This is a genomic window from Mycobacteroides chelonae CCUG 47445 (assembly GCF_001632805.1).
GTDB classification, from domain to species: domain Bacteria; phylum Actinomycetota; class Actinomycetes; order Mycobacteriales; family Mycobacteriaceae; genus Mycobacterium; species Mycobacterium chelonae.
In genome coordinates this window covers 4,653,146-4,766,712 of sequence record NZ_CP007220.1, presented here as the reverse complement: position 1 = coordinate 4,766,712, position 113,567 = coordinate 4,653,146, and the positions used below count along the sequence as shown (strand labels likewise).

Annotated in this window: 112 protein-coding genes, 2 pseudogenes and 1 riboswitch (2 of these 115 running past the window's edge); of the genes and pseudogenes, 73 read left to right on the top strand and 41 right to left on the bottom strand. The window is 63.8% G+C overall.

Annotation, left to right across the window (positions count from 1 at the left end):
- Both BB28_RS23235 and BB28_RS23230 read right to left on the bottom strand, forming a co-directional pair.
- Nucleotides 1–412 carry the 5' portion of a phosphoribosyltransferase gene (locus BB28_RS23235; RefSeq protein WP_046255244.1) on the bottom strand. The gene continues 209 nt to the left of window position 1, outside the view, so 412 of the gene's 621 nt are visible here — the first part of the coding sequence; the start codon lies at nt 410–412; the stop codon falls past the left edge of the window.
- Nucleotides 402–1,406 carry a LysR family transcriptional regulator gene (locus BB28_RS23230; protein ID WP_046255243.1) on the bottom strand — a complete coding sequence of 335 codons (1,005 nt, stop codon included), beginning with the start codon at nt 1,404–1,406 and terminating at the stop codon, nt 402–404. Before BB28_RS23230 ends, BB28_RS23235 begins: the two co-directional genes overlap by 11 nt.
- A 148-nt stretch (nt 1,407–1,554) precedes the next feature.
- Between BB28_RS23230 and BB28_RS23225 the strand changes: the two genes are divergently transcribed.
- The 3 genes from BB28_RS23225 to BB28_RS23215 all read left to right on the top strand — a co-directional run bounded on the left by BB28_RS23225 (nt 1,555) and on the right by BB28_RS23215 (nt 4,524).
- A complete protein-coding gene (locus tag BB28_RS23225; RefSeq protein WP_046255242.1) occupies nt 1,555–2,328 on the top strand; it encodes an SDR family oxidoreductase in 774 nt (257 codons plus the stop codon).
- Nucleotides 2,329–2,425: 97 nt separating this feature from the next.
- On the top strand, nt 2,426–3,625 hold the full coding sequence (locus tag BB28_RS23220; RefSeq protein ID WP_046255241.1) for a CaiB/BaiF CoA transferase family protein: 1,200 nt from the start codon (nt 2,426–2,428) through the stop codon (nt 3,623–3,625).
- The gene (locus tag BB28_RS23215; protein WP_046255240.1) at nt 3,622–4,524 is read left to right on the top strand and encodes a hydroxymethylglutaryl-CoA lyase; all 903 of its coding nucleotides are present in this window, start codon (nt 3,622–3,624) and stop codon (nt 4,522–4,524) included. The genes BB28_RS23220 and BB28_RS23215 overlap by 4 nt, the downstream gene beginning before the upstream one ends.
- Here the strand turns inward: BB28_RS23215 and BB28_RS23210 are convergent.
- The gene (locus BB28_RS23210; RefSeq protein ID WP_046255239.1) at nt 4,521–4,811 is read right to left on the bottom strand and encodes a YiaA/YiaB family inner membrane protein; all 291 of its coding nucleotides are present in this window, start codon (nt 4,809–4,811) and stop codon (nt 4,521–4,523) included. The two genes, BB28_RS23215 and BB28_RS23210, sit on opposite strands and share 4 nt — an antisense overlap.
- 237 nt (nt 4,812–5,048) lie before the next feature.
- Here BB28_RS23210 and BB28_RS23205 point away from each other — a divergent pair, with 237 nt between their 5' ends.
- Nucleotides 5,049–5,603 (top strand): SRPBCC family protein, encoded by a 555-nt coding sequence (locus tag BB28_RS23205; protein WP_046255238.1) that lies wholly within the window; start codon nt 5,049–5,051, stop codon nt 5,601–5,603.
- Here BB28_RS23205 and BB28_RS23200 read toward each other — a convergent pair.
- From BB28_RS23200 to BB28_RS23175, 6 genes are all read right to left on the bottom strand, one after another.
- Entirely contained in the window at nt 5,593–6,213 is a 621-nt protein-coding gene (locus tag BB28_RS23200) for a TetR/AcrR family transcriptional regulator (protein ID WP_052740411.1), read from the bottom strand. The genes BB28_RS23205 and BB28_RS23200 overlap by 11 nt on opposite strands.
- Nucleotides 6,214–6,283: 70 nt before the next feature.
- The gene (locus BB28_RS23195; protein ID WP_030097482.1) at nt 6,284–6,865 is read right to left on the bottom strand and encodes a TetR/AcrR family transcriptional regulator; all 582 of its coding nucleotides are present in this window, start codon (nt 6,863–6,865) and stop codon (nt 6,284–6,286) included.
- Complete coding sequence (locus BB28_RS23190; RefSeq protein ID WP_046256108.1) at nt 6,862–7,809, bottom strand: oxygenase MpaB family protein; 948 nt, start codon at nt 7,807–7,809, stop codon at nt 6,862–6,864. Before BB28_RS23190 ends, BB28_RS23195 begins: the two co-directional genes overlap by 4 nt.
- Nucleotides 7,810–7,869: 60 nt before the next feature.
- Nucleotides 7,870–8,298, bottom strand: coding sequence for a tautomerase family protein (locus BB28_RS23185; protein WP_046255236.1), 429 nt, complete (start codon nt 8,296–8,298; stop codon nt 7,870–7,872).
- 18 nt (nt 8,299–8,316) lie between these two features.
- Complete coding sequence (locus tag BB28_RS23180) at nt 8,317–8,733, bottom strand: nitroreductase family deazaflavin-dependent oxidoreductase (RefSeq protein ID WP_030097479.1); 417 nt, start codon at nt 8,731–8,733, stop codon at nt 8,317–8,319.
- Nucleotides 8,730–9,983 (bottom strand): NADH:flavin oxidoreductase/NADH oxidase family protein, encoded by a 1,254-nt coding sequence (locus BB28_RS23175; RefSeq protein ID WP_046255235.1) that lies wholly within the window; start codon nt 9,981–9,983, stop codon nt 8,730–8,732. The genes BB28_RS23180 and BB28_RS23175 overlap by 4 nt, the downstream gene beginning before the upstream one ends.
- 120 nt (nt 9,984–10,103) lie before the next feature.
- On the opposite strand from BB28_RS23175, the gene BB28_RS23170 reads away from it, so the two are divergent.
- Nucleotides 10,104–10,679, top strand: a complete 576-nt coding sequence (locus BB28_RS23170; protein ID WP_046255234.1) for a TetR/AcrR family transcriptional regulator — start codon at nt 10,104–10,106, stop codon at nt 10,677–10,679.
- A 37-nt stretch (nt 10,680–10,716) separates the two neighbouring features.
- Nucleotides 10,717–11,235 carry a hypothetical protein gene (locus BB28_RS23165; RefSeq protein ID WP_046255233.1) on the top strand — a complete coding sequence of 173 codons (519 nt, stop codon included), beginning with the start codon at nt 10,717–10,719 and terminating at the stop codon, nt 11,233–11,235.
- On the opposite strand, the gene BB28_RS23160 is transcribed toward BB28_RS23165, so the two are convergent.
- A complete protein-coding gene (locus BB28_RS23160; RefSeq protein WP_046255232.1) occupies nt 11,200–12,273 on the bottom strand; it encodes an NAD(P)H-dependent amine dehydrogenase family protein in 1,074 nt (357 codons plus the stop codon). The genes BB28_RS23165 and BB28_RS23160 overlap by 36 nt on opposite strands.
- Before the next feature lie 22 nt (nt 12,274–12,295).
- Entirely contained in the window at nt 12,296–13,087 is a 792-nt protein-coding gene (locus BB28_RS23155) for an SDR family oxidoreductase (RefSeq protein ID WP_046255231.1), read from the bottom strand.
- A gap of 93 nt (nt 13,088–13,180) precedes the next feature.
- On the opposite strand from BB28_RS23155, the gene BB28_RS23150 reads away from it, so the two are divergent.
- Nucleotides 13,181–14,038 carry a helix-turn-helix domain-containing protein gene (locus BB28_RS23150; RefSeq protein WP_075874134.1) on the top strand — a complete coding sequence of 286 codons (858 nt, stop codon included), beginning with the start codon at nt 13,181–13,183 and terminating at the stop codon, nt 14,036–14,038.
- On the opposite strand, the gene BB28_RS23145 is transcribed toward BB28_RS23150, so the two are convergent.
- The gene (locus tag BB28_RS23145) at nt 14,035–14,919 is read right to left on the bottom strand and encodes an AIM24 family protein (protein WP_046255229.1); all 885 of its coding nucleotides are present in this window, start codon (nt 14,917–14,919) and stop codon (nt 14,035–14,037) included. The two genes, BB28_RS23150 and BB28_RS23145, sit on opposite strands and share 4 nt — an antisense overlap.
- A 21-nt stretch (nt 14,920–14,940) precedes the next feature.
- Complete coding sequence (locus tag BB28_RS23140; protein ID WP_046255228.1) at nt 14,941–15,600, bottom strand: VOC family protein; 660 nt, start codon at nt 15,598–15,600, stop codon at nt 14,941–14,943.
- A gap of 51 nt (nt 15,601–15,651) precedes the next feature.
- On the opposite strand from BB28_RS23140, the gene BB28_RS23135 reads away from it, so the two are divergent.
- The gene (locus tag BB28_RS23135) at nt 15,652–16,749 is read left to right on the top strand and encodes an LLM class flavin-dependent oxidoreductase (protein ID WP_046255227.1); all 1,098 of its coding nucleotides are present in this window, start codon (nt 15,652–15,654) and stop codon (nt 16,747–16,749) included.
- Nucleotides 16,750–16,779: 30 nt separating this feature from the next.
- Here BB28_RS23135 and BB28_RS23130 read toward each other — a convergent pair.
- Nucleotides 16,780–17,022 (bottom strand): annotated as a pseudogene (locus tag BB28_RS23130) (hypothetical protein); the annotation flags it as partial.
- A gap of 152 nt (nt 17,023–17,174) precedes the next feature.
- Between BB28_RS23130 and fadD8 the strand changes: the two are divergent.
- Nucleotides 17,175–18,764: a fatty-acid--CoA ligase FadD8 gene (gene fadD8, locus BB28_RS23125; RefSeq protein ID WP_046255225.1), complete on the top strand. Its 1,590-nt coding sequence runs from the start codon at nt 17,175–17,177 to the stop codon at nt 18,762–18,764.
- On the opposite strand, the gene BB28_RS23120 is transcribed toward fadD8, so the two are convergent.
- Nucleotides 18,761–19,351, bottom strand: coding sequence for a TetR/AcrR family transcriptional regulator (locus BB28_RS23120; protein ID WP_046255224.1), 591 nt, complete (start codon nt 19,349–19,351; stop codon nt 18,761–18,763). The two genes, fadD8 and BB28_RS23120, sit on opposite strands and share 4 nt — an antisense overlap.
- The gene (locus BB28_RS23115) at nt 19,341–19,760 is read right to left on the bottom strand and encodes a PaaI family thioesterase (RefSeq protein WP_046255223.1); all 420 of its coding nucleotides are present in this window, start codon (nt 19,758–19,760) and stop codon (nt 19,341–19,343) included. The genes BB28_RS23120 and BB28_RS23115 overlap by 11 nt, the downstream gene beginning before the upstream one ends.
- Before the next feature lie 93 nt (nt 19,761–19,853).
- A riboswitch (cobalamin riboswitch) is annotated at nt 19,854–20,068 on the top strand.
- Nucleotides 20,069–20,208: 140 nt separating this feature from the next.
- Here BB28_RS23115 and metE point away from each other — a divergent pair.
- From metE to BB28_RS23095, 4 genes are all read left to right on the top strand, one after another.
- Nucleotides 20,209–22,473, top strand: a complete 2,265-nt coding sequence (gene metE, locus BB28_RS23110) for a 5-methyltetrahydropteroyltriglutamate--homocysteine S-methyltransferase (RefSeq protein WP_046255222.1) — start codon at nt 20,209–20,211, stop codon at nt 22,471–22,473.
- A gap of 99 nt (nt 22,474–22,572) precedes the next feature.
- Nucleotides 22,573–23,472: a mycobacterial-type methylenetetrahydrofolate reductase gene (locus tag BB28_RS23105; protein ID WP_046255221.1), complete on the top strand. Its 900-nt coding sequence runs from the start codon at nt 22,573–22,575 to the stop codon at nt 23,470–23,472.
- 62 nt (nt 23,473–23,534) lie between these two features.
- A complete protein-coding gene (locus BB28_RS23100; protein ID WP_046255220.1) occupies nt 23,535–24,065 on the top strand; it encodes a GNAT family N-acetyltransferase in 531 nt (176 codons plus the stop codon).
- Between the two features lie 97 nt (nt 24,066–24,162).
- On the top strand, nt 24,163–24,990 hold the full coding sequence (locus BB28_RS23095) for a DUF6578 domain-containing protein (protein WP_046255219.1): 828 nt from the start codon (nt 24,163–24,165) through the stop codon (nt 24,988–24,990).
- 72 nt (nt 24,991–25,062) lie between these two features.
- Here the strand turns inward: BB28_RS23095 and BB28_RS23090 are convergent, their stop codons facing one another.
- Genes BB28_RS23090 through prpD form a run of 3 tightly spaced genes read right to left on the bottom strand, consistent with a single transcriptional unit; the run spans nt 25,063 to nt 28,612 of the window.
- Nucleotides 25,063–26,184 carry a bifunctional 2-methylcitrate synthase/citrate synthase gene (locus BB28_RS23090; protein WP_030097457.1) on the bottom strand — a complete coding sequence of 374 codons (1,122 nt, stop codon included), beginning with the start codon at nt 26,182–26,184 and terminating at the stop codon, nt 25,063–25,065.
- Nucleotides 26,181–27,101, bottom strand: a complete 921-nt coding sequence (prpB, locus tag BB28_RS23085) for a methylisocitrate lyase (RefSeq protein ID WP_046255218.1) — start codon at nt 27,099–27,101, stop codon at nt 26,181–26,183. Before prpB ends, BB28_RS23090 begins: the two co-directional genes overlap by 4 nt.
- Nucleotides 27,098–28,612: a 2-methylcitrate dehydratase PrpD gene (prpD, locus tag BB28_RS23080; protein ID WP_046256107.1), complete on the bottom strand. Its 1,515-nt coding sequence runs from the start codon at nt 28,610–28,612 to the stop codon at nt 27,098–27,100. Before prpD ends, prpB begins: the two co-directional genes overlap by 4 nt.
- A gap of 119 nt (nt 28,613–28,731) precedes the next feature.
- Between prpD and BB28_RS23075 the strand changes: the two genes are divergently transcribed.
- Nucleotides 28,732–30,153 (top strand): short-chain fatty acyl-CoA regulator family protein, encoded by a 1,422-nt coding sequence (locus tag BB28_RS23075; protein WP_046255217.1) that lies wholly within the window; start codon nt 28,732–28,734, stop codon nt 30,151–30,153.
- On the opposite strand, the gene BB28_RS23070 is transcribed toward BB28_RS23075, so the two are convergent.
- From BB28_RS23070 to BB28_RS23055, 4 genes are read right to left on the bottom strand one after another with little or no spacing between them, the layout of a single operon-like run.
- Nucleotides 30,144–31,331: an MFS transporter gene (locus tag BB28_RS23070; protein WP_081252316.1), complete on the bottom strand. Its 1,188-nt coding sequence runs from the start codon at nt 31,329–31,331 to the stop codon at nt 30,144–30,146. The two genes, BB28_RS23075 and BB28_RS23070, sit on opposite strands and share 10 nt — an antisense overlap.
- 11 nt (nt 31,332–31,342) lie before the next feature.
- On the bottom strand, nt 31,343–32,071 hold the full coding sequence (locus tag BB28_RS23065; protein ID WP_046256106.1) for an alpha/beta fold hydrolase: 729 nt from the start codon (nt 32,069–32,071) through the stop codon (nt 31,343–31,345).
- Nucleotides 32,068–32,712 (bottom strand): class I SAM-dependent methyltransferase, encoded by a 645-nt coding sequence (locus tag BB28_RS23060; protein ID WP_046255215.1) that lies wholly within the window; start codon nt 32,710–32,712, stop codon nt 32,068–32,070. The genes BB28_RS23065 and BB28_RS23060 overlap by 4 nt, the downstream gene beginning before the upstream one ends.
- A 46-nt stretch (nt 32,713–32,758) precedes the next feature.
- Nucleotides 32,759–33,136 carry a DUF427 domain-containing protein gene (locus BB28_RS23055; protein ID WP_046255214.1) on the bottom strand — a complete coding sequence of 126 codons (378 nt, stop codon included), beginning with the start codon at nt 33,134–33,136 and terminating at the stop codon, nt 32,759–32,761.
- Nucleotides 33,137–33,255: 119 nt separating this feature from the next.
- Between BB28_RS23055 and BB28_RS23050 the strand changes: the two genes are divergently transcribed.
- Nucleotides 33,256–34,437 (top strand): acyl-CoA dehydrogenase family protein, encoded by a 1,182-nt coding sequence (locus tag BB28_RS23050; RefSeq protein ID WP_046255213.1) that lies wholly within the window; start codon nt 33,256–33,258, stop codon nt 34,435–34,437.
- A gap of 93 nt (nt 34,438–34,530) precedes the next feature.
- Here the strand turns inward: BB28_RS23050 and BB28_RS23045 are convergent, their stop codons facing one another.
- Nucleotides 34,531–35,790, bottom strand: coding sequence for a KasA/KasB family beta-ketoacyl-ACP synthase (locus BB28_RS23045; RefSeq protein WP_046255212.1), 1,260 nt, complete (start codon nt 35,788–35,790; stop codon nt 34,531–34,533).
- A gap of 335 nt (nt 35,791–36,125) precedes the next feature.
- Here BB28_RS23045 and BB28_RS23040 point away from each other — a divergent pair, with 335 nt between their 5' ends.
- From BB28_RS23040 to BB28_RS22965, 16 genes are all read left to right on the top strand, one after another.
- Nucleotides 36,126–37,043 (top strand): class I SAM-dependent methyltransferase, encoded by a 918-nt coding sequence (locus tag BB28_RS23040; protein ID WP_046255211.1) that lies wholly within the window; start codon nt 36,126–36,128, stop codon nt 37,041–37,043.
- On the top strand, nt 37,040–37,990 hold the full coding sequence (locus BB28_RS23035; RefSeq protein WP_052740336.1) for an SAM-dependent methyltransferase: 951 nt from the start codon (nt 37,040–37,042) through the stop codon (nt 37,988–37,990). The genes BB28_RS23040 and BB28_RS23035 overlap by 4 nt, the downstream gene beginning before the upstream one ends.
- Nucleotides 37,991–38,146: 156 nt before the next feature.
- The gene (locus BB28_RS23030; RefSeq protein ID WP_030097442.1) at nt 38,147–39,565 is read left to right on the top strand and encodes an aldehyde dehydrogenase family protein; all 1,419 of its coding nucleotides are present in this window, start codon (nt 38,147–38,149) and stop codon (nt 39,563–39,565) included.
- A 66-nt stretch (nt 39,566–39,631) separates the two neighbouring features.
- Complete coding sequence (locus BB28_RS23025; protein ID WP_046255210.1) at nt 39,632–40,498, top strand: SDR family oxidoreductase; 867 nt, start codon at nt 39,632–39,634, stop codon at nt 40,496–40,498.
- On the top strand, nt 40,495–41,457 hold the full coding sequence (locus tag BB28_RS23020) for an NADPH:quinone oxidoreductase family protein (protein ID WP_046255209.1): 963 nt from the start codon (nt 40,495–40,497) through the stop codon (nt 41,455–41,457). The genes BB28_RS23025 and BB28_RS23020 overlap by 4 nt, the downstream gene beginning before the upstream one ends.
- Nucleotides 41,454–41,903 (top strand): MaoC family dehydratase, encoded by a 450-nt coding sequence (locus BB28_RS23015; protein WP_046255208.1) that lies wholly within the window; start codon nt 41,454–41,456, stop codon nt 41,901–41,903. The genes BB28_RS23020 and BB28_RS23015 overlap by 4 nt, the downstream gene beginning before the upstream one ends.
- Before the next feature lie 364 nt (nt 41,904–42,267).
- A complete protein-coding gene (locus BB28_RS23010) occupies nt 42,268–43,134 on the top strand; it encodes an MlaE family ABC transporter permease (RefSeq protein ID WP_030097438.1) in 867 nt (288 codons plus the stop codon).
- A 9-nt stretch (nt 43,135–43,143) separates the two neighbouring features.
- Nucleotides 43,144–44,004 (top strand): MlaE family ABC transporter permease, encoded by an 861-nt coding sequence (locus tag BB28_RS23005; protein ID WP_030097437.1) that lies wholly within the window; start codon nt 43,144–43,146, stop codon nt 44,002–44,004.
- 1 nt (nt 44,005) lies between these two features.
- Nucleotides 44,006–45,499: an MlaD family protein gene (locus tag BB28_RS23000; protein ID WP_046255207.1), complete on the top strand. Its 1,494-nt coding sequence runs from the start codon at nt 44,006–44,008 to the stop codon at nt 45,497–45,499.
- Nucleotides 45,496–46,548 carry an MCE family protein gene (locus BB28_RS22995; protein WP_030097435.1) on the top strand — a complete coding sequence of 351 codons (1,053 nt, stop codon included), beginning with the start codon at nt 45,496–45,498 and terminating at the stop codon, nt 46,546–46,548. Before BB28_RS23000 ends, BB28_RS22995 begins: the two co-directional genes overlap by 4 nt.
- A complete protein-coding gene (locus BB28_RS22990) occupies nt 46,545–47,570 on the top strand; it encodes an MCE family protein (RefSeq protein ID WP_030097434.1) in 1,026 nt (341 codons plus the stop codon). The genes BB28_RS22995 and BB28_RS22990 overlap by 4 nt, the downstream gene beginning before the upstream one ends.
- Nucleotides 47,567–48,706: an MlaD family protein gene (locus BB28_RS22985; RefSeq protein ID WP_046255206.1), complete on the top strand. Its 1,140-nt coding sequence runs from the start codon at nt 47,567–47,569 to the stop codon at nt 48,704–48,706. The genes BB28_RS22990 and BB28_RS22985 overlap by 4 nt, the downstream gene beginning before the upstream one ends.
- The gene (locus tag BB28_RS22980; RefSeq protein ID WP_046256104.1) at nt 48,706–49,896 is read left to right on the top strand and encodes an MlaD family protein; all 1,191 of its coding nucleotides are present in this window, start codon (nt 48,706–48,708) and stop codon (nt 49,894–49,896) included. The genes BB28_RS22985 and BB28_RS22980 overlap by 1 nt, the downstream gene beginning before the upstream one ends.
- Nucleotides 49,893–51,263: an MlaD family protein gene (locus BB28_RS22975; RefSeq protein WP_046255205.1), complete on the top strand. Its 1,371-nt coding sequence runs from the start codon at nt 49,893–49,895 to the stop codon at nt 51,261–51,263. Before BB28_RS22980 ends, BB28_RS22975 begins: the two co-directional genes overlap by 4 nt.
- 45 nt (nt 51,264–51,308) lie before the next feature.
- The gene (locus BB28_RS22970; protein WP_046255204.1) at nt 51,309–52,034 is read left to right on the top strand and encodes a hypothetical protein; all 726 of its coding nucleotides are present in this window, start codon (nt 51,309–51,311) and stop codon (nt 52,032–52,034) included.
- Nucleotides 52,035–52,045: 11 nt separating this feature from the next.
- The gene (locus tag BB28_RS22965; RefSeq protein ID WP_046255203.1) at nt 52,046–52,525 is read left to right on the top strand and encodes a DUF456 domain-containing protein; all 480 of its coding nucleotides are present in this window, start codon (nt 52,046–52,048) and stop codon (nt 52,523–52,525) included.
- 8 nt (nt 52,526–52,533) lie between these two features.
- Here the strand turns inward: BB28_RS22965 and BB28_RS22960 are convergent, their stop codons facing one another.
- Both BB28_RS22960 and BB28_RS22955 read right to left on the bottom strand, forming a co-directional pair.
- On the bottom strand, nt 52,534–53,364 hold the full coding sequence (locus BB28_RS22960) for a tyrosine-protein phosphatase (RefSeq protein WP_046255202.1): 831 nt from the start codon (nt 53,362–53,364) through the stop codon (nt 52,534–52,536).
- Nucleotides 53,361–54,629, bottom strand: a complete 1,269-nt coding sequence (locus tag BB28_RS22955) for a nucleoside permease (protein ID WP_046255201.1) — start codon at nt 54,627–54,629, stop codon at nt 53,361–53,363. The genes BB28_RS22960 and BB28_RS22955 overlap by 4 nt, the downstream gene beginning before the upstream one ends.
- Before the next feature lie 103 nt (nt 54,630–54,732).
- On the opposite strand from BB28_RS22955, the gene BB28_RS22950 reads away from it, so the two are divergent.
- The 14 genes and pseudogenes from BB28_RS22950 to BB28_RS22885 all read left to right on the top strand — a co-directional run bounded on the left by BB28_RS22950 (nt 54,733) and on the right by BB28_RS22885 (nt 67,602).
- Nucleotides 54,733–55,824 (top strand): phosphotransferase family protein, encoded by a 1,092-nt coding sequence (locus BB28_RS22950; RefSeq protein WP_046255200.1) that lies wholly within the window; start codon nt 54,733–54,735, stop codon nt 55,822–55,824.
- A gap of 39 nt (nt 55,825–55,863) precedes the next feature.
- A pseudogene (locus BB28_RS22945) lies at nt 55,864–56,623 on the top strand (crotonase/enoyl-CoA hydratase family protein).
- A 156-nt stretch (nt 56,624–56,779) separates the two neighbouring features.
- Complete coding sequence (locus tag BB28_RS22940) at nt 56,780–57,712, top strand: class I SAM-dependent methyltransferase (RefSeq protein WP_046255199.1); 933 nt, start codon at nt 56,780–56,782, stop codon at nt 57,710–57,712.
- 2 nt (nt 57,713–57,714) lie between these two features.
- Nucleotides 57,715–58,602, top strand: a complete 888-nt coding sequence (locus BB28_RS22935; RefSeq protein ID WP_046256103.1) for an SAM-dependent methyltransferase — start codon at nt 57,715–57,717, stop codon at nt 58,600–58,602.
- 9 nt (nt 58,603–58,611) lie between these two features.
- Nucleotides 58,612–59,538, top strand: coding sequence for a class I SAM-dependent methyltransferase (locus BB28_RS22930; protein WP_046255198.1), 927 nt, complete (start codon nt 58,612–58,614; stop codon nt 59,536–59,538).
- A gap of 11 nt (nt 59,539–59,549) precedes the next feature.
- On the top strand, nt 59,550–60,476 hold the full coding sequence (locus BB28_RS22925; RefSeq protein WP_046255197.1) for a class I SAM-dependent methyltransferase: 927 nt from the start codon (nt 59,550–59,552) through the stop codon (nt 60,474–60,476).
- Between the two features lie 78 nt (nt 60,477–60,554).
- Complete coding sequence (locus BB28_RS22920) at nt 60,555–60,851, top strand: hypothetical protein (protein WP_046255196.1); 297 nt, start codon at nt 60,555–60,557, stop codon at nt 60,849–60,851.
- 12 nt (nt 60,852–60,863) lie between these two features.
- A complete protein-coding gene (locus BB28_RS22915; RefSeq protein ID WP_046255195.1) occupies nt 60,864–62,444 on the top strand; it encodes a hypothetical protein in 1,581 nt (526 codons plus the stop codon).
- Nucleotides 62,441–63,115, top strand: a complete 675-nt coding sequence (locus BB28_RS22910) for a hypothetical protein (protein WP_046255194.1) — start codon at nt 62,441–62,443, stop codon at nt 63,113–63,115. The genes BB28_RS22915 and BB28_RS22910 overlap by 4 nt, the downstream gene beginning before the upstream one ends.
- Nucleotides 63,116–63,156: 41 nt before the next feature.
- Complete coding sequence (locus BB28_RS22905) at nt 63,157–64,182, top strand: glutathione S-transferase family protein (protein ID WP_046255193.1); 1,026 nt, start codon at nt 63,157–63,159, stop codon at nt 64,180–64,182.
- Between the two features lie 99 nt (nt 64,183–64,281).
- Nucleotides 64,282–65,370 carry a Re/Si-specific NAD(P)(+) transhydrogenase subunit alpha gene (locus BB28_RS22900; RefSeq protein WP_046255192.1) on the top strand — a complete coding sequence of 363 codons (1,089 nt, stop codon included), beginning with the start codon at nt 64,282–64,284 and terminating at the stop codon, nt 65,368–65,370.
- Between the two features lie 2 nt (nt 65,371–65,372).
- Nucleotides 65,373–65,690, top strand: coding sequence for an NAD(P) transhydrogenase subunit alpha part 2 (locus BB28_RS22895; protein ID WP_030097415.1), 318 nt, complete (start codon nt 65,373–65,375; stop codon nt 65,688–65,690).
- Nucleotides 65,687–67,132 carry an NAD(P)(+) transhydrogenase (Re/Si-specific) subunit beta gene (locus tag BB28_RS22890; protein ID WP_046255191.1) on the top strand — a complete coding sequence of 482 codons (1,446 nt, stop codon included), beginning with the start codon at nt 65,687–65,689 and terminating at the stop codon, nt 67,130–67,132. The genes BB28_RS22895 and BB28_RS22890 overlap by 4 nt, the downstream gene beginning before the upstream one ends.
- Nucleotides 67,133–67,221: 89 nt before the next feature.
- Nucleotides 67,222–67,602: a hypothetical protein gene (locus BB28_RS22885; protein WP_046255190.1), complete on the top strand. Its 381-nt coding sequence runs from the start codon at nt 67,222–67,224 to the stop codon at nt 67,600–67,602.
- Here BB28_RS22885 and BB28_RS22880 read toward each other — a convergent pair.
- Nucleotides 67,599–68,753: a low temperature requirement protein A gene (locus BB28_RS22880; protein WP_046255189.1), complete on the bottom strand. Its 1,155-nt coding sequence runs from the start codon at nt 68,751–68,753 to the stop codon at nt 67,599–67,601. The two genes, BB28_RS22885 and BB28_RS22880, sit on opposite strands and share 4 nt — an antisense overlap.
- A gap of 152 nt (nt 68,754–68,905) precedes the next feature.
- Between BB28_RS22880 and BB28_RS22875 the strand changes: the two genes are divergently transcribed.
- Genes BB28_RS22875 through BB28_RS22865 form a run of 3 tightly spaced genes read left to right on the top strand, consistent with a single transcriptional unit; the run spans nt 68,906 to nt 71,034 of the window.
- A complete protein-coding gene (locus BB28_RS22875) occupies nt 68,906–69,592 on the top strand; it encodes a TetR/AcrR family transcriptional regulator (protein WP_046255188.1) in 687 nt (228 codons plus the stop codon).
- Nucleotides 69,593–69,605: 13 nt separating this feature from the next.
- Complete coding sequence (locus tag BB28_RS22870; RefSeq protein WP_046255187.1) at nt 69,606–70,523, top strand: alpha/beta fold hydrolase; 918 nt, start codon at nt 69,606–69,608, stop codon at nt 70,521–70,523.
- Nucleotides 70,524–70,527: 4 nt separating this feature from the next.
- Nucleotides 70,528–71,034 carry an SRPBCC family protein gene (locus BB28_RS22865; protein ID WP_046255186.1) on the top strand — a complete coding sequence of 169 codons (507 nt, stop codon included), beginning with the start codon at nt 70,528–70,530 and terminating at the stop codon, nt 71,032–71,034.
- Here BB28_RS22865 and BB28_RS22860 read toward each other — a convergent pair.
- Complete coding sequence (locus BB28_RS22860) at nt 71,002–71,679, bottom strand: GntR family transcriptional regulator (RefSeq protein WP_046255185.1); 678 nt, start codon at nt 71,677–71,679, stop codon at nt 71,002–71,004. The genes BB28_RS22865 and BB28_RS22860 overlap by 33 nt on opposite strands.
- A gap of 105 nt (nt 71,680–71,784) precedes the next feature.
- Here BB28_RS22860 and BB28_RS22855 point away from each other — a divergent pair, with 105 nt between their 5' ends.
- From BB28_RS22855 to BB28_RS22820, 8 genes are all read left to right on the top strand, one after another.
- On the top strand, nt 71,785–72,591 hold the full coding sequence (locus tag BB28_RS22855; RefSeq protein WP_046255184.1) for an enoyl-CoA hydratase-related protein: 807 nt from the start codon (nt 71,785–71,787) through the stop codon (nt 72,589–72,591).
- A 13-nt stretch (nt 72,592–72,604) separates the two neighbouring features.
- Nucleotides 72,605–74,194, top strand: coding sequence for a fatty-acid--CoA ligase FadD5 (fadD5, locus tag BB28_RS22850; protein ID WP_046255183.1), 1,590 nt, complete (start codon nt 72,605–72,607; stop codon nt 74,192–74,194).
- A gap of 216 nt (nt 74,195–74,410) precedes the next feature.
- Nucleotides 74,411–75,928 (top strand): MlaD family protein, encoded by a 1,518-nt coding sequence (locus tag BB28_RS22845; protein ID WP_046255182.1) that lies wholly within the window; start codon nt 74,411–74,413, stop codon nt 75,926–75,928.
- Complete coding sequence (locus tag BB28_RS22840) at nt 75,925–76,980, top strand: MCE family protein (RefSeq protein WP_046255181.1); 1,056 nt, start codon at nt 75,925–75,927, stop codon at nt 76,978–76,980. The genes BB28_RS22845 and BB28_RS22840 overlap by 4 nt, the downstream gene beginning before the upstream one ends.
- Nucleotides 76,973–78,019, top strand: coding sequence for an MlaD family protein (locus BB28_RS22835; protein WP_046255180.1), 1,047 nt, complete (start codon nt 76,973–76,975; stop codon nt 78,017–78,019). The genes BB28_RS22840 and BB28_RS22835 overlap by 8 nt, the downstream gene beginning before the upstream one ends.
- Complete coding sequence (locus BB28_RS22830; protein WP_046255179.1) at nt 78,016–79,149, top strand: MCE family protein; 1,134 nt, start codon at nt 78,016–78,018, stop codon at nt 79,147–79,149. Before BB28_RS22835 ends, BB28_RS22830 begins: the two co-directional genes overlap by 4 nt.
- On the top strand, nt 79,146–80,354 hold the full coding sequence (locus BB28_RS22825) for an MlaD family protein (protein ID WP_046255178.1): 1,209 nt from the start codon (nt 79,146–79,148) through the stop codon (nt 80,352–80,354). The genes BB28_RS22830 and BB28_RS22825 overlap by 4 nt, the downstream gene beginning before the upstream one ends.
- Nucleotides 80,351–81,604 carry an MlaD family protein gene (locus BB28_RS22820; protein ID WP_046255177.1) on the top strand — a complete coding sequence of 418 codons (1,254 nt, stop codon included), beginning with the start codon at nt 80,351–80,353 and terminating at the stop codon, nt 81,602–81,604. The genes BB28_RS22825 and BB28_RS22820 overlap by 4 nt, the downstream gene beginning before the upstream one ends.
- A 5-nt stretch (nt 81,605–81,609) precedes the next feature.
- Here BB28_RS22820 and BB28_RS22815 read toward each other — a convergent pair whose 3' ends face one another.
- From BB28_RS22815 to BB28_RS22795, 5 genes are all read right to left on the bottom strand, one after another.
- Nucleotides 81,610–82,722: a phosphodiester glycosidase family protein gene (locus BB28_RS22815; RefSeq protein WP_046255176.1), complete on the bottom strand. Its 1,113-nt coding sequence runs from the start codon at nt 82,720–82,722 to the stop codon at nt 81,610–81,612.
- Between the two features lie 114 nt (nt 82,723–82,836).
- The gene (locus BB28_RS22810; protein ID WP_046255175.1) at nt 82,837–83,583 is read right to left on the bottom strand and encodes a pirin family protein; all 747 of its coding nucleotides are present in this window, start codon (nt 83,581–83,583) and stop codon (nt 82,837–82,839) included.
- A 73-nt stretch (nt 83,584–83,656) separates the two neighbouring features.
- Nucleotides 83,657–84,781 carry an NDMA-dependent alcohol dehydrogenase gene (locus BB28_RS22805; protein ID WP_046255174.1) on the bottom strand — a complete coding sequence of 375 codons (1,125 nt, stop codon included), beginning with the start codon at nt 84,779–84,781 and terminating at the stop codon, nt 83,657–83,659.
- Between the two features lie 141 nt (nt 84,782–84,922).
- Complete coding sequence (locus BB28_RS22800; protein ID WP_046255173.1) at nt 84,923–85,663, bottom strand: glucose 1-dehydrogenase; 741 nt, start codon at nt 85,661–85,663, stop codon at nt 84,923–84,925.
- A gap of 49 nt (nt 85,664–85,712) precedes the next feature.
- Nucleotides 85,713–87,260: a long-chain-fatty-acid--CoA ligase gene (locus tag BB28_RS22795; RefSeq protein WP_046255172.1), complete on the bottom strand. Its 1,548-nt coding sequence runs from the start codon at nt 87,258–87,260 to the stop codon at nt 85,713–85,715.
- 113 nt (nt 87,261–87,373) lie between these two features.
- Here BB28_RS22795 and BB28_RS22790 point away from each other — a divergent pair, with 113 nt between their 5' ends.
- The 5 genes from BB28_RS22790 to BB28_RS22770 all read left to right on the top strand — a co-directional run bounded on the left by BB28_RS22790 (nt 87,374) and on the right by BB28_RS22770 (nt 91,400).
- On the top strand, nt 87,374–88,057 hold the full coding sequence (locus BB28_RS22790) for a hypothetical protein (protein WP_046255171.1): 684 nt from the start codon (nt 87,374–87,376) through the stop codon (nt 88,055–88,057).
- A gap of 9 nt (nt 88,058–88,066) precedes the next feature.
- Nucleotides 88,067–88,678 (top strand): LemA family protein, encoded by a 612-nt coding sequence (locus tag BB28_RS22785; protein WP_046255170.1) that lies wholly within the window; start codon nt 88,067–88,069, stop codon nt 88,676–88,678.
- Nucleotides 88,679–89,374 carry a DUF3137 domain-containing protein gene (locus BB28_RS22780; protein WP_052740334.1) on the top strand — a complete coding sequence of 232 codons (696 nt, stop codon included), beginning with the start codon at nt 88,679–88,681 and terminating at the stop codon, nt 89,372–89,374. It abuts the gene before it with no gap.
- Between the two features lie 71 nt (nt 89,375–89,445).
- Nucleotides 89,446–89,847, top strand: coding sequence for a VOC family protein (locus tag BB28_RS22775; RefSeq protein ID WP_046255169.1), 402 nt, complete (start codon nt 89,446–89,448; stop codon nt 89,845–89,847).
- A 74-nt stretch (nt 89,848–89,921) separates the two neighbouring features.
- The gene (locus tag BB28_RS22770) at nt 89,922–91,400 is read left to right on the top strand and encodes a M1 family metallopeptidase (protein ID WP_046255168.1); all 1,479 of its coding nucleotides are present in this window, start codon (nt 89,922–89,924) and stop codon (nt 91,398–91,400) included.
- Nucleotides 91,401–91,475: 75 nt separating this feature from the next.
- On the opposite strand, the gene BB28_RS22765 is transcribed toward BB28_RS22770, so the two are convergent.
- Both BB28_RS22765 and BB28_RS22760 read right to left on the bottom strand, forming a co-directional pair.
- Nucleotides 91,476–92,441, bottom strand: a complete 966-nt coding sequence (locus BB28_RS22765; RefSeq protein WP_046255167.1) for a sigma-70 family RNA polymerase sigma factor — start codon at nt 92,439–92,441, stop codon at nt 91,476–91,478.
- A gap of 41 nt (nt 92,442–92,482) precedes the next feature.
- A complete protein-coding gene (locus BB28_RS22760) occupies nt 92,483–94,177 on the bottom strand; it encodes a DUF3556 domain-containing protein (protein ID WP_046255166.1) in 1,695 nt (564 codons plus the stop codon).
- A gap of 80 nt (nt 94,178–94,257) precedes the next feature.
- Here BB28_RS22760 and BB28_RS22755 point away from each other — a divergent pair, with 80 nt between their 5' ends.
- Nucleotides 94,258–95,076, top strand: coding sequence for an alpha/beta hydrolase (locus tag BB28_RS22755; protein ID WP_081252315.1), 819 nt, complete (start codon nt 94,258–94,260; stop codon nt 95,074–95,076).
- A 13-nt stretch (nt 95,077–95,089) separates the two neighbouring features.
- Here BB28_RS22755 and BB28_RS22750 read toward each other — a convergent pair whose 3' ends face one another.
- The gene (locus BB28_RS22750; RefSeq protein WP_225421961.1) at nt 95,090–96,349 is read right to left on the bottom strand and encodes an oxygenase MpaB family protein; all 1,260 of its coding nucleotides are present in this window, start codon (nt 96,347–96,349) and stop codon (nt 95,090–95,092) included.
- Between the two features lie 138 nt (nt 96,350–96,487).
- On the opposite strand from BB28_RS22750, the gene BB28_RS22745 reads away from it, so the two are divergent.
- The gene (locus BB28_RS22745; protein WP_030097385.1) at nt 96,488–97,240 is read left to right on the top strand and encodes a DUF2786 domain-containing protein; all 753 of its coding nucleotides are present in this window, start codon (nt 96,488–96,490) and stop codon (nt 97,238–97,240) included.
- On the top strand, nt 97,237–97,776 hold the full coding sequence (locus BB28_RS22740; RefSeq protein WP_075874135.1) for a TIGR04338 family metallohydrolase: 540 nt from the start codon (nt 97,237–97,239) through the stop codon (nt 97,774–97,776). The genes BB28_RS22745 and BB28_RS22740 overlap by 4 nt, the downstream gene beginning before the upstream one ends.
- Here BB28_RS22740 and BB28_RS22735 read toward each other — a convergent pair.
- Both BB28_RS22735 and BB28_RS22730 read right to left on the bottom strand, forming a co-directional pair.
- Nucleotides 97,773–98,417, bottom strand: coding sequence for an O-methyltransferase (locus BB28_RS22735; protein WP_046255163.1), 645 nt, complete (start codon nt 98,415–98,417; stop codon nt 97,773–97,775). The genes BB28_RS22740 and BB28_RS22735 overlap by 4 nt on opposite strands.
- 49 nt (nt 98,418–98,466) lie before the next feature.
- Nucleotides 98,467–100,185 (bottom strand): aldehyde dehydrogenase family protein, encoded by a 1,719-nt coding sequence (locus tag BB28_RS22730; protein ID WP_046255162.1) that lies wholly within the window; start codon nt 100,183–100,185, stop codon nt 98,467–98,469.
- 86 nt (nt 100,186–100,271) lie between these two features.
- Here BB28_RS22730 and BB28_RS22725 point away from each other — a divergent pair, with 86 nt between their 5' ends.
- Both BB28_RS22725 and BB28_RS22720 read left to right on the top strand, forming a co-directional pair.
- Nucleotides 100,272–100,997: a TetR/AcrR family transcriptional regulator gene (locus BB28_RS22725; protein WP_109365485.1), complete on the top strand. Its 726-nt coding sequence runs from the start codon at nt 100,272–100,274 to the stop codon at nt 100,995–100,997.
- 50 nt (nt 100,998–101,047) lie between these two features.
- Nucleotides 101,048–101,860 (top strand): SDR family NAD(P)-dependent oxidoreductase, encoded by an 813-nt coding sequence (locus BB28_RS22720; protein ID WP_046255161.1) that lies wholly within the window; start codon nt 101,048–101,050, stop codon nt 101,858–101,860.
- Here the strand turns inward: BB28_RS22720 and ilvD are convergent.
- On the bottom strand, nt 101,857–103,560 hold the full coding sequence (gene ilvD / locus BB28_RS22715) for a dihydroxy-acid dehydratase (protein ID WP_046255160.1): 1,704 nt from the start codon (nt 103,558–103,560) through the stop codon (nt 101,857–101,859). The genes BB28_RS22720 and ilvD overlap by 4 nt on opposite strands.
- A gap of 109 nt (nt 103,561–103,669) precedes the next feature.
- On the opposite strand from ilvD, the gene BB28_RS22710 reads away from it, so the two are divergent.
- From BB28_RS22710 to ricR, 3 genes are all read left to right on the top strand, one after another.
- Nucleotides 103,670–105,052, top strand: a complete 1,383-nt coding sequence (locus tag BB28_RS22710; protein WP_078284797.1) for a WS/DGAT/MGAT family O-acyltransferase — start codon at nt 103,670–103,672, stop codon at nt 105,050–105,052.
- A 74-nt stretch (nt 105,053–105,126) separates the two neighbouring features.
- Nucleotides 105,127–105,756 (top strand): DUF305 domain-containing protein, encoded by a 630-nt coding sequence (locus tag BB28_RS22705; RefSeq protein ID WP_030097376.1) that lies wholly within the window; start codon nt 105,127–105,129, stop codon nt 105,754–105,756.
- Between the two features lie 5 nt (nt 105,757–105,761).
- Nucleotides 105,762–106,064, top strand: a complete 303-nt coding sequence (ricR, locus tag BB28_RS22700) for a copper-sensing transcriptional repressor RicR (RefSeq protein ID WP_030097375.1) — start codon at nt 105,762–105,764, stop codon at nt 106,062–106,064.
- Here the strand turns inward: ricR and BB28_RS22695 are convergent.
- The gene (locus tag BB28_RS22695) at nt 106,061–106,663 is read right to left on the bottom strand and encodes an SACE_7040 family transcriptional regulator (protein ID WP_046255159.1); all 603 of its coding nucleotides are present in this window, start codon (nt 106,661–106,663) and stop codon (nt 106,061–106,063) included. The two genes, ricR and BB28_RS22695, sit on opposite strands and share 4 nt — an antisense overlap.
- 101 nt (nt 106,664–106,764) lie before the next feature.
- Here BB28_RS22695 and BB28_RS22690 point away from each other — a divergent pair, with 101 nt between their 5' ends.
- From BB28_RS22690 to BB28_RS22675, 4 genes are all read left to right on the top strand, one after another.
- Complete coding sequence (locus BB28_RS22690; protein ID WP_046255158.1) at nt 106,765–108,342, top strand: carboxyl transferase domain-containing protein; 1,578 nt, start codon at nt 106,765–106,767, stop codon at nt 108,340–108,342.
- On the top strand, nt 108,323–110,338 hold the full coding sequence (locus tag BB28_RS22685) for an ATP-binding protein (RefSeq protein WP_046255157.1): 2,016 nt from the start codon (nt 108,323–108,325) through the stop codon (nt 110,336–110,338). Before BB28_RS22690 ends, BB28_RS22685 begins: the two co-directional genes overlap by 20 nt.
- Nucleotides 110,335–111,495: an acyl-CoA dehydrogenase family protein gene (locus tag BB28_RS22680; protein WP_046255156.1), complete on the top strand. Its 1,161-nt coding sequence runs from the start codon at nt 110,335–110,337 to the stop codon at nt 111,493–111,495. The genes BB28_RS22685 and BB28_RS22680 overlap by 4 nt, the downstream gene beginning before the upstream one ends.
- 224 nt (nt 111,496–111,719) lie before the next feature.
- Nucleotides 111,720–112,727 carry a L,D-transpeptidase gene (locus BB28_RS22675; RefSeq protein ID WP_046255155.1) on the top strand — a complete coding sequence of 336 codons (1,008 nt, stop codon included), beginning with the start codon at nt 111,720–111,722 and terminating at the stop codon, nt 112,725–112,727.
- A gap of 61 nt (nt 112,728–112,788) precedes the next feature.
- Here BB28_RS22675 and BB28_RS22670 read toward each other — a convergent pair whose 3' ends face one another.
- Nucleotides 112,789–113,567: the 3' end of a M13 family metallopeptidase gene (locus BB28_RS22670; protein WP_046255154.1), read on the bottom strand. It continues 1,204 nt past the right edge of the window; the window shows 779 of its 1,983 coding nt (coding positions 1,205–1,983); its start codon lies off the right edge, out of view; its stop codon occupies nt 112,789–112,791.

Sequence of the window (113,567 nt, the reverse complement as noted above, 5' to 3'; positions counted from 1 at the left end):
CGCGCATCGTCGCGCCGGTGGCGATCCCGTCGTCGACCAGAACGACTGTCTTGCCGTTGATTTCGGTGCTGCACTGATTTCGGTACGCGCATTCGCGCCGGGCCAGCTCCCGACGCTCCCGGGCGGCGACGTCTTCGAGCTGTTCCGGAGTGACTCGCATCGTGCGCACGATGTCCTCGTCGACGACCATCTGGCCGCCGCTGGCGATGGCACCCATTGCGTACTCCTCGTGTCCGGGGACACCGAGCTTGCGTACGACCAGCACCTCAAGAGGGGCACCCAGAGCCTTTGCGATTTCCCGCCCTACCGGTATCCCGCCACGCGGCAACGCGAGGACCACCACATCGTGCATGTTGTAGGGCGCAAGGATGTGTGCCAGTACGCGGCCGGCGTCCTGGCGATCAACGAACATCCGATGTATGTGTGACATGGGAACGTCTCGGGGTGCTTCTCTGAACACCTCCATCTTCCAACCGGGACGGCGCGCTGACAACAGCTGTGCGCTGGATAGCCTCGAACAGAGTGGTGCGGATGGCAGACACCGAATGAGGGAGCCATACCGCCTGCACGGGAACCAATGGGGGATCGGCGATCTCGACTACCCGCACCTTGCCGTGATAGACGTCCCCCGGCTCGTCGGTGACGAATGCACAGTGATCGGGGTGTGCGAGTACGGCCGTGTACGGCGGCGTGCCTTGTACCGGATTGACGTGCAGTTGCGGTTCGAAACCACTTCGTCGGCAATGCGAAACCAGCAGGTCCGTGTAGAACGAATGGCGGGGCGGCGCCCACACCACGATGGGGAACTCCGCGATCTCGGTGATATTGATGCGATCGCGCGTGGCGAGGCTATGCGATTGCTCGACGGCGATACATAACGGCTGATAGAGGAGCGTGTCGGTGGCCAAGTCAGGTGGCATATCGACCCCGCGGCGTAACGCCAAATCAAGCGAGCCATCGAGCAGCCCGTCGCGCATCGTGCTCGGAAAGATCTGCCGCACGGTGATCGACATCGTCGGATCGGCGATAACGGCCGGTTCGATGAGCCGGTACACCTCCTCGCTGGAGATCGCCGGCGAATGTCCGATCACGAAGGCCCGCTGCGGATTTGACAGGTTGCGTGTCGCGTCGGCAAGTATGCGTATCCCGGCGAGCAGCGGTTTGGCGCCGGTGTGCAGCTCTTGGCCGGCGTCGGTCAGTTGCAGGCTGCGTTGCGCCCGCGAGAACAGCTCGACACCGAGATCGCGTTCCAGTTGGCGGATCGCCGACGACAGCGCCTGTTGGGTGATGAATAGCTCGGCCGCCGCAGCGGCCAGCGTCGGGGCTTCCGCAGCCACCACGAACTGAAACAATCGCCGGGAGTCCAACAGGTCGGTCAGCGAACTACCCTCGGTTACCTCGTCCATCTGCAATGACAACTCCTATTTGTGCGTATACAAGAATAATGTGGTTTTCCCTTGTGTAACTGAAACCTACGATCTTGGATGAGGGAAAGTGGGTGACGATGGAACCCATTTACGGACGGCATCCGCATACGAAAAGGGAGATAGTCGAGTGGCTGATCATTCATTGACCGGAAAGACCGTGCTCATTACGGGTGGCGGGAAGAACCTGGGCGGGCTCATCGCTCGGGATTTGGCCGAGCACGGCGTGGGCGCGGTGGCGATCCACTACAACAGCCCGTCGAGCAAGGCTGCGGCCGACGAGACGGTGGCCGCGGTCGCGGCGGCCGGAGCGAAGGCGGTGGCCTTCCAGGGGGATCTGACCACCGGAGACGCCGTAAGCAAACTGTTCACGGACACCGTCGAGGCGGTGGGGCGCCCCGATATCGCCATCAACACGGTCGGCAAGGTCATCAAGAAGCCGTTCACCGAGATCACCGAGGAGGAGTACGACGAGGCGAGCGCGGTGAACTCCAAATCCGCGTTCCTGTTCCTCAAGGAGGCGGGTAAGCACGTCAACGACAACGGCAAGATCCTCACGCTGGTGACGTCTCTGCTCGGCGCGTACACCCCCTTCTACGCGGCATACGCCGGGACGAAGGCGCCGGTGGAGCACTTCACCCGTGCCGCGTCGAAGGAGTACGGGGAGCGCGGCATTTCGGTGACGGCGATCGGCCCCGGCCCGATGGACACCCCGTTCTTCTACCCGGCCGAGGGTGAGGATGCGGTGGCGTATCACAAGACGGCGGCTGCGCTTTCGCCGTTCTCCAAGACCGGCCTGACCGATATCGAGGACATTGCACCGTTCGTGCGGTTCCTGGTGAGCGATGGCTGGTGGATCACGGGGCAGACCATCCTGATCAACGGCGGCTACACCACTAAGTAGCCTGCGGCTCTCTGTGGATCGAGTGCGAGCCTGACGCGGATTACCCACCGTATTTCCCCGTCAGGCTCGCTCTCGACGGAGTAGTAGCGTCACGGGCATGACGGGTGCTCTCGATGGGATCCGGGTGCTGGAGCTGGGCACCCTGATTGCCGGGCCTTTCGCCGGCCGGCTGCTAGGGGATATGGGCGCCGAGGTGCTCAAGATCGAACCGCCCGGCGCGCCGGACCCGTTGCGAACCTGGGGGCAGGCCGAGGTCGACGGGCACCATGTGTTCTGGACGGTGCACGCCCGCAACAAGAAGGCCATCACCCTGGATCTGCGCACCGAGGCGGGGCGCGCGCTGTTCCTCGACCTTGTCGAGAAGTCGGATGTGATCGTGGAGAACTTCCGGCCCGGCACCCTGGAGAAGTGGGGCCTGGGCTACGAGGTCCTTGCCGAACGCAATAAGGGCATCATCCTGGTTCGAGTCTCCGGCTATGGACAGACCGGGCCGGACGCACACAAGGCCGGGTACGCATCGGTGGCCGAGGCGGCGAGCGGCCTACGGCATCTCAATGGTTTCCCCGGCGGTCCGCCGCCCCGGATGGCGCTCTCGATCGGTGACACCCTTGCCGGGATGTTCGCCGCCCAGGGTGCGCTGGCTGCGCTGTACCGGAGAACCGTCACTGGCCGCGGACAGATCGTCGATACGGCCCTGACCGAGAGTTGTTTGGCAGTGCAGGAATCCACCATTCCTGATTACGACGTGGGTGGCGTGGTGCGTGGCCCGTCGGGAACCCGGCTGGAGGGCATTGCGCCATCGAACATCTATCAGAGCGCGGACGGCAGCTGGGTGGTCATCGCTGCCAATCAAGACACCGTGTTCCGCAGGCTCTGCGAAGCGATGGATCAGCCGCAGCTGAGCACTGATGAGCGCTTTGTCGATCACGTTGCGCGGGGCCGCAATCAGGACGAACTCGACGCGATCATCGCCGAATGGGCGGCTGGGCGTCTACCCGCCGACATCATCGACGTGCTCAGTGCGGCCGGTGTCATCGCAGGCCCTATCAACACCGTCGCCGATGTGGTGCAGGACCCGCAGCTCAAGGCCCGAGAGATGCTCGTCGAACATTTCGATGAACGGCTCGACCGGTCGGTGCTGGGGCCCGGCGTGGTCCCGGTGCTGTCCGAATCGCCGGGCGGTGTCCGCAACGCCGGCCCGGCCCGGCCCGGCCAGCACAACGAGGACGTCTTTGGGGGACTGCTGGGCAGGAGCGCCGCGGATATCGAGAAGTTGCGGGCCGAGGGGGTCGTATGAGTCTGCCTGCCCACGTCACCATCCGCGAGGTGCTGCTGCGAGACGGACTTCAGCTTGAGGCACCGATCTCGTTGGCGGACAAGCTGACACTGCTCGATGCGATAGCGGCGACAGGGGTGCGAGAGGTGGAGGCCACCGCATTCGTCTCGCCCTCCAAGATGCCGGCGCTGGCCGACGCCGCCGAGTTGTCGGCGCAGCTGGATAACTACCCGGATATCGAGTTCTCTGCCCTCATCGCCAGCCCCAACGGCGCCAAGCGTGCCCTGGCGGCGGGACTGACCTCGCTGGAGTACGTGGTTTCGGCGTCCGATGGACACAGTCGAGCCAACGTCGGTGCTAGCAGCGCTGAGGCCACCGCGCGTATCGAGGAAATCGTGGCGCTCGCCGGTGAGGCCGATGCCACGGTGGAGGTGATAGTGGCCTGTTCATGGGACTGCCCGTTCGACGGACCCACCCCGGAAGATCGAGTGCTCGATATCGTGCGCCGAGCCCGCGATTGGGGGGTGGACCGGTACGCCGTTGCCGACACCATTGGTACTACGACACCGCGTCGCGTCACGAATCTCGTTGCGGCGGTGCGGCCTATCGTCGGTAATGCACCGCTGGGCGCACATTTCCACAACACCCGTGGATCTGGTTTGGCCAGCGCGTACGCCGCCGTGCAGTCCGGAGTGACGCGGCTGGACTCCTCGATCGGCGGACTCGGTGGCTGTCCGTTCGCGCCGGGCGCAACCGGCAACATCGCCACCGAGGATCTGGTGTATCTGCTGCGGGACAGCGGTATCGGCGTCGATGTGGACCTCGAAGCCGCGATCGCGGCCGCCCGGGTGGTGCAATCGGTCGTCGGGCACGAGGTCCCCAGTGCGTTGTTGCGTGCCGGTGATCGGGTGCTGAACTAGATCGCCGGCTTCAGCGGGTTGTGCTCGGCGTAAATCTGCTCGATGCGCGCCTCGTCGATGCGGTTGCGGACCTGTTGTGACTCGTGGGTGTCCCGGATGACCTTGGCCAGCCCGAAGCAACTGGTGACCAAGAACAGGGTGCACACCGCAAGGAACGCGCGGGGCCACGGCGATATCGGTAGGTAGGCGATGCCGCCCAGCGTGGAGGCGAATGCGACCGCGAAGGCGATTGCGGACTGGACGTAGTACGCCGTGGAGGCGCGGACGGTGGGCTCCGATGTGCTCATGAGACCACGGTGGCAGCTGAGGCCCGATAGGACATGAGTAGAGCTACCCGAATTGTCGACGCAAGTTTGCGTGCGGGCCGCCGGTAGCGATACGGGGGTGGGTCACAAGAAATGGGCGCCTCAGACTGGCCTCGGTCACGAACTTGTGCGATTGCGCTTCTGTGGGTGCTGGTAGGAGGGCTAGCTTGCTAACTGACTCGCGAGTCAGTTAATGGCAACTCGTACTCAAGGAGGACCATGTCCACTCCGGTGCTGATCGGGATCGTCGTGGGAGTGCTGGCCCTCGGGGGCTTGCTGGGGGCTGTGGTGCTGTTCGCCCTAGCCTCCGGCGACAGCGGGCCGCGACGCTTCGGGGTGGCCATGCCGGACACCGATTTTTTCGACAAGGGGGCATCGTTCGCTGTCACCGCGCAGGTCACCGTGCCGGGGCCCGTCGAGCGGGTGTGGACTCAGGTCTCCGAGGGCGGCTACCTGGAGACGATTCCCTTTGTGTCCGGCCCGGTGAGATCGGGTGACCAGGTGGTGACCCGCACTCCGCTGTTCGCGATCACCGAGAAGGTAGTTCACAGCGAAGAGGGCCTCAAGCTGGTCGCGATCGGGACCGGTGTTTCGGTTCCCTTGGTTATCAAGGCATTCGGTGAGCGTTGGGAGCTCGCCGCTGATGGGAACAAGGTGCTGGTGCGCTGGACAGTGGCGTTCACTCCGAAGTGGGTGGGATGGTTCCCGTTGCGCTGGACGGCGTTCGCGGTGCGCCCCTTCCTGCGCACACTCCTGTTCCTGGCTATCCGTTAGCGGCGGCCCGCGACAGCGGGACGTCTCCGAGCACGATCCCACTGAACATGGTGGCGATCGTATCGGCGACTTCTGTCATTGTTGTTGCGGGATCATCGGATTCGGCGATGATGCTGTTGGCGGTGACGAACATCGTCATGAGCATCCGGGCGGCCATATGGGTGTGCACACCCGCCTTCAGTTCATGACGGGCGGCAAGGGTCTCCATGAGTGTGACCAAGGGAGGCAGCACGATGGTGTCGTCGATGTGGCGGTAGGTCTCCTCGCCGAGGACCATCGGCGCTTGGCGCATGAGTTCCCGGTAGGTCCTGTCGTCGCGCGATCGGGACAGGTACACCCATGCTGACGTGGCCGCGACCTGGGGGCCGTTGGCGCCGGGCTTGTCCAGGAGGCGGATGGCAGTGGTGACGGTATCGGCGGTCTCGGTCAGGCATTCGGTGAGCAGGGCGCTGAACATCGCCTGCTTATCGGAGAAGTGGTAGTAGAACGTGCCCTTGCTGACTTCGATGCTGCTGACGATGTCGTCGACGGTCACGCTGTTGTAGCCGGTCGTCGTGAAATGCCGGCGCGCGGAATCCAGAAGGTCCGAACGAGTCTGTTCTGCGTACATCTGCCGCCGTGTCGCCATGCAGGCAGTTTAGTCAGATGCCGACTCAAGGTCGGTTTCTGAACGAGTAGTACTACCAGACCAATCGAGCCAGGTAGGTCTGTGCGTACCGCCGTACCGCCACGGTATCGGTGATATCGAGTACGCCGGCGCGGTTGGTGAGCAGGGAACCAACCAGCCGCACAAGGATTTCCGACACCGCGAGCACTGCGTCATCGGGCATTGTGGCGCCGCTGTGCCGCAGGCTGGACGCCACCAGCGCGCTGGCTCGCACAATGGCCTTCTCCCCAGAAGGCGTGTTGAGGCCGATGACGAGTTCCGGCTCGTTCTCGATGATGGTGCCCGCTAGCCGGCTTTCCGTGATGAGCCGCATGGCCAGCGTGAAGCACTCGACGATGGCGCCCTGGGCATCCTGGCCGTTGGCGGCGACGGCGAGCTGGCCGAAGATGCCCAGACTCTCTGCCTCGATGAGGTGCTCGAACAGCGCTTCCTTGGTGGGGAAGCGGCGGTAGAGGGTGCGGCGGCTCACCCCGGCGCGACGTGCGATGGCGTCCATGTTGGCGCGGCGCATACCGTGCCGCTCGAACTCAATGCGCGCGGCATCGAGTACGGCATCGGTGGGTGGGGCGCTGGTCACCCCCACGAGTGTGGTCATGGCGCCCGGTTGTACAGCGGGCGGGGGTCGACTCCTTCACGATTCCAGCCCTCGGACGCCCACGGCAGGTACAGCGCCCGCACCGGCAGCCTGTTGAACAACGGGTTCAATGCGCGCATGACCGTGGCGAAGCGCTGGAAGTTGCGTTCCTTCTTGTCGCTCCACTCCAGTCGGCAGACCTGCTTCATCTGCGGCGGGAGCGTTCCGACGACGACCGTCCGGATGAAGGCGTTCAGTGGCGCCGACAGCAGACGCCACAGCGGCTTGGGAATCTGCTTGGGCCCGGGCACGCCCTGGCGGATGTAGCCCGTCGCGTAGAGGATCGTCTTGGTCGGCACGAACCGGTCGAACATGCCCTCCATGTAGGTGACGAACTCGTCGTACGTCTGCGGCTGATTGCGCGCACTGACCCCGTAGAGGCTGTACCAGACCTTGCTCTCCTCGAAGATCCGTACCTTCTCGGCGTAGGAGAGACGCCGGATGAATGTGTCGGTGATGTACAAGACCTGGTCGACGAAAGTCGCATGCGCCCAATAGAAGAGCTCGGGATTGAGTGCGTGGTAACGCGATCCGTCGCTGATGGTTCCGGTGATCGGCTTGTGGAAATCGCGCACCATCCGCCCCCACTTCTGTGGGTCCGCCGAGTAGATGGTCTTCATGATGGGCGGCCCGGAGCGGCGTGCGCGGCCAAGGGTGTCGGTGAAGATCACCGAATGGTCCTCGACCGCCTTACCCAGCTGTTCGATGCAGTTCTCGGTGCCGGCGAGCCGCTGAAAGCCGAGGACGCCACGGACATCCCCGTAGAACTTCCACACCAGGGAGTCGGCGCCCAGTCGCGGGGTTTCCACGGAGTCGTCCGCAGGGTCTTCCACGGGCATGGGGATTGCTTCCCGGAGCCCTTCGTCGAGGCTGACGGGACGGGTGATGGCGCTCTGATCGACCATGAGCACCACGCTAACTCAATGGCACAAAAGTGCGCAAGTGTGCCAGTGGCGGATTTGGGCCTACTGGTTGAGAAGGAAGCCCAGCTTCTCTCGGTTCTGCTCAAACCAGGCGGCCTCGGCGCCGGCCTCGGGGAAAATGAGCCCGGCTTCCATGACTGCGGAGGCGTCCTGTTCGGAAATGCCCAGGACGAGTTCCTCCTCCGACTGGCCGGTCAGCTCGTGCCAGGCGGACGAGAGTTCACGGAGCAGTTGTTGACGTTGTTCCAGGGAACGCCCTGAACGGATAGTGCCCGCGATGAAGGTGGTGTCGCTTTCCGGTTTGCCCGCCAGATAGTGGTGGCCTGGTTGGTATTCATTGAAGACCACGTGGACGAATACCGCCGGAGCGCCGGTGATTTCGCAGTGAATACGTGTGAATTCCTGGGCGATGGCCTGCCGCACCTCGTCGGTGAGGCTCTCCGCACGTGTTATGCACTGATAGAGAGGCATATCCCGTATTCCTTGTCCTCAGTCGGTGAAATCGATGCGCACCGATATCGGGGTGGTCTCCAGTGCCTTGACCACCCGCGCGCCGACGGCCCCGAACTTGCGGCCCCGCGCGACGACGTCGTCATCGGGCCGGAACTGGGCGGTTCCGGTACGCCACCTGTTTCCCTGCTTCAGGCGGACATTGGGATTCGCGGCGATATTGCTGCCCCAGCCCGAGCGGGTGCCGTGCTGGCTGATTACCCACGCACCGGTCGCGTCGAACTGGACCGAGACCGGGACTCGCCGCAGCTGGCCGGTCTTGCGTCCGGTGGTTTCCAGCTCCGAGGCGAGCGCTGTACGCAGGCCAAGCTTTGTCAGGGCCGAGACGGCGGGGTTGAGCAGGTAACGGCCCATGGCGCGCTCTCTGCGGAACTTGCGCAGTGTCTTGTCCGTCATGAACTTCTCCTTCTCCGAAAGGCGTCGACCCCGTTGTTCTTGAGAAGTCGAAGTGCCGTGATCCACGGGCCGATGGTGGGGTCCGGGTCGGTCCCCGCGCCCAGGCGGTGTAGTTGGGTGTTGTGCCACTGGAGTTCCAGTGCGCTCAGGAAAGACTTCGCCCTGCCGGTCGAAGCCAGCCAGCCGGGTAGGGGCAGTGAAGCGTCCGGAACGGTCAGCTTGTCCTGACGCGCCGTCAGCAGGCTGTCGGCGGACTCGGGATTGACAGTTGTCGGGCGCCCGAGCCCCACGACATCGCAATCACCCGATCGGACGGCGTCGGACATGGCGGCTTCCGTGCGGAAGCCTCCTGTCACGGCGATCGGTACGTCACCTGCCGCCTCGCGGGCGGTGCGGGCGTACTCGAGGAAGTAGGCCTCGCGGGCCTGGGTCGACGCCGATGTCACCAGCGGCCTGCCCTCCATTGCCGGCGATTCGTAAGTACCACCGCTGATTTCGATGAGGTCGACCTCTTCGGAGGCGAGCGCCGCGATGACTGCCCGCGACTCTTCCTCGGTGAAGCCTCCACGCTGGAAGTCCGCGGAGTTGAGCTTGATGGCGACCGAGAAGCCGGGGCTCACCGCCGCACGCGTGCGGCGGACAACCTCGAGAACGAAACGCATCCGATGTTCCGGGTCGCCTCCCCACCGGTCGGTGCGCCGATTGGTACGTGGCGACAGGAACTGTGCCACCAGATAGCCGTGTGCGCCGTGGATCTGAACACCGTCGAACCCGGCCGCATCGGCGATCGACGCCGTGGTCGCGTACCGGTCGATGATGTTCTCGATCTCGTCATCGGTGAGTTCACGTGGCGCTTGCCATCCGGGGACGTTCATCTTGATCGCGGACGGTGCCACCGGCTGGGACGCCGTGGCGAGCGGGTTGGCTTGCCGCCCTGGGTGGTTCACCTGCATCCAGATCAGGCCGCCGCCATCCTTGGTTGCCTTGGCCCACCGCGACAGGCCATCGAGATGCCGGTCGTCCTCGATGACCACATTTCCCGGCTCACCCAGGTGGCTGCGGTCAACCATCACATTGCCGGTGACGACGAGGCCGAACCCGCCGGTGCCCCAGCGGCGGTACAACTCGACGAGCCGGTGGTCGGGTCCCTGAGAGGTGTCGCCGAGGCCCTCGCTGAGGGCCGACTTCATCAGTCGATTGCGCAGTACCTGGCCCGAGGCCAGTGGAAGAGGATCGTGTAGGTCTGCCACTCGGCCGACGGTAGTACACCGATTGGTTTACCGCAATGTTCCGATAAGTGCCCCGGCCCGGCGGCGACTCGGTAGACTGAGCGGTATAGTTAACACCTGACAAGTTGGGAGGCGGGCAGGATGTCGGCACGTGACACGTTGATCGCTAGCGTGACGGGTCTGGTGCGGCGCCGTGGCGTCGCGGGAACCGGTCTCAACGCACTGCTGGAAGACAGCGGTGTGTCACGGAGAACCATCTACCTCAACTTTCCCGGCGGTAAGCAGGAACTGGTCGCCGAGGCGACCCGCCTCGCGGGACAAGAGCTGACGGCCATCATCAAGGCGGCCGGTGACGATATCGATCCGGCACACGGCATTCAGTTGTTCATCGAACTGTGGAAGGCGCAACTCGGCGAAACCGAGATGCAGGCGGGGTGCCCGATCGTCGCTGCCGTGCTGGGACGTACCGAGGCGCCCGAGGCCTCGGCGGTGGCGGCGGACGCATTCCAGGATTGGCAGGCCATTCTCACCGAGCGGCTTACGCGCTATCACGTGGCTGCCGAGGCGGCACGCTCGCTGGCCCGGACCATGATCGCGGCGATCGAAGGCGCCGTCATCATGTCGATCGCCGCGCAGTCGACGGAGACGCTCGACGACGTCGGTGAGCGGCTCGCAGAGCTCATCAGGCTGTACGTCCCCGCCGGCACCACGCCGTAATCCTCCACCACGCAAGAGCCGCCAGTAGGGTCTGCTGATGCGTGCATGGACCGTGGTGCTCACCATCCCGGTGGTAGCACTGCTGCTACAGCCGCTATGGGCGCCGCGATGGGGATCGGGAATTCTCGGGGAACTCAGCGCAACCGGCCCAGTGGCAGCGGTGACCACCATCGTGACATTCTTCGGCCTGGTAGCCCTCTATTGCCTTACCCTGCAGCGCATTCTCGTGCGCCTGCCCGAATGGGGGCGCACGCGGTCTCCTCGGTCGGTGTGGTTGATGTTCGCCCTGCCCTTCAACTTCGTTGAAGACTTCTTCATCGTCAACGACATCGCCGGAAGCCTTTCGGCATCGCCGACCATTAGCGATGTCAATCGAAATATCTGGCGTGCAACGGGTTTAGCGTGGTGCGCATTGCAAATCGTTTCACTGCTCCCCGGGCCGCTCGGATTGGTTGGCGGTGCGCTCGCGATGCCGGTGTGGCTGGGCAACTGGATTCACGCCGGGAGCATTGCCCGAACGCTATCGCGCGCGCCCCTTTCCCGTGATCAGCGGTAGGTCCAAAGTGGTGCGGATACCCGCATCGGCCGCGACGACGGCAGGTACCGCGTTGACCACGCGCATCGCCGTCGCGATCAGATTGGCGTAGTTGTGATCACCGTGTGTGCTGAACGAGCCCAAATCCAGTATGTAGCTGGGCTCCCCGGTGATCTCGACACGATAGGTGCCACCCTCGTGTGCGGGCTGTGGCCAGTCCGGCGCTAGATCCTCGCGCAGACGGGTGAAGTGCTCTAGGACCGTCACCGCCTTGCCATCCTTCATCCCACGAACCTCGAAGTGCAGCGCGGCCATGGTGCCCGCGGGGATATGTCCTGAGGAGATATCGAAATCTTCAGGAGCAGATAGCTTTTCGTACGTCTCGGTGACCTCGTCCAATTCGATGCCCAGACCGGCTGCGAGCTGCCGCACCACCGAACCCCAGGCCAGCGATAGTACTCCCGGTTGCAGCAGAAGGGGGGTCTCGTCCATCGGCCTACCGAAGCCCATGACGTCGAACATCACCGTTGCGCTGTCGTACGTCGCGTAGTCGACGATCTCGATACAGCGCACCTGATCGACATGCTGGCAGGTACCCATGAGCGCCAGCGGCAGTAGGTCATTGGCAAAACCAGGATCGATACCACCGACAAAGATCGACGAGTTGCCTTCCCGTGCTGCGGCTTCGATGGGTTCCAGCATGTTATCCGGCAGGACGCCCCACGGATACTGCAGGAACACCGGCGCGCTGGCGGCGACGTTGATCCCGGCTGCCAGGATCGAGCGCAAGTCCTCGATCGCCTCCATCAGGCGGTTGTCGGTCATAGCGGTGTACACCACGCAGTCGGGCTTGAGTGCCAAGATCTCGGCGGCATCGGTGGTCGCGGTGACACCGGTGGTGGTGTCGAGCCCGGCCAGCTCGCCGGCGTCCTTTCCGGCCTTATGGCCTCCGGATACCCATACGCCGACGAGTTCCATGTTCGGGTCGGTGATCACGCCGGCGAGCGCGTGCTGGCCGACATTTCCTGTGCCCCAGACGGCTACGCGTGTCTTTGTCATGTCAGGTCCCTTCAGAAAGCGATCAGGAAAGGTCGGGTAAGGGAATGTCGAGATTGGGTGCGATGAGGCCACCATCGACTTCGAGCACCTTGCCGGTCAGGAAGCTGCCGGCGGGCGATGCGAGATAGATTGCGGCCGCCGCGATATCGGCCGGATCGCCCAGCCGGTGTAGCGGCGTGTTCTTCTCAAGTGTCCCGCGCACTTCGTCGTTGCCCGCCACGACCTCCAGCGCAGAGGTAAGTATGGAGCCGGGGGCGATACCGTTGACGCGAATTCTCGGACTCAAATCCATTGCAGCCGTGCGGGTATAATGAGCAAGTGCACCCTTGGCGGTGCAGTATCCGAGGAAGGCGCGGCCCGGGAGTCGGCCCATGGTGGACGTGATGTTGATAACCGAGGCGTTATCGGACTTGAGCAGGTGCGGCACCGCGGTACGTAACAGCGCGTGACCGTTGAGGACGTTGAACGAGAAGGCCTCAGCGAGGTCGTCGTTGGTGGTGTCCAAGAACGGCTTCGGCATAGTGCCGCCCACATTGTTGACGACGATGTCGAGTCGTCCGAACCGGTCGACGGCTTTCTGTGCCAGGGAGGCGGATGCCTCGGTATCGGAGAGATCGGCCACGACCACCTCGGCCTGACGTCCCGCGGCGGCCACCTTCGCGGCGACCTCGTGCAGTTGGGATTCGGTACGCGAGGCGATCAGCACATCGGCACCCGCCTGTGCGAAGGCCTCCGCGATCGCCGCGCCCAGTCCACGACCCGCGCCGGTAACGATCGCGACGTTGCCGTCGAGCCTGAAGCGGTCCAGAATCATGTCTACCTCCGTGTCGAATATTCGACTACTTTGGGGCGAATAGTCGATGCACTGTAGACCTGAGCAATGCAACGCGCAAGAGGGAGGGAACCTATGCCGACCATTTCACCGCCGACCGCACGCGTCATAAGAATCGTGGAAATGCTTGCTGCTGCAACACAACCCAAATCGCTGAGCGAGATCGCCGCAAGTACGGGTATTCCCCGTGCCACCGCCACCGCCGTGGTGAACGAGCTGGAATCGGCGGGATGGTTGACGCGCGACGGTGAGCTTCGTTATCGGGTTGGGTCGGCGCTTCCACGTGCGGTTGAGGCGACCATGCCCCGCGAGGTTCAGGACGTGCTGGCCCGGATAGCCGGAACAGCACAGGCGGGGGCGACCATCAGCCGAATCAGTCCGAAGACGTTGACGATCGTCGCCAAAGCGCAGGCGGGACGTAGGGCTGTCACCGGATTCGCGGTGGGGCAGACGATACCGCTGGCCTTTCCCGCGGGTTCAGCCGTGATGCCCTGGCGTTCGTCGGACGAACGTGCGCAGTGGCTCGGCACCGCCCGCGGCTTGAGCGCGCGTTACGGCCAGCGGCTTCTGCGGCAGGTTTCCGACTGCGGATATGTGATCTACCGCCCCGACCATGACGACACCGGGATGGTTGACCTGCTCTCGGATCTGCTCGGTTCGGCGGGCTCGGAGGTGATGGAAGCGGCGCTTCGCGAACGGCTGTTGCGACAGCTGTCCCGGCTCACCTCGCGTCTGTACTCACGCGACGAGCTGATATCCGAGGATGTGCTGCCCATCAGTTATCTGGCGGCGCCCATCTTCGTGGGTGCCGATGCCGCCTACGAACTTCAGCTGGGCCCGCTGCTGCCCAGTGCGACCCGCGCGGAGCGAGAAGTACTGATCGCGACGTTGACCCGGGGGGCCCGGGAGCTGTCGGGGCTGATGACGCTCTAGCCGGCCGTGACGACAGGAACGCCCTCGGATGGTTGCACGATGACGAATCCCTGGCCCTGGAATGACACCTGGAGTGCCTCGCCCGAACCGCGGCCGATGAGGGCGCCGGCTTTGAAACTCGTCTTGAGCTGTGTCTGAAGGTTGGCCGACCACGCCACCACCGCGTTCGTGTCGGCGAATGTCGGCGCCTCTGCGGCATTGAGCACCACCGGCGGACCGTCGGTAGTCAAGGCCACCCACCCCGTTCCCCGCAATGTCGTGTTGAACAGGCCGCCGGTGACCATGCTGGCGCCCTTGACCCGCTCGATGTTCCAGTTCAGTCCTGCCGAGAAGGCCAGCACGTTCTTGCCGCTGATCGAAAGGCCCGCGTTGTTGAGGTTTAGTAGATGAACGTCGAAGGCACGCTCGGCCAGGAATACGTCGCCCTGGCCCGAACACCGCATGAGCGGCAAGCCTTCTCCGGTGAGTGCCTTTTTCAAGAACTTCGCCGCACCGCCGCCTTCGAAGGCGAAATCGACATTGCCCTGGTAGGCCACCATCGATCCTTGACGCGCCAGGAATGGCTCGCCAAGACGAACGCGCAACAGTTTGGCGTTCTGGTTCGAGATCGGCTTGGCTTCATTCTCGCTGAAGCGGCCGTCCACCAAATCTCCACTGATACCCGAGAATTGGTCTCCAAGAGGTTGGGCCTGTGCTGCCGGTTGTGCAACTTGGGTTGATGGGCTGGGCTGTGGGGCGGTCGGCGCGGAGCCTCCGAGCGGAGCTGAACTGACTTTTCCCTGATGGGCTACCTGATCCGTCCAGCGGTGGCCGTCGTGCCAGCGGAACTCGAATCGTCCGTCGGGGTCGGGTTGCCAGCTTCCCGGGTTCGGAGTCGTCATAGACCCCAACCTAGTCGGCGGCTAGCGCTGTTCAATCAAAATTGTGGGGACTGCCAGCCCAGGATCTTTGACCGTCGCGACTCTGGTGCCCGGCTTATGGCCGTCACGGATGGCACTGAGAGTGACGTCGGCATCCGTCAGCCGAGCATGAGAGGCGTCAATATCGTTGGTGCGCCAGGCGATTCCCCACAGCGAGTCCGGTCCGGCGGGGTCGTCATCGCGCAGCACCACCTCAACCACCAAGCCCGCGCAGCGGAAAAACAGTTGGTGTACACCCCACGACTGCATGCGGTCCAGGCGCAGATCGAAACCGAGTCGTCCGGATAGCGTTGCGATGATCCTGTCGCGATTCGGGGAGAACAGCACCAGGTGATCGATCTGCTCGCTCGCCGGGACCGCGTGTGTTGCCGGTCGCTCGCGTAGTCCCAGGGTGAGTCCGTCGGCCTGTCCCGCCACGAGCTCTCCGTACGAGGCCAGTGCTAGGCCGCGGCGATCGAGCGTGCGGGCCGCGGACGACAGGTCTGCGACGCTGAACAGCAATCCGGGGTGCGGTGCCCAATCGGGGAGCCCGAGGTGGAGCTGGGGGTGCGGGGTGTCGGTTCCGAGCAGCCGGGCATAGGCGGCCTTTGCATCAGCGAGATTCGGAACGTCGAGAAGCACCGAGTCCAGTTCGGTGATCATCAGAACATTTCCTCCCTGCCGGACCGGGGTCCGTTTCGGCATACTGGCGATATGCGTTTTCAGCTTCTCGACATTGTCTTCTACCTACCGAACCCCGCAACGGGAGCATTGACACCCGCCGCCGACCGGCTGAACCGCGTGGTCGAGACCGCGGTCTTGGCCGAGGGCCTGGGTTTGGATTCCTTCGCGGTCGGGGAGCGGCATGCGGGAGACGTGCTGTCGTCAGCGCCCACGGTACTGCTGGGAGCGGTGGCTGCGGCGACCGAACGGATCCTGTTGTCCACCGGCGTCACGGTGCTCTCGCTCTTGGACCCGGTGCGTGCGGCGGAGGACTTCGCCACCATCGACCAGCTGAGCCGCGGTCGCCTGGAGATCGTCATCGGGAAGGGTAATGAGGACCGGCAGTACCCGTTGATGGGGCTGGATATCGCCAAGCAGTATGAGTACTTGCAAGAGAACTATGAGCTGCTACGGCGGCTACTGCGCGAGGAACACGTTGACTGGACAGGCACGCACCGGCATCCGCTGGCCGACGCGACAACGCTGCCTAGGCCGTACGACGGACCGTTCCGGATCTGGCACGGGTCGGCGACCTCGACGTTCGCGGTTGAACTCGCCGCGAAGTGGGGCGATCCGATAGTCACCGCAAATGCTTTGCAGCCCAAGGAGAACTACAAGATTCTCATTGACAGGTATCGGGAGCTGTATGCGCAGAACGGGCACGACCCAGCCAATCTGCACGTGGGTGCGGGTTCGGGAGGGCTCTACCTGGCGGATACGACCGAACAGGCCATCGCGCAGTACCGGCCGATCTATGAGGCACGCCTGGCGCAGATGGCCAGGCTCAAGGATCATCCGAAGGCCGTCGGCAAGTTTCCCTCCTTCGAATCCATCGAGGATGCGGCAGATCGTGGCCCGGTGCTGGCTGGTTCGCCGGAACGCGTGGCCGAGAAGATCATTCAGTGGCATGAGGCCTTCGGCCACGAGTTCCAGTCGATTTCATTGAGCCCCGAGGCTGACTTCGAGGAGCAGAAGGACACCCTGTGTCGATTCGCCGAAGAGGTGGTCCCGCTGGTGAAGGCGGAGATCACGTCGACGCTGTGGAGCGCCCGGGACACGCAGCGGGCCAAGGGATTCACCGCAGCCTGAGGGGTGCTCCCGTCAGATCTGACCCGGGCGATTCATCGGGTTCATTGGGCTGGCCGGGTTGGCGGGGTTGTTGGGATTCAGCGGGCTGGCCGGGTTCGCAGGATTCGACATGCTGTTGGGGCCATATGGGCCAACGTTGCAGACCGCATTGGCATTGCCGATGCAGTCAGCGGGATTGAACGGATCGGGGTCTGCCGGATCGGCGCCCGCGAAAGCCGTAGCAAACATCGATAGTGAGACGAATAGTGTGCTGGCGACCATGGACTTGAGCATTTAGCCAGCCTAGCAAGCATGTTCGGTTCTTTTGAGGGGATTGGGTCGGGTGCTGCCTCGTGGGCCGACGCGCCAATCCTTGCCCAAAACTAGAACATGTTCTAACGTCGAGCGAAGTGCCTGATCGGCGACTATTCCACTCAAGGAGCGCGATGCCTGACTCATTTGACCCGCTACACGGGTCGATCAACTCCGGGCACCTGCTGGTCGCCGCGCTGAAAAAGAACGCGAGCGCGCCCGCGCTGGTGCTCGGGGATGTCACGCTCACCGGTGCCCAGATGGCCGATGAGATCAGCAAGTACATACAGGCCTTCACCGCGCTGGTGCCCGATCCCACCGATGGCCAGGGCATGCTCGCACTCAATCGCCCCGAGGTGCTGTTGGTGATCGGTGCGGGGCAGCTGCTGGGCACCCGGCGTACCGCACTGCATCCGCTCGGATCGCTCGACGACCATGCCTATGTACTGGCCGACGCCAAGATCACCACGCTCGTCATCGACCCCACCCCGCAGTTCGTGGAGCGCGCCGCCGCTCTGGTGGAGAAGGTGCCGACGCTGACCCGCGTGCTGACGCTCGGCCCCGTGCCCGCTGAGCTGGCCGAGGTCGGACATGACCTGGTTGCCGCGGCCGCCGACTTTGAGGCGAGGGCGCTGCTTCCGATCAACCTGTCGCCGGATCACATCAACGGCCTCACCTACACGGGTGGCACGACGGGTAAGCCCAAGGGCGTCATCGGAACCTCACAGTCGATTCTCACCATGACGCAGATCCAGCTGGCCGAGTGGGAATGGCCGGATCGCCCCAAATTCCTGATGTGTACCCCGCTTTCACATGCCGGTGCGGCGTTCTTCATGCCGACGCTGATGAAGGGTGGGTCAATGGTGGTGCTGCCCAAGTTCGACGCGGGCGCCGTACTGGCCGCGATCGAGGAGCACAAGATCACCGCCACCATGCTGGTGCCGTCGATGATCTATGCGCTGCTGGACCACCCGGATTCTCAGACCCGCGACCTGTCGTCGTTGCAGACCGTCTACTACGGCGCCTCGGCCATCAACCCGGTACGGCTCGCGGAGGCAATCAAGCGATTCGGGCCGATCTTTGCGCAGTACTTCGGTCAGTCCGAAGCGCCCATGGTCATCAGCTATCTGGCCAAGGGCGATCACGACACCCAGCGGCTCTCCAGCTGTGGCAGGCCCTCGGCGTTTTTGCGCACGGCGCTGCTCGACGAGAACGACCAGCCGGTGAAACAGGGTGAGCCCGGCGAGATCTGTGTGGCTGGGCCGCTGGTGGCGGGCGGCTACTGGGGTCTGCCTGAACAGACCGCAGACACGTTCAAAAACGGCTGGCTGCGCACCGGCGATGTCGCACGCGAAGACGAAGACGGTTTCTGGTTTATCGTCGACCGGACCAAGGACATGATCGTCACCGGTGGTTTCAACGTGTTCCCCCGTGAGGTGGAAGACGTTGTGGCCGAACATCCCTCGGTGGCGCAGGTCGGCGTCATCGGGGTGCCCGACGAGAAGTGGGGCGAGGCGGTCACGGCGATCGTGGTGCTGCGTGCCGATGCCGACCGTAGCGGCGATGCGGTGTCCAAGATGACCTCCGAGATCCAGTCCGCGGTCAAGGACCGCAAGGGTTCGGTGCAGTCACCCAAACACGTGATCGTCGCCGACTCGCTGCCGCTGACCGCGCTGGGCAAGCTCGATAAGAAGGCCCTGCGTCAGAAATACGCCACGGTCTAACTCTCGCGGGCGAGAAGCTCCCGGGCGCTGGTCCGGACGAACTCGCGCAACCACGGCGCGGGCTCTCCCCTGTCGGGCAGGTGACGGCGCACCGCTGCGTACGGCATGTCGATCAACGCGAACATCGTTTTGTCGATCAGTTCGGGAGTGATCGCGCCGAACCGATGCTCGGTGTAATCGCGCAACGCCATGCGGACCCGGGAGTTAAGTGTTGTGAGCTCCGCGGCGAGGGTGTCGGGCCAGTGCGCGACCAGGTCAGCTTTCTCGTACTGGAGTAGCAGCTGCGCCTCGTTGCGGTTCGCCGTTGTCCACTGGAATGCGTGGTCAATGGTCGCCGTAAGTGCATCGTCGAGATCCGACAGGCACAGGGCCGCGAGTATCCCGCTCTGATAGCGGGCGATCGATCGCAGCCAGAGCCGGGCCATGAGCTCATCGCGGCTAGCGAATCGGTGATAGATCGAACCTGACGGTGCTCCGAGGACGCGTCCGATGGCGGAGGCGGTGGCCGCTGACGGGCCGCCCGAGGTCACCAGGGTCAGCGCAGCGTCCAGGATGTCGTCGGCGGTGTACTGCGCTTTACGCCCCACGGCGCCGGACCATGCTCGTGCCCTGAGCAACCGCAACCAGCTTGGTCTTGCCATCGTGGCCTTCGACGGAGATTTCGCAGCGACCCAGCGCCTTCGTGTGGCCGGCACTCACCAGCGAGGCGTCGGCAAGCAGTCGCACCCCATCGCCCGCAGGAGACACATACTCGATGGTGTATCCGCTGGTCACAATGTCCGCGCCCAAACCGAGGGCGCACGCGTAGGTGATCGCGTTGTCGGCGAGATAGCTCAATACGCCGCCGTGGATAAACCCGTTCTGCTGCCGTAGCTCGTCACGGATATCAAGTGCGAGCCGGATTCCGGACTCATCGACCCGGCACTCGGATGCCCCGAGGAGGCGACTGAAGGGCTGCGCATCGAGCACCTGCTGAGCCTGGTCCAAGGTGATCACGATATTAGAGAATAGTCGCTAATATTTGTGTTGGATAGCGCGCATATGATGAGAAACGCAGCTGGTCTGCTGGTAGTGGCACGGGTTTGATCCGAGCCGGTATCAGCATCGAGTGCCGGGCCCTCGGGCCCGGCATAAGAGGGAACCCGGTGAGAATCCGGGACTGTCCCGCAGCGGTATGCAGGAACGACAGTCGTCATATGCACTGGGTTGAGCACCAAGAAGCCTGGGAAGCGGCGGCCAGTAGGAAAACCTGAGTCCGGGTAACGCCTGTAAGTCCGAAGACCTGCCAGCTGTGCCGGGTGCGCCGCACCCGGCGGATCATCGCCTCGCGGAATGGGCGTATGGCCGAAGCGGTTTCACCGAGCAGATATCTGTTGCGGTGGTTCCGTGCTCGGTTCTTCGTCCCCGGGCGGTGGCTACCCCGCTGTTGATGAAGGACTAATTCATGACTGCTCAACCTTTGACCGCCACCACGCTCGGATCCGCGCGCATCGGCCCGCGGCGTGAGCTCAAGAGGGCTACCGAGAGCTACTGGGCCGGACGTACCAGCCGTACCGAGCTCGAAACTGTCGCAGCAGGGCTTCGGCGCGACAATTGGACCGCATTGGCGGCCGCCGGGCTCGACTCCGTGCCGGTGAACACCTTCTCGTACTACGACCAGGTGCTGGACACCGCGGTGCTGCTGGGAGCCCTCCCGCCCCGTGTCGCCGGTATCACCGATGAGCTCGATCGCTACTTCGCCGCCGCTCGCGGTAATGATGACGTGACACCGCTGGAAATGACCAAGTGGTTCGATACCAACTACCACTACCTGGTGCCGGAGATCGGGCCGGACACGAAGTTCGAGCTGAACCCGGCCAAGCTGTTCGGAGAGCTGAAAGAAGCTCAGGCGCTGGGCATTCCGGCACGTCCGGTCGTCGTCGGTCCCATCACCTTCCTCGCGTTGAGTAAGTCAGTCGACGGCGCCCCCGCGCCCATCGAACGGCTCGACGAGGTGGTGTCGCTGTACGAGCAGCTGCTGGTGCAGCTCGCCGAGGCAGGCGTCGGCTGGGTGCAGATCGATGAGCCGGTGCTCGTCACCGACATCCTGCCGAATGGTCCCGAACTGGCCGAGCAGGTGTATGGCCGTCTCGGCACGGTGGCCGATCGCCCCGCGATCCTGGTCGCCACCTACTTCGGGGACCTCGGTGCCGCACTGCCGGCGCTGGCACGTACCCCCGTCGAGGCGATTGCCGTCGACCTGGTCTACGGGTCCGCATCGGGTGTGGCCGTGGTGCCAGAGCTGGCCGGAAAGACCATCGTCGCGGGCGTTGTCGACGGACGAAACATCTGGCGCACCAACCTGGAGTCCGCGCTGGGCACCCTGGGGACGCTGTTGGGATCCGCCGGTGCCGTCGCAGTGTCCACGTCCTGCTCGACGTTGCATGTGCCCTACTCGCTGGAACCGGAGACCGAACTCGATGACCAGCTGCGCAGCTGGTTGGCGTTCGCAGACGAGAAGGTCAAGGAAGTTGTGGTGCTGGCGCGGGCACTGGGTGGGGCGCGCGACGCTACCGAGTTCGCGGCGTCGAATGCGGCTGTCGAATCTCGCAAGACGGATCCGCGTCTGAACAACGGTCAGATCCGTGCGCGTTTGGATTCGATTCTGGCGGCTGGTATTTCACGTGGCGATGCCGCCGAGCGTCGCCGCAGCCAGGATGAGCGCCTGCAGCTGCCCGAGCTGCCGACCACCACCATCGGGTCGTTCCCGCAGACCGTCGAGATCCGCAAGGCCCGTCAGGCCTTGACCAAGGGCGAGATCGACGAGGCCGAGTACGTGCGGCGGATGCGCGCCGAGGTTGCCGATGTTATTGCGCTACAGGAGAAGCTGGGCTTGGACGTGCTGGTCCACGGTGAGCCTGAACGCAACGACATGGTTCAGTACTTCGCCGAGCAGCTTGACGGATTCTTTGCCACCCAGAACGGCTGGGTTCAGTCGTACGGCAGCCGTTGCGTGCGCCCACCGATCCTGTACGGCGATGTCGCACGGCAGAACCCGATGACCGTCGAGTGGGCCACCTACGCCCAGTCGCTGACTCCCAAGTACGTCAAGGGCATGCTGACCGGGCCGGTGACTATTCTCGCGTGGTCGTTCGTTCGTGATGATCAGCCGTTGGCGGATACCGCTAACCAGATCGCACTGGCCATCCGGGACGAGACGGTGGATCTGCAGGACGCCGGGATTGCGATCATCCAGGTGGACGAGCCCGCATTGCGCGAGCTCCTGCCGCTGCGCTCGGCGGATAAGCCCGCATACCTGGACTGGGCGGTCGGTGCGTTCCGGCTGTCCACCTCGGGTGTGTCCGATGCGACCCAGATTCACACGCATCTGTGCTATTCGGAGTTCGGCGAGGTGATCGGTGCGATCGCCGATCTGGACGCCGATGTCACCTCCATCGAGGCGGCTCGCTCGCATATGGAGGTGCTCGACGACCTCAACGCGATCGGATTCTCCAACAGCGTCGGCCCGGGTGTGTACGACATCCATTCGCCGCGGGTGCCCTCGACGGCCGAGATGGCGAACTCGCTGCGTGAGGCGCTGCAGGCAGTTCCGGCCCAGCGTCTCTGGGTCAATCCTGATTGTGGCCTGAAGACCCGGAAGGCTGACGAGGTAACTGCGTCGCTGGCCAACCTGGTGGCGGCTGCGACCGAGGTGCGTGCGGGCGCCTAGTTCCCGATGAACGCGCGGGCAGTCTCCTTCGCGGGGGACTGCTCGCGCGTGAATTTGATTGGTGTATAAACCATTAGCGAGACTAATCGGAGGTCCTTGGTGTCCATGAATACCGTTGCGCTGGAGCTGGTGCCTCCCAACGTCGATGGCGGCCTCGAGAAGGCATCCGAAGAACTGCAGAAACTGTCCAGGTTTTCGGCGGAATTCGGCATCGATGGGCGCATCGATCACGTCATGATCCCGTCGATGATCGTGGAGGATGCCGATCGCCCGCTGGAGATGAAGCCGAAGCTGGATGTCGTCGACTATTGGTCGATCATCCGGTCGGAGCTACCCACCATGCGGGGACTGTGCACGCAGGTCACTTCCTTTTCGGATGAGACGTCGTTGCGGAGCCGGCTGACCGGCCTGACCGAAGCTGGGATGGACGGCGTGATCTTCGTCGGCGTACCGCGCACCATGAGCGACGGCGACGGTTCAGGCATTCCACCGACTGACGCGTTGTCGAAGTTCGACGACATCGTCGACAACAGGGGAGTGATTCTGATCCCCACCCGCAGTGGTGAACAGGGCCGCTTCTCCTTCAAATGTGACAAGGGCGCAACCTTCGCCATGACCCAGCTGCTGTATTCCGATGCGGTGGTTGGCTTTCTGCAGGAGTTCGCGCGCACAACCGAACACCGGCCGGAGGTGTTGCTCTCGTTCGGTTTCGTCCCGAAGCTGGAATCCAAGGTCGGGCTCATCGATTGGTTGATCCAAGACCCCGGCAATGAAGCCGTTGCGCGCGAACAAGACTTCGTGAAGTCGCTGGCAGCCTGCGAACCAGATGTCCGGCGGCCACAGCTTGTGGATCTCTACAAGCGAGTCATCGATGGAGTGGCAGACCTCGGCTTTCCTCTGAGCGTGCATTTCGAGGCACCGTACGGTCTGGCCAGGCCGGCCTTCGAGACCTTCGCGGAGATGCTGGAGTACTGGTCGCCGGTACCCGAGACCTCCTGACACAGGCGGGGTCACGCGGAATTCCTTTGACCACGTTGTAATTCGTGGTTGAGACTGGTCGCATGGAACCTACCGAGTTGCAGACGGACCGGTTGGTTCTGCGCGCGGTCACTGCCGCCGACGAGGCCGTGATTGTCGAAGCGTGCAACGAGCCGCAGATCGCGCACTACCTTCCGCTGCCGGTTCCGTACACCCGTGAAGACGCCCGGAGTTTTGTCACCAGGTCGGCGCAGGAATGGGCGGACAACGCGCGATACGGCTTTGGGTTCTTCCTCGCCGACACAGAAGAACTTGTGGGCACCTGTTCGCTTAAGTCGATCGCGCCCGGCGTGGTGGAAGTCGGGTACTGGTCTGCCTCGCAGCATCGACGTAAGGGGCTGACAACAGAGGCGATTCGGCGGCTGTGCCAGTGGGGATTTGATGTGCTGGACGTGCACCGCATCGAATGGTGGGCCGTCGTCGGCAATGATGCCTCGCGGGCGGTGGCCGAAGCCGTCGGATTCGACATGGAGGGCTTGCTACGTCAGCGTGGGTATCGGCGAGAGGCTCCGGCAGATTGGTGGGTCGGCGGGCTCTTGTCTCGGCCCGATTGACGGGTGTTGACGCTTGGCGTGATGCTGGCTAACCTTGGCGCTCGGTACACCGGGTCCGGAGCGTTCGTGCTCCGTTCGTCTAACACCTGGTTCTTCAGTGATTAACAAGATTCTCAATCGAAATGAATCTCTTGTATACCTTGGTATTTCAAACTGGGAGTATCAGTGCTGCGGTAAGACTCCTGAGATAGGCCAGTCTGTCGATTGGCAGATCTGTGCTCATCCCGCTGAGAGTGGCTACCTACTGGCATCGGCTGCTGCGGTCGACTGGGACGAGGACCGCGAGATCGTCCGGTTTCCCTACGGTTGTGCGAGCTGGGATCCAACACTCGGAGATCCCGCGAATGCGCTGGTAATCCTCTGGGCTACGTGGCACGAGAGCCAAAGCTGGCCCCGTCTGCGGGGCGTCGTCGAGGAGCTGTACGACGTGTCGGCCACTACCTATCTGAATGAGTCCGGTCAGGTGAGCCAAGAGTCGTCATCGTTTCAGTACCGGCCTACCGAACTGGCGACACGTTGGCCAGATCAGCCACCGTCGGGCGAGATCGGGCATCGAGTGATCACCGGATCCGTTGTGGGGCTGCGTGTGACCTCAGCGGTGGAGCCGACCGGCGATGATATTGAGGCGCTGCGTGATGCGCGGGATCGTGGCCGCAGGACATTGCATCTGTTCGGGCCTCCAGACGCGTTTGGCGTGGTGATCCCGTCGCGGGGAGATCGAGTGACCGTCGATCTCGCGGACCCTCGGCTGAGCGTGAACGATACGCGTGGCTATGCAGGTGTTGTCGCGGGCATTGCGGGGCAAGTAAGCCGTGCGGTGCACTCACCAGACGGCTTCTATACCAGCTTCCTCAACATCGACCCGGGGGCGCCTCCGCCGGATGAGCTATTCATCCAATTGCTTTGTGACAGAATGCCGAACTAGTCGAATCGAGTGTGCGGTTTGTGTCGATTTTCAGCGACATTTCGACACAAACCGCACACTCGGCGCTCGCACTTAAGACGCGAGTGACCGCTGGGGCTTGCCGGAGTATTCGCTCAGCGGCCGGATCAGGGCGTTGGCCGCTGCCTGCTCCATGATGTGCGCGGTCCAACCGGTGATCCGGCTCATCACGAAAATCGGTGTGAAGCAGGGGATATCGAATCCCATGAGGTAGTAGGCGGGCCCGGTGGGGAAGTCGAGATTGGGCTTGATTCCGGTGGCGGCGTCCATCTCGGATTCAAGCACCTTGTAGATCTCGAGCCACTGACGACCATCACGTACCCGCGCCACATCCTCCAGCGCGGCACGCATCGTCGGCACCCGGGAATCGCCGTTCTTGTATACGCGGTGCCCGAAGCCCATAACCTTTTCTTTACGGGTCCGCTTGCCCTGCAACCATTCCGCAGCCTTGGCGGCATCACCTATCTCGATCATGTCGTGCATGACGGCTTCGTTGGCTCCGCCATGCAGGGAGCCCTTGAGCGCGCCGATCGCCGCCGTGACCGCGCTGTAGATGTCGGATTGTGTCGAGGTGACCACGCGGGCGGCGAAGGTGGAGGCGTTGAAGCTGTGCTCGGCGTACAGGATCATCGACTGCTCGAACGCCGTGACGATCACCGGATCCGGTACCTCGCCGAAGCACATCCGTAGGAAGTTGGCCGAGTAGCCGAGGTGGCTGTGGGGCTGAATGGGATCCAGCCCACGGCGCCGCCGCATGTCGGCCGCCACGATCGTCGGCAGCACCGCGAACATGCGAAGTGACTTTGCGTAGTTGGCTTCCGGAGTGCTGTCGTCCTCGGAAGGATCCTCAGCGCCCAGAACGCTGATGGCGGTGCGCACCACGTCCATCGGATGGCAGGTCTCCGGCAGTTTGGCCAACAGCGCCATCAGGGAACGGTCCAGGCGGCGCTGCGCCCGCTCGCGTTGGTTGAACAGCGCGAGCTCGGCATCGTTTGGCAACTCGCCATGCCACAGCAGGTAGGCGACCTGCTCGAAGCTGCACTGGGCGGCCAGGTCCTGCACCGGATATCCGCGGTACGTCAGCGAATTGGTCTCGGGCACCACCTTGGAGATGGCGGTGGTGTCCACCACGACGCCGGCAAGTCCCTTGTGAATAGTCGGGGTCGCGGTGGTCATCGGGCTCCTCCTCCATTGAGGCTGAAATTGAAGATCTCGGTATCGAACTGGTTGTATTCGGAGTAGCGGAGCAGCTCGTACAGTCGGCTGCGGTGCTGCATCTGGCCCAGCAGGCCAGACTGTGTTCCCGCCGCATCGATTTCGCGCAGACCCTGCTCCACTGCGAACATCGCCAGCCGTAGGGTCGTGACGGGATAGATGACGACGTTGTACCCGACCTCGCGGAGCTGGTCGGCCGTCACGAGTTCGGATTTTCCGAATTCGGTCATGTTGGCCAGCAAGGGAACATCGACCGCGGCACGGAACTTCTCGAACTCGCCGATATCACTGAGTGCTTCGGTGAAGATGAGATCCGCGCCCGCATCGGCGTAGGCCTTTGCGCGGTCGATGGCCGCGGGCAACCCCTCGATGCCCGCGGCATCAGTGCGGGCGCAGATGACGAAGTTGGGGTCGCGCCGGGCGGAAACCGCCGCACGGAGTCGCCGAACCATCTCGGCGCTCTCGACGACGGCCTTGCCGTCAAGATGCCCGCACCGCTTGGGATTCACCTGGTCCTCGAGATGAAGGCCGGCTACTCCGCTGTCTTCGAGCACGGTGACCGTGCGTGCCGCACTCATCGGCTCGCCAAATCCTGTGTCGGCATCGATCAGGGTCGGCAGGTCGGTAACCGACGCGATCTGACGACCGCGGGCCGACACCTCGGTGAGCGTCGTCAATCCGATATCGGGCAGGGCCAGGTCGGCAGACAGTACGGCACCCGAGACGTAAACACCCTCGAACCCGATCTCCTGGATCAGCTTGGCCACCAACGGTGAGAACGCGCCGGGAAAGCGCAGCAGTTCGCCGGAGGACAAGCCCGCCCGGAACGCGGCACGCTTGGTGGCCGCGTCCTTGGCGGAGGCAAGAAGCGCGCTCACTTAAAGATCCCCTCCGGTGTCGTGGGCGCCTTGTCGAGAACTACGGCGTCCACGAGCGGGTTGAGCGCACCCAGTGAGCCGGCCTTCAGATCAGCCAATCCCTGTGCCACTGAAAGGAATCGGTCTTGCTCGTGCTGTTCGATGACGCCGTCGGATAGCACGGTGAACTTGTTGATGTAGTTCTCCCGGGCGAATGGCCGTGCCCCCAAGGGGTGTGCATCGGCGATCGCGAGCTCATCGGTGATCACCTCGCCGTTCTTGAGAGTAACGACGGCCTTGCAGCCGAACGCCTTCTCTTCGGGATTGCTTGAGTGGTAACGACGAGTCCATTCCGGGTCCTCGACGGTGCTGATCTTGTTCCAGAGTTCGATCGTTTCGGGGCGGTGTGCACGTTCGGGTGCGTAGGAGCGCTCGTGATGCCAGGTGCCGTCCTCCAAGGCCACGGCGAAGATGTACATGACCGAGTGGTCGAGTGTCTCGCGCGAAGCATCGGGGTCGAACTTCTGCGGATCATTCGATCCGGTGCCGATCACGACGTGCGTGTGGTGGCTGGTGTGCAGCACGATCGTCGCAATCTGATCCAGGTCGCCGATGCGCTCGCGCATCCTGCGGGCCAGGTCGATGGGCGCTTGGCTCTGGTACTCGGCCGAGTGCTCCTTGGTGTAGCTGTCCAGGATCGCGCGCTTCTCCTCACCTGGGCCCGGCAGCGGCACCTCGTAGACCTTGTCGGGACCGCCGAGCAGCCAGGCGATCACGCCGTCTTCGCCCTCCCAGATCGGGGACGGAGCACCCTCGCCGCGCATCGCGCGGTCGACGGCCTCGATGGCGACCTTGCCGGCCCACGCCGGGGCATAGGCCTTCCAGCTGGAGATGAGTCCCTTGCGGGACTGCCGGGTCGCGGTCGTCAGGTGTAGGGCCTGACCGATGGCCTGATAGATCGTCTCGGTGTCGAGCTTCAGCATGGTGCCCAGGCCGGCGGCGACCGAAGGGCCGAGGTGTGCGACGTGGTCGATCTTGTGCTCGTGCAAACAGATTCCGCGGGTGAGGTTGATCTGGGTTTCGTATGCGGTGGCCAGACCGCGAATGAGGTCCGCCCCGCCGATGCCGAGCTGCTGAGCCACAGCCACCAACGGTGGAATGTTGTCGCCGGGGTGCGAATAGTCGGCGGCCAGAAAGGTGTCGTGGAAGTCCAGTTCGCGTACTGCGACGCCGTTGGCCCAGGCCGCCCACTCGGCCGAGTAGCCACCGCTGACACCGAAGACATTGGCGCCACGTCCACCGGAAGACACCGCGTGGGCCTGCGCCTGGCGGCGCGCGACCGTGACGGGACGGCGGATGACCGACGCGGCGCTGACGGCGGCGTTATCGATGATCCGGTTGATGACCATCGCTTCGGTGTCGGCGGGAACGGCAACGGGGTCCGAAGCGACCTCGGCGATCTTCCAGGCGAGGTGTTGGTCGCGGGGGAAGACGTCGGCGCTGCGGCGGGTGTGTACGGAGTGAACGTGCATGATTCGCACATTACGCACGTGGTCAGCGGATAAAAAGACCATGTAAATGCGTATTTCTGTATCCTTAGTTCGCATATCTTGCAAACATTGCGAATGGTTGTGGAGTTATCCTGGCGAACATGTCCAGACCGTTCGCCGGAGCGCGGTTGCGGAGGTTGCGTGAGGAGCGTGGCCTGACGCAAGCGGCGCTCGCACGCGTCCTGGATTTGTCGACGAGCTACGTCAACCAGCTGGAGAATGACGCGCGTCCGGTCACGGTCGCGGTACTGCTGCGGCTCACCGAGCGATTCGATCTGTCGCCGCACTATTTCTCCCCGGACTCCGACGCCCGGCTTGTCGCAGACCTTGGCGAGATCTTCACCGAAGCCGCCGTGGGCGAGATCAGTGATCTGCAGCTCGAAGAGCTGGTCGCCCGCATGCCGTCGGTGGGTCAGACCCTGGTGGGCATGCACCGCAGGCTGCGGGATGTCACCGCTGAGCTGGAGAGCTATCGCGCGACCGAGAATGCGGCCACGATTGGTGATTCGATAAGAGAACCGCTGCGTCCCATGCCGTTTGAAGAAGTTCGCGACCTTTTCTACGATCACAAGAACTATCTTGGTGAACTCGACACCGCCGCTGAAGATCTATTCGAGCACTACGGGCTACACATCGGCGGTCTCGACACGCAGCTGGCCACAGTGTTGAAGCAAGACCACGGTATCGCCGTCACTGTGGCCAAGGGCGGGGCACTCTCGGATTCTTCGAAACGCCGATTCGACACGGACGCAGGGGTTTTGCGCATCGCGCATTGGCTCACGCCTGGCCAGCGCGCGTTCCAAATGGCCACGCAGCTGGCGCTGCTGACGCAGACCGAAACCATGGCGGCAATCCTCTCCGGTGCCGAGCAGCTGAGCCCCGAAGCCATCGGTGTGGCCCGGATCGGGTTGGCCAACTACTTCGCTGGTGCTTTCCTGTTGCCGTACAAACAGTTTCACTATGCGGCGGAGTCCACTCGGTATGACGTCGACATCCTGGCGCGACAGTTCGAGGTCGGGCACGAGACCGTTTGCCACCGGCTGTCGACTCTGCAGCGCCCTTCCATGCGGGGGGTTCCGTTCATTCTGGTCCGGACCGACCGTGCGGGGAACATCTCGAAACGTCAATCCGCCACGGCGTTTCACTTCTCCAGAGTGGGTGGAAACTGCCCCTTGTGGGTCGTGCACGAGGCGTTCTCGAATCCGGGGCAGTTTGTGACCCAGGTCGCCGAGATGCCCGACGGCCGCACGTACTTCTGGGTGGCACGCACGAGTAGCACGTCAACAGGCGGATTCCTCAGCACGCCAAAGTCGTTCGCGATCGGTCTGGGATGCGATATCGCCCACGCGCATCGTCTGGTGTATTCGACGGGAATCGCCATCGACGATCCGTCCACCGCGGTGCCGATCGGTCCGGGCTGCAAGGTGTGCGTCCGCGATTCCTGCGCCCAGCGAGCTTTTCCCTACATCGGCCGCAGCGTCCATGTCGACGAGGATGCCAGTAGCCGCTTGCCTTACACCTGATCGGCGTGCCGCAGCACTGTGGGTGCGGCGGCAACCAACGCGACCAGCTGGATCACCCCGACCACCCCGATGAGCATGGGAATTGACACCTCGTAGAGGTATCCCGTGAGTGTCCCGCCCACGGCGGTGGCGGTGCCGAGGACAGCGGCGTAGACCCCATATGCGGTGGCCCGTCGTGCGGGCGTCACCAGGTCTGCGACCACCGCACGCAGGGTGGATTCCTGAATCCCGATGGCGCCACCCCATAGCAGCGCGCCGAGCACGATGCCCGTCAGCGAGTCTGTGAATGCCAACATGGGCACGGCCGCGCCGACAATAGGCAAGACCACAAGGGTTTTGGCGCCTATCCGGTCGTACGCCCAGCCGGAGAACAAGGCGGATATGGCGGCCGCGGCCATCGCGACGGCGTACACCAACGGCACGGCGGCGGGCGCGAGGATGCCCCGGTCGACCATGTGAAACGACAGCACGCCAAAGGTCGCGAATCCGGACACGGTGATCCCGGAGAATCCCGCGTACAGCCAAAAACGCATCGGTAGTTGGAGCTTTTGGCGCGCGGCGGGTGAGCCATGCGTGTCCGCGGGTGCCTCATACCGTTCCGGATGAGGCACCCGGCAGCGAAGCCAGAACAACAGGGCCAACGCCGCGGCACCCGGGACCGCCAGCACGGCGAATGTCGGCAGATAGTTCCCGTGGGTGAGGGCGAGCATGCCCGCGACGACGAGTGGACCGGTAATCGCACCGACCTGGTCCATGGCCTCGTGTACCGCGAAGCCCCTGCCGCGGCCGGTGACGGAGGTGGCGTGTGACAGCAGGGTGTCCTTGGCCGGGCTGCGTACGGCCTTGCCGACACGTTCGGCGATCACCAACGTGGCGGCAACCCAGAGCACGCTGGCCACGCCCAGGAACGGGACCGTGACCACCGTCAGCGCGTAACCGGCGATGGTCCAGGTCCAGAACATGCGGGTGCGGTCGGTGAGTGGGCCCGACACCAGACGCAGCGCCAGGGCGGCGGCCTCGCCGATTCCGGTCACCACGCCGACAACGAGAGCCGACGCCCCGAGCGATGCCAGAAGTGGTCCAGTGATCGAGCGCGCGCCCTCATAGACGATATCGGCGAACATGCTGATGGCGCCGAATGTCGTGACGAATCGCCAGGCCGAAAGACGTTGTGGCACAGCTGGTGAATCTAGTCGATCCACCGTCTTACCTGTTCGGTGATCCATGCGCCGTCGTCGAGTGGAATGTCGTGGCCGGCGGTGGGATGCACCGCGATAGGTGCGCCGAATCTGTTGGCAATCGTGCGTGACGCCGCGGAACTCACAAGTCGGTCGTGCGTGGAGGTCAGAACCAGCAGAGGAGTGTCGACGCGCTTCGGCATCCGGAACCTGATGGCCGCGGCGATCTGCCGGGCGATGCTGGCGCTCGACGGACGCTGGGTCTGTAGGTAGCCAGCCCACCGCTGGGACAGCGCGTCGAGATCAAGATCGGGACTATTGGCCGTCTGCTCCAGGATCGCACGCTCGCGAGGCACGTCGGCGCGGAACCGTCCGAGCACCAAGTTGGGAACCGACGACGGCTGGAACCGCTGCCATATCGGTGTCGAGGCAGTGCTCGAATTGATGATGACGGCGCGTTCGAAATCCCGCGGGTAACGCGCGCACCAGTCGAGTCCGATCATGCCGCCCAGCGATATCGAAAGCAGTGACCAACCGTCGCCGTCCTGGTCCAGCCGGGATCGGATGTCGTCCGTGATGGCCGAGATGTTCGCCGGCGAGACGCGCTCGAATTCGGTGCCGAATCCGGGCGCATCCAGGCATTGCACCTGAACGCCAAGCGATTCGGCAAAGACTTGCGGGAACTGTTCCCAGTGGCGCTTCTCGCGGCTTAAGCCACGAAGCAGCAGCCACCGTGTCATCGCTTGATGCCCACAGTGAGTCGATCGAACTCCACGAACGGGAGAGTGAAGGGATGGTGCACCGGTCGCTGCACCGCGACCTCGAACCCGGCGGTCTCGAACATCTGGCGCATCTCGGCCTTCGACGGAACGCTCGCGGGCACCCGATCGCCGAAGATCCGGCGCAAGAGGGGGGCGGAGGCGCGGTCGGGCGTGAAGGTGGTGATCGCGGTGAAGCCGCCGGGCGCCAGCACGCGATGGAACTCGGCGAGGGCGGCGGGCTGGTCGAAGAAGTGGAATGCCGATGTGGAGACCACCGCATCCAGTGCGCCGTCGTCGAACGGCAGCTTCTCGGCGGGCGCGAACTGCCAATCGACCAACGCAGAACGGGCCTTCGCCTGGGCGAGCATCCCCTCGGACATATCGACCCCGTGCACCTGCTCGGGCTCGAGTTCCTCCTGGATGCGTGTCGCCAGAATGCCGGTACCGCAGGCGATATCGACCACGCGCTGCGACTCGTGCTGGCGCAGCAGGGCGATCATCTCGTCCTGTGCCGGGCGGTACACCCATTGTTGTAGCGGTGCCCAGTCGTATGCCTTGGCGGCGCGTCCCCAGAACCGCGTCACCTGGTCGTTGAAAGCTCGTCGTTGAACCGTCGTCATGGGCACAACGTACGCCAGCGATCAGGGGGTCGCCAGACGGGTGCGTTCAGTCTGCGGTGACGTTGACCCGGTCGGGATAGAAGGCCAGATGACGGGCAATCTGGGCGACCGCCGGGAAGGGATCTTCATAGGTCCAGACGGCGTCTTCGACCGTTCCCTCGGATGTACGCACCGAGTAATACGAGGCCTCACCCTTGTACGGACAGTACGTGTGGGTGTCGGTGCGCTGCAGCACCTCCCAGTTCGCCGCATCGGGCGGGAGGTAGTACACGGGCGGATAGCTGGCCTCCCGCAGCCGCAAGGCGCCGGTGGTGTCGGCGATGGTGACATCGCCGGACGTGACCACGACGCGGGTGCCGGCGGGCTCGATGGTGATCGGATGGTCCGGGCCGGGAACCAATTGCGGCCTGTCGGGAGTGGACATATCTCCGAGGGTAGGCCTGTTCTGGACTATGGCTAGGCTGCCCTGGCTCTGCGGGTTGAATGGCTGTCCCGCCTCGGTTTCTGGCCGAGGGAAGGCCCGGGGGCGCTAGGGTCGGCGGCATGGCTGTGGATGCTGATCGAAGTGACCCCGACGAGTTGTTCGGTATCGACGCGCTACTCAGCGACGAGGAGCGCGCGATCCGCAACAGCGTGCGAGCCTTGGTTCAGGCGCGCGTGGCTCCGAACGTGCAGCGGTGGTACGAAGACGGTGACCTGCCGGTGCGCAAGCTTGCGCTGGAGCTGGGCAAGATCGGTGTGCTCGGCATGCACCTGCAGGGTTACGGATGCTCCGGAACATCTTCTCTCGCATACGGATTGGCATGCATGGAACTCGAGGCGGGCGACTCGGGGATTCGTTCACTGGTCAGTGTGCAGGGATCGCTGGCGATGTACGCCATCTACGCCTACGGCAGCGATGCGCAGAAGCAGAAGTGGCTGCCGCGGATGGCGACCGGAGAGGAGCTGGGGTGTTTCGGCCTTACCGAACCCGATTTTGGCTCCAACCCCGGGGGGATGCGCACCCATGCCCGGCGGGACGGTAGCGACTGGATCATCAACGGCACCAAGATGTGGATCACCAACGGGTCCATTGCCGATGTCGCGGTCATCTGGGCGCAGACCGACGAGGGTGTTCGCGGATTCCTGGTATCGACCGATTCCGCCGGATTCAACGCGCAAACCATCCGTTCCAAGATGTCCCTGCGTGCGTCCGTGACCGCTGAGCTCAACCTCAGCGATGTGCGGGTGCCGGAGAAGAACCGGCTGCCGCAGGCCATTGGGCTCAAGGCGCCGCTGTCGTGCCTCAACGAGGCGCGCTTCGGCATCATCTTCGGCTCGATGGGTGCGGCGCGTGAATGCTTGCGTACCGCACTCGATTACGCCAACACCAGGGAACAGTTCGATCGGCCGATCGCAGGATTCCAGTTGACCCAGGAGAAGCTGGCCAACATGGCGCTCGAGTACGGCAAGGGTGTGCTGTTGGCGTTGCATCTTGGGCGTCGCAAAGATGCGGACACCTTGAGCACTCCCCAGGTCAGCCTGGGCAAGCTCAACAATGTGCGCGAGGCGATCGAGATCGCCAGAACGGCTCGGACAATTCTTGGTGCGAACGGCATTTCGGGCGAGTATCCCGTCATGCGGCATGCCAACAATCTGGAGTCGGTGTTGACCTACGAGGGCACCAGCGAGATGCATACGCTGGTGATCGGCCAGGCGCTCACCGGGATCGCGGCGTTCCGCTGATCAGGGCAGCCGTCCAACGCCGACACGCCGCCTAGTGGCGGAATCGTGCGATACGAATCCGCCGCCAGACGGCGTGTCGGAGAAGAGCGGTGATCAGTACTTGCCGAGGGCGATGGCCACGTTGTGGCCACCGAACCCGAACGAGTTGTTGATGGCGTACTTGTAGTCGCCCTTGCGGGGCTCCTTGCTGACGATGTCGAGATCGATCTCGGGGTCCGGCGTCTCGTAGTTGAGGGTGGGCGGAATGATGCCCTCCTGCAACGACTTCACCGTGATGATGGCCTCGACGGCACCGACCGCACCCACCGAGTGTCCGAGGGCGCCCTTGGGTGCGTAGACCGCGGCGTTCTGCAGACCGGACTTGTGAATGGCCTTGCCCTCGGCGACGTCACCCACACTGGTAGCGGTGGCGTGCGCGTTGACGTGGTCGATGTCCTTGGCGTCGAGTCCGGCGGTCTCCAGAGCCCGGTCCATCGCCTTGGCCGCCCCGATGCCATCGGGATGCGGTGCGACTACGTGGAACCCGTCCGAGGTGATACCCGCACCGAGAAGGCGCGCATAGATCCGCGCGCCGCGTGCCTTGGCGTGCTCCTCGGTCTCGATGACCATGAGCGCGCCGCCCTCGCCGAACACGAAGCCGGTGCGGTTCTTGTCGAACGGTCGCGATGCCCCCGCAGGGTTGTCGTTGTCGGTAGACATCACGATGCGCATGTTGGCGAACGCGGCAATGGGCGCGGCTTCGATGGCGGCTTCGATACCGCCACAGATGGCGATATCGGCGTCGCCGTAAGCGATCTGACGCCATGCGTGGGCAATGCCCTCGTTACCGGAGGCACAGGCCGAGACGGGGGTGATGACACCACCGCGCGCCTTGCGCTCCAGGCCGATGACGGCGGCAGGACCGTTGGGCATGAACATTTGAACGGTAAGGGGGGAAACGGCTTTCGTGCCCCGGGCGCGCATCTCGTCGTAGGCTTCGACCAACTTCTCGCCGCCGCCCAGGCCGGTGCCCACCGACACCGTGAGTCGCTCCAGATCGACATCTTCGGGGGCACCGGCGTCTTCCCAGACCTGACGGCCCAGGATCGCGGCCAGGCGCTGAACATAGGACAGACGGCGAAGCTCGATCTTCGTCATGTCCTTGTCGAAGTCGCGGACCTTGAGGTGCCCGCCGATCTTCACCGGCAGGTCGTACTGAGCGACGAAATCGTCGTCGAGTACGCGAATGCCGCTCTCGCCGTTGAGGAGCCCTTTCCAGGTGCCCTCGACGTCGGGTGCGATTGATGTCGTCATGGCCATACCGGTCACAACAATGTTTGGGAAACCGCCGTTGGCGGTGGATGGCTTCGACATTGGAAGCGCCCTCCCCTTTCAAACTCTTCTGAGCTATCTGCTGAACCGAATTTTAATGATGTGTCTGCTAGCGAACTCCGCCAGGGTGGGTATCTATGCGGATGCGCTCATGAACCCTATGTGAGATTCGGGGAGGAACTGCACAAATCGATGAAGTGTGTCCTGGAGGTTGACGTCCTCCAGCACAGTGCTCGAAACGTAACGGGCAAATGAATTTAGGGCTCGGTTACCTGGGTCTCACCTGGGCGAATGTGACCCGTTGCACAATGCCGGCCACAGATGGAGATCTGTAGCATTGCTCACTATTGGGTCTAGTTTGCCTTGAGAGGAGCCGCATGCGGGTCGACGGGGACACCTGGGACATCACTTCCAGCGTGGGGGCGACCGCCCTCGGGGTGGCGGCCGCACGCGCCACCGAGACGCTGCGGACCGACGCGCTCATCCATGATCCGTTCGCACAGATACTCGTTGACGCGACCGGTAAATCGACTGGCTGGGAGCGTTTGGCGGCCGGCGACATCGAGTGGCCAGATCCCGAGGCGGGCCGGATTTACGGACGGATGGTCGACTACCAGGCCACCCGCACCAATTTCTTCGACGCCTACTTCCTGGCCGCGGCGGCTGCGGGCATCCGGCAGATGGTCATCTTGGCCTCTGGTCTGGATTCGCGCGCCTACCGCCTCGACTGGCCGGCCGGCACCACAGTGTTCGAAATCGACCAGCCGCAGGTTCTGGAATTCAAGGCCGCTGCACTGGCCGCCCATGAACCGAAGGCGCAACGGCATGCCGTAGCTATCGATCTGCGCGAGGACTGGCCGACCGCATTGCGTGAGGCGGGGTTCGACTCCGCGAAGCCCACCGCCTGGCTGGCCGAGGGTCTGCTGCCCTATCTGCCGGCCGACGCTCAAGACAGTCTGTTCGCCAGCATCGGTGCGTTGAGTGCTCCGGGCAGCCACATCGCTGTCGAAGGGTATGAGGGAAAGCTGGTTCTGGACGAGAGCGAGGAGGAGGCCGCCCGCCGGGAACAGGTACGAGCCGCATTCAAGACCGCCGTCGATGTCGACGTCGCGATCGAGAATTTGATCTACGAAGATGAGAATCGCGCCGACCCTGCGGAATGGCTTGGTGCACACGGTTGGTCGGTGACCAAGACCGATGCGCACGACGAGATGGCACGGCTGGGCAGGCCGGTGACCGAGGACGTTGAGCAGGGGACATTCCGCGGCCAGCTGATCCAGGGTGAACTCCGGTGAGTGATGTGACCACCGCGCGCTCCGACGACGACAGCTGGGACATCGCGAGCAGCGTGGGCGCCACCGCGGTCATGGTGGCCGCCGCGCGGGCGGCTGAAACCCGCAGTGAGGCGCCGCTGATCAGGGATCCCTTCGCGCAGCTCCTCGTCGAGCGAGCCGGCGCCGGGGCATGGTCGGTGATTGCGAGCGATGACCTGCGACAGCAGCTTGCCGAGCTCGACCCGGAAGCCGACCGCATCATGCAGTACGCGGTGGACTATCAGGCCGTCCGCACGCGGTTCTTCGATGGTTTCTTCGAGCGGGCATCGCGGGCGGGAATCACCCAGGTGGTGATCCTGGCCGCAGGCCTGGACTCGCGCGCCTATCGCCTGGAGTGGCCGGCCGGTACCACCGTGTACGAAATCGACCAGCCACTCGTGTTGCAGTACAAGCGCCAAACACTGGATGAGCACGACGTGCGTTCTGCCTGCCTCCGCCGTGAGGTGGCCGTCGACCTTCGGCAGGATTGGCCGGTCGCGCTACAACGGGAGGGATTCGACGTCACTTCGCCCACGGCGTGGCTGGCCGAAGGCCTGCTCATGTATCTGCCGACCGAGGCGCAGGACAGGCTCTTCGAACTGATCGTGGATCAGAGCGCGCCGGGCAGCAGGATTGCCGTCGAGGCCGTCGGGCCGGACAACGCCAAACGGCACGAGGTCCGCAGCAAGATGCGTGAACACTTCGACCGGGCCCGCAAGCTGGCAGGAATCGACGGAGAGTCCCTGGACGTCGGATCGCTGATGTACCACGACGAGAACCGCACCGATGTTCCGCAATGGCTCGCCGGGCGTGGATGGACCGTTCGGGCGATTCCGGCGGAGGCCGAGATGGCGGATGCGGGCCGAGCGGTGCACATGGAAGAAGACTTGCGGGGGAACACCCTGATAGAAGCCGAGCTCAAGGGCTGATGGAGTGCGGGCCCCAGGGGTGCGGGGTTCTCAGGCCCCAACTGGTTGGTTACCATCGGTGATACAGCTCACGTAGCTGCCATCGCTAGTCCGTATGTGCGTACGTGACCTGCGCAGATGCACTCACTGATGAGCGTGCCATCGAGAGGAACGGATATGACCACCGAGATCTCTACGCCTGCCGACCAGCACGCTGCGTCCGAGCCTTCCCGCATTCCGGGGATCGTCCGGGGCCTGCGGGAGACGTTCGCAACAGGCCGGACCCGCGAGTACCACTGGCGTAAGGCGCAGCTCGTCGGCTTGGAGCGACTTTTCTCCGAGAACGAGGCGGCGATCGCCACCGCATTGCACGAGGACTTGGGTCGCTCGTCGGCCGAAGCCTGGATCGCCGACGTTGTCGGGTCGGTTGTCGAGGTGGTCTATGCGCGTAAGAACCTGCGGCGCTGGATGCGACGCAAGCGGGTGCGGGGTCTTCCGCTGGCACAGCAACCGGCCAAGGCTTGGTCAGTACCGGAGCCCTATGGCACGGTGCTCGTCATCGGTGCGTGGAACTTCCCGCTGTATCTGACCCTGGGTCCCGTGGTCGGCGCGTTGGCCGCTGGCAACACCGTGGCCATCAAGCCTTCGGAGATCGCGCCCGCTTCCTCGGCGTTGATGGCCAAACTCATTCCGCAGTACCTGGACCCGCACGCCGTTGCCGTTGTCGAGGGCGACGGGTCGGTGACCCAGGAACTGCTGGCCCAGGGTTTCGACAAGGCCCTGTTCACCGGCGGTACCGAGATCGGCAAGCGCATTCTGGAAGGCGCCGCACAACACCTGACACCGGTCGCACTGGAATTGGGCGGCAAGTCGCCGGTCTACGTCGCCGCCGATGCCAACATCGAAGTGGCCGCCCGCCGTATCGGATACATGAAGGGCCTCAACTCCGGTCAGGTGTGTCTGGCCCCCGACTATGTGCTTGTGGACCCCGCGGTTCGCGATGAGCTGGTCGAGAAGATCACTGCGGCATGGGCAGATTTCCAGGCGGACAAGGAATCCAAAGGACTGCGCGTGGTGAACCAGCGCCAGTTCGATCGTCTGGTCGGCTACCTGGCCGCGACCGAAGGTGAGGTCGCCACCGGCGGTGCCTCCGATGCGTCCGCGCTGACCATTGAGCCGACGATCGTTGTTGATCCCAGCGCTGACGAGCCGCTGATGCAGAACGAGATCTTCGGCCCGATCCTCCCGGTGCTGACGGCGGACACCCTTGACGACGCCATCGACTTCATCAATTCGCGGCCAAAGCCGCTGGCGGCCTACGCCTTTACGGAGTCGAAGCGCATCGGTAACCGGTTCATCGACGATGTACCCGCGGGTGGCACAGTGATCAATCATCTGCTGTACCACGCCGTCATCCCGAACCTGCCCTTCGGCGGAGTCGGTGCCAGCGGTATGGGCGCCTACCACGGCAAGGCCGGATTCGACGAGTTCAGTCACCTCAAGTCGACTCTGTACAAGAGCACCAAGATGGACCTCAAGCTTCCGTACCCGCCATACCTCGAGAAGAACCTTAAGCTGATGAAAAAGCTTATGTAGCTGTAGTTTTCGTTCTCCATATCATTCAGCAACCCAATGAAGTGCCAAGTGAATTAGGAGTTCTGCATGCCGGGAGTGCAAGACCGGGTAATTGTCGTGACCGGAGCCGGTGGAGGCCTGGGCCGTGAGTACGCGCTCACCCTCGCCGGCGAGGGCGCCTCGGTGGTCGTCAACGACTTGGGCGGTGCCCGAGACGGATCCGGCGCCGGGTCCGCCATGGCCGATAGCGTGGTTGACGAGATCAAGGCGGCCGGGGGTCGCGCGGTTGCCAACTACGACAGTGTCGCGACCGAAGAGGGCGCCGCCAACATCGTCAAGACCGCGGTCGACGAGTTCGGCGCCATCCACGGTGTGGTCAGCAACGCCGGCATCCTGCGGGACGGCACTTTCCACAAGATGACCTATGACAGTTGGCATGCGGTGCAACAGGTTCACCTGTACGGCGGATACAACATCACCCGCGCCGCATGGCCGCATTTCCGCGAGCAGGGTTACGGCCGCATCGTGGTCGCCACCTCGACCAGCGGTCTGTTCGGCAACTTCGGACAGGCCAACTACAGCGCCGCCAAGCTGGGACTCGTCGGGCTCATCAACACCCTCGCGTTGGAGGGCGCCAAGTACAACATCCACTCCAACGCGATCGCACCGATCGCGGCCACCCGGATGACGGCCGATATCGCCCCGGAGGCGGTGCTAGACAAGCTGCCACCGTCCTTCGTCGCCCCGGTTGTCGGATACCTGTGCACCGAGGAAAGCACCGACAACGGTTCGGTTTTCGTCGTCGGTGGCGGCAAGGTGCAACGCGTCGCACTGTTCGAGAACGCCGGCGCGGACTTCGAGACCCCGCCCACCGTCGACGAGGTCGCCGAGAAGTGGTCGCAGATCGCAGATCTGTCGAGTGCGGTCAAGGCCGGCCCTCCCTCGCTCGCATGAAAGCCATACAGGCGCAGTCGCTGTCGGGTCCGGAGGGACTGGTCTACACCGATGTCGAGGAGCCGCGCGGCGACAACGTCGTGGTTGTCGACGTCAAGGCCGCGGGAGTCTGTTTTCCCGATTACCTGATGACCAAGGGCGAGTACCAGTTGCGAATGGAGCCCCCGTTCGTCCCAGGCATCGAAACCGCCGGGGTCGTGCGGTCGGCGCCCGCGGGTTCAGGGATCAACCCCGGTGACCGGGTGATGGCCTTCAATTTCATTGGCGGGTATGCCGAACGGGTGGCAGTGGCACCATCCAACATTCTTCCGACGCCCCCGCAGCTAGACGATGCCGAGGCCGTCGCCCTCATTGCGAACTACCACACCATGTACTTCGCGTATGCCCGCCGAGGGCAACTGCGTGCGGGGGAGACGGTGCTGGTACTCGGTGCGGCCGGCGGTATCGGAACTGCCGCCATCCAGATTGCCAAGGGCCTGGGGGCCAAGGTGATCGCCGTCGTCAACCGGACCGCCGCAACGGAATTCGTCAAAAGTGTCGGTGCCGATATCGTCCTGCCGCTCGAGGATGGCTGGGCCAAGGCGGTTCGCGAGGCGACCGGTGGTGTGGGTGTCGACATGGTGGTGGATCCCATCGGTGGGCCTGCCTTTGACGACGCGGTACGCACCCTGGCCTCCGAGGGCAGGCTGCTGGTCGTCGGATTTGCGGCCGGTGCGATACCGACGATCAAGGTGAATCGCCTGCTGCTGCGCAACGCTTCGCTGATCGGTGTGGCCTGGGGCGAATTCCTGCGCACCCATACGGATTACCTCTACGAGACCCAGGCGGGGTTGGAGAAATTGGTGGCCGAGGGCATGCGGCCGCCGGTGAGTGCGCGGATACCGCTGTCAGAGGGCCGACAGGCGCTCCAGGACTTCGCCGATGGAAAGGTCTACGGGAAGATGGTCCTCGTACCGTGACCACCAAGGTGTTCAACGGAATTGCCGACGTCGCGGTGGGTGACCTCGGGGCCACCGATTGGCTTGTGGTCGATCAGGAGCGGGTCAACACCTTTGCCGACGCCACCGGTGACCACCAGTGGATTCACGTCGATACCGAACGGGCCGCCAATGGCCCGTTCGGTGGCACCATCGCCCACGGGCTGCTCACGTTGTCGCTACTGCCCCAGTTTCAGTTCCAGCTGATTCAGGTCGACAACATCGCGATGGGGATCAATTACGGGTACAACAAGATTCGATTCCTGAACCCGGTCCGGGTGGGATCGCGACTGCGTGCCCGCGCCGAGGTGACCCATGTCGAACAGAAACCGGGCGCCGTGGACGTGACGATCTTGACGACGGTCGAGATCGAAGGTGTCGACAAGCCGGCTTGTGTGGCCGAATCGATTTCGCGCTTCATCGCCTAGCCGACCGGGATATCGCGTTAGAGGCTCGGGGCCACAGCTCATTTCGGCAATTCCGCGACAAGGGTGAGAAACCGCACGCCAGTCGGTGTGATAGCTATTCTCGCCCAATGAAATCGCGACCTGCGATTTGTCCACCGTTTAGACAGCGCATATAGCAGAGTGTCCAAAATCTCACCGTGATCTACGACGATGTGTAGATCACGTCAGTCAGGTGTTATGTTACTGCTCAGTTTGGGCCGTGCTTTCTCTGTGACCAGCGAAGATGGTGGGCCCGAGAGGTTTGGACGAGAGGGCATCACGTGGGTCAGCCAGCACACGGACGTGTTGCCCTGGGGTATTCGGTGCATTCGATCGTGAGCGCGTGATGACCACTTTCGACACGGCCGGTACGGGCCGCCCCGCAACACCGTCTCGTGACGCCGTATCCGGCGCCCTCAAGGAGTACGTCCGCAAGCACCCGGTGCAGGCGGTAGAAACCGCAGGCAGCCAGATCGTCCTCGGTGTACGGGCGATGCAGTACATGTTCTCGGACCTCATCCACCGCGCGTTCCCGTGGAAGGAATTCATCCACCAGGGTGCGTTCATGGCGGGCAGTGCGGTGGTCCCGACGCTGCTGGTGGCCATTCCGATCGGCGTCACCTTGTCGATCCAGTTCGCCCTGCTCGCGGGACAGGTCGGTGCGTCCTCGTTGGCAGGTGCGGCAAGTGGTGTCGCAATCGTGCGTCAGGGCGCCTCGCTGGTTGCCGCGGTGCTGATGGCCTCCGCGGTGGGTTCGGCCATCACCGCGGACCTGGGGTCACGAACCATGCGCGAAGAGATAGATGCCATGGAAGTCATGGGTGTCTCGGTGATTCGGCGGCTCGTCGTCCCACGCGTGGCCGCTGCGGTTCTCGTCGGCGTCGGCCTCACGGGCACCACCTGCTTTGTCGGCTTCCTGGCCAGTTATTTGTTCAACGTCTACTTCCAGCACGGCGCTCCCGGAAGTTTCGTCGCGACCTTCGCGTCGTTCACCCGGGTCGACGACCTGATCCTGGCGCTGCTCAAGGCGATCCTTTACGGCCTCATCGTCGCCATCGTCGCCTGTGACAAGGGATTGACCACCAAGGGTGGTCCCGCCGGTGTCGCCAACTCCGTGAATGCCGCGGTCGTCGAGTCGATCTTGGTGCTCATGCTGATCAACGTGCTGGTCAGCCAGGTGTACGTCATGGTCTTCCCCCGGCATGGGATATAGGGGCGCGCCATGACTATCTCTACATACCGCCCCAAGGGCGTCCAGCCGATCATCGATGCCGGGCATCGGGTCGCCCAGTCGATTCGGCGGCTCGGACACATGCTGGCGTTCTTTGTGGAGGCTATTGCCTCCATCCCGAACGCGCTGCGCTACTACTCCAAGGAGTTCTTCCGGCTGCTGGCCGACGTCACCTGGGGTAATGGCTCGCTGGTCACCGGTGGCGGAACCGTCGGCGTGGCCGCGGTGTTGGGTGCCACGATCGGTGCCCTGATTGGTATCGAGGCCTACAACCTGCTGAACATCATCGGCTTGGGGCCGGCCACGGGATTCATCTCCTCCCTGGTGTCGACACGTGAGTTGGCGCCGGTGATGGCGGCCCTCGCCTTCGCGATGCAGGCCGGTTGCCGCTTCACCGCGCAGCTGGGTGCTCAGCGCATCAACGAGGAGATCGACGCACTGGACGCGCTGGCGATCCGGCCCATCCCGTACCTGGTCACCACTCGACTGATGGCTTCCACCGTGGCGGTGGTTCCGCTGTACCTGCTGTGCCTGGTCATCAGCTACATCACGTGCCGCCTGCTTGTCGGGATCTCGAGCGGCGGTTCGATCGGTGGCGCCTACAACCATTACTTCACGATGATGCTGAGCGGCACCGACATCGTCTACTCGGTGATCAAGGCCGTCGTCTTCGTCTGGATCGCCTCAACCATCCAGTGCTACTTCGGATTCAACGCCTCGGGTGGACCCGAGGGCGTGGGTGTGGCCGCCGGACACGCGATGCGCGCTGCCATCACCGTCGTGATCATCGTGAACATGCTTCTCACCATGGCGTTGTGGGGAGTCGACGCTGGCGCAAGGTTCGGTGGTTGACGTGAGTGGTGGTTCATTCTCATCGAGCGGCCGCGGCTGGTCCGATCGCGCGCTGCTTCTCTCCGGCATCGCCGTGCTGGCCATCCTGGGATTGGTGACCGGGCTACTGCTCGCCAAGTCCAAGGGCTTGTTGGAAGACACGGTCAAGGTCAACGCGCAGCTGATGAACGTTGGTGACGGTCTGCCCGAACGTGCCGACGTGAAATTCCGCGGCATGCTCGTCGGCGCCGTCACGTCGGTGACACCGGCCGAAGACGGCAAGCCGAACATCGTGCACATCGACCTGAAGTCCGAGCACGCCAGCGGCATTCCGAGCACGGTCACCGCGCGGGTGGTGCCGAGCAACGTGTTCGCGGTGTCGTCGGTGCAGCTGGTCGATAACGGCGATGGTGCCGCACTGCGCGACGGTGCGGTGATCACCGAGGACACCAAGCTGCCGACCGTGCTGTTCCAGACCACCACGAACAAGCTGCGTCAGGTGCTTGCCGCCACCGAACGGCAACGCGGCGATGCACCGATCGGCTTGATCGGGGTCTTCGGCGAAGCCACCCAGGGGCGCGGCGACAAGCTGCTGACCTCCGGCGCCCGGCTGCAATCCATCCTCACCGAGTTCAACGCCATCGTGTCTGCCAGCCCGAATGATCCCTCGACGATCGCGGCGCTGGAGAAGGTATCGGCGGCGCTCAGCACCACCTCTCCGCGACTGTTGGACAACCTGGAGAACGCCCTGGTGCCGCTGCGCACCCTGGCCCAGAAGCAATCCGATGTGCGGGGGCTGCTCTCGGCCGGTCTGCATACCGCGGGCACCGCATCGACTGCCATCGATAACCACATCGACCAGATGATCGGCATCGGTACGCACCTGACGCCCGTTGTCGGTGTCCTGGCACAGCATTCGGGCCAGTTCGTGCCGATCGCGTCGCGCATCAAGGTGCTGTCGGACGCGATTTTCGAGAACGGCTGGGATCCCGGCCGTCAGGTCCTGGGCCTGAACCTGATCCTGTCGTTCAGCCCGGCGTGGACCTATGTCCGCGACGACTGCCCCCGGTACGGCGAGCTGGCCGGACCTAGCTGCAGCACCGCACCGGAGACGCGCCAGTGGATCGACATTCCCGAGGTGCTGCAGCCGGGCAGCTACAAGCCGCCGCCGGATATCGCGCCACCCCCGGGAACCATCTTCCCGCCGACCGCAGCCGACATCATGCTGCACGGCACCGGCCCCAACCCACAGGAAGTCGACCGGGCCGCCAACCCGGTGCTGCCGCCGTTCGGCCCGCCACCCAACCCGGCACCTGCCGGAGTGGCACCCGCCTCCTTCGGTGGAAACGTCGGTCCGGTCGGAAGCGCGACGGAGCGCGCGCAGCTCGGCAAGGCGCTGGGCGGAGATCCCAGCGCGTCGCAGCAGCTGCTGCTGGGCCCGGTGGCTCGCGGGACCACGATTTCGGTGAGCCGTGATTCGGTACAGCCCAATGCGGTCGAGGGAGGCGGACGATGAAGAACTTCCGGGCCGCGGTGATCGGACTATCGCTATTCGTCGTGTTCGCCATCGGCGTGACGACTCTGGTGTACGGCACCCTGCGCCGCGACACCACGGGCTCGACAAAGAGCTACAGCGCGATCTTCACCGACGTCACCGGTGTGCGCGTCGGCGACGACGTGCGCATCGCAGGTGTGCGTGTGGGCCGCGTCGACTCGATCGAACTGGACGGCTCACTGGCCAAGCTCAAGTTCCGGGTGAAGAGCAACCAGAACCTGTACGGCAATTCGATCGTCTCGGTGACCTACCAGAACATCATCGGACAGCGATACATCTCGCTGTCTCGTGGTCTGGACGGCAGCCCGGAACGCCTGCCCGAAGGCAGCGTGATTCCCGTGGAGCGCACGGAGCCGTCTTTCGACGTCGGCGCGCTGCTCAACGGATTCGAGCCGCTGTTCACCCTGCTGGATCCGAAGCAGGTGGACAACCTGTCCAACGGGCTCATCGACGCTTTCGCCGGTGACCGGGGCGCGCTGGCCCATGTGGTGGCACAGACCACCGAGATCACGAAATCCTTTGCCGGACGCGATCAGTCGCTGGGTGGGCTCATCGAGAACCTCAACACGGTTCTGGAGAACGTCGCCAAGCAGAACGACAACCTGGACCAGCTCGTGGTCCAGAGCCAGAACGTCGTCGGGGAGCTGGACAACCGGCGCCAGAGCCTGGTCTCGTCCATCGGTTCGGCCACGCATGTCGTTAGCCGGATCCAGACCATCGGCGACAACGTGTACCCGCAGTTGCAGGAACTCGTCTATCGCGAGCCGGGCACTGCAGCGCACATCCTCGCCAACAAGGACCAGTTCGCCTTCCTGGGCTCCAACCTGCCGCTGCTTCTGAAGGGACTGGCCCGCACGATGCAAGACGGTGCGTACGGCAATTCGTATGCCTGCCAACTGAACATCAACGGATTCTTCCCGGGCCTCAATGACCTGGTGCCCGCCATTGTCCGGCACGCCACGCACGGTGGTGTCGCGAAGTACACACCGAAATGCCGAGGGATCGAATGAGCCCCCGTGAACGCAGGCTAGAAGACCGCAGCAAGTTCTGGATCGGCATGATCGCCGTCGGTGTCGTTACGGCGATCATCGCGTCGATGCTGCTGTTCCGTCAGATCGGCTTCGGATACACCCGGTACAAGGCAGAGTTCGCGCAGGCGGCGCAGCTCAAGAAGGGCGACTACGTCAGTGTCGCCGGGGTTGATGTCGGCGAGGTCAAAAGCGTTGTGCTCGACGGCACCAAGGTCCTGGTCGACATGCGCGTCCGGGATGAGGTGAAGCTGGGCGCCGAGACCCAGGCCGCGATCAAGACCACCACGCTGCTCGGTTCGCGATACGTCGAGCTGCGGCCGCGCGGTGCCGGGGTCATCCCGAACAAGCGAATCGCGTTATCGCACACTGAGGTGCCGTACGACCTACAGGCGCTGCTCGCGGACACCGCTGCCACCTATGAACAGGTCGACACGACCAAGCTGGCGCAGTCCATCGATATCTTGGCCAAGCAGCTCGAGGGGCTGCCGGAGGCGCTGCCCGAGGCCATGAAGAACCTGAAGGAACTCTCGGGGATTGTTTCCACCCGCCGCACGCAGATCGGCGAGTTGCTCAAGAGTGCGTCCACCGTCACCGCCACGTTGCATCGGCAGCAGGCGAATCTCGGGCACCTAGTCTTCCAGGGGCGGGACCTATTGGGAGAGTTCGTATCCCGCAAGGCATCGTTCCAGCGCCTGATGGCGTCGATCACCAAGGTGGTCGACCTGCTGAGCAAGGTCGTCGTCAAGGACCGGCCAGCATTCGAGAAGCTGTTACAGCAGCTGCGGGAAGTCACGGCGATGGCCAGCGACCATGACGACTACGTACGAAACCTGTTGCAGATCTTGCCCGTCCCGCTGAGGAACCTGACCAATGCCACCGGTTCGGCGTACTCCATGAACATCAACCTGACCAACGGTCTGGTGGTGGACAACTGGATGTGCGCGATCAGCAGCCGCGCGGAGCAATGGGGTCTGCTCGAGTACTTCAAGGACTGCGCATGAGTGTGAACGTGACACAGCAGGGGTCCACCGCCCGCCGCGTCTTCATGATCGGTGTGGTTTCGGTGCTGGTGATTGCCGCCGCGATTGGTGGCTACCTGGGTCTGCGCAAGGCCGGTGTGGTGGACGACAAGATCTCCGTCACCGCCCAATTCGATGAAGGCTCTGGCCTTTTCGTCGGCAATGTGGTCGAGGTACTCGGCCTGCCGGTGGGCGCCATCGAATCGGTGGAGGCCAAGGGCACCTACGTCGAGGTCAAGTTCAACGTCGACAAAGACGTGAAGGTACCTGCGAATGTCATCGCCGCCGCCTTCACCAGCTCGGTCCTCACCGATCGGCATGTGGCGTTGAGCCCGCCATACACCGAGGGCCCGGTGCTCAAGGATGGCGATGTCATTCCGCTCGACCGCACTCGCACCCCCGTCGGGTTTGACCGCGTACTGGCCACCGTCGACAAGCTCGCTTCGGCGATGAAGGGCGACGGAAAGGGCGGCGGTCCGGCGGCTGACCTGGTCAGCATCGGCGCGCAGGCTGCTTCGGGCAACGGTGAACAGGTCAAGACCGCTCTCGATGAGCTGTCGAAGGCCTTGAAGATGACCACCGATGGCGCCGAGACCAAGGATCAGCTCACCACGATCATCAAGAGCGTGAGCTCGCTGGTGAACGCGATGGGGGAGAACGACAAGGCCATTCGTCAGTTCGGTTCCGCGGTGCACGGCACGGCGGACGTGCTGGCCGCCGAGCGATTCGGTACCGGGGACACCGGCCGCAAGGCCAACGAGGTGCTCAAGAGCACCGCCGAACTCCTCGACAAGAACCGCGACGTCATCAAGGGTCTCATCGGAAACGGCAATGTCACCTTGCAGTCGTTGACCGACAACCAGCGCGAGCTCAAGGAAACTCTGGATCTGCTGCCGCTGACGCTCGACAACGTGGACCGTGTCATCGACCCGGTGAACGGGTCGATCCGCCTGCACCCGCTGTTGGACAAGCTGCTCTTCGAGAGCCAGTTCACCAAGGAGATCTGCAACATGATGGGTCTGCGGCAGCTCGGCTGCAGCACCGGAACGCCGGCCGATTACGGACCCGATTTCGGACTGACCTACATGCTCGACGGCATGGCCAGGATGGGGCAGTGATGAGCCGTTTGAAGGTTTCCAAGCTGAGGGTCGCCGCAGTGGCCGCGGCCGGTGTGCTGGCCGTATCTGCGTGCACCCCGCCGGGACTCGACAGCCTGCCGCTTCCGGCTCCCAACATGGGCTCGCAGTCCTACCAGCTGACCGCGCGATTCGCCAACGCGCTCAACCTTCCCGCGAAGGCCAAGGTGCGTCTCGGCGGGGCCGACGTCGGCGAGGTCGAGTCGATGGAAGCCGTCGACTATGTCGCGGTAGTCCAGCTGCGCATCCGCGAAGGCGTGCGGTTGCCCGTCGGAACCACGGCGCAACTGCGCACGGCCACCCCACTGGGTGATGTGTTCGTGGCGGTCACCCCGCCTGCCAAAGTCACCGGTCAGCTCCTCAAGGATGGCGGCACGCTGGATCTTGACAACACGTCGTCGGCGGCCACCGTCGAAGGCGTGCTCGCCTCCGCTGCCGTGCTCGTCAACGGCGGCGTCATCCGCAATCTGACGCACGTGGTGAACGGGCTCGGTAAGTCTTCCGGCGGTAATGGCAGTAACGGCATCGTGTTTGGCGAGATCGTGAAGCAGTCCGATCAGTTGATGGGCACGCTCAACGGCCGGTCGTCACAGATTCAGAACTCGTTGGACAGGACCTCCCAGCTGGCCGCGACACTGTCGGCCCGAGAGAAGACCATCAACGATCTGCTGGAGGCCGGTGCGCCGGCGTTGAAGGCTGTTGATCCCGACCAGGTCGGAGATCTCGCCGACACCGCCGGTCACATCTCCGATCAGTTGGCGAAGTTCCCGTCGATCCAGGGCACCGACTCGCGCAGCATGATCGCCGATTTCAACTCGATTGCGCGGGGCTTCAACGACATTGCCGTGAGCCCGGATACCAGCCTGGTCGCCTTGAACCGACTGCTCCCGGTGTTGGTGAAGGCGAATGCGGGTAGCGCCCTGGCCGTCGACGTGAACATGGCCAAGCTCGCGCTGGGCAACTGGCCCGACGCCGGATACAAGGGCGATCCGACATTCCATGGTCCCAAGCAGGCCGACTGGGGTTATCTGGTCGGTAGCTTCAAGTACTCGTTGTACCGGTTGCAAGAACGCGTCGTGGGTCAGGGACCGAACCCGCCCATGCCGCCTGCCCCGGAGCCTGCGCCTGCTCCCGCGCCGGCACCTGCGCCCGAACCGGGACCGGGCCGATGACCGCCCCCGCGACGGGACCCACCCAGTCCAACGGTCTGCTGGAATCGCTCTCGCGAGGGTTGGTTGCGCTGTCCGATGTCTTCAAGCGCAGCTGGAAATGGCTGTCCGTAGTGGGCCTGGTGGCCATCCTCGTCATCTGCGTCGGTTACGTGATGTTCGGGACTCTGAAGGTCAATCCGATCGAGTCCAAGTACCAGGTGAAGGTGCAGCTGCACGAATCCGGTGGGCTGCTGCCGAATCAGGAAGTCACGCTGCGCGGAGTGCCGATCGGCCGGGTGCAGTCCGTCAATCTCGAGAAGGGCGGCGTGGTCGCGACCGCGGCGATCGACGGCGCGGTGAAGCTGCCGGTCAACAGCGAGGTGCGGGTTTCCGGACTATCGCCCGCCGGTGAGCAGTACCTCGACTTCCGGCCGACGACGAACGACGGCCCATTTCTGAAGAACAACAGCGTGATCGCGCTGGGTCAGGCGACTACTCCGATAACCCTGGCGCAGGTGCTGGCCGATTCCGATGGGCTGCTGGCACAGCTCGATACCGAGAAGCTGAGCACCATCCGTAAGGAACTCGGGGTCAGCACGCAAGGCCCGGAGAAGCTTGGCGACATCTTCGATGGCGGCACCTTCCTCATCACGACCCTCGATGGTGTGTTGCCGGAGACGGTGACCCTGTTGAAGTCGAGCAAGGTGACTTTCTCCACGCTCGTCGACCTCAATTCGGGATTGGACGCGACCGGCCAGCAGCTGGGGAGCACCTTCGGCGGGTTGAAGAAGATGGACGGCGGCTTCCGCACGCTGCTCGGGCGTGCCCCGCAGACGTTGCACAGCGTGGACAATCTCTTCACCGACAACTCCGACACCATGGTGCAGCTGTTGGGCAATCTCGCGACGGTCGCTCAGTTGAACTACGTGCGAGTCCCCGCCCTCAACGCCCTGTTCCCGGGACCGGAGGTGCGTGGGTCGGCGCTGGAGAGCGCGGCGACGATCTTCCATGACGGGGCCATCTGGGCGCTTGCGGACCTGCTGTATCCGCGACCCACCTGTGATTACGCGACACCGCGCAAGCCCGTCTCGGATGCCAGCTTCTATGAGCCGGCGCTGTACTCCACGTACTGCGCCAATCCGGACCCGGCGATGTTGGTGCGCGGTGCGCGCAACGCTCCGCGTCCGGCCGACGATGACACCGCGGGCCCGCCGCCCAACGCCGATCTGTCCAAGGTGTCCGATCCGACGCCGCGCGGTAAGTGGAGCATTCCGACGCCGTATGGTGGACCGCAGTGGCCTCTGCCGATTCCCGGGGATGCGCCTCTGCCTCCCGATGCACCTGCGCCGCCACCCGGTTTCGGTAATACTCCACCTACCGGACGCTAGGTACGTTCGGACCGGTACCAAGCAACACGCGCAAGGAGCACAACCATGGCAGATGACGTTGCCGGCAAGGACGCCAAGAACGCGGATGAGTCTGCGGTGACCTCGGATGCGGAGAAGGTCGAATCCTCGGCGGACAAGGCAACGGAAGCTGCTGGAGAAGAGGTCGCTGACCTCGATGCGGACACATCTGAGAAAGACTCCACGGATTCGAAGGACGCCGAGGCCTCGAAGGACGCCGATGACGAGGACATCAGCCTCGAACCGGACGAAGAGGAACAGGGCCCGAAGCGGTTCCGGGCCCGTCACTGGGCCTTGACCGCCGCCGCATTGGTGGTCATCGCGATCGCCGCCGGGACAGCCATCATCGGGCGGCTCTACGAAGAACAGCGCATCGAGGAGCGGTCATCTCGTGAGGCACTGGCCGCGGCACAGGAATTCGCCAACGTCATGATCAACGTGGACAGCGCCAAACTCGATGAGAGTTCCAGCAAGACGCTGGACAGGTCTACCGGTGACTTCAAGCAGAAGTACTCCGAGTCCAGCACCACGCTGCGCCAGGTCATGATCGAGAACAAGGCCAAGGCAACGGGTGTTGTGGTCGATTCCGCGGTGAAGTCGGCGACGCCCGACAAGGTCGAGGTGCTGATGTTCATCGATCAGGCAGTGTCCAATGTGGCGGTTCCGGATGCACGCATGGACCGTAGCCGCGTTCAGATAACCATGGAGAAGGTCGACGGACGCTGGCTTGCCAGCGATGTCGAACTGACTTAGCCGCTCCGCTGATGAGTGTCGGTGGGCTGCTGCTCGTCGCCCTGGGGATAGCCATCGGAATGGTCGGCATCGTGGTGCCGATGGTTCCCGGAACAACGCTGGTGGTGCTCTCCATCGGGGCGTGGGCCCTCATCGAATCGAGCACGAAAGCCTGGGTGGTCCTTGGCATTGTGGTGGCACTGGCCGTCGTGACCACGGTGGTGAAATACGTATGGCCCGCTGCGCGCATGCGCGAGGCAGGCGTGCCCACGCTGAGCCTGATGCTCGGCGGCGCCGTAGCGATCATCGGGTTTTTCATCATCCCGGTGGTGGGGTTGGTGATCGGCTTCGTGCTCGGTATCTACCTCGCGGAATTCCTGCGCCGCAGCAGCCAGAAGCAGGCGTGGGCCGCGACCGTCACGGCTGTGAAGGCGGTCGCCACCTCGATCGGCATCGAGATGGCGGGCGCGATGGTGTCGGCAGGTATCTGGCTGGGTGCCGTACTGGTCTGAATCGTCTTCTAGGTCAGTGCTTTGCGCAGTGCCGCAAGGCCATCGCCGTCGATTCCGGCAGCAGTGACCATCGCCTCGGGTGACCCGAAAAGCTTTGCGATTTCGCTGAATCCGGTGTCGAGGTATTCCTCGCGAACCCCGAGCACCTCATCGGAGAGCATCGCAGCCATGGTCTGCGCCAGCTCTGGTTCGGCGGCAGCCATCTGTGCGGAGATATGGGCCCGCATCGAGCCGATCGCCGCATTGCTGAGCAGGTAGTCCGCGGCGATATCGGCGTAGTCGATGCCTACCGTGTGCAGCAATACCCCGATGAGAAGACCGGTACGGTCCTTGCCTGCCGCGCAGTGCACCAAAGCCGTTGCACCGCTGGCGAGTTGGTTGGCCACTGCCTTGAGGGCGACGAGCGTGCCGGGGAGTTCGACGAACCGGCGGTACTCGGCCAGCATGAACTCCACTTGGGATGCCGGATCAGGGCCCCGGCCCGAAGTCATACTCGTGATCATCATCTGCCGATAGGCGATCTCGTGTGGAGCGCGCTCCTCCCCGGCAGCTGGGGTGGCGAAGGGAACCTCGTGTACCCGGATTGCATCGTCCACCCGATCGGAACCGGTGCGTGCAATCTCGGTGGGGCTGCGCAGGTCGTACAGATCGGTGATGCCGAGGGAGCGCAGTGTCTGGGCGCCTGCCGCGGTCAGACCGCTCAGTTCAGAGGACCGAAACAACACCCCGGGCCTGAGTGTGACGGGCGAATCCGCACCGCCGACGTCCCGGAAGTTCCAGATGCCCTCCACAGGGCTGTCTGCGGGGGAGGCGGTCGATTCAGCATCGGAGATCGTCACACCCCCACGGTAGCGGGCGCGTTTTCGACGGCGTTCTCGCCCGGTTTGTGGCGGAACAGCAGGAAGAACGCGATCGCGACCACCAACGAGTACCCGGCGAAACTCAACCAGATACCGTGCCAGTCCTTGCTCTGATCCGGATAGGTGAAGAAGTACTCGATGACGGCTCCACTGATGAGGCTGCCCAGCATGGCGCCGACCCCGTTGGTCATCAACATGAACAGGCCCTGCGCGCTCGCCCGGATCGCGGGGTCGCATTGGTCCTCGACGAAGAGCTGGCCCGAGACATTGAAGAAGTCGAAGGCCATGCCGTAGACGATGCAGGACAACACGATCATCCAGAGCCCGGCGCCGGGATCGCCATAGGCAAAGAGCCCGAAACGCAATGTCCAAGCGGTCATGCTCATGAGCATGACCCCCTTGATTCCAAAGTGGCGCAAGAAGAATGGGATCGCCAGGATGAACAATGTCTCGGAGATCTGTGAGATGGACATGATGATCGCCGGATGCTCGACGGTGAAGAGGCCCTTGTACTCGTCGATGGTGGCGAAGTCGTGCAGGAATGTGTCGCCGTAGGCGTTGGTGAGTTGCAGGGAACCGCCGAGCAGCATCGCGAAGATGAAGAAGATGGCCATATTGCGGTGACGGAACAGGGTGAAGGCGGTGAGGCCGAATCTGTCGGCGAATGTGGTGCTGCGCGTGCCGTCCAGCTTCGGTGGACAGCCGGGCAGCGTGAACGCGTAGAGCCCCAGGAGTAGTGCCGCCGTTCCGGCGACGTAGAACTGACCGGCCGAGGTTTCCAGCTTCAGCAGGCTCACCGTGTGTAATGCGGCGATGAATCCGACGGTGCCCCACACCCGGATCGGCGGGAAGCTCACGACGGTGTCCTTGCCGGCATCCTTGAGGGCGTTGAACGCGACGGTGATGGCCAGGGACAGCGACGGCATGTAACACAGCATGTTGAGCAGCAGAACCCAGAAGAAGACGGTGGGGCTGTTCACCTGGGGGAGGCTGAATAGCGCTGCGGCTCCGCCCAGATGCAAGATCCCGTAGAGCTTTTCGGCGTTCACCCATTTGTCGGCGATCACCCCCATGATCGGCGGCGTCAGGATCGCGGCAATACCCATGGTGGAGAAGACGGCCCCGAAGTGCGCTCCCGACCAGTGCTTCGCATTGAACCAGTACGCCCCGAGCGTCAACAGCCAGGCTCCCCACACGAAGAACTGCAGGAAGTTCATGACGACGAGGCGGGCAGAGAGGTTCATTGGACACCAATAGTGAGGGACATCGGCCCAGTTGGCAGCGTGAACCGCTAAGGAATGTCCCGGCCCCTCACTCATCGTTTGTGTCGTCAGGTAAACATGACCCATGCACAAGGACGTGTCCGCTTCACCCGAAGGCCCCGCCGGCGACGTGTCGCTGGACGCCGATGCCATTCCCGCGAGCCTGTTGGAGTACCTCAGCCGCGAGCTGAGGGAGGAGGTCAGCGTCCGCAGGCTCTCGGCCGGACATTCGAATCTGACCTACGTGGTTACGGGAAGCTCTGGTGCGCAGTGGATTATGCGGCGCCCGCCGTTTGGGCGGCTGCAGGCCGGTGCGCACGACGTGATGCGTGAGTACCGGGTGCTCGACGCGCTCAGCGCGGCGCAGGTGCGGGTTCCGCGCGTGACGCTGGCCAGCACCGATGCGGAGATCTTCGGCGCCCCGTTCTATTTGATGGAGCGTCAGGAAGGCGAGGTGATCAGGGACGTCTCGCCGGAGTGGTTCGTCGGCACGGCGCGCCGGGAGCTGGTGCTCGATCTGGCGGTCGCATTGGCCGAGATCCACAATGCGGACCCGATGCGGTTGGTGGAGGCCAAGTTGGGTCGTGAATCGGGCTATTTGGCACGACAATTGAAGACATGGGGTGGGCAATGGGAGTCCATCAAGGAGCTGCCCACAGGCCGTGATCTGAAGGATCACACGGCCATTACCGCGTGGCTCACCCAGAACTATCCGGGAGACCGTCCCGCGGCCGTCGTGCACGGCGATTACAAGCTGGACAACGTGCTGGTCGACGCGGCCACGGCGCGGATTACCGCGGTACTGGACTGGGAGATGGCCACCGTCGGCGATCCACTGGCGGACCTGGGATATCTGCTGTACATGACACCCGAACCGGGAGGGGAGGTCGCCATGTCGGAGCTCACCGGGTCGGTGACCGCGCAAGAGGGTTGCCCCTCGCACGCCGAGATCGCTGAGGCCTATCGTGGAGCCCGAACCGGTGACCAAAGCTATTGGACACCAGAGGATTTGATCTACTACCAGGTGTTGGGTGGGTGGAAGCTCGCCACGTTGCTGGAGGTGTCCTATCAGCGCCATCTCGCCGGAACCACCGACGACCCCTTCTTCGCTGAGCTGGACCAGGGCGTTCCGAGGTTGCTTTCGGTGGCTCGCAGCCTGATTCCGGCTACTGGTTAGCATCAAGAAACAAACTCACCGACCACCTGGAGGAATGTCATGGCCGACGAAGTCCTGATCGAACAGCGTGACCGTGTCCTACTGATCACCATCAACCGTCCGGACGCGCGCAACGCGGTGAACAGGGCCGTCAGTCAGGGTCTCGCCGCAGCGGCGGATCAGCTGGACAGCTCCGATGACCTGTCCGTCGCCATTCTCACCGGCTCGGGTGGAAATTTTTGTGCGGGAATGGATCTCAAGGCATTCGTGAGTGGCGAGGCGGTGCTGTCTGAGCGCGGCCTTGGTTTCACCAACGTGCCGCCCCGCAAGCCGATCATCGCCGCGGTGGAGGGCTTCGCCCTGGCGGGAGGCACCGAACTCGTGCTGTCTTGTGATCTAGTGGTGGCTGGCCGCAGCGCCAAGTTCGGCATCCCCGAGGTCAAGCGTGGTCTGGTCGCCGGCGCCGGTGGCCTGTTGCGTCTGCCGAAGCGAATCCCGTACCAGGTAGCCATGGAGTTGGCGCTCACGGGAGACTCGTTCACCGCGGAAGACGCCGCCAGGTACGGATTCATCAACCGGCTCGTCGACGATGGTCAGGCGCTGGAGGCCGCGCTGGAGTTGGCTGCCAAGATCACCGCGAACGGGCCCCTCGCCGTCGCGGCCACCAAGCGCATTGTCATCGAGTCAGCGAGCTGGGCGCCGGAGGAAGCCTTCGCCAAGCAGGGGGGAGATCCTCATGCCGATCTTCGTCTCCGAGGATGCCAGGGAGGGTGCACAGGCGTTCGCCGAGAAGCGTGCACCCGTCTGGAAGGGCAAGTAGCCCTCGCGCATTTGTCGTCTCGAAAAGGATCAGTGGCGCTCCCAGTCAATCGGCGTACTGTAGTTAGTTGTGCGAACTTTTTACGGGTAAAGCCCCGTGACCTGCATTTTTAGATGTACGCACACCTGACATGCGCGTTTGATGGGAGACACTGCTGTGGCCAGAACCGAAGGTGACACCTGGGACATCGTGACGAGCGTGGGCGCGACCGCGCTCATTGTCTCTGCCATGCGGGCCGTCGAGGCGCGTAAGGCAGAGCCGCTCGCGCGGGACGACTATGCGCAGCACTTTGTGGCCGCGACCAAGACTGAGGCGCCGATCTTTTCCGAGCTCCTGGAAGACCCCACCGTCGCCCAGGAGCCCGACGTGCAGCTGTTCTCGAGTTATCTGGGGGCGCGGACGAAGTACTTCGACGAGTTTTTCCTGGCTGCGGGAAACGCGGGTGTGCGCCAGGCGGTGATCCTGGCGGCGGGGCTCGACGTCCGCGGGTATCGGCTGCCCTGGGCGCCGGGCACCACGGTCTATGAACTCGACCTTCCGAAGGTGCTCGAGTTCAAGAAACGGGTTCTCGACGAGCACGGGGTGCAGGCGACGACTACCGTTCACGACCTGCACGTCGACCTCCGCGACGATTGGCCCGAGGCGCTCACGGCAGCGGGTTTCGACCCCACCCAGCCGACGGCCTGGCTGGCCGAGGGGCTGCTTCCGTTCCTGCCCGGTACCGCGCAGGACCTGCTTTTCCAGCGCATTGTCACGCTGTCCGCAGCCGGAAGCCGCGTTGCCGTAGAGGATTTCGGTGCTCCCGGCACCCAGGCGGATCGGATGTCGAGCGCGATGGAGAACGAAGAGGGCGCATTGCGCCGGATCTTCAAGAGCATCGTTGAGGAGGATGCACCCCCATCGAGCCTGTGGTTCGCTGACGAGCGCGAGGATCCGGCGCAATGGCTGACCGGTCACGGTTGGACCGTCGAGGCCACCACGGCGGGTGAACTGCTGAAGCGATACAACCGCGCTCCGTTGGCAGGCCAGCATGAACTGACGGATGCCATGGGACAGAGCCGATACTTCACCGCCTCTCTGGGCGCATGACCATGGCACGCACCGACGGAGACACCTGGGACATCGTCACGAGCGTCGGCTACACCGCGCTGGCGGTCGCGGCCGCCCGAGCACTCGACGCGAAACTGGATCCCCCACTGGCACACGATGAGTACGCCGAGAAGTTCGTTGCCGCCGCCGGCGAACCGCAATTGGCGCAAGCCGTGGCCGCCGGAGACATCAGCGGCCTCGCTGGCGCCAATGCCGGATGGGTCGGTGTGCGGACACGATTCTTCGACAACTTCTTTGCCGACGCAGCCGGTGCGGGCGTGCGGCAGGTTGTCATTCTGGCCGCCGGATTAGATGCCCGCGCATACCGATTGCCCTGGCCGACGGGCACGACCGTCTTCGAGGTGGATCAACCGCGGGTTCTCGAGTTCAAAGAGCAGGTACTTGCCGGGGCGGAGGCTGGTCCGGCAGCCGGCCGGGTGCCGGTGGCCGTCGACCTGCGCGATGACTGGCCGAAGGCGTTGGTGGGAGCCAGGTTCGACCCCGAACAACCCACCGCATGGGCTCTGGAAGGACTGTTGCCCTACCTGCCCGGATCGGCGCAAGACGCACTCTTTGAGAAGTTGCATGAGCTGTCGGCCCCCGGAAGCCGGATCGCGGCCGAGCTGGGTCCCGGGCCCGGGGAGATTGCTCAGTTTGAGCAGGACATGCCGTCGCATGCAGATTCTTCGGGTCAGCCCAAGGTGTCCGAACTCTGGTACGACGATCCCCGCCGTGATACCAAGTCGTGGCTTGCTGAAAGAGGCTGGACTGTCGCGGGAATCGATCTCGTGGAGGCGGCCGTGGGATACGGCCGGCCGTTCGGGGAACAGCCCCGCTCATTCGAAACATTGCTTCGTACCAAGTTTTTCACCGCTACCCGGACAAGCTGAGAGGGCGCCATGACAGACGTCGAGGACAAGAACTGGTCGCGCAGCGAGGGCGATTCCTGGGACATCGTGTCCAGCGTGGGATACACCGCGTTGGGGGTCAGTGCGCAGCGTGCCGTGGAGAGTGAGCGGCCGGACGCGCTGATCGTCGACCCGTTCGCCAAGCATTTCGTGCTCGCAGCGGGCGAACCGCATTTGATCGATACGATCACCAAACGCGATGTGCCCCGGGCATCCCCGTTCGAGTATCTGCGGGGGATGGGTATGCGCAGCCGGTTCTTCGATGAATTCTTCCTGGATGCCGCCGCCTCTGGCATCCGACAGGCCGTCATCCTTGCCGCCGGATTGGACGCGCGGGCACATCGGCTGCCCTGGCCCGTCGGGGTCACGGTCTACGAGTTGGATCAGCCAGAGGTCTTGGCCTTCAAGGACCGGGTGTATGCCGAGCAGGGCGCAGCGCCGACCAGTGATCGTCGGGCGGTGGCCGTGGACCTGCGTGATGACTGGCCGGCCGCGCTCAAGGAGGCTGGATTTGATCCCAGCCAGCCCACCGCATGGTCAGCCGAAGGACTGCTGCCGTATCTGCCTGCCGTCGCGCAGGAGCTGTTGTTCGAGAGGATTGTTGAGTTGTCGGCCCCCGGCAGTCGTGCCGCGATCGAGGGCCCCACGGGCGTGCTGGGCGTGAGCCAATTCGCCAAGGTCGAGCAGAAGTACCGATCCGAGAAGGACACCTTCGGCAAGATCGACATCACCGAGCTGTTCTACGACGAGGAGAAGACGCCGCCCGTCGAGTGGTTCTCCACACGAGGATGGAACACGCTGGGGGTGGACATGTTTGATCTGGCAGAACGCTATGGCGTGCAGTATCCGGAAGTCCCCGAGGACATCCGGGAGCTCGCCGGTTCGATGCATTACCTGACCTGCACACTGCCTGCCTGAAAGGAAACGTGATGACCAATATCGAGGACAAGGACTGGTCGCGCAGCGAGGGCGATTCCTGGGACATTGTGTCGAGCGTCGGGTTCACCGCCCTGGGAGTCGCGGCGGCTCGCGCGGTCGAGAACGCGCAGCCTGATCCCCTGGTGCGCGACGAGTACGCGGAGCATTTCGTGCGGGCCGCCGGTGAGCCGCATCTGATTGGGCTGCTGGACAATCCCGATGCCCAGGCGCTGAACCCGACGACCGCATTTCGCCAGATCGGTCTTCGTAGCAGGTTTTTCGACGAATTCTTCGTAAACGCGACCAAGTCCGGCTGCACGCAGGCAGTGATTCTCGCTGCCGGGCTGGATGTGCGGGCGCATCGGTTGCCGTGGCCAGACGGCACCAAGGTCTTCGAGTTGGATCAGCCTAAGGTGCTGGAGTTCAAGGACCGTGTGCTGGCCGAACAGGGCGCCACCCCCACGAGTGACCGGCGTGAGGTCATCGTGGACCTCCGCGACGATTGGCCTGCTGCTCTACTCGCCGCCGGCTTCGACCCTGAGGCTCCGACGGCGTGGTCGGCGGAGGGCTTGATCGTCTATCTGCCGTCTGCGGCACAGGATCTGCTGTTCGAGCGGGTTGTCGCGCTCTCGGCGCCGGGCAGCCAGGTCGCCGTGGAAGCCACGCGCGGACGGCCCGATATCGCCAAGTGGGGTGAGGTCCAGAAGAAGTACGCCGACGATAGCCATCCCATGTCGAAGGTGGATATCTCCTCGTTGTTCTACGACGAAGAGAGGGCTGACGTCGCGGAGTGGTTCGCCGCGCGCGGGTGGACGGTGCACGGCGCGCATGCCCTGGAACTGGCCGCGGCCTACGGAATCGACATTCCCGATCTGCCGCGGGACGTCGTCGAACTCATCGAACAGGGCAACTACCTCACCGCTGCTCTGCCCCGCTAGACGGTCTATCCCCAAGGGGTGGTTGGGCCACCCGTTCCGGGCTAACATGCGGAAAGGGCATGTCTGGAGGGGGAGCCCATGAAGATCGACCCGGTAGCTACGGAGAAATGCGCGGCACAACTCGACGCAACGGATACCCACGTCGAGTTCGCCAAGGGAAAGTTGCGTGCCACGGAGGGCAAGGACCTCGGTGACCTGAGCGATGCGATGAACGCTGCGCGGAGCCGGGTATCCGGCGCGCTCAGCACGGTTGCCGCTGTGCAAAAAGAGATCTCGCAGAACATCCGGACGTGCACCAAGGCTCTTGTCGAGATGGATCAGCGCAACGCGGGGAATCTCAGCGACACCGGAATCAAGTTTCCGGTGCTCAACTAGGGCCGGTGCGTGATGACGCTGGGTGATACGCAAAAACAGCTGGAGCAGGTAATCGCCGATCTGCGACAGATCGGTGAGATCACCGTGAGCACGGTCTGGCCGATAGCGCGCAAGGTCGTCAGTGCTGTCCGGAAGGTCATCGCGGTGGCCACCGAGCCACCTCCTCCGGACCCGGCCACCGTGCGCGAGGTAGCCGCTCGTTGGCGCGAGATGGCGCCCGCCATGGGGGAATGGCATGCCAACGATGTTCAGCAGGCTCAGAACACGATCCCCGAAACGGTGTGGGGGCGCACGCCGGGCGATCCGTACGGTGAGACGACCGGGGACAAGGCGCGCACCAGCATTGCGAACTTCAAGACACGATCCACGACGATCGGTCCGGCCGCTACCGGGGTGGCAGCCTCGCTCGACACGTTCGGCGGGTCCATGGAGAAGGCGCGGGAACGGTGGCACAACGCATTTGCCTCGCTCAAGGACGACGTCGACTGGGGCAACATCCCCAAGGCGCCGTGGGACGCCATTCCATATGTCCGGAAGCTTGTGGGCGACGTCGTGCACGGTGTCGAAGAACTCGCGGGCGCGTACGGGGACGCCGACAAGGCGGTGAACACCGCGAAGGGTGAACTCGGGAAAGCGGTGGAGGGCATCACGCTGCCCGACCACACTTCCGTGGCGGCGGGTGCGATCGGTTCGGTCAACAATTGGTCGGGCGTCAAGGACGATCCGGATGGTCATAAGGACGGGACCGGTTTGCGGCCGGGCGTGCAGGAGCGCGCGGATGCCAACCTGGCGGCGATGAGCCCTGAGGATCGCGCCAGGGCGCAAGCGATGCTCGACAACGCGAAGGATGAGGCCCGACGGAACTGGATCATCTCGGCTCTCGCGCGGGGAGGGGATATTAGTACGCTGCAACGCTTCTCGGACAAGTTGGCGCTCATGGACGATCAACAGGTGCGTGAGCTTGACCCGGTGGAGTACGCGAAGAATCATCCGGGCGTCCTGACGCAACCCGATGGCACCACCTGCGGGTCTTCCTCGCTTGTCGTCGCCAAGATGATCAACGATCCGGTGTACGCGATGAAGATGCTCACGGGATATGACGCGACCGGGTCCGAACCGCCACAGTCTGGACAATCGATAACCAGCGCCGAGGTCACATCCAAGTTCGCGGATGAAGCCAAGAAAATGCACGATTCGACGAACAACGCGATCGTCCCGGGTTGGGGCACGACCTGGCCCGAGTCGTTGGGGACACCCCCGGGCGGTGCCGCTGACGAGATGGGCAAGCCCGGCGGTCCCGGCGTCCCGGGCAGCGCGTATCGATTCGAGGTGGCTAATCCGCTGGGCCCGTCGGGTGACTATCAGGCGATCAGTGCGGCCGTCCAGTCCGGTCAGTCAGTTCCGCTGTTCGTCGGCAGCGGAGTGAACGGGCACATCGTCTTGGTGACAGGAATGCAGGGCGACTCACTGGAAATCTACGAGCCCTCTTCTGGACAGAAGATGACAATCCCGAGGGATGATTTCGTCAACAACCGAATATCGTTCGGTGGCGAAACGCGCTATCGGCCATGGGGTGAGGTGATCCCGAAGTGAAGGTCCTACGACTTTCACCGGCGCTGTTGCTGGTTTTCGTGCTGGCCGCATCGTGTCCTAAGCATCCCGACACCTTCGAGCCGAACGCTATGGACTCGGCGCGATCTGCCCGGCTGACGGCGGATGCCTGGCTTGCTCCCGCCAAGGCGTACCACGCCTCGTACAACGGGCTGAACAACATCTCACGTGAGTCGGTGGTCAGGACTGCGTCTTTCACACACGGCGATCCATCGGACGTTGTCACCCGAGAGACACGGAAGGCCCTGCAGAACGGATGGGTACTGACCTATGCCCACTGCGGCTCCGTGGCGCGGCCCATGTCGTCGGCAAGCGCACCCCAGACCCTGTCGGGTGTTGAAGTAAATCTGGAGAAGTCGCCAGCGGACCCCGAAAATGCCGCCATGGCACAGCTGACGGCCTACCGTGTGGAGCCCGACCCGGATGGTCAGGGAACGGTCAACATGGAGATCAACGCTTTCGCCCAGTATCACTCGGATAGGGGCTGGCCGAATCTGCCGGGCGTCGCGATGGACACCACATGCCTGGTGATACCTGATGCGCCCACTGCAGGCTCCAATACGTCGTCGGCCTTTCCAACAGGAATCGTCCAAGGCGTCAAGGGTGGCCACCCGCTGAACGAGAAGGGCGAACCTGACGGATCGGCCGGCTGAAGGACGTTGCCTCGAATGCTGACGGTGCCAGACTGGAGTGTGTGAGCCAGAACCCGGAGAACACCAAGTACGTCGAGCCCGGTGAGTTCAAGCGGGACACCAACTACATCAATACGCGGATCACCGCGGACGGCCGCGACGGCTACGCGGTCGAGCCTGGGAGGTACCGGCTCGTCGCCGCACGCGCCTGTCCCTGGGCGAACCGGACGCTCATCGTCCGTCGCCTCCTCGGTTTGGAAGACGTCTTATCTCTCGGGCTTTGCGGCCCCACACACGACAAGCGCAGCTGGACTTTTGATCTGGACCCGGGTGGTGTCGATCCCGTCCTGGGTATCCACTTCCTGCGCGATGCCTATCTCAAGCGGTATCCGGACTATCCCCGCGGCATCACCGTGCCCGCCATCGTGGAAGAGGCCACCGGGGAGGTCGTGACCAACGACTACGCGCAGATGACGCTGGACTTCTCCACCGAATGGGTTGAGCACCACCGGCCGGGTGCGCCGCAGCTGTATCCCGAGGCACTGCGCACCGAAATCGACGAGGTGAACCGCCGCGTCTACACAGAGGTCAACAACGGCGTCTACCGTTGCGGCTTCGCGGGAGGCCAGGACGCCTACGACGCCGCTTACGATCGCCTGTTCACCGCACTCGATTGGTTGTCGGAAAGGCTTGCCGGACAAAGATATTTGGTGGGCGACACCATTACCGAGGCGGACGTGCGGCTGTTCACCACGTTGGCCCGGTTCGATCCGGTGTATCACGGGCATTTCAAGTGCAATCGCCAGAAGCTGACCGAGATGCCGGTGCTGTGGGCGTACACGCGGGATTTGTACCAAACACCGGGTTTCGGTGACACCGTCGATTTCGGGCAGATCAAGGAGCACTACTACGTGGTGCACACCGACATCAACCCCACTCGGATTGTCCCGAAGGGGCCGGATCTGAGTGGCTGGCTTACCCCGCATGGACGCGAGACACTGGGGGGCAGACCGTTCGGGGATGGCACCCCGCCGGGGCTGCCGAGAGAGTCGGAACGCGTGCCAGATCACGGTCCTTGCCCTGGTTAACGACCTTTGCAGGATTTACAAAAACGGAAGACTTGTTAACAAGCATGCCTTTCCTTAGTATCCGTCGGCATGCTGCACCACAGGGTGAAGGGCGAGTAGATGACCGATCAACCAGTCACTATCGGAGTTGTCCGAGAGTCGGGTGAGGACGAGCGCCGCGTTGCGCTGGTGCCCAAAGCGATCGCCGGCCTGATTGGCAAGGGTGTGAACGTCGTCATAGAAAGCGGCGCCGGAGAGCGCGCGCTGCTGCCCGACGAGCTGTACACCGAGGCCGGTGCGAGTGTGGGTGACGCGTGGTCTGCCGATGTCGTCGTCAAGGTTGCGCCGCCCTCGCCCGCCGAGGTCGCTCGCTTGCGTGAGGGGCAGACCCTCATCGGCTTCCTGGCGCCGCGCAATGCCGACAACAGCATCGGTGCGCTCAAGAGCGCGGGCGTACAAGCCTTTGCCGTGGAGGCCATTCCGCGCATCTCCCGCGCACAGGTGATGGATGCGCTGTCATCACAGGCCAACGTCGCCGGGTACAAGTCCGTGCTCGTGGCGGCCACCGAATCGACCCGCTTCTTCCCGATGCTCACCACGGCCGCCGGAACCGTCAAGCCCGCGCTGGTACTGGTGCTCGGTGTCGGTGTGGCCGGTCTGCAGGCCCTGGCCACGGCCAAGCGGCTCGGCGCGCGTACCACCGGCTACGACGTTCGCCCCGAGGTAGCCGACCAGGTCCGCTCGGTCGGTGCCCAGTGGCTCGATCTCGGCATCGATGCGGCCGGTGAGGGCGGCTACGCTCGCGAGCTCACCGAGGAAGAGCGTCAGAAGCAGCAGCAGGCGCTGGAAGAGGCCATCAAGGGATTCGACGTCGTCATCACCACGGCGCTCGTGCCCGGGCGTCCGGCACCGCGGCTGGTGACCGCGGCGGCAGTCGAGGGCATGAAGCCCGGCTCTGTCGTCGTGGATCTCGCGGGGGAGACCGGCGGCAACTGTGAATTGACCGAGCCCGGCCAGACCGTCGTCAAGCACGGTGTGACGATCGCTTCGCCCCTCAACCTGCCGGCCACCATGCCCGAGCACGCCAGCGAGCTGTATGCCAAGAACATCACGTCCGTTCTCGAACTCCTCATCAAGGACGGCGCCCTGGCACCGGACTTCGATGACGAGATCGTCGCGGGCTCCTGCGTTACCCGGGAGGTCTCCTAGACATGTACGGACAGCTATTGGCCAACATCGCGATCCTGGTCCTTGCCGGGTTCGTTGGATTCGCCGTTATCTCCAAGGTGCCCAACACCTTGCACACCCCATTGATGTCGGGCACCAACGCCATTCACGGCATCGTGGTGCTGGGTGCGCTGATCGTGCTGGGCAACCTGCCCGCCGATGCCAGCTGGGGCACCCGGATCATCGCGTTCGTCGCGCTGATCTTCGGAACCCTGAACGTGATCGGTGGCTTCCTGGTGACCGACCGCATGCTGGGCATGTTCAAGTCGAAGAAGCCTGAGCAGAAAGAGGCGGCCAAGTGAGCACCGAAAGCCTCAACTACCTCGTCGATGTTCTCTACATCGCTGCGTTCGCCCTCTTCATCTACGGCCTGTCCGGCCTGACCGGACCCAAGACCGCAGTGCGCGGCAACTGGATTGCCGCCGTCGGCATGGGCATCGCGGTACTTGCCACCCTGATCAAGGTGAGCGAGAGCGCCACCACGCTGGACTGGATTCTGATCGGTGCCGGCCTGGGTATCGGTGTGGTACTGGGTATTCCGCCGGCGCTGAAGACCAAGATGACCGCCATGCCGCAGCTGGTGGCGTTGTTCAACGGTGTCGGTGGTGGCACCGTGGCTCTTATCGCCTGGTCGGAATTCATTGAGACGAAGGGTTTTTCGGAGTTCAAGCCGGATCAGTCGCCGACCGTGGCGCTGGTGGTGGGATCGCTGTTCGCCGCGGTCATCGGCTCGGTGTCGTTCTGGGGCTCGCTGGTGGCCTTCGCCAAACTGCAGGAGTCCATCCCGAAGAACGTCGAGAAGCGGCTTGTCGCGTCCGCCAAGCTTTTCCAGGCGTCCAACATCGTGCTGCTGTTGGCCGCGGTCGGTGCCGCCGTCTACATCGGGCTGCACCCCGGACTGCCGGTCTGGTGGATCGTCGCGGTACTGGTGTTCGCCGGTGTGATGGGCCTGTTCGTGGTGTTCCCCATCGGTGGCGCCGATATGCCGGTGGTCATTTCACTGCTCAACGCGATGACCGGTTTGTCTGCCGCCGCAGCAGGTCTGGCGCTGAACAACACCGCAATGATTGTCGCCGGCATGATCGTGGGCGCTTCCGGTTCGATCCTGACCAACCTGATGGCCGTCGCGATGAACCGGTCGATTCCGGCCATCGTGTTCGGCTCGTTCGGTGGTGGTGACACCGGAGCCGCCGCTGGTTCGGCCGAGCAGGGCACGGTCAAGGCGACGTCTGCCTCCGATGCCGCGATCCAGATGGCCTACGCCAACCAGGTGATCGTGGTGCCCGGTTACGGTCTGGCCGTCGCGCAGGCCCAGCACACCGTCAAGGAGATGGCGGACCTGCTGGAGAGCAAGGGTGTTGAGGTCAAGTACGCCATTCACCCGGTCGCCGGCCGTATGCCCGGCCACATGAACGTGCTGCTCGCCGAGGCCGACGTCGAATACGACGCCATGAAGGAAATGGATGACATCAACGGCGAGTTCAACCGCACCGATGTCACCATCGTGATCGGCGCCAACGATGTCACCAACCCGGCGGCGCGTAACGACCCGTCCAGCCCGATTCACGGGATGCCGATTCTGAACGTCGACGAGTCGCGCTCGGTGATCGTGTTGAAGCGTTCGATGAGCTCGGGCTACGCCGGTATCGAGAACCCGCTGTTCTTCCAGCCGCAGACCTCGATGCTGTTCGGGGATGCCAAGAAGTCGGTGTCCGCGGTCATCGAGGAGCTTAAGGCGCTGTAGCCCAACCTCTTTGTCATCGAGTGGGAACCTCACGCGGAAATCCAGCCGGAAATCCTCGTGAGGTTCCCATTCGGCGTATGAAGGGGTTTATGCGTTGGCCGCTGGTCGCACTCGTGGTGGCGTGGGCCGCGTTGGCTCCGGTGGCCGCGGCGGAGCCGCATGACTGTGCTTCGGTCGATCGGGCGCGGGTACAGATGCGGGGACTCTCGCAGCAGAACGGGGTCGCGGTGCGTCAGACCGCCGTCGCGCGAAATCGGTCGATTGCCGCGCTGCTACGGACGGCCGCGCGCGAGACGCCCGACCTGACAGTGCAAAGCCGCGCCCTGGACGCCGCGGCGGCCGCCGCGCACTACGCCGAGGTGATGGCCGGCGCGACCTCGGTGGACGGTGTGCTCGCGCCGCCGGGCGAGGAGATGGCCGATGCGGTCAATGCCTTGGCGGCATTGGAACAGGTATGCCCGATCCGTTAAGAGGGCTCGGTGTCCTCGACGCGTCGCCAGGTGACCAGCGCGGCGGCCAGCGCCGCCAACCCGGCCAGCCAGTACAACGTGTGCGGCAGCGTCGAGATGGCAACTGAGGCAACGGCGATCGCTGGTAGCCCGATATTCAATATGGTGTCGCGGCGTTGCAGGAGCAGCACCAGCCACGCCAGCACCAGATAGATGGCGAATGGGACGGTGATCGTGAAGGCGGCAACGGTCGAACTCAGGTGACTCTTGCCCAGTCCTTCGTCGACGGCGATCTCGAACCCCGCCGAGATTGCGGCGACGGCGGCGAAGATGAAGTAGTGGCTGTAGCCCCACAGCAAGGTCGCTCGCAGGGAGGCGTCCTTGCACTCCTGTTCCTGGTCGAAGTAGATCCACCACACCGCGGCGACGATGACCAAGGCCGCCACCGCGATACCGATCATGGTGCCGGTGTGGTCGGCTTCCTCGGCGCCGCCGATGATCGAGTTCGCCGAGGCCAGGATGGACTCGCCCAGCACGATCAAGGTGAACAGGCCGTAGCGCTCGGCGATGTGCTGGGGATGCCACGAGGTGGGGGCGACGCGTTCGGCGAACACGGGCACCGACAGGTCGGCCAGCGCGATCACCACGAACAGCGGTATGCGCAGATGTTCCGGTGCGAAGAGCCCCCAACAGACCCACGCCGCTTGGACGACGGCGATACCCGAGACGTAGCGCAGGCAGGTGGCCCGCATGGTCGGATCGCTGATGGCCGCGCGCACCCATTGGCTGCCCGCGGCGATACGCATGAGCACGTACCCGCCGATGGCGATGCCGAAGTCGGCTTGGGTCATCGCTCGCTCGACGCCGGCCGCGACGGTGAGCGCCCCGGCCATCTGGACGACCACCGTCAAGCGGTACAGCCAGTCGTCGGTGTCGAAGGCACTGGCGAACCAGGTGAAGTTCATCCATGCCCACCAGATGGCGAAGAAGCCGATCGCGTACCCGACGAGACCCTCGGCGAAATGGCCCTCGGCCCAGAAGTGGTGCAAGGCGCCGGAGGCGCGTGAGACCGCGACCACGAAGACGAGATCGAAAAGCAGTTCTAGCGGGGTGGCCGCGCGGTGCGGTTGCGCGGGATCGCGTGCCACCATGGCCCGCAGGCCACTGGTCATGTGGTTACCTATTCAGGGTCGATGGAGCGCCGGACGGGGGCAGCTTAACGTGCTTCTGGCGTCGGGGCCGGCGAACATAACGGCCGAATAATCCAACCAGTTGATCGGGATTTCGTCCGTGCGTGGAAGGCCTGCGCATATAGTGAGGCACCATGCAACCGGTCCCCGCTGCCTCGAAGGCAGGCAATTCCTCGCAGCGCCGTGCCGGCCGCCGCGAGGAACTGGTGGCGGTGGCTTCCAAATTGTTCGCGGCGCGGGGCTATCACGGCACCAGGATGGACGACATCGCAGATGTCGCGGGCCTGAACAAGGCGACGGTGTATCACTACTTCGCCTCCAAGGCACTCATCTTGTATGAGATCTACTTCAAGGCTGCCGAGGAGACGCTGGCCTGCCTGCAGGACGACCCGAGATGGTCGGCGCGTGAATCGCTCTACCAATGCACGAGCCGCATGCTGGCGCTCATTTTCTCGAATCGTGAGCAGGGCGCCGTGTACTTCCAGGAGAACCCGTTCCTGTCGGAGTGGCTCTCGCCCGAACAGGTCGCCGAGATCCGTAAGCGCGAGGACATGGTGCAGGAGCGGGTTCAGAACATCATCGAGCGGGGTATCGCCAGCTCCGAGTTCGTCGAGTGCGACTCGCATGTCATGGCGCTCGGTTACATCGGAATGGTTCTCGGGTCCTACCGCTGGCTCAACCCGAGCGGCCGCCGCAGCGCCCAGGAGATCGCCGTGGAGTTCAGCACCACGCTGTTGCGTGGGTTGATTCGCGACGAGGAAACACGGATCAACGATCCGCTGGGCGTCGCGACAGCGACGTCCGTTGACGGCACCCCGTAGTGGCGGAGCTGTAGTGGCCGCTGATTCCACCCTGACCTTGGATCTGCCCAACGTCAGATTGCAGGCACTGTGCTGGGGACCGCAGGACGGTCCGCTGGTGATCTGCGGACATGGCTTCCCCGACTCCGCCCACACGTGGCGCCTGCTGGGGCCGAAGCTGGCCGCCGACGGGTGGCGTGTGGTGGCGCCGTTCACTCGCGGTTACTCGCCCAGTGAGATCCCGGCCGACGCCGAGTACGGGCTGGGTGCGCTGATGCAGGACGTCCTGGACATCCACACGCTGCTGGGCGGTGACGAGCGCGCCGTATATATCGGTCACGACTGGGGAGCACTGGTGGGTAACGCCCTTGCTCGTAGCCGGCTGTCGCCGTTCGCCCGCATTGTCACCATGGCCGTGCCCCCGTTCGAGGTCCTCGGTTCGAGTTTCGCGTCGATCGGGCCGCTCGGCTGGCCCGGTGTGCTCGGGCGCCAGCTGTCGATGAGCTGGTACACGATGTTCCATCAGATTCCGGTGCTGCCGGAGTTGTTGCTGCCCTGGCTTCTTCGTCTGTATTGGCGACGATGGTCCCCGGGATATGACGCACGCGCGGACCTGCGGTACACCGGTGAGGCGATGCTTCAGAAGGGGAATCGCCGCGCCGTCATCGGTTACTACCGCGCAAACATTCGGCGGGCCCTGGTTCCTTCGCGGAAGTACTGGAAGACCCAGCGATCTCTCCTAGACGATGCGCGCACCCCGCTGCTCTACCTGCATGGCCGGAACGATGGGTGCATGACGTGGCGGCTGGTAGATTCTGCGCGCCCGGATCTGCCCGATCGCCGCGTTGAAATCATCAATGGCGGTGGACATTTCGTACATCTCGAATGCCCGGACGTAGTGCACGAGCTCGTGCGTGAGTTCCTGCGCATGCCAACTACAAAGGTAGAGTGAACCAATGCCAGTCGTCAGTCAGACCGTCGAGGTGGCCGCCCCGCCGCAGGTGATCGTCTCCATCGTCACCAACTACGAGGCCTACCCCGAGTGGAACAAGGAGATCTCCAGCGTCGAGATTCTGGATCGGCTCCCGGACGGCCGTCCCCGCATCGTGCGCTTGAGGGTGGAGATGACGGGCATGGCTTCGACAAACGTCGCGGAGATCGCATACCTCAACGCCGCGCAGGTGGCGACGCGTCTGCTCGAGAGCGACATCTTCGAGAAGCAGGAACAGACGTTCTCGATCGTCCCGATGGGGCCCACGTGTCTGCTCACGGTCGACATGGATGTCGAGACCAAACTCCCGATCCCCAAGCCGATGGTGAAGAAGCTCGCCAACCAGGTCCTCGAACATCTCGCCGAGGGATTGAAGGGCCGCGCCGAGCAGATCGCGTCGGGTGCCATCGCGCCGCCGGCGCCGCCGCAGGCAGCCCCACTACCCCCCGGGCCACATCCCGGCACGGTCTAGATACTCGGTGAGTCGGCGTGCTCCGTCGACGAATTGAACCTCGGTCTGGGTAATCACTTCGGCGAGGTCGCCCGCACGTAAAGCCGCGATGAGCTTGTCGTGCGCCTCCACCGCGTGCTGGGCCCACGCGTCGGCCGAGGCGAACATCATGTGCGGTGTGTACCGGGTGGCCTGCAGTAGAAACCAGGCCAGCTTGGGGCGGTCGGCCACGTGGTTGAGATATCGGTGGAACTCGAACTCCGCGACCGAGATCAATTCGGGCGAAGCGGCGTGACGCAGGGTGTCGTTGAGATCTGCCAGGGTGTCGATCTGCTCCGCGGTGATGCGTTCGGCTGCGGTCTTCGCCAGCTCGACGGCAAGGTGCGCCTGCAGCGCAAAAATGTCTTCGATATCGGCCCGGCTCAAAGCGGCGGCCATGTACCCGCGGTGAGGGACGGCCTCGACCAGGCCCTCGCCGCGCAAGGTCAGTAGCGCCTCGCGCACGGGGGTGACGCTGACACCCAGCTGGGCGGCCGTCTCATCCATCCGGATGTACTCACCGGGACGCAGTTCACCTGTCATGATTGCCGCGCGGAGCCGGCCGGCAACCTCTTCGGACAGCTGCGGCCTGCGAATTTCACGGGTTTGTGCCCGGGGAGCATTCATCCGATCTGCCTGCCATTTCCCTGTGTGGTGACGCCCTTGCATCTAAAGTCATATCAAATATATTTGAGCTGACGCGACGAAGCGACAAACCCAGGAGGCAGTGACTTGAGTCCCCATGAATCTGTCGGCGCACCCGATGTAGCCGTCGAGGACGGCATCATGCGGATCACGTTCACCAGACCGGATCGGATGAATGCGCTCAACGCGCCCGCCACCGCCGGATTGATCGAAGCGCTGGACTCGGTTTCCGGGCGAGATGACGTGAGAGTCGTCGTCATCAGTGGGGGTGCACCGGGGAGTGCGTTCACGGCGGGCGCCGACGTCGCCGAGCTGGCTGCGGGGGCCGGAGACCTGACTCCGCTACAAGCCGCCGAACTGACGATGGACAACGCCGAGCGGTTGGTGCGCGCGGTCCTGAATTGTCCGGTGCCCACCATCGCCGAAGTCACGGGCGCGGCCGCCGGGATCGGTGCGTCGGTGGGCCTGGCGTGCGATCTGGTTTATGCCGCCGATTCGGCCTTCTTTTTGCTGGCATTTGCGAACATCGGGCTCATGCCCGACGGAGGGTCGAGCGCATTGGTGTCGGCCTCGATCGGTCGTGTGAAGGCCAACGCGATGGCGCTGCTGGCCCAACCGCTCAACGCTGCCGATGCTTGTGCGGCCGGGTTGGTCAACGAAGTACTGCCCGGGGATCAGCTGCGCGAGCGCGTCGAGAAATCGGCGCGCAGGCTCGCCCATGGTTCCCGTCGTGCGTTGCAGCTGACCAAGGAAGCCATGAATTCGGTGTCGCTCAAGCTTTTCGACGAGGCCATCGCCCGTGAGCGCGAGGGGCAGATCGAACTGTTGATTTCACCCGATGCCCAAGAGGGCTTCGCCGCATTCCTCGAGGGCCGACGCCCCAATTTCAGTTAGTAGGAGAGAGTCTGTGACCGACACAATCGATGCGACCGCGACGTCCGCTAGCCTTGACCAGCCTTACCGCGCGCGGCGGCAGAACTGGTGTAATCAGCTGGCCCGGCATGCGCTCATGCAACCCAATGCCACGGCGATCCGGTATCTCGGGCGCAGCATCTCCTGGGGAGAGCTGAACCAGCGCGTGCAATCCCTGGCCGATGCGCTGTCCCGCCGGGGTGTCGGGTTCGGGGACCGCGTGCTCATCTTGATGCTCAACCGCCCCGAGTACGTCGAATCATGGCTCGCCATCAACGAACTCGGAGCCATTGCCATTCCGGTGAACTTCCGGATGACGCCACCGGAAGTAGCGTTCCTGGTTGAGAACAGCGGGGCCAAGGTAGCGATCACCGAGACGGTGCTGGCTCCGGTGGCGGCCGCCGTACGCCAGCAGGTGCCTGCGCTGGAGACGGTCATCATCGCGGGCTCGGAGTCCGAAGACGGCGCTCTCGGATACGAAGAGCTCATCACCGAAGTGGGTGACTCGCACCCAGAGGTGGATCTGCCCGGCGATACCCCCGCGCTCATCATGTACACCTCCGGGACGACGGGCCGGCCCAAGGGCGCGGTGCTGACGCACCTCAATCTGTCCGGGCAGGCCATGAGCTATCTGCTGAGCACCACCGTTGATCTGAACGCCGATGTGGGATTCATCGGCGTTCCCATGTTCCACATCGCCGGCGTGGGCAACATGATCACCGGCCTGCTACTGGGCCTGCCGACGGTCATTCACCCGCTGGGCGCCTTCGATCCCGGGGCACTGCTGGACGTTTTGGAGTCCGAGGGAGTCACCGGGATCTTCCTGGTCCCGGCTCAGTGGCAAGCCGTCTGCGCGGCCCAGCAAGCAAACCCGCGCAAGATCAAACTGAAGACACTCTCCTGGGGTGCGGCCCCCGCCAGCGACGTGCTGCTGCGGACGATGTCTGAGACGTTCCCCGACGCCAAGATCCTGGCCGCGTTCGGGCAGACCGAGATGTCTCCGGTCACCTGCATGCTGATGGGGGAGGACGCAATCCGGAAGATGGGGTCCGTCGGCCGGGTGATTCCGACGGTGTCCGCGCGGGTCGTCGACGACAACATGAACGATGTGCCGGCCGGTGAGGTCGGGGAGATTGTCTACCGGGCGCCGACGCTGATGCAGGGCTACTGGAACAACCCCCAGGCCACGGCCGAAGCGTTCACGGGTGGGTGGTTCCACTCCGGTGACCTGGTCCGCCAGGACGCGGACGGCTTCGTCTGGGTGGTGGACCGCAAGAAGGACATGATCATCTCCGGCGGCGAGAACATCTATTGCGCGGAGGTGGAGAACGCGCTCGCCGAGCACGACCAGATCACCGAGGTAGCGGTGATCGGCAGGCCGCACGAGAAGTGGGGCGAGGTGCCGGTGGCGGTGGCAGCCATCCACGGTGACGGACTGACCATCGGTGATCTCGATGGGTTTCTCACCGAGCGATTGGCCCGGTACAAGCACCCCAAGGATCTCGTGGTCGTCGAAGCGTTACCCCGTAATCCGTCGGGCAAGGTCCTCAAGAATGAACTGCGTAAGCAGTTCGGGGGAGCCTGACAGCAAATATGAATCTGGATTCAGAAAAGTTTGGTAAAGCGTAATACGTAGAACTGTACGTCAGGTACATTCCTGTAATCGGCGTCACATCGGAGGGGTTGGCGTGACCGAACCTGTAGGTACTACAGGCCGCGTTGGCTGACGGAAGGGACGATGTGATGCTTCGGATCCTGTGGTGGCGCCATACCGACGCGTGCGGTGCGGGAGGGGGGCTGCGTGCCGAACTCCTTTGAATCCGACGGGCGTGGTCCATCGGACCGCCAGCTCCTCCTGTGTGGTGTGGCGATCGCCCTCGTGGCCGCCTTGGTCGGTACCGCCCTGGTCATCAAGTCGACCGGCCGTTTCAACAACTACGTGCGTGTGGTGGCAGAGCTCACGAACGTAGGCGACGGTCTTCCCGCGAAATCGGACGTCAAATTCCAGGGCGTGCTCGTCGGTTCGGTCAACGACCTGACTCCCTCGCAGCGCGGTAGGCCCAATGTCGTCCACATCGATCTGAAACCGGATCTGGCGCACACGATCCCGCGGTCAGTCACCGCCAGGGTGGTCCCCAGTAACGTCTTCGCGGTCTCCTCTGTGGAACTTGTCGACCACGGTCCCGGTGCGGCGATCACCAACGGCACCGTCATCAGCGAAGAGGCCGAGCTGCCAACGGTGCTGTTCCAGACGACCATCAGCAAGCTGCGCGACATCCTTCTCGCCAACGGCCGCGGCCGCGATGACGATTCCGTGGGTATCTTCGCCGTCATCGCCGCGGCAACTGAGGGTCGGCGCGCGACGCTGCTGAATGCGGCCGGCCAACTGACCCGGCTCATCGACCAACTCAACGACATCGTCGCGACGGATACCGGCCCGTCCACCCTCTCCGCGCTCCTCAACGCGACCAAGGGGTTGCAGAGCACTGCTCCTGAACTCGTCGATGCGCTGCATCAAGCGATCAAGCCCATGCAGACGGTGGCCGAAAAGCGGGACCAGCTGCAGACGCTGCTCAACGCCGGACTACACACCACCGGTACGGTCCGGCAGTCGCTGGATAACCAGACCGATCGGATGATCGACATCACGACCAAGCTGACTCCGGTGGTCGGCGTGCTTGCCCAGAACTCCGTGCAGTTTCTTCCGATCGCTACGCGGCTGAAGGTGTTCTCCGACAAGTTCTTCAGCGATGTGTGGGATTCCGAAAAGGACACGGTGAACATCCGCGCGGTCCTGTCGTTCACACCGTCGACGATGTATACCCGCGCCGATTGCCCACAGTACGGGGAGCTGAAGGGACCGAGCTGTTTCACAGCGCCAGAGCTGGTGGTACGGCCAGACCTCCCCGAGGTGCTGCTGCCGCAAAACTTCAAGCCGCCGCCCGATCTTGCGCCGCCGCCGGGAACGACAGTCGGCCCGGACGGAAATCTGATCGTCACGGGACCACCGCTGCACAATCCGAATCCCAGCCTGGTGGACCCCAACCCGCCGCTGCCGTGGTGGCAACCCAACCCGTCGCCGCGCATCCCCGGCACCGCCGACCCGGGTGACGCCGAGCCCCCGCCACAGTCCGCGGGCACCGCCCCCGCTTCCTACGGTGGGGATGTTGGGCCCGTCGGCAGTAACAGTGAACGCGAACAACTGGGCATGATCACCGGCAGTACGGCAACCTCGGCTACTCAGCTGCTACTTGGGCCGGTTGCGCGTGGTACCAAACCCGTTGTTGCCCAGCAGGTGCAGTCGGGAGGTCAGCGATGAGGTTTCGCGGGCCATTGATCGGGCTCTCGGTGTTCATGGTGATCGCGCTGGCGATGACATGGCTGGTGTACGCCACCCTGCGCCGCGAGGTCGCGGGTTCGACCTATGACTACGCCGCGATGTTCACCGATGTCACCGGGTTGCGTGACGGGGATGACGTGCGGGTCGCGGGTGTGCGCGTCGGTCGCGTCGAATCGGTCGCGATCGACGGTGATCTGGCCAAGGTGGAATTCCAGGTACAAACCGAGCAACCCCTGTACGGCAACACCATTGCGTCGATCACGTACCAGAACATCGTCGGACAGCGTTACCTCGGCTTGTCGCTGGGTAAGACCGGCAGCACCGATCGGCTCAAGCCGGGGAGTGTGATTCCGGTGGAGCAGACAGAGCCGTCCTTCGACATCGGCATGCTGCTGCACGGCTTCGAACCGCTCTTCAGCGTGCTCGATCCCACGGAGGTCGACAACCTCACCGACGGCGTCGTTAAGTCTCTACAAGGAGATACCGGCTCGATCGTCGGGCTGGTTGACCAAACATCACAACTGACCGAGACGTTCGCGGGCCGGGATCAGGTTCTCGATGACGTGATTACCAATCTCAACGGTCTGACGAAAACGCTCGCGGGCCAGAATAAGAACCTGGACACCGTGCTGACACACACGCGTGAGATGGTGGCGATTCTGGACAACCGGCGCGCGGCATTGGTGGACTCGATCGGTTCGACGGGCTTCGCAGTGCGCCGCTTGTCGAAGATCACAGACACGGTGTACCCGCAGTTGAACGAAATCCTGCATCGAGAACCGGGATTCGTCAGTCACTTGAACAGCATCGAACCGCAGCTTGCCTTCACCGGCGCCAATCTGCCCTTGCTTCTCAAGGGCCTCGTCAGAACCACCCAAGAGGGTGCCTTCATCAACGGCTATGTCTGCGATCTCAACATCACCGGATTCTTCCCAGGCCTCAATGACGTCGTTCCGATCATCGTGAACGCCGCAACACCAGGCAACAAGGCCAAATACACCCCGAAGTGCAGGAACCTTGCAGATGGATAAACCCAGTGTGTGGCAGCGTATTTCGCAACGCCCCGTCGAGACGTACAACAAGACGTGGTTGGGCGCAATCGCGCTTGCGGTGATCGGTTCCCTGGTAGGGGCGATGCTGCTGGTCAAGGCGATCGGCATCGGCTACACCCACTACACCGCGGAGTTCTTGCAGGCGGCGTCGCTGCAACCGGGCGCCAACGTGTCGTATGCCGGGGTGCCGGTGGGCAACGTCACCAGCGTCGAACTCGTTGACGACCGCATCGAGGTCGGTATGCGGGTGCGCAACGACATCACATTGCGCAAGGACGCCAAGGCGTCCATCAAGATCACCACGATTCTGGGAAATCAGTACGTAGAACTGCGCAACGGTGGCGACGGGAAGCTGGCCAATCGGCGTATTGATCTGGCGCACACCGACGTTCCATACGACCTACAGGCCACCTTGCAGGACGCAACCTCTACCTTCGAGCAGGTAGACGCGGACAAGATCGCGGAGTCGACGGCGATACTCGGTAAGCAACTCGAAGGCTTGCCTGCGGTGCTGCCCAAGGCGATGGAGAACATCCAGACGCTGTCGTCGGTCATATCGCATCGCCGCGATCAGTTGGGAACACTGCTGGCAAGCACCGAGATGGTGACGGGCACGCTGTACCGGCAGCAGGGCGATATCGGGAAGCTGATCGTGCAGGGTCGCGATCTGCTCGGTGAATTCGTCTCGCGGCGAGCGAGTTTCCACTCGATGATGCAAGCCGTGACCGAGCTCGTGAATGTCCTGAGCAAGATTGTGGTCAAGGACAGGCGCGCGGTCGACGCACTGATCGCCGACGTGAAGACATTCAGTAATTTGGTCGGCGGCCACGACGATTTGTTCCGGAGCCTTCTCCAGGTAACCGCGGTCGCGGCGCGAAATGTCACGAACCTGACGGGCTATGGCAACGCACTCGAGCTGAACGCGCCGGGCGGCCTGGCGGTGGATTCGTGGATGTGTGCGATCAGCGGACGGGCCAAGCAGTTCAACATGATCGAATACTTCAAGGACTGCCAATGAGCACACCGATAAGCACACGGACGCGGCGGATCATCTGGGTCGCAGGGGCGCTGGCGGTAGTGGTCGCGGTGGTGGTGGCTGCGGTCGGATGGACCTACCTGCGCGAGCGGAGCAATCGCCTCACCATCACGGCACAATTCGAATCGGTCTCGGGTCTGTACCCCGATAACAAGGTGTCTGTGCTCGGCATGCCGATCGGCAAGGTCACGAAGATCACCTCGCGTGGCACCTATATGGAGGTCGAATTCACGGTCGACTCAAAGGTCAAGGTTCCGGCGGACGCCAAGGCCGTCACGGTGTCGACCTCGATTCTCACCGACCGCCACATCGAACTGACACCGGTGTATCGCGGCGGACCCACGCTCAAGAACGGCGACATCATCGGCTTGGACCGCACCAAGACGCCGGTGGAGTTCGACAGGGTGCTGGCCATGGTCGACAGGCTCTCCAAGGCGATGAAGGGTGACGGTAAGGGTGCCGGGCCTTTGGCGGACGTCGTCAACAACAGCGCCAACGCGCTGTCCGGGAACGGCGAATTGATGCGGGCATCTCTGGACGAGTTGTCCAAGGCGCTCCGCCTGAGCGCGGACGGCGGTGCGATGACTCGCGATCAGCTGACCAAGATCATCACCCGCCTCAGTTCGCTTTTCGAGGCCGCGTCACGTAACGACCAGAACATCCGCGAGTTCTCGTCCACGGTCCGGCAGCTGTCGCAGGTGCTCGACGACGAGCAGCTGGGTTCGGGTAACACAGGAAAGCAACTGAACAACATTCTGCTGCAAGCAGGTTCACTGCTCGAGCAGAACCGCGATGCCATCAAGCAATCGGTGGGTAACTCGAACCAAATTGCCCAGGCCGTGTACGACAACCGGCGTGAGCTGTCGGAAGGGTTCGACCTGCTTCCGCTGATGGCGGACAACGTCTACAACGTGGTCGACCCGGTCAACAACGTGGTGCGCGCCCACGTTCCCGTGGACAGGCTCATCTTTGACACGCAGGCCGCCAAGGAAATCTGCAATCTCCTGGGGCTGCGCCAATTGGGCTGCAGCACCGGCACACTGCAGGACTACGGGCCAGACTTCGGATTGACCTACGTTCTCGATGGTCTTGCGGCGATGGGACAGAAATGATCGGGTTACGAAGATTGGCGGGGCCCGTCGTCGCAATCGCTGTACTGCTGACCAGCGGATGCAGCACCAACGGTCTTGCCAGCCTGCCCCTTCCGGCACCAGGTATGTCGGGTGGCTCCTACGGTTTGAAAGCGATCTTCACCAATATCTTGAACCTGCCGTCGCGCGCCAAGGTGAAGCTGGGTGGCGCCGACATCGGTGAAGTCGATTCGATGAGCACCACCAACTACACCGCAGTGGTCACGATGCGAATCCGTTCGGACGTGGAGATTCCCAAGGGGACCACGGTGGAGTTGCGCACCGCGACACCGCTGGGTGACGTGTTCGTCGCGCTGAAGCCGCCGCGCCCCGCCGACCCCAACGCGCCTCTGTTGCGTGACGGAGACACCTTTGGCCTCGAATCGACCACGGCCGCCGCGACAGTGGAGGCGGTGCTGAGTTCTGCCGCGATCATCGTCAACGGTGGTGCGGTGCGCAATCTCACCGGGACCGTCAACGGACTCGGTCGTGCCACCGGTCCCAACGGCGCTGCGTTCGGAGATTTGATCGGCAAGTCGAATCGGCTGCTCGGCACACTCAATGCTCGTTCTAGCCAACTGGATTCCGCGCTGCGAGATACCGCTGAGCTGGCCGCCGAGCTCGATACCCGGCATCAGACGATCGCCGAACTGTTGACGGCGGCGGCCCCCGCCACCGATGCGTTGTCCGTCAATGCGACGCACATCGCCGATCTGGCCGATCAGGTTGGCGCGGTCACTAAACAACTCTCCAAGTTCCCCTCGATCGCCGGTACCGATACCAGCGGCCGCAGCGTCATCGCGGATTTCAATACCTTGTCGCGTTCCTTCAACGACATCGCGGTCAGTCCGGACACCAGCCTGGCCGCGCTCAACCGGCTCATGCCCCCGATCGTCAAGATCATGGCGGGCTCGGGCTTCGCCGCCCGGGCATCGATAGACAAGATTGCGCTGGGTTCCATTCCTGATATCGGTTACAAGGGCGACCCCGGGTTGCATGGGCCGAAACGTTATGACTGGGCCAAACTCGTCGGCTCCTTCAAGTACACCCTGTGGCGCCTGCAGGAGCGCGTGGTGGGGCAGGGGCCGGACGTCCCGACGGTTCCGTTACGCCCCAGCCCCACCGAGCCCGGTGTTATCGAGCCCGTACCGGGTGCGGTACCTGTGACGCAGGAGCCGCCACGATGATCAGGTCAGTGGCCAACGCCGTAGTGGACGCCGTGAAGATGGGGCATCGCAACCGCTTCTGGCTCTCAGGATTCGCGCTGCTGGCCACCCTGGTGGTGGCGTGCACCTATCTGGCGGTGGGCGCATTGCGGGCGCGGGCATTCGCATCGACCTATCAGGTCTCCATCGAGCTACCCGAATCCGGAGGGCTGATCCCCAACCAAGATGTGGCACTGCGCGGTATGCGGATTGGACGGGTGGACTCGGTGACGCCCTCCCCGCGCGGACCGGTCGCGGTGATTCATATCGAATCCGACGTGAAGATCCCGGTGGGCAGCCCCGTGCGTGTATCCGGTCTCTCGCCGGCCGGCGAGCAGTACGTGGACTTCGCACCGGTGACGACAGCCGGCCCCTATCTGGGCAATGGCAGTGTGATCACGCGCGGCCAAGCGACGGTTCCGGTGTCACTTTCGAAGCTACTTGCCGACGCCGATGGTGCTCTCGCTCAGGCGGATACGAAGAAGCTGGAGATCATCAAGAAGGAACTCCACCTTTCACGCGAGGCGCCCCGCAAGATGACCGACATCATCGACGGCGGCGTATTCCTTTTGTCCACACTGGATTCCGTGCTTCCTGAGACAGTCAGCGTCCTCAAGAAGAGCCGGGTGACGTTGTCCACACTCGCAGAGATGAACAATGGCCTGGCCAGCACCACTCCGGGCTTGAATCGGTCGCTGAGCGGGGTGGCCCGGATGGACGGCGGTTTCCGCACGCTGATCGACAGGGTTCCCGGACCACTGGCCACCACCGATGCTGTTTTCGCCGACAACTCCGACACCATGGCGCAGCTGCTGGGGAACCTCACTACGGTGGCACAGCTGTCGTACGTGCGCGTGCCGGCGCTCAATGCACTGTTCCCCACCTATCGCGGATCGGTGATCGAGGCGCTCAGTAACACCTTCTACGATCACGGAGTCTGGGCTGTCGGCGATATCTACCCGCGCTACACCTGCGACTACGGGACGCCACGCCCACCGGTGTCGGCCGCCGACTATCCGGAGCCGTTCCTGTACGCGGGCTATTGCCGCGATACCGATCCAGCGGTTCTGATTCGTGGCGCCAAGAACGCTCCGCGGCCGGCCGGCGACGATACCGCCGGTCCACCGGTTGGTGCTGACCTCGGCAAGCGGGCAGATCCAACTCCCAAGGGCCGTTTCACTATTCCCACACCGTACGGTGGCCCAACGCTCCCCATCGAACCGCCGCAGTAACCCGTCTAGCTGAATCCCAGCCAGCTGGGCAGCGCCCGGCCGACTCCGCCCGCGGCATCGCACAGGGTGTAGGTGGTATCGCAATTACCTTTGGGTGAGCCATATCCGGCCCACATGCCACCGGCATCGCGGCGCAGCACGATGGCCGATGAGCCGCCGCCGTCGAGTGCGATGGCTTTGTCGACACCCAGCCCGCGGTAGAGATCCTGGAGGTTGTCGGGGGTGTAACTGCCGCCCTGGAAGACCATCAGCTCATCGGTCGCGGATTTGTAGCCGAGCGCGGTGCGGGCGGCCGCTGGGCCCGGGTCGTTCAGCTGCTCGGTGAATCCTGGAAGCAACAGCTTCAAGCCGCTTACCGCGACGAACTGAACTCCCTTGTCCATCAGGCCTTCTAGGGGTGCGGTGGCATACCCATAGTCCTTCGGTCCCGCGGAGGCGATGACCTCGGGCGCCGAACCTGGAGAAAAGACCATGGTGGCCAGCGCCGTCCAGATCTCGTCACCGCCGGAGAGTGCCTGCTTCCCCGCGTACACGCGGGTTCCGGTGACCTGCTTGTTGTAGTTGGCGCTGCCGTTGGCGGTATCGACATAGGCGCCCAGGGGGGAGGTGCATCCGGTGCTCTTCCAGGTGCCGCCCTGTTGGCCGCGGACGTCAAAGAAGTTGGCGTTGATGATGAAGGTGGGCTTGCCCATGAGCGTCCAGGCGGCCATCGGCTTGTATGTCTCGGATGCCTGCCACAGACCTTCGGAGGTACGCGCGCGTGCATCGCGTTCACATCGGGATTGATACCCAGAATGGGTGTCCACCAACAGATTTGCGCGCAGCCGTGACGAGGCGCTCTTGATGACCATCAGGTGGCCGCCGTTGTCCAGTGTGTACTCACTACCCGCGGCGTTGCGAAACGGCGCCGGGTTGCCGCCTCCGAAGTTGTAGACCAGGAAGGTGCCCTTGGTGTTGGCGATGGCCGCGAGCACCGCATCGTGAGCCGCCTCGGCGCGAGCGGTGTTGTGGGTGGCCGGAACGGGCAGCGCGGCTATCAGCATCATGCCGGCGGTTGCGGTCATCAGGCGACGTCCGGAAGTGGGCCGCCGAAGGCGAGAAAAGGGTGAAATGCCCACGGCCGCCCCTTCTGTGAAGTTCCTGAACAGTCAACGATAATCACAGCAGCAACACAGTCAACTTTGGTAACAAGTGGGGATCGATCCCACATCGGCAGCGTCGCGATTGGCGCGCTAGCCGCCCAGACGGGTGTGCATCTCCCAGACGAGGATTTCCGCGTCGATGGTCGCGGTGACTCGGGCGGCCCCGGTGTCGGTCAGCCGCACGGCATCCCCCTCGGTCAGCTCACCCGCGCCCTCGAGGGCTACGGCGCCGCGCGCGACGTAAAGATGCACGAAGGGTGCGGCGGGAAGCTCGACGCTGTTGCCGGCACGGATACGGGCCGCGTGCAGCGCCGCGTTCTTCTGGGCGATGGTGATCGCGGTCTGATCCCGGTGCCGCGGCATTCCGGAGGCCACGGTCACCAGCCCGCCGGCGAGCAGCTCTGCGTCGATCTCTCGTTGTTGGTAACCGGGATCAATCCCGGAGTCATCCGGGGTCACCCACATCTGGACGAATCGCACCGGATCGCTATGCCGCTCTCCGGACAACCGCCAGGAGTCGTTCTTCTCCGAATGCAGGATGCCGGTACCTGCCGACATCCGTTGTGCCAGACCGGGGTAGATCACCCCGGCGTTACCCTCAGAATCCTGGTGGACCAGGGATCCCTGGAGGACCCAGGTGACGATTTCCATGTCGCGATGGGGATGCGTCTCGAATCCTGCACCCGGCAGCACGATGTCGTCGTTGTTGACCAGGAGCAGCCCGTGATGGGTGTTGTGCGGGTCGTAGTGCTCGCCGAAGGAAAACGAGTGCTTGGAATCCAGCCACGAGATTGTGGTCGCGAGCCGCTCACTCGCGCGCCTAATGTCGATGGCCATATACCGACAGTAACGCCACGCAGAGAATCCGGGGAATCGTCTGCGTGGCGTTACTGCCGGTGAAAGATTCGGCTTACCAGTCGGCTTCGGTGTACTTGATGACGCCGCGGATGTTCTTGCCGTCGAGCATGTCCTGGTAGCCCTCGTTGATCTGCTCCAGGCTGTAGGTGGTGGTGACCATCTCGTCGATCTTCAATAGGCCCTGCTTGTACAGGCCGACCAGGCGGGGGGTCTCGGTGTGTGTGGTTCCGCCACCAAAGATGTTGCCCTTCAGCGTTTTCTGCAACATGGTGAACAGGAACAGGTTGAACTTGACGTCCACGTCGACCATGGCGCCCATGCCGGTAACCACACAGGTGCCGGTCTTGGCGGTGAGGATCATGGCCTCTTCGATGTATTCGCCCTTCATCTCGCCGACCGTGATGATGGTCTTCTGCGCCATGATGCCCCAGGTCAGGTCCATAACCGGCATGATGGCCTCGGCCATCGAGGCGTAGACGTGGGTGGCGCCGAACTTGAGGGCCTGCTCACGCTTCCACGGCACCGGGTCGATCGCGATGACGTACCGGGCTCCGGAGACGACAGCGCCCTGCAGGGCGCTCATGCCGATTCCGCCGACGCCGACGATGATGACGTCTTCGCCGGCCTTGACCTCGGCGATGTTGGTGGCAGAGCCGAAGCCGGTGGGCACGGCGCAGCCGAGCAGTGCGGCCGACTCGAAGGGCACGCTGTCATCGATCTTGACGACGGAATCCTCGTGGACCACGGCGTACGGCGAGAAGGTACCGAGCAGGTTCATTGCCGAGACGGGGGTGTCGCCGGCATGGATGCGATTGGTGCCATCCGAAATAGCCTTCCCGCCCAGCAGGATTGCGCCTCGATCGCACAGCGACCGGAAGCCGCGCATACACGGCGGACACTTACCGCAGGCCGGGATGAAGGCGAAGATGACGTGGTCACCCTCCTGGACGGAGGTGACGCCCTTGCCCACCTTGGTGACGACACCCGCGCCCTCGTGTCCGGGCAGCACCGGCAGTTCCATCGGGGTGGCGCCGGTCAGCACGTGGTAGTCGGAATGGCACATGCCAGCGGCGTGCAACTGGACCTGAACTTCGCCTTCAGCGGGATCGCCGAGCGTGATGTCGTCGACGACGATCGGCTTGTTGAGCTCGCGAATCAGCGCGCCTTTTGTCTTCATTGACTGGCTAGTCCTTCCAGATACACGTGAACCAGATCACTCTCGTGGACGAGGATAGCGGCTTTAGGCGAAAAGTGAAACGCGTTCTAAAAGCCCGTGGTCAGCGGGCCAAGAGTGGCTCTGACGACTATCTATGCATGATTATGAGGTCTTGTGCGGAACGCCTGCGATGAGGCCGCCGTCAATGAGGAACTCCGCTGCCGTCGAGTAGGAGGACTCGTCGCTGGCCAGGTAAAGAACCAGCGCCGAGACCTCGGCGGGGTCGGCCGCCCGGCCCAGCGGGATTTGTAGAAAGTCCTCCGGGATACCTGCCGTCATATCGGTCCGGATGAGTCCGGGATGGACGGAGTTCACCCGGACACCGTGCGGCGCCAGCTCAAGCGCGACTGATTTGGTCAGCCCGCGCACCGCGAATTTCGTCGCCGTGTAGCCGTGCAGGCCAGGACTGCCGCGGTAGCCCTCAACCGACGAGATGTTGATGATCGACCCGGCCTTGTTGTCGATCATCGTCTGCGCTACCGCCTGACAACCCAGGAATGTGCCCGTCAGGTTGATATCGAGGATGCGTTGCCACTCGGTGAGCTCGAAGTCCGTGAGCAGGTTGCCGTTGGCGATACCCGCATTGTTGATGAGCACATTCACCGGTCCGAACGCCGAATTAGTGGCCGCGACGGCGTCGATCCATTGCTGCTTGTCAGTGACATCCAGGTGCACGTAGCGAGCACTCGGGCCCAGGTCGGCGGCTAGAGCTTCACCGGCTTCGTCAAGAAGATCACCGATCATCACATTGGCGCCCTCGTCGACGAGAGCGCGTGCATGGGCGGCACCCATCCCACGTGCTCCCCCACTGATCAAAGCAATTTTCCCGGTGACGCGTCCCATGCGATTTCTCCCTATCGATCGACGTGGGCGTCACCGTACACCAGTTGTCTTAGGAGACTCCGGCGTCTCGTTTCTCCCAATATTTCTGGCGGAGAACTCGTTTGAGAATCTTTCCTGCTCCCGACAGGGGAAGTTCGTCGACGAACTCGAAGCTGCGGGGAACCTTGTAGTTGGCGATGTGCGCGCGGCAATGCTCCTGTAAGTCGCTATCGCAGCACGCGGCTTCCGTCTGTTTGACGATTACGGCGTGCACGCGTTCACCCCACTGCTCGTCGGGAATGCCAATGACTGCGCATGCCGCCACCGCCGGATGCTTGGCCAGCGCATTCTCCACCTCGGCCGAGTAGACGTTCTCGCCGCCGGTCACCACCATGTCCTTGATGCGGTCGACGATGTATACGTAGCCCCGGTCGTCCATCCGGCCGGCATCGCCGGTGTGCATCCACCCACCGCGGATGGCCTTTGCCGACTCATCGGGCAGTTCCCAGTAGCCAAGCATGACGTTGTCGCCCTTGACGATTACCTCGCCTATTTCGCCGCGTGGCACCTCGTTGTCGTCCGGGTCGACGATCTTGACCTCGCAGTGCGGCGCCGCGCGTCCCGCCGAGCGCAGCAGCGCGGGGTTGTCATGATCATCGGGTAACAGCAGCGTCGCCACGGGAGAGACCTCGGTCATTCCGTAGGCCTGGGTGAATCGCGCGTTGGGGAACACCTGCTTGGCGCGCTGCAACACCGCCTCGGAGATGACCGAGGCACCGTAGGTGATTCCGCGGATACCTCTGAGGTCGAGCTCGGCGGCTGCCGGATGATCCACCAGCATCTGAATCATGGTGGGCACCAAGAGCATGTCCTGAACGTCATGTTTGACGATGGCATCCAGCACGCCCTGCGGCGTGAACGACGGGATGATCACGTGCGTAGAACCGGATAGGTTCCCCGCCATCACGGCGCTGAAGTCGGCCATGTGGAACATCGGTGCCGAATGCAGCAGGCGGCCGCCCCGGGTGAGGAAGTTGCCGGTGGACAGCGACCCCATCGCCGACGTCAGCACATTGTCGTGAGACAGCATGACGCCCTTCGGGTTTCCGGTGGTTCCTCCGGTGTAGAAGACGCCCAGCAGGCTGGTGCCGCCGGTGCGGGTGTCGTCGATAGGTTCGTGCGCGGCCAGGAGGTCCTCATACCCGATCATGTCCTCGGGTGTCGGACCGTCACCGCAGTAGATGACGGTGTCCAGGCAAGCGCACGCGGTGCGCAAGGGTGCGGCAGCAGCCGTGAACACGTCGTCGACCAGTAGCACGCGAGTGCCGGACTCACGCAGGGAGTATCCGATCTCGGCAAGGCTCCAGCGGATGTTAACGGCGTTCAGTGCGGCGCCCAACCACGGCACCGCGGTGAGGTATTCGACGTAACGGTCGGAATTCAGCGACAGCATGCCCACGCGGTCGCCCGGTTGGACGCCGAGTGATGCAAGCCCCGCGGCCAACCGGGCGACGCGGTCGGCGAACTGCTCCACGGTGCGTTCCCGGCCCTTGTCGATGGTGATGGGGCGGTTCGGATCCTGCTGTAGGGCACGGTGCAGCCACTGAGTGAATTGCATACCCCGATCTTGCCGCCCTGGGCTGTCTCGAGTGTGGAATTCGTCGAGCTAACAGGTATTGCTCGCTGTCCCGGTACGATGTGTGCAGGGGCAACGGGTAGCGAGGGGGGAACGTGTCTGAGGGCCTGCTGATGGCGACGGGTATCGCTCTCTTCGTGCTGGTCTTTGCGGGGGTGTGGTTCCTCTCGTCCCGGATGCGCCAGAAGAGAATCGCCACCCTGAGCGCCTGGGCCCAGGCGAACGGTTGGACGTACAGCGCTGAGGACCAGAGCCTGCTGGGGTTGTCCCATGATGAGCCCTTTGGGCAGGGGCATAGCCGCAGGTTTCACGACGTCTTCAACGGCAGCATTGGCCGTCATGAATTCGTGTCATTCCAGTACACCTACAAGGTCACCACCGGCAGTGGCGACCAGCGGAGCACCGAGACTTACTACTTCATGGTGACCTGCATCGTCACGCCGCCGTCGCCGTATCGGCTGGAGATCAAGCCCGAGGGTCTATTGGCGGGACTCGCTCGTGCCGTGGGGTTTACGGATCTGGAGTTCGAATCCGACGAGTTCAACAAGCGGTTCAACGTCAAGGCCGCTCCGGAGCGGTTTGCCTACGACGTACTCAACCCGCGGACCATGGAGCGGATGTTGGCAGACCAAAGGTATTCGCAACCCTTGCGATTCGAGAACGGGAGACTGCTGACCTGGTGTCGCGGCAAGCTCGATGAGCAGCGGATCGCCAGCGAGGTGCAATACCTGATAGATACCGTCGAACCAATCCCGGCGTATGCGTGGGAACAACACTAAGAGAAGGAAATGACTCCACTTCTGATCGCCATCGTCGTCGCGGTGTTTTTCGCGCTGACGATTGGACTTTGGCTCATGACCACGTACAACGGGTTCGTCAGAATCCGCAATCTGGTCCAGGAGGCGTGGAAGCAGATCGATGTCGAACTGCAGCGACGCCATGACCTCATTCCCAATCTGATCGAAACAGCCAGTGCGGCAGCGCAGTTTGAGCGGGATACGTTGCAGCAGGTGACCGCCGCACGCAACCTTGCCCGCGACGCGGCCGCCACACATCAGGGCGTGACGGCTCAGGCTCAGGCCGAGCAGCAGCTCTCTGGAGCCTTGGGGCGTTTCTTCGCCATCGCCGAGAGTTACCCACAGCTGCAGTCGATTCAGAACTTCGTCGCACTTCAGAACGAACTCGCCAATACCGAAGATCGCATCGCGGCGGGCCGGCGCTTCTACAACGGCAATGTGCGTGCGCTCAACACGAAGGTTCAGACGGTCCCCTCGAACATTGTGGCGAAATGGTTCGGGTTCACCGCAGCCGACTACTTCGAGCTTGACGATCCAGAGGCTCGAAAGGTGCCCAACATTCGCGGAGCTTTCGACCGACTGAATCCACCTCCGCAGCAGTAGGTGAGTGCGCTGTTCGGCGTGCTGGTCCTCTGCGCGCTGGCCGTAGGCTTCGGCGGGCTTGTGCTGCTGGGCGTGTGGATGTTCAAGGCAGCTCAGCGGAACCGTCAACGGCGCTCGGCGTGGTTGTGGTCCTTCGCGTCTGGCCGGGGATGGAGCTTCGCCGAGAATGAACCCGGTCTCGTCAGGCTTTCGGCCCATGCGCCATTTGGTTTGGGACACAGTAGATCCGCGACGGACGTGATTCGCGGCGTCATTGATGGGGTGCCCTTCGTGTCGTTCACCTACACGTATAGGACGGGTGACTCATCGGAGAACTCCGAGATCATCTACACCGCCATGGTGACGTGTGTAAGGACGCCGCCGTCGCCGAACATGCTGGTGGTAACTCCCGAAGGGGCGCTGTCCGGCCTGAAGGATGCGATGGGGCTCGGGGATCTCAAGTTGGAGTCGGAGGACTTCAATCGGCGCTTTCGCATCCGCACCAACAACAACCGATTCGCCTACGACGTATTGAATCCCAGCACCATGCACCGCATGCTGACCGACCGGCGGTTTCAACTGCCGATGAGGTTCGATAACTCCAACCTGTTTACCTGGAGGTGGGAGGCGCTGAGGCCAGAATGGGTTGAGCCGCACGTGCGGTACCTGATCGATATTCTGCGCGCCGTTCCCGAGTACGCATGGGAGCGGCGATGAGTTTCCGGACCCCGGGTAGTCGGTACTGATGAACGGTGGAAACGCCGCCGTCTACGCACTGAGGAGACCCGATGTCCCGCATGCTGTTCGTCAACCTTCCCATCGCCAACGCCGCGGCCAGCCGTAAGTTCTTCGATCACCTCGGCTTCTCATTCAACGACCAGTTCTGCGACGAGAACACCCTCTGCATGGTCATTAACGAACAGAGCTGGGTGATGATGCTGGAGGAAGACCGATTCCGCGGTTTCATCGCCGACGACATCGCCGATACCTCCAAGAATCGTGAAGTGCTGCTCTGTGTTTCGGCCGACAGCCGAGAGGGTGTCGACGAACTGACGGATGCGGCGCTTGCCGCCGGTGGGGTGGATTGGATGCCGGCGCAGGAACTTGGCTTTATGTACGGACGGTCGTTCCGTGACCTGGACGGACACGTGTGGGAGGTCAGCTGGATGGATCCGGCACACCTGCAGTAGCTACCCGCGATCCGTGCTGCCTTACGTAGAGTCGTTCAACAGGGTCACAGGGGCCCGCTCTACGTAAGGCTCACATGATTCTCAAGACTCTCGGGATCCCGGCTGTTCTGGCGGCGCTCGTGATCGGTGGTGGCGTGGCCCCCGCGCAGGCAACCGATGTCTTCACCCCGGGATCACCCAACGGGATCGACAGCTACTTCCCGCAGGATGGCAACGGCGGCTACCGCGTCACCCAGTACGACCTGATGCTGCGCTTCGACCCAGAGACCACCGATGTGAACGGCACGATGGTGATTCGCGCGGCCGCCACCCAGAACCTGTCGAGCTTCAACCTGGACTTCTCGGATCTGGGAACGGTGACGGCGTCCGTGGACGGCCGGCCGGCCGGCACCGAATTCAGCGGCGAGCACGAGATGACTGTTACTCCGGACAAGGGCATCCGCACCGGAAGTTCCTTCACGACCACGGTCACGTATGCCTTCAACGAGCAACAGGAGGCGACGGAACGCGGTCTCGGCGCGCTGTCGGGTTGGGTACGCAGCACCAGCGGCGGATATGCCAAGGGCGGTGAACCCGATGGTGCCGAGAACTGGTACCCGTCGAACAACACCCCGGTGAACAAAGCGCCGTTCAAACTGACCGCGACGGTGCCCTCCTCGTGGGTGGCCGTGGGCGGTGGCAGGGAAGGGAAGGCCACCGAGTCCGGTGGCTGGACCACCACCACCTGGAACGAGCCTAATCCCGTTGCCATGTACCTGGTTCCGTTCGCCGTGGATCATTTCTCCGTGTTCCGGTCCACCTTGCCCAGCGGTACTCCGGTGGTGAGCGCGTTTGCGCCCGACGCCGGTTCCGGTAACGCCGAGGCACGATTGCCCGAGGTGCTCAGCTTCCTGGAATCCAAGCTCGGCAAGTACCCGCATGTAGCGGCGGGCGGCATCTTCGCCGACCCGATCCGCGAGGACATTTCATTCAGCGCCCTGGAAACTCAGACCCGCCCGTACTACACGTTCAGCCGCGATACCGAGGAAGAAAAGCGGCTGTCGGTGGTAGTGCACGAGAACACTCACGAGTGGTACGGCGACGTGGTGTCGGTCGAGCAGTGGCGCGATATCTGCCTCAACGAGTGCTTCGCCTCGTACCTGCCGTGGATGTGGTCGGAGGAAAAGGAAGGCAAGTCCATCGACAAGCACTACCGCGAGACCGTCGAGAAGATCTGGGATGAGGACAAGGTGTGGGGGAACCTGCTCTACGACATGTGCCCGGACGGTGCGGAATGCAGTGCGGACGAGGTCTTCAACCCGCTCGGTGTGTACGGCAAGGGCCCGCTGGCACTTCATGCGTTGCGCCGCACCATCGGGGACGGGCCGTTCCTGCAGATTCTGCGGTCATGGCCGTCGGCGCACAAATGGGGCAATGCGACCTGGCCGCAGTTCGAGGCCTACGTGCAGAAGGCCACCGGTAAGGACCTCTCCGGATTCTTCACCGCGTGGTTCCACAGCACGACCCGGCCCGCGGACCAGTATCTGTTCCCGGGGAGCCTCGCTCAGCGGTAAGCGGCAACGCCGAGACCGAGGTTGTGGCGGGAAAAGGCGAGACGAATCCGCCACAACCTAGGTTTCGGCGGTGAACTAGTCGGTGAGTTCGGTTGGGAGACCGAACTTCTCGAACAGTGAGATGTCGAAGAAGCACACCACATGGGCCACGCCGTCGGGGGTGACGTCCAGTACATGCATCTGGAACGGGCGGTGCACGCCGTCGCCCTCGCGCATGTAGAGGCCGATGGCAGGCTGCCCGTTGGCTGACGTCTCGAGCAGGCGCATATCGCCGGCGTGCTCGGCGGGGCACTGCTCCTTGATGAGCGTGGCGATGCTCTGCCCGCCCTGATACCAACCGGTGAACGGTGGCATCTCCCAAATCGCTTCGGTGGTAAACATTTTCGCGATCGCATCGACGTCATAGCGCTCGAATGCGTCGATGTACTGGCGGAGCTGCTCGCGCAGCATCGGGTCCTCGGGTTCCAGCAGGGTTTCTTCCCGTGGCGATACTTCCTGGAGCTGCGCCCGGGCGCGCTGCAGCAGACTGTTCACCGCGGCGGTGGTGGAACCGATCGCCTCGGCGACCTCCTGGGCTTTCCACTGCAGCACCTCGCGCAGCACCAGTACCGCGCGCTGCTTGGCGGGCAGATGCTGCAGTGCGGCGACAAACGCCAGACGGACCGACTCCCGTGAACCCACGATGCTGGCCGGATCGGTCGCGTCATCGGGCAGCGGTTCCAGCCACGGGATCTCGGTGCGCTCGTCCAACTCGGCGAGCGGGTCGGCGCTGGGGGCTCCCAGTCCGGTGGGCAACGGACGGCGCTGCTTGCCCTCCAGCGCCGTCAGACAGGTATTGGTGGCGATCCGATACAGCCAGGTGCGCACCGACGACTTGCCCTCGAACCGTTCATAGGCCTTCCAGCCGCGCAGGTAGGTCTCCTGCACCAGGTCCTCGGCATCGTGGATGGAGCCCGTCATCCGGTAGCAGTGGGCCAGAATTTCGCGCCGATATTGTTCGGTGTGCGAAAGAAATTCATCCTCGATGGCTTGTGCCGTCACGGGGGCGACAATAGTCGTGTCCACCGACACGTGTCAGCCGGTTACCGGGTGTTGACGTGCACCGGCAGCTCGTCATCCCAGGGCTGGCGGTTGACCATGTCGGCCACCCGAACGTAGCCGCTTTCGAACTCACCGGTGGCCGCGTCCACGAGTCGATATTGCTGGGTTTGACGATGGATGGGCTGGGCATCGAGTAAGACGATGCGCACCTCGCCCGGCTCGAACTGGCACCGCTCCTGCATCGCGGCGATCAGCTGCTCGTTGTGCATGTGCCCGTCGCCGAAGTTCCAGCCGATCGCCGTGCTGCAGATCCGTTCGCCGTCGGTGATGACGTAATCATCTTCGCGGTCGCGACCGCTCGGGCCCGCCATGGCCCGGTGCGCGAGCGTGAACATGGCCCGCCCATGCGTATTCATGGCTCGGAACGCATAGCCGATATACATGAGCAGTGGTGCCTGGTCGGTGCCGTAGTAGCGCTCCATCTGGGCTTGCGGCATGCTCGCGATCGCCACGATGCCCTTGTCGATTTTCGCGCTGGCGGACGGTTTGATGCACCACAGTGTGGTGTCCCAGTTACCGGCGTAGTACCGCATGCCGGGCAGGAAGGAAACCTTGCGGGGCAACAGGTTTCCCGCGACAACCACCCCGGCGCTCAGGGCGAATAGGGCAAACACGGGCACGGGATGTTCCATATCGCGCAGACCGATGTTCGCGTGCGCGAAGAACAGCGACAGCACGCCGAAGATCATGAACACATTCCACTCCAGCGGCACACCCATCGGGATGGCGGTGAGGATGCCCAAGTGGAAGCACACCATCACGATGGCGGCGACCGTGGTGACCCAGCCGCCGTGACTGAAGAACAGTGCGATGGGTACCAGCATCTCGATTGCGGTGCTCAGATGTGCGACGACGCGGGAGAGCCGTCCGGGGCGCAGGTCGTCGGGGAACTTCTCGAAGAACGCCCGCTTGAGACGTTTGGCGCGGATGAGCGGGTTGTTGGACATCATCGTCGAGATGACAAAGGGGAAGTGGTGGTTGAGTTTTGACGTCGCCGCACCCATCCAGATGACGACGAAGATCAGTTTGGCGGCGACGATCATGTCGGCCCCGGTGAAGAGGAACGTCACAGTGAGGGCGCCGTACACCTCGCCGCGTGCCGCCAGGAAGATCACCTTGTCGCGCAGGCCGGCGATGGCCAGCAATCCGAGGATGGCGACGACCGGCCAGAGGGGCAGCAGCCCCGTCGGTGCGGGCTGGGAGAACAACGCGACCAGGAGCATCGCCAGCAAGGCGGCGTACAGCACCACGTCCACGGGGGTTCGCGCGCTGCCTCGGGTGAGGGGGATACGCGGCCAGGGCGGCAGGCGAATGGTGCTGGGACGCAACCAGTACAGGATTGAACCCAGGGGAGGGAAGAACCTGTTGTTGAGTGGGCCGAAGCCGCAGCCGAGGCCGATGACCTCGAACAGCATGGTGTAGAGCACCACCTTCTGGAAGACGATGGGTGCGGACCAGTCCGCCGGCCCGACTCCGTCGGTCGAGACCATGGCGAACAGCCAGCCGCCAAGGATGTACAGGCCGATCTTCAGGACGTAGAAGAGATGCAAGGCCACCGGTGTCCCGAAGCCCACCTCGGCCCAGTGCCGGGCCATCGGACGTATCTTCTCGGCGCGGGTGCCCTTGCTCCATTCGGCGATATCGACGACGGGCAGCGTGGGCTTGAGGAATCCCATGGCCCCACACTAGAACGTGTTCTAGTTGAGGATGGCCGGTTCGGCGGTTCCGTAGAGTTTTCGAGGTGAGTGGATCTCGGGTGCAGCGCGCCTTCGACGGCGCCGACAACGTGCGGATTGTTTATGACACCTGGACGCCGGAGGGGCCGCCGCGTGCCGTCGTCGTGCTCTCGCACGGTTTCGGCGAGCACGCGCGGCGGTACGACCACGTCGCCCAGCGGTTCAATGACGCCGGGTACCTGGTGTACGCCCTGGACCACCGTGGTCACGGTCGTTCCGGGGGTAAGCGCGTGTATCTGCGGGACATCTCCGAGTACACCGACGACTTCGGCACCCTGGTGGACATCGCGGCACGCGAGTACCCCGACCTCAAGCGAATTGTGCTCGGGCACAGCATGGGCGGTGGTATCGTCTTCGCCTACGGTGTCGACCACCAGGACCGTTACGACCTGATGGTGCTCTCGGGGCCCGCGATTGCCGCACAGGTCGGATTGCCGTACGTGCTGACCCTGGTGGCTCCGGTGGTGGGGCGGCTGGCGCCCGGGCTGCCGGTGCAGAAGCTCGATGTCAACGCGATCTCCCATGACCCGGCGATCATCGCCGCATACAACGCCGATCCGCTGGTGCATCACGGTCGGGTGCCCGCGGGCATCGGCCGGGCCTTGCTGGGGGTGGGGAAGACGATGCGGCAGCGCGCCGCCGGTCTGCGGCGCCCGGTGCTGACGATGCACGGCGGGGACGACCGGCTGACCGCGCCCGAAGGCAGCGTGTGGCTGTCCGAGTCGGCGCCCGATGCGACGCTGAAGATCTGGAAGGGCCTGTACCACGAGATCTTCAACGAGTTCGAGAAGGAACTCGTGCTCGACGAGGTGCTGTCCTGGATCGACGCCCGGCTTTGACGCGCGGCCGCCGCTACCGCCGCATGGCGGACAGGTCTTGGAAGTCGTGGGTGTGGGCGCCGGACTGCCAGTCGATCCAGTGCTCCCAGCGCCGCATCTTGCCCCGCTGCCAGCGCTGGTCTACCGCCGGGACGGCATGGCGCGCCAGCTCGATCGCGGCGACAAACGGGGCACGGGCGACGAGTGCCGCGGTGCCCAGCCAGCCATTGGGAATCCGATAGAGCCGGCGGTTCCACGGCAGCATGAACAGCCGTGTGAAACCTGCCTGCAGTTGCAGATGGAACAGGCCCCGGAGCCGATTGGCCGGTGATGAGCCGGGACTCGGCGTGAACGACGGGACGAAGGACTCCACGAGTTCACGTGAGGCGTCGCCGCCGTCGTAGGCGCGGGTGGCGTCGAAGTGGTACAGGATCCGTACCGCATCGGCGACTGTCTCGGGATAGATGTCATCACAGCGCACCCCGAGCAGGTATCCCAGGTATCGGCAAAAATGCAGGGCCGCAATCATTTCCGATCGTGTGGTGAGATAGCCGACCGCCCACAGGCCGAGCCCGGGCGCCACGCTGCCGGCGATAAGTGTCAGCAGCATCTCCGATTGGCTGATGGGCTCGCCCCATTGCTCGCGGCGCCACTCGGGATGCTTGCGCACTCCGCGGCGTACCGAGACATGCATGACGCGGATCTTCATGGTGATCTGCCGGGCAACCGAGTATCGGTCCAGGGCGGCGCCGGGTCGTGCGCATTCCAGCCACCACCGGCTGGTCTCGAGATGCCGGTGCATCGCGCCCTGGCCCGCATAACCACCGGCCAGCGAGAGGGGGGTCGCCAGCCAGCCCTCGGTGTAGGTGTCCATGGTGCCGGCGTTGGCGATGGAGCCCATGTCGTAGCCCCACCGCCGCCACACGGCGGCACCGGCCTCGATGAGCTGCGGATCGGCCCACGGTGGCAGCGTGTCGAATTCGGCGAACAACGCCCGCATCGACTCCGGGGCGTCCTCGACGGCGTCGATTCCCTCGCTGAGCGCGCGCTCCAATAACGCGCGGCCGCGCTCCGGGCCGATCTGCCCGTAGTAGACCTCCTCAACGAAACTCTCGGCGACCGGATCGGTTATCCACAGGCCGGCCCCGTATTGGCGGACTACCTCTTCGGATGGGGTGAGATCGAATCCCGTCCAACGGCGCAGGGTGTTGCGCAGCCCTGTGTGTGCGGGTGCGGGATGTGCGAGATTCTCCGCGTAAGCCGCAGGCAGTACTGCATTTTCCTGAATGGTCACGCGGCCTCCGGTATCTCCGTATGTCTCATGTGCGGCTATCGAAACACAACTCGAACGACTTGACAACAAAGGTTGTCAGAAGTGGGGGGTGATGCTTGCTTTGGTCGCATGTCCCCGCGCTCGCCTAATCTGGCCTTCGTGACAGAGGACAAGCAGCTCTCGCGGATCGCCGCACTGCTCCGCCAGGCCGAGGGCACGGACAACGCCCATGAAGCCGAGGCCTTCATGGCGGCGGCGCAGCGCCTTGCCACCGCGACCTCGATCGACCTGGCGGTCGCCCGTGCGCACTCGGCCAAACGAGACGCCCAGGCGCGGCCCACCCAGCGCACCATCACTATCGGTGAGGCGGGCACCCGTGGCCTACGGACCTACGTCAACCTGTTCGCGTTGATCGCCGGCGCCAATGACGTCACGTGTGATGTCGCATCCAACTCGACCTACGTATATGCCTACGGCTTCGCCGAGGACATCGACGCCGTCCACGCGCTCTACGCCAGCCTGGTGGTCCAGATGGTCAGGGCCTCGGATACGTACATCGGTTCGGGTGCGCACCGGCCCACACCAACCATCACGGCCCGCCTGAACTTCCAGCTGGCCTTCGGTACACGGGTGGGGCAGCGGCTGGCCGACGCACGACAAGAGGCGCGCGCCGAGGCGGTCAAGACCGAGAAACGGGGCACGGGAACCGAACTGGTATTGCGTGACAAAGACATCGAGCTGCGAGACTTCTACAAGGGTGCCTCGACGGCCCGCGGTCAGTGGCGTGCGGTGAGCGCACAGGCCGGTTATTCCTCACACGCCCGGCGTGCGGGTGATCGTGCGGGCCGCCGGGCCAGGCTTGGGAACAGTCCCGAACTGGCAGGTGCGCGTGGCGCATTGGAGCAGAACTGAGCAATCAGTCACGGCCTCAGTCGGATGCCGTCGCGCGAGCGGCTCATCCACGTGATTCCCAGCGCGCCAAGGTATACGCGGCCGAAGAGTTTGTGCGCACCATGTTCGAGCGGGCGGCCAGTCACAGCCAACGGGATATCGATTTCTTCGGCACCAGGCTGACCCTGCCGCCCGAGGCACGGTTCGCGTCGGTCGAATCGGTGCAGCGCTATGTCGATGAGGTGCTGGCCCTCGTCGCGACCAGATGGTCTGCCGGACCCGTCACCGTGCGTGCCCGGCGGGGAGCGACGGCCGCTCATTACGAGCGTGACGGAGACCGGGCGGCCATCGCCGTTCCCGACGATCGCAACGGAAGCGCCTGGGCCATGCGCGAACTGGTGATCCTGCATGAGCTGGCGCATCACCTGTGCCCGCACGACGCTCCGGCGCACGGCCACGATTTCGTGGCCCTTTATCCGGAGCTGGCGGGGCTGGCCATGGGGCCGGAGGTGGAGTTCGTTCTGCGCACCGTCTATGCCCGCGAGGGAGCGCGCTAACGCACGACGGCGATCGCCAGCCCGTCCCAGCCCTTGACGCCCACCGTCTGCAGCGCGGTCGCATCAAGGCCTGGGTTGGACCCCAGTAGTTCCAGCGCGTCCCGCGTCCCCTCGGCGTTGGGTCCGTCTTCGGAGATCCAGCGAATCACGTTGTCTACCACGATGACCGACCCTGCAGTGGTCAGTCGTAATGCCCAGCCCAGGTAGTTGGGATTGTTGGCCTTGTCGGCGTCGATGAAGACCAGATCGAACGGCCCCTGGACCGACGGAAGATTGTCGAGGGCGCTACCCACCAAGATCTCGACCTGTTCGGCCAGCCCGGCGCGCTCCAGGCTCGCCTGAGCCACGGCGGCGTGCTTGGGCTCGTACTCGAGCGTCACGACGGCGCCCTCGGGTCCGACCGCCTTGGCCAGCCATGCGGTGCTGTACCCGCCAAGCGTGCCTATCTCGAGCACCCGGCTGGCCTTGGCAATCGTCGCCAACAGGTACAGGAATTTGCCTTGTGTTGCTGACACCGCGATATCCGGCAGGCCACCGTCGTCCTGCGCCTGCCGAATATGCTCCAGCTCTGCGGCGTCGGTAGCGACGGTGCGCTCCAGGTACTGGTCGACTTCTACCCAGCGGTTCTCTGCGTTGCCCATGACTCGACATTACGCCGCACCGAGATGGTGCCGGGCAACGTGATTCGCGTCAGCCGCGTAGCGCGGAGATGAAGATCCGAGGCACTTTCAGCAGGCTGGGCTTACCGGCGAAGTCGACCAGCAGTTCGCCAGTGCCCGCCGCTGTGGCATTGCTCACGAACCACGGTGGCTTCGGGGACAGGGCCCATTCGCCATGTGCAAAGGACCGCGGGAACGGCCGGAAGGGGCCGCGGACCACGGTACGTTCCGGCTTCTCGACCAGGAAGCCGTTGTGCACCACGCCGATCCCGCTTTGTACGTCATTGAGCACGTGGCCGGGGAATGCGCCCCACGTCGCGGAGGGGGTCAGATATCCCACCCCGGTCCAGGCGTTGATCGCGACGGTGCCGTACCGCAGGTCTTCGACCAAGGTGTCGAAATGCGATCCCAGCGCCTCGATGGTGTCGGGGTGCGCGAGCACGTTCACGCCGAGCGTTCCGACGAACTCGTCATTGGCCACCCGTGCGGCCTCCTGCAGGAAGAGGGCTCCGTCCGGGTCATTGGCGACATCGAGTTCGATGACGCCCAGGACGGGCCCGAAGTACTCGGTACGCAGCAGAGCCGTGCGGTCCTCCGGATCGACTACGAGCACGCGCGCGCCGTTCTGTCCGAGGCGCTCGGCGTCGGGGTAAGACTGTTGCGCACCGGCCACCCGGTCATCCGAACCGGGGTAGTAGGCAGGACGGGACGGCGCCTCGTCGACGGCCTTGCGCAGCGCGGCGAGGAACTCTTGGCGCTGCGGCCATGCCTTCGAGAGCACCACGACCTGCGAGGCGATGCAGTTGTAGCCGTTGTTGTGTAACCGCTGGGTGGCGATGTGCCGGGTCTGGAACTCGATATCGGAGGAGCTCCACTGGCCGGGCACCACGATGGTCGGCGAAACCCCGCCGAGTTCGCTGGTGATGGCCTTGTCCAGGACCGGCTGGTTGGCGGCCTTGCGCTGTGCGCCTTCCTCCCCGGTGCCGAACACGATCGCGTCGTGGGTGACCGAGCTGCCGGTCATATGGACGTGATCGACCAGCTGATGGTGCACCAGGTAGGTACCTACATCGGCGCCGCCGGTCAGGATCCGTACCGCGCCGATCGCGATGAAGGGCTGCAGCACCTGGGTGAACACCGGCAGCAGTGGATCGGTGATGGGGTTGAGCTTGAGGGCCACCACGCGGTTGTTGGCGAAAAGCTCGTACAGGGTGTCCAGGGGCGCGATCGAGGTGATGTTGCCTGCGCCGAGCACCGCGCCGACACCCTGGGTGCGGCTGGGGTCACGCTGCGCCAGGCCGGCCGTGCGCAACGCCTCGGCCTTATCCACACCGGGCTGCAACCACAGCTCAGCGCTGAACCCGGACAGCAGCAGCTTGTCGAAGATGTTGAGCGGCAACACCGAAACCGTTGTACGACCGCCGGGAGTGACACCGAACTCGGCGTCTTGAAGCGGGCTTTGTCCGGCTTGGAGCTGCTCCAGGCTGGCGATCAGGGAGGCGATGGCCCCCGCCACGGCGTACGGGCCCGAGATCCATTCCTCGCCGACCAGGGGAGATTCCGGGTCGAGCTTCTTGATCTGGAATGCCGCCGCCTGCACCCACTGGTGCGCATTGTCGATCACGCGCTGGCGGGTATCCGCCAACAAACGCAAACGATCTGCCAACGAGGTTTTGGCCCAGGCCTTTTCGCCTTCGGTCAAGTCCTGCAGGGCTTGGTCGACGGGGGATTCGATCTGTACGTCGGTCATGGATGTCAGCTCGCGCTCTAATCGAAGTCGGGTGGTGATGTGTTCGGTGGGTCACATGGTACGTGACGTACCACCCCATTGCTAGAGTGAGCTTCGTGCAGCCCGACAGCCAAGAACTCCCAGCTGGCAGGTGGGATGGCCAGCGCGAACGGCGCCGGGCCGAGTTCGTCGAGGCCGCCCTTGCTGCCATTGCCGAGCACGGTCCGCAGACGTCCACGGAGCAGATCGCGGTCTATGTGGGGGTCACCCGAACAAAGCTCTACCGGCACTTCGACGGCGCCGCGGACTTACAGCGCGCCGTGGCTCGGCGGGCCGGCGACATGATCATCGCTGAGCTTGCACCCGTATGGCAGCCGCTCGGCTCGATGGCACAGATCATCGAGGCGGGTATCGGTGCGTACGTTCGTTTCCTGGTTGGGCACCGCAACCTGTATCGGTATCTTGCGCGATGCTCACTTTCTGAGGGCTCGGATGCGCCCGATGCCATTGCCGATATCAAAATGTCTGCAGGACTGCATCTTTCGCGGGTGTTTGCGGTGTACCTCGAAGCGTTCGGGGTTGACACCGATGCCGAGCTGCTGGCAATGGGCATTGTCGGGATGGCCGAGACCTCGGTGAGTTACTGGTTGGACCAGCCAGGGCAGACCTCACAAGAACGATTGATCGAGAGCCTGGTTCGGCGCATCTGGCTCATCGTGGAGGACAGCCTGCGTGCGGGCGGTGTCTACCTCGATAGCGAGGAGCCACTGCCGGAACCGGGGGAAATCGCCCGGAACGTGCAGCGTTACCGAGATCCCGCACGCCTCCCGTAGCGCCGAAGATTTCTGATGTCGCCGCATCGCCAGCGACATAGGCTCAGTAGGTGCTTCCCTCCCCGCGCGCTGACGCCGCCGCCTTGATCACCGGAGCCTCATCGGGCATTGGCGAAGAACTCGCACGAGAATTCGCACGGCGTGGTTACCCCGTGGTGTTGGTGGCGCGGCGTGCCGATCGGCTACGCGGGCTGGCCGAGAGCCTGGGACGAACTGCTCACTTACTGCCCGTTGATCTTTCGAGTGCCCAGGAGCGCGCTCAATTGCCTCAGCGCGTGGCGCAGCTTGGGCTCGCGGTTGACGTGCTGGTCAACAATGCCGGGCTGAGTACGGCGGGGCCCGTCGCCGCATCCGACCCCGCCGCCGAGCTCAACCTGGTGGAGGTGGACGTCAGTGCGGTGGTGGATCTCTGCTCGCGCTTTGTGCCGCAGATGGTGGCACGCGGCAGAGGGGTCGTGCTCAACCTCGGCTCGGTCGGCGCCTTCGGCCCGCTGCCCGGGCAAGCCGCCTATGGGGCCGCGAAGGCATTCGTGGTCTCGTACACCCACGCGCTGAACGAGGAGCTGCGCGGCACCGGCGTCCGCGCCGCGACACTGTGCCCGGGTCCGGTGAAGACGGGATTCGGTGCGGCGGTGGGAATCTCCGATGAGGACGCCGAAGCCGCGATGCCCAAGGTCATGTGGGTGGACGCGGCGAACGTGGCCAGGACGGCGGTCGATGGATTGGCGGCGGGCAAGACCGTGATCGTGCCCGGGCTGGCCAACCGCATCGGTGCGGCCGCCAACCATCTGCTTCCGCGCGGATTACTCACCCGCATGGTGGCGCGGAGCCATCCCGCGCTCAAGAGAGGCCGGAAGGCTTAGCCGCAGACCGCTCCGACAGCGGCCGACTGCACCAGCTTGGTGTACTTGGCCAGCACCCCGGTCTTGTACCGCGGCGGCAACGGTTCGAATCCCTCACGGCGCGCGGCAAGTTCTGACTCATCGACCAGGAGGTCCAGCTTTCCGTTGGCGACGTCGAGGCGGATACGGTCACCGTCCCTGACGAATGCGATGGGGCCACCGTCGACGGCCTCGGGCGCGATATGCCCGACGCACAGACCGGTGGTACCGCCGGAGAATCGGCCGTCCGTCATCAGCAGCACGTCCTTGCCGAGGCCGGCGCCCTTGATCGCACCGGTGATGGCCAGCATTTCGCGCATACCGGGTCCGCCCTTGGGGCCCTCGTAGCGGATGACGACGACGTCGCCGTGCGTGATGGTGCCATCTTCCAGGGCGTCGAGTGCTGCCCGCTCCCGTTCGAAAACCCTTGCCGTGCCTTCGAAAACATCGGACTCAAAGCCCGCGGACTTGACCACGGCGCCCTCCGGGGCCAGTGTGCCGTGCAGGATGGTGATGCCACCCGTCGGGTGGATCGGATTGTTCATGGCGCGCAGCACCTTGCCATCCGGGTCCGGCGGCGCGATGTGTGCGAGGTTCTCGGCCATGGTCTTGCCGGTGACCGTGAGGCAATCGCCGTGCAACAGGCCCGCATCCAGAAGCGCGCGCATCACCACTGGCACGCCGCCGATTTCGTCGACATCCTTCATCACGTGGCGGCCGAAGGGCTTCACGTCGGCAAGGTGCGGAACCTTGTGGCCGATGCGGGTGAAGTCATCCAGGGACAGCGGCACCTCTGCCTCACGGGCGATGGCCAGCAGGTGCAACACCGCATTGGTGGACCCGCCGAACGCCATCACCACGGCGATGGCGTTCTCGAAGGCCTCCTTGGTGAGGATGTCGCGCGCGGTGATCCCGCGGCGCAGCATCTCGACGACGGCCTCCCCGGACTTGCGTGCGTACTCCTCGCGACGCTTGTCGATGGCGACGGGAGAAGCACTGCCCGGCAACGACATGCCGAGTGCCTCGGCGGCGCTGGCCATGGTGTTGGCGGTGTACATACCGCCACAGGCGCCTTCGCCCGGACAGATGGCGCGCTCAATGATGTCGACGTCCTCACGCGACATCAGACCGCGTGCGCACGCACCGACGGCCTCGAAGGCGTCGATGATGGTGACTTCCTTTTCGGTACCGTCGGTCAGCTTGGCCTTGCCGGGCATGATCGAACCGTTGTAGAAGAACACCGAAGCCAGGTCCAGACGTGCCGCGGCCATGAGCATCCCGGGGATGGACTTGTCGCATCCGGCCAATAGCACCGACCCGTCCAGTCGCTCCGCCTGCATCACGGTCTCGACGCTGTCGGCGATGACCTCGCGGGACACCAGCGAGAAGTGCATGCCCTCGTGGCCCATCGAGATGCCGTCGGACACCGAGATGGTGCCGAACTCCAGCGGATAACCTCCGGCCGAGTGCACACCCTCCTTGACCGACTGGGCCAGGCGCTGCAGCGACATGTTGCACGGGGTGATCTCGTTCCACGACGAACCGACGCCAATCTGCGGCTTCACCCAGTCGTCGTCACCCATGCCTACGGCGCGCAGCATCCCGCGGGCGGCAGTCTTCTCCAGACCATCGGTGACGTCGCGACTACGCGGCTTGATATCAGGTGCGTCGTGGGCTGACATGCGCCTAAGTATCCCCGGCGGCTACTTAGCCGGTCAAAGGGGATTCGCTCTTCGCGCCAGCAGCTCATCGCTGCGGATTCCGCCTCCGGAAGCCGAGCAAAGTGGCAGCATGACCGCCATGCCATTCATGCCGGTCAGCGACTCGATGTTTCTCATCGGGGAGACGCGGGAACATCCCTTCCACGTCGGCGGCCTACAGCTGTTCAAACCGCCCGTCGATGCGGGCCCGGATTATGCCGAGGTGTTCTACGAACAACTGATGTCGACCACCGAGGTGTCGTCGGACTTCCGCAAACGACCTGGGCAGCCGCTGGCGGTGATGGGCAACCTCACCTGGATCATCGACGACGAGATCGACTGGGAGTACCACGTGCGCCGTTCGGCGCTGCCGCGCCCGGCCCGGGTGCGTGAGCTGCTGACCGTCACCTCACGGTGGCACAGCTCCCCGCTGGATCGGCACCGACCGTTATGGGAAATGCATGTGGTGGAAGGGCTTTCGGACGGGCGCCTGGCTGTGTACACGAAGATGCACCACGCGGTCATCGACGGTGTCGGTGCTTTGCGCATGATGATGCGCTCGCTCTCCGATGATCCCGATGCGCGCGACTGCCAGGCCGTGTGGGCCCCTGCCAAGCGGCGTGCGAAGAGCAGCATCGTGAGCACCACCAACACGTCGGCGCTGGACCTCGTCAAGGGAGCCGCCGGCGCGGTGCGGCAGGTCGTGTCGATTCCGCCAGGTCTGCTCAAGTACGGACGCCACGCGCTCTCGGACCCACAGCTCGTCAGGCCGTTGTCGGCTCCACACACCATGCTGAATGTCTCGATAGGAGGTGCGCGACGCTTCGCGGCGCAAACCTGGTCGATGACGCGGATCAAGGAGGCGGGCAAAGCCCTGGGGGGAACCGTCAACGATGTGGTGCTGGCCATGTGCGCCGGTGCGTTGCGCACATATCTGGAGGAGCAGAACGCACTACCCGATAAGCCGCTCATCGCGATGTGTCCGGTGTCGATCCGGGCCGAGGGGGACCAGAACGCGGGGAACTCGATCACCGCGCTGCTGGCCAACCTGGCGACCGACAAGCCCGATCCGCTCGAGCGGTTCAGTGCGATCCGCGACTCGGTGCAGGCCGCCAAGTCGGTGCTCTCGGAGATGACGCCCATGCAGCGGATGCTGGTCGGCGCGCTCAATGGAGCTCCGGCGTTGTCCGGTGCCGTCCCGGGTTTGGTGGACAGGGCGGCTCCCGCATTCAACGTGATCATTTCTAATGTCCCGGGCCCGCGCACCGATATGTTCTGGAACGGGTTCGAGATGGACGGGTGCTACCCGGCGTCGATTCCGATCGACGGAGTGGCGTTGAACATCACGTGCACCAGCAGCGGTTCGGCGATGCACTTCGGATTGACCGGGTGCCGTACGAGCGTGCCGCATCTGCAGCGGATTCTGACCCATCTGGAGGAGGCGCTGACCCAGCTGGAGGAGTCCGTCGTTTAGCGCGTTGTACCCGCGAGGGGTATGCCCTCTCGCGATCTCGTACCCTATGGGGGTATCTGAGCTACGATAGTGGCATGCGAAACCGAACTCGGACTGCGATCCTTGCCGGCGCTGCTGCTGCGGTGCTGATTCTGTCAGCGTGTAGCTCGGACAAAAAGGGTGATGAGACGAAGTCCGAGCATTCAGGTCATTCCGGTATGCCGGGGATGACGACGACGCTCGATACCAACCCCGCGACGGCTCCGTCCGATCACAACGATGCAGATGTGACGTTCGCTCAGCAGATGATCATGCATCACCAGCAGGCCGTCGAGATGTCCAAGTTGACCGAGGGGCGTACCGCCAACCCGGCGGTACTGGAGCTCGCGAACAACATTCAGACGGCGCAGCAGCCCGAGATCGACACCTTCACCGAGTGGCTCACGAGCTGGGGCCAGCCGCTCATGCCGGAGGGGCATGACCCCGCCGGGCACATGCCTGGCATGGTGGACACGCCGGTATTGGACCGGATGAAGACCCTCAACGGCGAGGTTTTCGACCAGCTGTGGTTGCAGTCGATGATTGCTCACCATCAGGGCGCCGTCGCCATGTCGAATGCGGAACTCTCCGGAGGCCAGTACCCTTCGGCAAAGCAGTTGGCGCAAAAGATCATCGATAATCAGCAGCCTGAGATCGACACGATGCAAGGCCTTCTCAAGGGATAATGGACATGAGCACCAAGACTTCGACTCCACACGGTTACTCGCTGAAAAAGGATGACTACGCCAAGCGGCTCCTGCGCATCGAGGGGCAGGTGCGTGGCATCGCCAAGATGATCGACGAGGACAAGTACTGCATCGACGTACTGACCCAGATCAGCGCCGCGCAGAGCGCGCTGCGGTCGGTTGCGCTCGGGCTCCTCGACGAGCATCTCGGTCATTGCGTCTCCAATGCCGTTGCCTCCGGGGGCGCCGACGCCGACGAGAAACTGGCCGAGGCGTCCGCGGCAATTGCCCGGCTGGTTCGCAGCTAGGAGCCGAGCGCGGCAACCACCATCTGCCGCAGCACCGCGCGCGTCTGAGTGGGCGCTGATCGACCGGCGCTGTAGGGCGTGGAGTTCATCAGGCCGAACGCGGCATGCGCCTTGATGCGCGCATCCGACTCATCGAGTTCGCCATCGATCTGGCACAGCACCTGCACCCAGGCCTCCACGTACCGGCGCTGATATTGGCGCACCTGACGTCGTGCGTTCTCCGGTAGCGAGTCAAGATCGCGGTCCTGCACCCGGATCAGGTCGCTCTCGTTGAGTGCGAAGTCGAGGTGGAAATCGATGAGACCAGAGAGCGCTTCTGACGCTCCGGCTGCCGTCTCGACGACATCGGTACCACCGGCAAGAAGCCTGCGGCTCACGTCGGTGAGCAGGTCAACCAGTAGGGCTTCCTTGTTGGGGAAGTGCCGGTATATCGCCGGGCCGCTAATTCCCACGGCCGAGCCGAGATCTTCCAGTCGCACCCGCGCATACCCGCGCATGGCCACCAGCCGGGCCGCGGCCTGCAGCAGCTGATCCCGACGATCGGCTTTGGCACGTTCGCGTTTGTTCGGAGTTTCCGACTCGGGTACCAGGTTGGTCATCACACCTCCTCGGCGGCGCGCTCTAGACAAATCAGTTAATGGAGATTATCTTAATTCAAGTTAATCCTCATTAACTGAAACTTCAGATTTCGGAGCTGGGTATGACTCTGGTTGGTGAGCAGAACAGGGCCGAGCATGCTCGACTGGTTGCCGAGCTGCGGGAGCGGCTCGCACGCGCCGCGCTCGGCGGCAATGAGCAGTCCCGACAACGGCATGTGGACCGCGGCAAGCTCCTCCCGCGCGACCGTGTCGAGGCGCTACTTGACCCGGGCAGCCCGTTTCTGGAGTTGTCACCGCTGGCGGCGAACGGCATGTACGACGACGACGCGCCCGGGGCCAGCATGATCGCCGGTATCGGCCGTGTCTCGGGGCGCGAATGCGTGATTGCCGCCAACGATGCGACGGTCAAGGGCGGCACGTACTACCCGATGACGGTCAAGAAGCACCTGCGCGCCCAGGAAATCGCGCTACAGAACCGGCTGCCCTGTATCTACCTGGTGGACTCCGGTGGCGCCTTCCTGCCCAAGCAAGACGCGGTGTTCCCGGATCGCGAGCACTTCGGCAGGATCTTCTACAACCAGGCCACCATGAGCGCCAAGGGAGTTCCGCAGATCGCCGCGGTGCTGGGCAGTTGCACCGCCGGTGGCGCGTATGTGCCGGCGATGAGCGACGAAGCCGTCATCGTGCGCAAACAGGGCACGATCTTCTTGGGTGGTCCGCCGCTGGTGAAGGCCGCCACGGGTGAGGTGGTGACCGCCGAGGAGCTCGGCGGCGGCGACCTGCATTCGCGTACCTCGGGTGTGACCGATCACCTGGCGGCCGATGACAAGGACGCGTTGCGGATCGTGCGCCGCATCGTGTCGACGCTGGCGCCCAAGGTTGAGGCGCCCTGGCCGGTTACCGAAACAATTGCCCCAGAGCGCGATCCGGGCACCCTGTACGACGTGGTGCCCACCGATCCGCGCATCCCCTACGACGTCCACGAGGTGATCGTGCGGCTCGTGGACGGCGGCACCTTCACCGAGTTCAAAGCCGAGTACGGAAAATCGCTCGTCACGGGAACCGCGCGGCTGCACGGGCACCCGGTCGGAATCATCGCGAACAACGGGGTGCTGTTCGCTGAAAGTGCCATGAAGGCTGCACATTTCATCGAACTGTGCGATCAGCGGCGCATTCCGCTGGTGTTTCTGCAGAACATCTCCGGATTCATGGTGGGTCGCGATTACGAAGCCGCCGGTATCGCCAAGCACGGGGCGAAGATGGTCACCGCCGTGGCGTGCGCACGTGTGCCCAAGCTGACGGTGGTCATCGGTGGCTCTTACGGGGCTGGCAACTACTCGATGTGCGGACGCGCGTACTCGCCGCGATTCCTGTGGATGTGGCCGAACGCACGCATCTCGGTGATGGGCGGTGAGCAGGCCGCCTCGGTGCTTGCGACGGTGCGCGCCGATCAAAGCGCGGCGTCGGGCAAGGAGTTCACCGAGGATGAGCAGGAAGCGTTCAAGGCGCCCATACGTGAACAGTATGAACGGCAAGGTAATCCGTACTACTCGACGGCGCGGCTTTGGGACGACGGAGTGATCGACCCCGCCGATACGCGTACGGTGCTCGGGCTGGCGCTCGGAATCTGCGCCAACGCACCACTTGAACCCATTTCCTATGGCGTCTTCCGGATGTAGTGATGAGTGTCTACACGAAAAACAGAAGGTGCGGCCAGTGATTCGTTCAGTGCTTATCGCCAACCGCGGCGAGATCGCGGTACGCATCGCATCCACGTTGCGAGCCATGGGGATTCGATCGATCGCCGTCTACACCGACGGGGACACCGATCATCTCGATGCCTGCGATACCGCGGTGTACCTCGGTGCGGAATCCGCGGGCTACCTCGACATCGACGCGATCATCAGCGCCGCCAAACAGGCGGGTGCCGACGCTGTGCACCCCGGATACGGATTCGTCTCGGAGAATGCCGATTTCGTTCGTGCGTGTGAGTCGGCGGGCATCGTCTTCGTCGGGCCGCCCGCCGAAGCGATGGACGCGATGGGCGACAAGATCAGGGCCAAGGACACCGTCGCCGCGGCCGGCGAGCCGGTTGTGCCGGGCAGCGTCGGTGCACTCTCGGATGAAGAGCTGGTGGTCACCGCCGAGAAGATCGGGACCCCGCTGATCATCAAGCCGTCCGCGGGCGGCGGTGGCAAGGGCATGCGGGTGGTGCACGATCTGAGGCAGATGCCCGATGCGCTGATCGCAGCCCGGCGCGAGGCCACCGCGATCTTCGGTGACGACACCTTGCTTGTCGAGCGTTATCTGGCCCGCCCCAGGCATATTGAGGTTCAGGTCTTCGGTGATACCCACGGTAACGTGGTGCACCTGGGCGAGCGTGAGTGCAGTCTGCAGCGGCGGCACCAGAAGGTGATCGAAGAAGCACCTTCGCCACTGCTGACTGCGCAGCTGCGGGCCGCGATGGGCGAGACCGCGTGCCAGATCGCCCGCAGTGTTGGATATTTCGGCGCCGGAACCGTCGAATTCATTCTGGACAGCGATGCTCCCGAGTCCTACTACTTCATGGAGATGAACACGCGGCTTCAGGTGGAACATCCGGTTACCGAGATGGTGACCGGGATCGACCTGGTGCAGTGGCAGATTCTCGTCGCGGCCGGTGAACGGCTCCCGTTGACACAAGAACAGATCTCGCTGAGCGGCCATGCGATCGAAGCGCGGGTGTACGCCGAAGACCCGGCGCGTGAGTTCCTTCCGACCGGAGGAACGGTTGCGCTGGCCCGTTTTTCGAGTAGCGCGCGCACGGACACGGCATTGTCGACTGGTTCGGTGGTGGGTTCACGATTCGACCCGATGCTGGCCAAGGTCATTGTGCACGCGGCCGACCGTGCCACCGCACTGGCCGACACCGACCAGGCGCTCGCCGACACCCGGATACTCGGCGTGGGCACCAATACCGATTTCTTGCGCGCGCTGGTGACGAATCCCGTCGTGATTTCGGGCGACATCGACACGGCGCTGCTCGACAAGATCGCGTCCGAATACCATCCGCCGGTCGTTCCGCATTGGGTGTGGGTGGCTGCGGCGGCCCTGCTGGACGGCGAATCGGAATCCGGAACATTGTGGAACAGCAAGTCCGGGTGGCGTATTGGCGAACACGCGCCGCGTTCGTACCGGCTGCGCATCGGAGAGGCCATCGAACTGGTCCAGCTCTGGGGTGACCCGGTGGCCGAGGTCAGCATCGGGGACGGCGAGCGCACTTCTGCCAGGGCGCATCGCGCCACGGGACAGGTGAGCGTCGAATTCGCCGGCCAGCTGTACCGAGCGAACGCGGCACAGACCGGCAGCGCGGCGTGGATCGCCACCGACGAAGGAACCTGGCACGCCGATATCGCGCCGGAACCCCGGTTGCGGCATCACGATGGTGAAGACGAGGACGGCGAAATCCGGAGCTCGATGCCCGGGGTCGTACGGGTGGTGTCGGTGAACACGGGTGCCGTTGTCGAGCGCGACGCCCCGGTGGTGGTGGTCGAGGCCATGAAGATGGAACACACGCTGCGCGCACCGATCGCCGGCACCGTGACTGTCGCGGTGGCCGTCGGCGACCAAGTGGCCGTCGACCAACTCCTGGCCACCATCCATCCCGTTATCAACCCCGAGGAGGGGAAGGCATGACATTTAGCACCGCGGAACTGCCCGACGAGTACGAATCGCTACGTAAAACCGTTGAAGAATTTGCCAATTCGGTGGTGGCGCCGGTGGCCGCCCATCATGACGCCACCAAGACCTTCCCGTACGCGGTGGTGGCGCAGATGGGTGACATGGGGCTGTTCGGTCTGCCCTTCCCCGAGGAGTACGGCGGAATGGGTGGTGACTACTTCGCGCTGTGTCTGACGCTGGAAGAACTGGCCCGGGTGGACCAGAGTGTGGCCATCACCCTCGAGGCAGCCGTGTCGCTAGGGGCCATGCCGATCTATCGATTTGGGAACGAGGAGCAGAAGCAGCGCTGGCTTCCGGCGCTCGCCTCCGGAAAATCCCTGGCCGCCTTCGGTTTGACTGAGCCCGGTGGCGGCACCGACATCCCTGGCTCGATTCGTACCCGGGCAGTCGAGGATGACGGCAGCTGGGTCATCAACGGCTCCAAGGCATTCATCACCAATTCCGGAACCGATATCACCGCGGTGGTGGGTGTTGCGGCAGTGACCGGACGTTCGACGGACGGATCGCCGGAGATCTCGGTCATTCACGTACCTTCAGGCGCGCCGGGATTCACCGTCGAACCCGGGTACGACAAGGTCGGTTGGAATGCCTCGGACACGCATCCGCTGAGCTTCGACGATGTGCGGGTGCCCTACGAGAATCTGTTGGGTGAGCGTGGTCGTGGTTACGCGGGATTTCTGCGGATCCTCGATGAGGGGCGAATCGCCATCGCGGCATTGGCAACCGGGGCAGCACAGGGATGCGTCGACGAAAGCCTGCGGTACGCCAGCAGCCGCCCGGCCTTCGGTAGCGCGATCATCGACTATCAGTCGGTGTCGTTCAAGATCGCCCGGATGCAGGCGCGCGCGCACACGGCCCGGTTGGCTTACTACCACGCTGCCGCGCTGCTGCTGGCCGGAAAGCCGTTCAAGACCGAGGCTTCGATTGCCAAGCTGGTGGCCAGCGAGGCGGCGATGGACAACGCGCGGGATGCCACCCAGATCTTCGGGGGCGCCGGATTCATGAACGAGTCTCCGGTCGCCCGCCAGTATCGCGACAGCAAAATCCTCGAGATCGGCGAGGGCACGAGCGAGGTGCAGCTGATGCTCATCGCCCGTGCGTTGAGCCGGTAGCCTGTCGGAGTACTTAGCTGGCTGGGTGAGCTGGGCGTCCGCGACGGTCGCCCAGCGCGCTGAGTCACATCAGGTACCCCCACGGGGTTATGAATGTGACCTTTTCTAATCAACGGCGATAAGGCCTGGTCAAGACGTATTTTCTTGAACCAGTGAAACATCGTGTTGCCTGGTGGCGACGAACCCTATGACACACTGGATGTGTCGCGTCTACAGGAGTGAGCATGCTTGTCTTAACTCGTTGGTCCCGGCGCGCCCTCATCAGCGGTATCTGTGTTGCAGGACTGCTGGGTGCTGGCGTGATTCCTGCCCTCGCAGAGCCGGGTGACCCCGGCGATCCGGGTATTCAGGAACCGGCACCCCCACCGCCGCCGTTCGAGCTACCGCCGCCCCCGCCGCTGCCGTGGGAGCTGCCGCCGCCACCCGCGCCTGACGCGCCGCCTCCCGGCGAGGTTCCGCCGGCTCCGGCGCCGACCACGCCGCCTCCCGGGGCGCCTCCGACGGGCGATGTGCCGCCGCTACCGGTGGGCCTGTTGAAGAACTCGCCCAACAATGGCGATGTCGTTGGTGTGGCTCAGCCGGTGACGATCGTCTTCGCGGCTCCGGTGACAGACAAGAAGGCCGCCGAGGCCGCCGTGAAGATCACTACGTCGAAGCCCGCACCGGGATACTTCTACTGGTACACCGATCAGCAGCTGCGCTGGAAGCCCACCCAGTTCTGGCCCGCGAACACCGATGTGAACGTGAACGCCGGCGGGACCAAGTGGAGTTTCAAGGTCGGTGACGCATTCGTGTCCACGATCGATGACGCAACGTTCACGATGACGGTGACCCGCAACGGGGTGGTGGAACGCACCATGCCGATGTCGATGGGTAAGCACGACAAGAAGCACGAGACGAAGAACGGCACGTATTACGTCAGCGAGAAGTTCCAGAAGATGGTGATGGACTCGTCAACGTATGGAGTGCCGGTCAATTCGGCCGAGGGCTACAAGCTTGACGTCTACTGGGCCACCCGGTTGTCCAACTCCGGCATCTTCGTCCACGCCGCACCGTGGTCGGTCGGCCAGCAGGGCAAGAGTGATACCAGCCATGGCTGCATCAACCTGAGCACCGAGAACGCGACCTGGTACTTCAACCAGTCCCACCCTGGTGATCCGGTGATCGTGAAGAACTCGCCCGGTGGCCCGTACAAGGACTACGACGGCTACGACGATTGGCAGCGCTTCTAGATCTCCCTAGCGCACGAGAAAGCCCCCGGCCACTGGCCGGGGGCTTTCTCGTTGTGGGAGCTCAGCTCCAGATGCGTACGCGCTGATCGGCATCCAGGAACAGCTCGTCCTCGGCGCTCAGCTCGAAGGCTTCGTAGAACGCGTCGATGTTGCGGACCACGCCATTGCAGCGGAATTCAGGCGGGGAGTGCGGGTCTACCGACAGCCGCCGAATGGCCTCAGCCTCGCGGGCCTTTGTGCGCCACACCTGCGCCCAGCCGAAGAAGACCCGCTGTGCTCCGGTGAGTCCATCGATGACGGGGGCGGGGATGCCGCGCAGCGAGATCTCGTAGGCCAGTAGTGCGATCGAGAGACCGCCCAGATCGCCGATGTTCTCACCGACGGTAAACGCACCGTTGACGTGTTGATCGGAGAGCTCGCGGGGGACGAACTCGTCGTACTGTTTGATCAACGCCGTTGTACGCACTCCGAATTCGTCCCGGTCGGTATCGGTCCACCAGTTGACCAGGTTGCCCTCGCCGTCGTACTTGGAACCCTGATCGTCGAATCCATGACCTATCTCGTGGCCGATGACGGCACCGATGCCGCCGTAGTTGGCGGCGTCATCGGCGTCTGCATCGAAGAAGGGCGGCTGCAGAATCGCTGCGGGAAAGACGATTTCGTTCATTCCTGGGTTGTAGTAGGCGTTCACCGTCTGCGGGGTCATGAACCACTCGTCGCGATCGACGGGTCCGGCCAACTTGGCCAGTCCGCGGTCGCACTCGGCGGCTGTCGCACGCCGGACATTCCCCAGCAGGTCATCGCGCCGGATGGCGATAGTCGAGTAATCACGCCATGTGG

Excerpts from the sequence above, each read along its gene's own strand:
- BB28_RS23230 (WP_046255243.1), bottom strand. The coding sequence starts at position 1,406 with ATGGACGAGGTAACCGAGGGTAGTTCGCTGACCGACCTGTTGGACTCC.
- BB28_RS23220 (WP_046255241.1), top strand. The coding sequence starts at position 2,426 with ATGACGGGTGCTCTCGATGGGATCCGGGTGCTGGAGCTGGGCACCCTG.
- BB28_RS23215 (WP_046255240.1), top strand. The coding sequence starts at position 3,622 with ATGAGTCTGCCTGCCCACGTCACCATCCGCGAGGTGCTGCTGCGAGAC.
- BB28_RS23210 (WP_046255239.1), bottom strand. The coding sequence starts at position 4,811 with ATGAGCACATCGGAGCCCACCGTCCGCGCCTCCACGGCGTACTACGTC.
- BB28_RS23205 (WP_046255238.1), top strand. The coding sequence starts at position 5,049 with ATGTCCACTCCGGTGCTGATCGGGATCGTCGTGGGAGTGCTGGCCCTC.
- BB28_RS23200 (WP_052740411.1), bottom strand. The coding sequence starts at position 6,213 with ATGTACGCAGAACAGACTCGTTCGGACCTTCTGGATTCCGCGCGCCGG.
- BB28_RS23195 (WP_030097482.1), bottom strand. The coding sequence starts at position 6,865 with ATGACCACACTCGTGGGGGTGACCAGCGCCCCACCCACCGATGCCGTA.
- BB28_RS23190 (WP_046256108.1), bottom strand. The coding sequence starts at position 7,809 with ATGGTCGATCAGAGCGCCATCACCCGTCCCGTCAGCCTCGACGAAGGG.
- BB28_RS23185 (WP_046255236.1), bottom strand. The coding sequence starts at position 8,298 with ATGCCTCTCTATCAGTGCATAACACGTGCGGAGAGCCTCACCGACGAG.
- BB28_RS23180 (WP_030097479.1), bottom strand. The coding sequence starts at position 8,733 with ATGACGGACAAGACACTGCGCAAGTTCCGCAGAGAGCGCGCCATGGGC.
- BB28_RS23170 (WP_046255234.1), top strand. The coding sequence starts at position 10,104 with ATGTCGGCACGTGACACGTTGATCGCTAGCGTGACGGGTCTGGTGCGG.
- BB28_RS23165 (WP_046255233.1), top strand. The coding sequence starts at position 10,717 with ATGCGTGCATGGACCGTGGTGCTCACCATCCCGGTGGTAGCACTGCTG.
- BB28_RS23160 (WP_046255232.1), bottom strand. The coding sequence starts at position 12,273 with ATGACAAAGACACGCGTAGCCGTCTGGGGCACAGGAAATGTCGGCCAG.
- BB28_RS23155 (WP_046255231.1), bottom strand. The coding sequence starts at position 13,087 with ATGATTCTGGACCGCTTCAGGCTCGACGGCAACGTCGCGATCGTTACC.
- BB28_RS23150 (WP_075874134.1), top strand. The coding sequence starts at position 13,181 with ATGCCGACCATTTCACCGCCGACCGCACGCGTCATAAGAATCGTGGAA.
- BB28_RS23145 (WP_046255229.1), bottom strand. The coding sequence starts at position 14,919 with ATGACGACTCCGAACCCGGGAAGCTGGCAACCCGACCCCGACGGACGA.
- BB28_RS23140 (WP_046255228.1), bottom strand. The coding sequence starts at position 15,600 with ATGATCACCGAACTGGACTCGGTGCTTCTCGACGTTCCGAATCTCGCT.
- BB28_RS23135 (WP_046255227.1), top strand. The coding sequence starts at position 15,652 with ATGCGTTTTCAGCTTCTCGACATTGTCTTCTACCTACCGAACCCCGCA.
- fadD8 (WP_046255225.1), top strand. The coding sequence starts at position 17,175 with ATGCCTGACTCATTTGACCCGCTACACGGGTCGATCAACTCCGGGCAC.
- metE (WP_046255222.1), top strand. The coding sequence starts at position 20,209 with ATGACTGCTCAACCTTTGACCGCCACCACGCTCGGATCCGCGCGCATC.
- BB28_RS23100 (WP_046255220.1), top strand. The coding sequence starts at position 23,535 with ATGGAACCTACCGAGTTGCAGACGGACCGGTTGGTTCTGCGCGCGGTC.
- BB28_RS23090 (WP_030097457.1), bottom strand. The coding sequence starts at position 26,184 with ATGACCACCGCGACCCCGACTATTCACAAGGGACTTGCCGGCGTCGTG.
- prpD (WP_046256107.1), bottom strand. The coding sequence starts at position 28,612 with ATGCACGTTCACTCCGTACACACCCGCCGCAGCGCCGACGTCTTCCCC.
- BB28_RS23075 (WP_046255217.1), top strand. The coding sequence starts at position 28,732 with ATGTCCAGACCGTTCGCCGGAGCGCGGTTGCGGAGGTTGCGTGAGGAG.
- BB28_RS23065 (WP_046256106.1), bottom strand. The coding sequence starts at position 32,071 with ATGACACGGTGGCTGCTGCTTCGTGGCTTAAGCCGCGAGAAGCGCCAC.
- BB28_RS23060 (WP_046255215.1), bottom strand. The coding sequence starts at position 32,712 with ATGACGACGGTTCAACGACGAGCTTTCAACGACCAGGTGACGCGGTTC.
- BB28_RS23055 (WP_046255214.1), bottom strand. The coding sequence starts at position 33,136 with ATGTCCACTCCCGACAGGCCGCAATTGGTTCCCGGCCCGGACCATCCG.
- BB28_RS23050 (WP_046255213.1), top strand. The coding sequence starts at position 33,256 with ATGGCTGTGGATGCTGATCGAAGTGACCCCGACGAGTTGTTCGGTATC.
- BB28_RS23045 (WP_046255212.1), bottom strand. The coding sequence starts at position 35,790 with ATGTCGAAGCCATCCACCGCCAACGGCGGTTTCCCAAACATTGTTGTG.
- BB28_RS23040 (WP_046255211.1), top strand. The coding sequence starts at position 36,126 with ATGCGGGTCGACGGGGACACCTGGGACATCACTTCCAGCGTGGGGGCG.
- BB28_RS23030 (WP_030097442.1), top strand. The coding sequence starts at position 38,147 with ATGACCACCGAGATCTCTACGCCTGCCGACCAGCACGCTGCGTCCGAG.
- BB28_RS23025 (WP_046255210.1), top strand. The coding sequence starts at position 39,632 with ATGCCGGGAGTGCAAGACCGGGTAATTGTCGTGACCGGAGCCGGTGGA.
- BB28_RS23020 (WP_046255209.1), top strand. The coding sequence starts at position 40,495 with ATGAAAGCCATACAGGCGCAGTCGCTGTCGGGTCCGGAGGGACTGGTC.
- BB28_RS23010 (WP_030097438.1), top strand. The coding sequence starts at position 42,268 with ATGACCACTTTCGACACGGCCGGTACGGGCCGCCCCGCAACACCGTCT.
- BB28_RS23005 (WP_030097437.1), top strand. The coding sequence starts at position 43,144 with ATGACTATCTCTACATACCGCCCCAAGGGCGTCCAGCCGATCATCGAT.
- BB28_RS22995 (WP_030097435.1), top strand. The coding sequence starts at position 45,496 with ATGAAGAACTTCCGGGCCGCGGTGATCGGACTATCGCTATTCGTCGTG.
- BB28_RS22990 (WP_030097434.1), top strand. The coding sequence starts at position 46,545 with ATGAGCCCCCGTGAACGCAGGCTAGAAGACCGCAGCAAGTTCTGGATC.
- BB28_RS22985 (WP_046255206.1), top strand. The coding sequence starts at position 47,567 with ATGAGTGTGAACGTGACACAGCAGGGGTCCACCGCCCGCCGCGTCTTC.
- BB28_RS22980 (WP_046256104.1), top strand. The coding sequence starts at position 48,706 with ATGAGCCGTTTGAAGGTTTCCAAGCTGAGGGTCGCCGCAGTGGCCGCG.
- BB28_RS22975 (WP_046255205.1), top strand. The coding sequence starts at position 49,893 with ATGACCGCCCCCGCGACGGGACCCACCCAGTCCAACGGTCTGCTGGAA.
- BB28_RS22970 (WP_046255204.1), top strand. The coding sequence starts at position 51,309 with ATGGCAGATGACGTTGCCGGCAAGGACGCCAAGAACGCGGATGAGTCT.
- BB28_RS22965 (WP_046255203.1), top strand. The coding sequence starts at position 52,046 with ATGAGTGTCGGTGGGCTGCTGCTCGTCGCCCTGGGGATAGCCATCGGA.
- BB28_RS22955 (WP_046255201.1), bottom strand. The coding sequence starts at position 54,629 with ATGAACCTCTCTGCCCGCCTCGTCGTCATGAACTTCCTGCAGTTCTTC.
- BB28_RS22950 (WP_046255200.1), top strand. The coding sequence starts at position 54,733 with ATGCACAAGGACGTGTCCGCTTCACCCGAAGGCCCCGCCGGCGACGTG.
- BB28_RS22935 (WP_046256103.1), top strand. The coding sequence starts at position 57,715 with ATGGCACGCACCGACGGAGACACCTGGGACATCGTCACGAGCGTCGGC.
- BB28_RS22930 (WP_046255198.1), top strand. The coding sequence starts at position 58,612 with ATGACAGACGTCGAGGACAAGAACTGGTCGCGCAGCGAGGGCGATTCC.
- BB28_RS22925 (WP_046255197.1), top strand. The coding sequence starts at position 59,550 with ATGACCAATATCGAGGACAAGGACTGGTCGCGCAGCGAGGGCGATTCC.
- BB28_RS22920 (WP_046255196.1), top strand. The coding sequence starts at position 60,555 with ATGAAGATCGACCCGGTAGCTACGGAGAAATGCGCGGCACAACTCGAC.
- BB28_RS22915 (WP_046255195.1), top strand. The coding sequence starts at position 60,864 with ATGACGCTGGGTGATACGCAAAAACAGCTGGAGCAGGTAATCGCCGAT.
- BB28_RS22900 (WP_046255192.1), top strand. The coding sequence starts at position 64,282 with ATGACCGATCAACCAGTCACTATCGGAGTTGTCCGAGAGTCGGGTGAG.
- BB28_RS22895 (WP_030097415.1), top strand. The coding sequence starts at position 65,373 with ATGTACGGACAGCTATTGGCCAACATCGCGATCCTGGTCCTTGCCGGG.
- BB28_RS22885 (WP_046255190.1), top strand. The coding sequence starts at position 67,222 with ATGCGTTGGCCGCTGGTCGCACTCGTGGTGGCGTGGGCCGCGTTGGCT.
- BB28_RS22880 (WP_046255189.1), bottom strand. The coding sequence starts at position 68,753 with ATGACCAGTGGCCTGCGGGCCATGGTGGCACGCGATCCCGCGCAACCG.
- BB28_RS22875 (WP_046255188.1), top strand. The coding sequence starts at position 68,906 with ATGCAACCGGTCCCCGCTGCCTCGAAGGCAGGCAATTCCTCGCAGCGC.
- BB28_RS22865 (WP_046255186.1), top strand. The coding sequence starts at position 70,528 with ATGCCAGTCGTCAGTCAGACCGTCGAGGTGGCCGCCCCGCCGCAGGTG.
- BB28_RS22860 (WP_046255185.1), bottom strand. The coding sequence starts at position 71,679 with ATGAATGCTCCCCGGGCACAAACCCGTGAAATTCGCAGGCCGCAGCTG.
- BB28_RS22840 (WP_046255181.1), top strand. The coding sequence starts at position 75,925 with ATGAGGTTTCGCGGGCCATTGATCGGGCTCTCGGTGTTCATGGTGATC.
- BB28_RS22835 (WP_046255180.1), top strand. The coding sequence starts at position 76,973 with ATGGATAAACCCAGTGTGTGGCAGCGTATTTCGCAACGCCCCGTCGAG.
- BB28_RS22830 (WP_046255179.1), top strand. The coding sequence starts at position 78,016 with ATGAGCACACCGATAAGCACACGGACGCGGCGGATCATCTGGGTCGCA.
- BB28_RS22825 (WP_046255178.1), top strand. The coding sequence starts at position 79,146 with ATGATCGGGTTACGAAGATTGGCGGGGCCCGTCGTCGCAATCGCTGTA.
- BB28_RS22820 (WP_046255177.1), top strand. The coding sequence starts at position 80,351 with ATGATCAGGTCAGTGGCCAACGCCGTAGTGGACGCCGTGAAGATGGGG.
- BB28_RS22810 (WP_046255175.1), bottom strand. The coding sequence starts at position 83,583 with ATGGCCATCGACATTAGGCGCGCGAGTGAGCGGCTCGCGACCACAATC.
- BB28_RS22805 (WP_046255174.1), bottom strand. The coding sequence starts at position 84,781 with ATGAAGACAAAAGGCGCGCTGATTCGCGAGCTCAACAAGCCGATCGTC.
- BB28_RS22800 (WP_046255173.1), bottom strand. The coding sequence starts at position 85,663 with ATGGGACGCGTCACCGGGAAAATTGCTTTGATCAGTGGGGGAGCACGT.
- BB28_RS22795 (WP_046255172.1), bottom strand. The coding sequence starts at position 87,260 with ATGCAATTCACTCAGTGGCTGCACCGTGCCCTACAGCAGGATCCGAAC.
- BB28_RS22785 (WP_046255170.1), top strand. The coding sequence starts at position 88,067 with ATGACTCCACTTCTGATCGCCATCGTCGTCGCGGTGTTTTTCGCGCTG.
- BB28_RS22775 (WP_046255169.1), top strand. The coding sequence starts at position 89,446 with ATGTCCCGCATGCTGTTCGTCAACCTTCCCATCGCCAACGCCGCGGCC.
- BB28_RS22770 (WP_046255168.1), top strand. The coding sequence starts at position 89,922 with ATGATTCTCAAGACTCTCGGGATCCCGGCTGTTCTGGCGGCGCTCGTG.
- BB28_RS22760 (WP_046255166.1), bottom strand. The coding sequence starts at position 94,177 with ATGGGATTCCTCAAGCCCACGCTGCCCGTCGTCGATATCGCCGAATGG.
- BB28_RS22735 (WP_046255163.1), bottom strand. The coding sequence starts at position 98,417 with ATGGGCAACGCAGAGAACCGCTGGGTAGAAGTCGACCAGTACCTGGAG.
- BB28_RS22730 (WP_046255162.1), bottom strand. The coding sequence starts at position 100,185 with ATGACCGACGTACAGATCGAATCCCCCGTCGACCAAGCCCTGCAGGAC.
- ilvD (WP_046255160.1), bottom strand. The coding sequence starts at position 103,560 with ATGTCAGCCCACGACGCACCTGATATCAAGCCGCGTAGTCGCGACGTC.
- BB28_RS22710 (WP_078284797.1), top strand. The coding sequence starts at position 103,670 with ATGACCGCCATGCCATTCATGCCGGTCAGCGACTCGATGTTTCTCATC.
- BB28_RS22705 (WP_030097376.1), top strand. The coding sequence starts at position 105,127 with ATGCGAAACCGAACTCGGACTGCGATCCTTGCCGGCGCTGCTGCTGCG.
- ricR (WP_030097375.1), top strand. The coding sequence starts at position 105,762 with ATGAGCACCAAGACTTCGACTCCACACGGTTACTCGCTGAAAAAGGAT.
- BB28_RS22695 (WP_046255159.1), bottom strand. The coding sequence starts at position 106,663 with ATGACCAACCTGGTACCCGAGTCGGAAACTCCGAACAAACGCGAACGT.
- BB28_RS22690 (WP_046255158.1), top strand. The coding sequence starts at position 106,765 with ATGACTCTGGTTGGTGAGCAGAACAGGGCCGAGCATGCTCGACTGGTT.
- BB28_RS22685 (WP_046255157.1), top strand. The coding sequence starts at position 108,323 with ATGGCGTCTTCCGGATGTAGTGATGAGTGTCTACACGAAAAACAGAAG.
- BB28_RS22680 (WP_046255156.1), top strand. The coding sequence starts at position 110,335 with ATGACATTTAGCACCGCGGAACTGCCCGACGAGTACGAATCGCTACGT.
- BB28_RS22675 (WP_046255155.1), top strand. The coding sequence starts at position 111,720 with ATGCTTGTCTTAACTCGTTGGTCCCGGCGCGCCCTCATCAGCGGTATC.